Annotated in this window: 107 protein-coding genes and 2 tRNA genes; 23 read left to right on the forward strand and 86 right to left on the reverse strand. The window is 52.2% G+C overall.

Translation table 11 applies throughout. The features are described from left to right. Positions 1–274 precede the first annotated feature (274 nt). From K5753_03025 to K5753_03035, 3 genes are all read right to left on the reverse strand, one after another. A tRNA-Ala gene (locus tag K5753_03025) sits at positions 275–350 on the reverse strand. A gap of 86 nt (positions 351–436) precedes the next feature. Then, on the reverse strand, positions 437–1,225 hold the full coding sequence (locus K5753_03030; protein ID MCR4726172.1) for a 1-acyl-sn-glycerol-3-phosphate acyltransferase: 789 nt from the start codon (positions 1,223–1,225) through the stop codon (positions 437–439). A gap of 4 nt (positions 1,226–1,229) precedes the next feature. Next, positions 1,230–2,402 (reverse strand): glycosyltransferase, encoded by a 1,173-nt coding sequence (locus tag K5753_03035; protein MCR4726173.1) that lies wholly within the window; start codon positions 2,400–2,402, stop codon positions 1,230–1,232. Between the two features lie 207 nt (positions 2,403–2,609). On the opposite strand from K5753_03035, the gene K5753_03040 reads away from it, so the two are divergent. Next, positions 2,610–3,212, forward strand: coding sequence for a helix-turn-helix domain-containing protein (locus tag K5753_03040; protein MCR4726174.1), 603 nt, complete (start codon positions 2,610–2,612; stop codon positions 3,210–3,212). Next, positions 3,209–3,910, forward strand: a complete 702-nt coding sequence (locus K5753_03045) for a hypothetical protein (GenBank protein MCR4726175.1) — start codon at positions 3,209–3,211, stop codon at positions 3,908–3,910. Before K5753_03040 ends, K5753_03045 begins: the two co-directional genes overlap by 4 nt. A 71-nt stretch (positions 3,911–3,981) precedes the next feature. Here the strand turns inward: K5753_03045 and K5753_03050 are convergent, their stop codons facing one another. Further along, entirely contained in the window at positions 3,982–4,524 is a 543-nt protein-coding gene (locus K5753_03050) for a DUF308 domain-containing protein (protein ID MCR4726176.1), read from the reverse strand. Positions 4,525–4,633: 109 nt separating this feature from the next. Here K5753_03050 and K5753_03055 point away from each other — a divergent pair, with 109 nt between their 5' ends. Next, the gene (locus K5753_03055; GenBank protein MCR4726177.1) at positions 4,634–5,815 is read left to right on the forward strand and encodes a glycosyltransferase; all 1,182 of its coding nucleotides are present in this window, start codon (positions 4,634–4,636) and stop codon (positions 5,813–5,815) included. A gap of 50 nt (positions 5,816–5,865) precedes the next feature. On the opposite strand, the gene K5753_03060 is transcribed toward K5753_03055, so the two are convergent. From K5753_03060 to K5753_03100, 9 genes are all read right to left on the reverse strand, one after another. Next, positions 5,866–7,014 (reverse strand): DUF2804 domain-containing protein, encoded by a 1,149-nt coding sequence (locus K5753_03060; protein ID MCR4726178.1) that lies wholly within the window; start codon positions 7,012–7,014, stop codon positions 5,866–5,868. Between the two features lie 153 nt (positions 7,015–7,167). Continuing rightward, on the reverse strand, positions 7,168–7,821 hold the full coding sequence (locus tag K5753_03065) for a hypothetical protein (protein ID MCR4726179.1): 654 nt from the start codon (positions 7,819–7,821) through the stop codon (positions 7,168–7,170). 13 nt (positions 7,822–7,834) lie between these two features. Then, on the reverse strand, positions 7,835–8,071 hold the full coding sequence (locus K5753_03070; GenBank protein MCR4726180.1) for a hypothetical protein: 237 nt from the start codon (positions 8,069–8,071) through the stop codon (positions 7,835–7,837). 9 nt (positions 8,072–8,080) lie between these two features. Then, positions 8,081–8,608, reverse strand: a complete 528-nt coding sequence (locus K5753_03075; GenBank protein ID MCR4726181.1) for a hypothetical protein — start codon at positions 8,606–8,608, stop codon at positions 8,081–8,083. Then, positions 8,605–9,459 (reverse strand): metal ABC transporter permease, encoded by an 855-nt coding sequence (locus K5753_03080; protein ID MCR4726182.1) that lies wholly within the window; start codon positions 9,457–9,459, stop codon positions 8,605–8,607. The genes K5753_03075 and K5753_03080 overlap by 4 nt, the downstream gene beginning before the upstream one ends. 2 nt (positions 9,460–9,461) lie before the next feature. Next, positions 9,462–10,160, reverse strand: a complete 699-nt coding sequence (locus tag K5753_03085; GenBank protein ID MCR4726183.1) for an ABC transporter ATP-binding protein — start codon at positions 10,158–10,160, stop codon at positions 9,462–9,464. A gap of 9 nt (positions 10,161–10,169) precedes the next feature. Then, positions 10,170–11,240 carry a metal ABC transporter substrate-binding protein gene (locus tag K5753_03090; protein MCR4726184.1) on the reverse strand — a complete coding sequence of 357 codons (1,071 nt, stop codon included), beginning with the start codon at positions 11,238–11,240 and terminating at the stop codon, positions 10,170–10,172. Between the two features lie 48 nt (positions 11,241–11,288). Next, entirely contained in the window at positions 11,289–11,567 is a 279-nt protein-coding gene (locus tag K5753_03095; GenBank protein MCR4726185.1) for a hypothetical protein, read from the reverse strand. Continuing rightward, positions 11,564–11,956: a transcriptional repressor gene (locus tag K5753_03100; protein MCR4726186.1), complete on the reverse strand. Its 393-nt coding sequence runs from the start codon at positions 11,954–11,956 to the stop codon at positions 11,564–11,566. Before K5753_03100 ends, K5753_03095 begins: the two co-directional genes overlap by 4 nt. A 206-nt stretch (positions 11,957–12,162) precedes the next feature. Here K5753_03100 and K5753_03105 point away from each other — a divergent pair, with 206 nt between their 5' ends. Beyond that, positions 12,163–12,576 (forward strand): PH domain-containing protein, encoded by a 414-nt coding sequence (locus tag K5753_03105; GenBank protein ID MCR4726187.1) that lies wholly within the window; start codon positions 12,163–12,165, stop codon positions 12,574–12,576. A gap of 71 nt (positions 12,577–12,647) precedes the next feature. On the opposite strand, the gene K5753_03110 is transcribed toward K5753_03105, so the two are convergent. After that, positions 12,648–13,571 carry a hypothetical protein gene (locus tag K5753_03110; GenBank protein ID MCR4726188.1) on the reverse strand — a complete coding sequence of 308 codons (924 nt, stop codon included), beginning with the start codon at positions 13,569–13,571 and terminating at the stop codon, positions 12,648–12,650. A 148-nt stretch (positions 13,572–13,719) separates the two neighbouring features. On the opposite strand from K5753_03110, the gene deoC reads away from it, so the two are divergent. Together deoC and dtd are read left to right on the forward strand one after the other, a co-directional pair. Continuing rightward, complete coding sequence (deoC, locus tag K5753_03115; protein ID MCR4726189.1) at positions 13,720–14,376, forward strand: deoxyribose-phosphate aldolase; 657 nt, start codon at positions 13,720–13,722, stop codon at positions 14,374–14,376. Continuing rightward, positions 14,373–14,813 (forward strand): D-tyrosyl-tRNA(Tyr) deacylase, encoded by a 441-nt coding sequence (gene dtd, locus K5753_03120; GenBank protein ID MCR4726190.1) that lies wholly within the window; start codon positions 14,373–14,375, stop codon positions 14,811–14,813. Before deoC ends, dtd begins: the two co-directional genes overlap by 4 nt. 73 nt (positions 14,814–14,886) lie before the next feature. Here dtd and K5753_03125 read toward each other — a convergent pair whose 3' ends face one another. Both K5753_03125 and K5753_03130 read right to left on the reverse strand, forming a co-directional pair. Continuing rightward, positions 14,887–16,011: a GTP-binding protein gene (locus tag K5753_03125; protein MCR4726191.1), complete on the reverse strand. Its 1,125-nt coding sequence runs from the start codon at positions 16,009–16,011 to the stop codon at positions 14,887–14,889. 84 nt (positions 16,012–16,095) lie between these two features. Continuing rightward, entirely contained in the window at positions 16,096–17,499 is a 1,404-nt protein-coding gene (locus K5753_03130; protein MCR4726192.1) for an MATE family efflux transporter, read from the reverse strand. 107 nt (positions 17,500–17,606) lie between these two features. Between K5753_03130 and K5753_03135 the strand changes: the two genes are divergently transcribed. Then, positions 17,607–18,773, forward strand: coding sequence for a class I SAM-dependent rRNA methyltransferase (locus tag K5753_03135; GenBank protein MCR4726193.1), 1,167 nt, complete (start codon positions 17,607–17,609; stop codon positions 18,771–18,773). 144 nt (positions 18,774–18,917) lie between these two features. On the opposite strand, the gene K5753_03140 is transcribed toward K5753_03135, so the two are convergent. The 7 genes from K5753_03140 to K5753_03170 form a co-directional block, all read right to left on the reverse strand. Next, positions 18,918–19,427 (reverse strand): hypothetical protein, encoded by a 510-nt coding sequence (locus K5753_03140; GenBank protein MCR4726194.1) that lies wholly within the window; start codon positions 19,425–19,427, stop codon positions 18,918–18,920. Between the two features lie 154 nt (positions 19,428–19,581). After that, positions 19,582–20,694 carry an endonuclease/exonuclease/phosphatase family protein gene (locus tag K5753_03145; GenBank protein MCR4726195.1) on the reverse strand — a complete coding sequence of 371 codons (1,113 nt, stop codon included), beginning with the start codon at positions 20,692–20,694 and terminating at the stop codon, positions 19,582–19,584. A 9-nt stretch (positions 20,695–20,703) separates the two neighbouring features. Continuing rightward, positions 20,704–21,432: an NAD-dependent protein deacylase gene (locus tag K5753_03150; GenBank protein MCR4726196.1), complete on the reverse strand. Its 729-nt coding sequence runs from the start codon at positions 21,430–21,432 to the stop codon at positions 20,704–20,706. Between the two features lie 171 nt (positions 21,433–21,603). After that, positions 21,604–22,530, reverse strand: coding sequence for an endonuclease/exonuclease/phosphatase family protein (locus tag K5753_03155; GenBank protein MCR4726197.1), 927 nt, complete (start codon positions 22,528–22,530; stop codon positions 21,604–21,606). Between the two features lie 93 nt (positions 22,531–22,623). Then, on the reverse strand, positions 22,624–23,718 hold the full coding sequence (locus tag K5753_03160; GenBank protein ID MCR4726198.1) for a prohibitin family protein: 1,095 nt from the start codon (positions 23,716–23,718) through the stop codon (positions 22,624–22,626). A 363-nt stretch (positions 23,719–24,081) separates the two neighbouring features. Further along, entirely contained in the window at positions 24,082–24,627 is a 546-nt protein-coding gene (locus tag K5753_03165) for an NADH peroxidase (GenBank protein MCR4726199.1), read from the reverse strand. A gap of 129 nt (positions 24,628–24,756) precedes the next feature. Further along, positions 24,757–25,677, reverse strand: a complete 921-nt coding sequence (locus tag K5753_03170; GenBank protein MCR4726200.1) for an endonuclease/exonuclease/phosphatase family protein — start codon at positions 25,675–25,677, stop codon at positions 24,757–24,759. Between the two features lie 125 nt (positions 25,678–25,802). Here K5753_03170 and K5753_03175 point away from each other — a divergent pair, with 125 nt between their 5' ends. Then, positions 25,803–26,543: an AzlC family ABC transporter permease gene (locus K5753_03175; protein ID MCR4726201.1), complete on the forward strand. Its 741-nt coding sequence runs from the start codon at positions 25,803–25,805 to the stop codon at positions 26,541–26,543. Beyond that, positions 26,540–26,848: an AzlD domain-containing protein gene (locus K5753_03180; protein MCR4726202.1), complete on the forward strand. Its 309-nt coding sequence runs from the start codon at positions 26,540–26,542 to the stop codon at positions 26,846–26,848. The genes K5753_03175 and K5753_03180 overlap by 4 nt, the downstream gene beginning before the upstream one ends. Here the strand turns inward: K5753_03180 and K5753_03185 are convergent. After that, a complete protein-coding gene (locus K5753_03185; GenBank protein ID MCR4726203.1) occupies positions 26,845–27,579 on the reverse strand; it encodes a hypothetical protein in 735 nt (244 codons plus the stop codon). The two genes, K5753_03180 and K5753_03185, sit on opposite strands and share 4 nt — an antisense overlap. Positions 27,580–27,745: 166 nt before the next feature. On the opposite strand from K5753_03185, the gene K5753_03190 reads away from it, so the two are divergent. Then, positions 27,746–28,021 (forward strand): HU family DNA-binding protein, encoded by a 276-nt coding sequence (locus K5753_03190; GenBank protein MCR4726204.1) that lies wholly within the window; start codon positions 27,746–27,748, stop codon positions 28,019–28,021. 63 nt (positions 28,022–28,084) lie between these two features. Here K5753_03190 and K5753_03195 read toward each other — a convergent pair whose 3' ends face one another. The 31 genes from K5753_03195 to K5753_03345 form a co-directional block, all read right to left on the reverse strand. Next, positions 28,085–28,915, reverse strand: a complete 831-nt coding sequence (locus K5753_03195; GenBank protein MCR4726205.1) for an Mrp/NBP35 family ATP-binding protein — start codon at positions 28,913–28,915, stop codon at positions 28,085–28,087. Positions 28,916–29,268: 353 nt separating this feature from the next. Then, positions 29,269–29,907, reverse strand: coding sequence for a uracil phosphoribosyltransferase (gene upp, locus K5753_03200; protein MCR4726206.1), 639 nt, complete (start codon positions 29,905–29,907; stop codon positions 29,269–29,271). A 68-nt stretch (positions 29,908–29,975) separates the two neighbouring features. Then, complete coding sequence (locus tag K5753_03205) at positions 29,976–31,580, reverse strand: uracil-xanthine permease (GenBank protein MCR4726207.1); 1,605 nt, start codon at positions 31,578–31,580, stop codon at positions 29,976–29,978. A gap of 657 nt (positions 31,581–32,237) precedes the next feature. After that, positions 32,238–32,843: a TIGR04100 family radical SAM protein gene (locus tag K5753_03210; protein ID MCR4726208.1), complete on the reverse strand. Its 606-nt coding sequence runs from the start codon at positions 32,841–32,843 to the stop codon at positions 32,238–32,240. Positions 32,844–32,905: 62 nt separating this feature from the next. Next, a complete protein-coding gene (locus K5753_03215; GenBank protein MCR4726209.1) occupies positions 32,906–34,093 on the reverse strand; it encodes a hypothetical protein in 1,188 nt (395 codons plus the stop codon). Beyond that, positions 34,071–35,201: a hypothetical protein gene (locus K5753_03220; GenBank protein ID MCR4726210.1), complete on the reverse strand. Its 1,131-nt coding sequence runs from the start codon at positions 35,199–35,201 to the stop codon at positions 34,071–34,073. The genes K5753_03215 and K5753_03220 overlap by 23 nt, the downstream gene beginning before the upstream one ends. After that, positions 35,182–35,847, reverse strand: a complete 666-nt coding sequence (locus K5753_03225; GenBank protein MCR4726211.1) for an ABC transporter ATP-binding protein — start codon at positions 35,845–35,847, stop codon at positions 35,182–35,184. The genes K5753_03220 and K5753_03225 overlap by 20 nt, the downstream gene beginning before the upstream one ends. Continuing rightward, positions 35,844–36,830: a hypothetical protein gene (locus tag K5753_03230; GenBank protein MCR4726212.1), complete on the reverse strand. Its 987-nt coding sequence runs from the start codon at positions 36,828–36,830 to the stop codon at positions 35,844–35,846. Before K5753_03230 ends, K5753_03225 begins: the two co-directional genes overlap by 4 nt. Before the next feature lie 136 nt (positions 36,831–36,966). Continuing rightward, positions 36,967–38,574, reverse strand: coding sequence for a phosphoenolpyruvate carboxykinase (ATP) (gene pckA, locus K5753_03235; protein ID MCR4726213.1), 1,608 nt, complete (start codon positions 38,572–38,574; stop codon positions 36,967–36,969). 251 nt (positions 38,575–38,825) lie between these two features. Further along, the gene (locus tag K5753_03240) at positions 38,826–39,506 is read right to left on the reverse strand and encodes a hypothetical protein (protein MCR4726214.1); all 681 of its coding nucleotides are present in this window, start codon (positions 39,504–39,506) and stop codon (positions 38,826–38,828) included. A gap of 78 nt (positions 39,507–39,584) precedes the next feature. Next, complete coding sequence (locus K5753_03245) at positions 39,585–39,878, reverse strand: GNAT family N-acetyltransferase (protein MCR4726215.1); 294 nt, start codon at positions 39,876–39,878, stop codon at positions 39,585–39,587. A gap of 154 nt (positions 39,879–40,032) precedes the next feature. Next, positions 40,033–40,644: a DNA-3-methyladenine glycosylase I gene (locus tag K5753_03250; protein ID MCR4726216.1), complete on the reverse strand. Its 612-nt coding sequence runs from the start codon at positions 40,642–40,644 to the stop codon at positions 40,033–40,035. Between the two features lies 1 nt (position 40,645). After that, the gene (locus K5753_03255; GenBank protein MCR4726217.1) at positions 40,646–41,446 is read right to left on the reverse strand and encodes a hypothetical protein; all 801 of its coding nucleotides are present in this window, start codon (positions 41,444–41,446) and stop codon (positions 40,646–40,648) included. A gap of 31 nt (positions 41,447–41,477) precedes the next feature. Continuing rightward, entirely contained in the window at positions 41,478–42,656 is a 1,179-nt protein-coding gene (locus K5753_03260) for a GGDEF domain-containing protein (GenBank protein ID MCR4726218.1), read from the reverse strand. After that, positions 42,641–43,012 carry a hypothetical protein gene (locus tag K5753_03265; GenBank protein ID MCR4726219.1) on the reverse strand — a complete coding sequence of 124 codons (372 nt, stop codon included), beginning with the start codon at positions 43,010–43,012 and terminating at the stop codon, positions 42,641–42,643. The genes K5753_03260 and K5753_03265 overlap by 16 nt, the downstream gene beginning before the upstream one ends. After that, positions 42,999–43,538 carry a GNAT family N-acetyltransferase gene (locus K5753_03270; GenBank protein ID MCR4726220.1) on the reverse strand — a complete coding sequence of 180 codons (540 nt, stop codon included), beginning with the start codon at positions 43,536–43,538 and terminating at the stop codon, positions 42,999–43,001. Before K5753_03270 ends, K5753_03265 begins: the two co-directional genes overlap by 14 nt. Positions 43,539–43,679: 141 nt before the next feature. After that, the gene (locus tag K5753_03275) at positions 43,680–43,982 is read right to left on the reverse strand and encodes a TIGR04076 family protein (GenBank protein MCR4726221.1); all 303 of its coding nucleotides are present in this window, start codon (positions 43,980–43,982) and stop codon (positions 43,680–43,682) included. Between the two features lie 43 nt (positions 43,983–44,025). Beyond that, positions 44,026–45,411: a GGDEF domain-containing protein gene (locus K5753_03280; protein ID MCR4726222.1), complete on the reverse strand. Its 1,386-nt coding sequence runs from the start codon at positions 45,409–45,411 to the stop codon at positions 44,026–44,028. 178 nt (positions 45,412–45,589) lie between these two features. Then, complete coding sequence (locus K5753_03285) at positions 45,590–48,289, reverse strand: DUF2726 domain-containing protein (protein MCR4726223.1); 2,700 nt, start codon at positions 48,287–48,289, stop codon at positions 45,590–45,592. A gap of 15 nt (positions 48,290–48,304) precedes the next feature. After that, positions 48,305–49,660 (reverse strand): 23S rRNA (uracil(1939)-C(5))-methyltransferase RlmD, encoded by a 1,356-nt coding sequence (gene rlmD, locus K5753_03290; GenBank protein ID MCR4726224.1) that lies wholly within the window; start codon positions 49,658–49,660, stop codon positions 48,305–48,307. 44 nt (positions 49,661–49,704) lie between these two features. Next, a complete protein-coding gene (locus K5753_03295) occupies positions 49,705–50,946 on the reverse strand; it encodes a 6-phosphofructokinase (GenBank protein MCR4726225.1) in 1,242 nt (413 codons plus the stop codon). A gap of 56 nt (positions 50,947–51,002) precedes the next feature. Then, positions 51,003–51,965 carry a 6-phosphofructokinase gene (gene pfkA, locus K5753_03300; protein ID MCR4726226.1) on the reverse strand — a complete coding sequence of 321 codons (963 nt, stop codon included), beginning with the start codon at positions 51,963–51,965 and terminating at the stop codon, positions 51,003–51,005. 230 nt (positions 51,966–52,195) lie between these two features. Further along, positions 52,196–55,843: a DNA polymerase III subunit alpha gene (locus K5753_03305; protein MCR4726227.1), complete on the reverse strand. Its 3,648-nt coding sequence runs from the start codon at positions 55,841–55,843 to the stop codon at positions 52,196–52,198. Between the two features lie 24 nt (positions 55,844–55,867). Continuing rightward, positions 55,868–56,104, reverse strand: a complete 237-nt coding sequence (locus tag K5753_03310) for an HPr family phosphocarrier protein (GenBank protein MCR4726228.1) — start codon at positions 56,102–56,104, stop codon at positions 55,868–55,870. Continuing rightward, complete coding sequence (gene whiA, locus K5753_03315; protein ID MCR4726229.1) at positions 56,088–57,041, reverse strand: DNA-binding protein WhiA; 954 nt, start codon at positions 57,039–57,041, stop codon at positions 56,088–56,090. The genes K5753_03310 and whiA overlap by 17 nt, the downstream gene beginning before the upstream one ends. Further along, positions 57,035–57,928: a UDP-N-acetylmuramate dehydrogenase gene (gene murB / locus K5753_03320; protein ID MCR4726230.1), complete on the reverse strand. Its 894-nt coding sequence runs from the start codon at positions 57,926–57,928 to the stop codon at positions 57,035–57,037. The genes whiA and murB overlap by 7 nt, the downstream gene beginning before the upstream one ends. A gap of 30 nt (positions 57,929–57,958) precedes the next feature. Then, complete coding sequence (gene hprK / locus K5753_03325) at positions 57,959–58,909, reverse strand: HPr(Ser) kinase/phosphatase (GenBank protein ID MCR4726231.1); 951 nt, start codon at positions 58,907–58,909, stop codon at positions 57,959–57,961. 32 nt (positions 58,910–58,941) lie between these two features. Continuing rightward, positions 58,942–59,751 carry a Cof-type HAD-IIB family hydrolase gene (locus K5753_03330; GenBank protein MCR4726232.1) on the reverse strand — a complete coding sequence of 270 codons (810 nt, stop codon included), beginning with the start codon at positions 59,749–59,751 and terminating at the stop codon, positions 58,942–58,944. Positions 59,752–59,898: 147 nt separating this feature from the next. Continuing rightward, on the reverse strand, positions 59,899–61,719 hold the full coding sequence (gene uvrC / locus K5753_03335; GenBank protein MCR4726233.1) for an excinuclease ABC subunit UvrC: 1,821 nt from the start codon (positions 61,717–61,719) through the stop codon (positions 59,899–59,901). A 93-nt stretch (positions 61,720–61,812) separates the two neighbouring features. Beyond that, the gene (locus K5753_03340) at positions 61,813–63,936 is read right to left on the reverse strand and encodes a DUF6273 domain-containing protein (GenBank protein ID MCR4726234.1); all 2,124 of its coding nucleotides are present in this window, start codon (positions 63,934–63,936) and stop codon (positions 61,813–61,815) included. Between the two features lie 181 nt (positions 63,937–64,117). Next, positions 64,118–64,471 carry a metalloregulator ArsR/SmtB family transcription factor gene (locus K5753_03345; GenBank protein MCR4726235.1) on the reverse strand — a complete coding sequence of 118 codons (354 nt, stop codon included), beginning with the start codon at positions 64,469–64,471 and terminating at the stop codon, positions 64,118–64,120. 95 nt (positions 64,472–64,566) lie between these two features. Here K5753_03345 and K5753_03350 point away from each other — a divergent pair, with 95 nt between their 5' ends. Beyond that, complete coding sequence (locus K5753_03350) at positions 64,567–64,734, forward strand: hypothetical protein (GenBank protein ID MCR4726236.1); 168 nt, start codon at positions 64,567–64,569, stop codon at positions 64,732–64,734. On the opposite strand, the gene K5753_03355 is transcribed toward K5753_03350, so the two are convergent. The 13 genes from K5753_03355 to K5753_03415 form a co-directional block, all read right to left on the reverse strand. Next, the gene (locus K5753_03355; GenBank protein ID MCR4726237.1) at positions 64,731–65,267 is read right to left on the reverse strand and encodes a hypothetical protein; all 537 of its coding nucleotides are present in this window, start codon (positions 65,265–65,267) and stop codon (positions 64,731–64,733) included. The genes K5753_03350 and K5753_03355 overlap by 4 nt on opposite strands. Further along, on the reverse strand, positions 65,267–65,896 hold the full coding sequence (locus tag K5753_03360; protein MCR4726238.1) for a hypothetical protein: 630 nt from the start codon (positions 65,894–65,896) through the stop codon (positions 65,267–65,269). The genes K5753_03355 and K5753_03360 overlap by 1 nt, the downstream gene beginning before the upstream one ends. Next, positions 65,875–66,735, reverse strand: a complete 861-nt coding sequence (locus K5753_03365; GenBank protein ID MCR4726239.1) for a DUF5685 family protein — start codon at positions 66,733–66,735, stop codon at positions 65,875–65,877. Before K5753_03365 ends, K5753_03360 begins: the two co-directional genes overlap by 22 nt. Next, positions 66,735–67,718, reverse strand: coding sequence for a tryptophan--tRNA ligase (gene trpS, locus K5753_03370; GenBank protein ID MCR4726240.1), 984 nt, complete (start codon positions 67,716–67,718; stop codon positions 66,735–66,737). The genes K5753_03365 and trpS overlap by 1 nt, the downstream gene beginning before the upstream one ends. Then, positions 67,715–69,202: a threonine synthase gene (gene thrC, locus K5753_03375; protein MCR4726241.1), complete on the reverse strand. Its 1,488-nt coding sequence runs from the start codon at positions 69,200–69,202 to the stop codon at positions 67,715–67,717. The genes trpS and thrC overlap by 4 nt, the downstream gene beginning before the upstream one ends. Before the next feature lie 5 nt (positions 69,203–69,207). Further along, positions 69,208–69,624: a hypothetical protein gene (locus tag K5753_03380; GenBank protein ID MCR4726242.1), complete on the reverse strand. Its 417-nt coding sequence runs from the start codon at positions 69,622–69,624 to the stop codon at positions 69,208–69,210. Between the two features lie 86 nt (positions 69,625–69,710). Further along, a complete protein-coding gene (locus tag K5753_03385; GenBank protein ID MCR4726243.1) occupies positions 69,711–71,108 on the reverse strand; it encodes a 2-isopropylmalate synthase in 1,398 nt (465 codons plus the stop codon). A gap of 12 nt (positions 71,109–71,120) precedes the next feature. Then, a complete protein-coding gene (prfA, locus tag K5753_03390; protein MCR4726244.1) occupies positions 71,121–72,194 on the reverse strand; it encodes a peptide chain release factor 1 in 1,074 nt (357 codons plus the stop codon). Beyond that, a complete protein-coding gene (gene prmC, locus K5753_03395) occupies positions 72,191–73,975 on the reverse strand; it encodes a peptide chain release factor N(5)-glutamine methyltransferase (protein MCR4726245.1) in 1,785 nt (594 codons plus the stop codon). The genes prfA and prmC overlap by 4 nt, the downstream gene beginning before the upstream one ends. Before the next feature lie 120 nt (positions 73,976–74,095). After that, positions 74,096–74,305 carry a 50S ribosomal protein L31 gene (gene rpmE, locus K5753_03400; GenBank protein ID MCR4726246.1) on the reverse strand — a complete coding sequence of 70 codons (210 nt, stop codon included), beginning with the start codon at positions 74,303–74,305 and terminating at the stop codon, positions 74,096–74,098. A 159-nt stretch (positions 74,306–74,464) separates the two neighbouring features. Beyond that, positions 74,465–76,798, reverse strand: coding sequence for a hypothetical protein (locus tag K5753_03405; protein ID MCR4726247.1), 2,334 nt, complete (start codon positions 76,796–76,798; stop codon positions 74,465–74,467). Then, on the reverse strand, positions 76,789–77,454 hold the full coding sequence (locus K5753_03410; GenBank protein MCR4726248.1) for an ABC transporter ATP-binding protein: 666 nt from the start codon (positions 77,452–77,454) through the stop codon (positions 76,789–76,791). Before K5753_03410 ends, K5753_03405 begins: the two co-directional genes overlap by 10 nt. Positions 77,455–77,464: 10 nt before the next feature. Beyond that, positions 77,465–77,929, reverse strand: coding sequence for an aminoacyl-tRNA deacylase (locus tag K5753_03415; protein ID MCR4726249.1), 465 nt, complete (start codon positions 77,927–77,929; stop codon positions 77,465–77,467). Positions 77,930–78,082: 153 nt separating this feature from the next. On the opposite strand from K5753_03415, the gene K5753_03420 reads away from it, so the two are divergent. Next, positions 78,083–79,015 carry a DMT family transporter gene (locus K5753_03420; protein ID MCR4726250.1) on the forward strand — a complete coding sequence of 311 codons (933 nt, stop codon included), beginning with the start codon at positions 78,083–78,085 and terminating at the stop codon, positions 79,013–79,015. A gap of 114 nt (positions 79,016–79,129) precedes the next feature. Continuing rightward, positions 79,130–80,467, forward strand: coding sequence for a hypothetical protein (locus tag K5753_03425; GenBank protein MCR4726251.1), 1,338 nt, complete (start codon positions 79,130–79,132; stop codon positions 80,465–80,467). A gap of 70 nt (positions 80,468–80,537) precedes the next feature. On the opposite strand, the gene K5753_03430 is transcribed toward K5753_03425, so the two are convergent. The 13 genes from K5753_03430 to K5753_03490 all read right to left on the reverse strand — a co-directional run bounded on the left by K5753_03430 (position 80,538) and on the right by K5753_03490 (position 93,534). Further along, complete coding sequence (locus K5753_03430; GenBank protein ID MCR4726252.1) at positions 80,538–81,512, reverse strand: zinc-binding dehydrogenase; 975 nt, start codon at positions 81,510–81,512, stop codon at positions 80,538–80,540. A 344-nt stretch (positions 81,513–81,856) separates the two neighbouring features. Then, entirely contained in the window at positions 81,857–82,813 is a 957-nt protein-coding gene (locus K5753_03435) for an ROK family protein (protein ID MCR4726253.1), read from the reverse strand. A gap of 32 nt (positions 82,814–82,845) precedes the next feature. Continuing rightward, positions 82,846–84,159, reverse strand: a complete 1,314-nt coding sequence (locus K5753_03440; GenBank protein ID MCR4726254.1) for an aspartate kinase — start codon at positions 84,157–84,159, stop codon at positions 82,846–82,848. Between the two features lie 19 nt (positions 84,160–84,178). Continuing rightward, positions 84,179–85,402, reverse strand: coding sequence for a DUF1015 domain-containing protein (locus K5753_03445; GenBank protein MCR4726255.1), 1,224 nt, complete (start codon positions 85,400–85,402; stop codon positions 84,179–84,181). A gap of 1 nt (position 85,403) precedes the next feature. Continuing rightward, positions 85,404–86,258 (reverse strand): diadenylate cyclase, encoded by an 855-nt coding sequence (locus K5753_03450; GenBank protein MCR4726256.1) that lies wholly within the window; start codon positions 86,256–86,258, stop codon positions 85,404–85,406. A 79-nt stretch (positions 86,259–86,337) separates the two neighbouring features. Continuing rightward, on the reverse strand, positions 86,338–87,579 hold the full coding sequence (locus K5753_03455) for a hypothetical protein (protein MCR4726257.1): 1,242 nt from the start codon (positions 87,577–87,579) through the stop codon (positions 86,338–86,340). Next, positions 87,576–88,130 carry a hypothetical protein gene (locus K5753_03460; protein MCR4726258.1) on the reverse strand — a complete coding sequence of 185 codons (555 nt, stop codon included), beginning with the start codon at positions 88,128–88,130 and terminating at the stop codon, positions 87,576–87,578. The genes K5753_03455 and K5753_03460 overlap by 4 nt, the downstream gene beginning before the upstream one ends. Continuing rightward, on the reverse strand, positions 88,127–89,062 hold the full coding sequence (locus K5753_03465; GenBank protein ID MCR4726259.1) for a hypothetical protein: 936 nt from the start codon (positions 89,060–89,062) through the stop codon (positions 88,127–88,129). Before K5753_03465 ends, K5753_03460 begins: the two co-directional genes overlap by 4 nt. Next, positions 89,062–89,409 carry a DUF1667 domain-containing protein gene (locus K5753_03470; GenBank protein ID MCR4726260.1) on the reverse strand — a complete coding sequence of 116 codons (348 nt, stop codon included), beginning with the start codon at positions 89,407–89,409 and terminating at the stop codon, positions 89,062–89,064. Before K5753_03470 ends, K5753_03465 begins: the two co-directional genes overlap by 1 nt. Further along, positions 89,406–90,644 carry an NAD(P)/FAD-dependent oxidoreductase gene (locus K5753_03475; GenBank protein ID MCR4726261.1) on the reverse strand — a complete coding sequence of 413 codons (1,239 nt, stop codon included), beginning with the start codon at positions 90,642–90,644 and terminating at the stop codon, positions 89,406–89,408. Before K5753_03475 ends, K5753_03470 begins: the two co-directional genes overlap by 4 nt. Then, positions 90,631–92,076 (reverse strand): NAD(P)/FAD-dependent oxidoreductase, encoded by a 1,446-nt coding sequence (locus K5753_03480; protein MCR4726262.1) that lies wholly within the window; start codon positions 92,074–92,076, stop codon positions 90,631–90,633. The genes K5753_03475 and K5753_03480 overlap by 14 nt, the downstream gene beginning before the upstream one ends. Positions 92,077–92,090: 14 nt before the next feature. Beyond that, positions 92,091–92,636: an inorganic diphosphatase gene (locus K5753_03485; protein ID MCR4726263.1), complete on the reverse strand. Its 546-nt coding sequence runs from the start codon at positions 92,634–92,636 to the stop codon at positions 92,091–92,093. Between the two features lie 109 nt (positions 92,637–92,745). Beyond that, positions 92,746–93,534, reverse strand: coding sequence for a YwaF family protein (locus K5753_03490; protein ID MCR4726264.1), 789 nt, complete (start codon positions 93,532–93,534; stop codon positions 92,746–92,748). Positions 93,535–93,921: 387 nt separating this feature from the next. Here K5753_03490 and K5753_03495 point away from each other — a divergent pair. From K5753_03495 to K5753_03520, 6 genes are all read left to right on the forward strand, one after another. Continuing rightward, positions 93,922–94,007 (forward strand) — tRNA-Leu (locus tag K5753_03495). 437 nt (positions 94,008–94,444) lie between these two features. Further along, complete coding sequence (gene purF / locus K5753_03500; protein ID MCR4726265.1) at positions 94,445–95,872, forward strand: amidophosphoribosyltransferase; 1,428 nt, start codon at positions 94,445–94,447, stop codon at positions 95,870–95,872. Positions 95,873–96,028: 156 nt separating this feature from the next. Beyond that, positions 96,029–96,253 (forward strand): AbrB/MazE/SpoVT family DNA-binding domain-containing protein, encoded by a 225-nt coding sequence (locus K5753_03505; protein MCR4726266.1) that lies wholly within the window; start codon positions 96,029–96,031, stop codon positions 96,251–96,253. Further along, positions 96,231–96,965: an ATP-binding cassette domain-containing protein gene (locus K5753_03510; GenBank protein MCR4726267.1), complete on the forward strand. Its 735-nt coding sequence runs from the start codon at positions 96,231–96,233 to the stop codon at positions 96,963–96,965. The genes K5753_03505 and K5753_03510 overlap by 23 nt, the downstream gene beginning before the upstream one ends. Next, positions 96,958–97,710: an ABC transporter permease gene (locus K5753_03515; GenBank protein MCR4726268.1), complete on the forward strand. Its 753-nt coding sequence runs from the start codon at positions 96,958–96,960 to the stop codon at positions 97,708–97,710. Before K5753_03510 ends, K5753_03515 begins: the two co-directional genes overlap by 8 nt. Before the next feature lie 5 nt (positions 97,711–97,715). Next, positions 97,716–98,315, forward strand: coding sequence for an alpha/beta hydrolase (locus K5753_03520; protein ID MCR4726269.1), 600 nt, complete (start codon positions 97,716–97,718; stop codon positions 98,313–98,315). 175 nt (positions 98,316–98,490) lie between these two features. On the opposite strand, the gene K5753_03525 is transcribed toward K5753_03520, so the two are convergent. The 3 genes from K5753_03525 to K5753_03535 are packed head-to-tail and all read right to left on the reverse strand — an operon-like array spanning position 98,491 to position 101,747. Further along, entirely contained in the window at positions 98,491–99,237 is a 747-nt protein-coding gene (locus K5753_03525; protein ID MCR4726270.1) for a hypothetical protein, read from the reverse strand. Between the two features lie 15 nt (positions 99,238–99,252). After that, entirely contained in the window at positions 99,253–100,353 is a 1,101-nt protein-coding gene (gene glf, locus K5753_03530) for a UDP-galactopyranose mutase (protein MCR4726271.1), read from the reverse strand. Continuing rightward, positions 100,350–101,747: an FAD-binding protein gene (locus K5753_03535; GenBank protein ID MCR4726272.1), complete on the reverse strand. Its 1,398-nt coding sequence runs from the start codon at positions 101,745–101,747 to the stop codon at positions 100,350–100,352. The genes glf and K5753_03535 overlap by 4 nt, the downstream gene beginning before the upstream one ends. A gap of 161 nt (positions 101,748–101,908) precedes the next feature. Here K5753_03535 and K5753_03540 point away from each other — a divergent pair, with 161 nt between their 5' ends. Beyond that, positions 101,909–102,601 carry a hypothetical protein gene (locus K5753_03540; protein MCR4726273.1) on the forward strand — a complete coding sequence of 231 codons (693 nt, stop codon included), beginning with the start codon at positions 101,909–101,911 and terminating at the stop codon, positions 102,599–102,601. 1 nt (position 102,602) lies between these two features. Here the strand turns inward: K5753_03540 and gpr are convergent, their stop codons facing one another. Next, a complete protein-coding gene (gene gpr, locus K5753_03545) occupies positions 102,603–103,355 on the reverse strand; it encodes a GPR endopeptidase (GenBank protein MCR4726274.1) in 753 nt (250 codons plus the stop codon). Between the two features lie 131 nt (positions 103,356–103,486). On the opposite strand from gpr, the gene rpsT reads away from it, so the two are divergent. From rpsT to K5753_03560, 3 genes are read left to right on the forward strand one after another with little or no spacing between them, the layout of a single operon-like run. Then, positions 103,487–103,753 carry a 30S ribosomal protein S20 gene (gene rpsT, locus K5753_03550; protein ID MCR4726275.1) on the forward strand — a complete coding sequence of 89 codons (267 nt, stop codon included), beginning with the start codon at positions 103,487–103,489 and terminating at the stop codon, positions 103,751–103,753. A gap of 3 nt (positions 103,754–103,756) precedes the next feature. Beyond that, positions 103,757–104,497: a hypothetical protein gene (locus tag K5753_03555; protein MCR4726276.1), complete on the forward strand. Its 741-nt coding sequence runs from the start codon at positions 103,757–103,759 to the stop codon at positions 104,495–104,497. A 15-nt stretch (positions 104,498–104,512) separates the two neighbouring features. Continuing rightward, the gene (locus K5753_03560) at positions 104,513–105,040 is read left to right on the forward strand and encodes a DUF4364 family protein (GenBank protein MCR4726277.1); all 528 of its coding nucleotides are present in this window, start codon (positions 104,513–104,515) and stop codon (positions 105,038–105,040) included. A gap of 67 nt (positions 105,041–105,107) precedes the next feature. Here K5753_03560 and K5753_03565 read toward each other — a convergent pair whose 3' ends face one another. After that, positions 105,108–106,109, reverse strand: a complete 1,002-nt coding sequence (locus tag K5753_03565; protein MCR4726278.1) for an alpha/beta hydrolase — start codon at positions 106,107–106,109, stop codon at positions 105,108–105,110. Positions 106,110–106,152 lie beyond the last annotated feature (43 nt).

Below are 106,152 nucleotides of genomic sequence, written 5' to 3' on the forward strand. Positions count from 1 at the left end.
ACTTTTACGAGACGGGATATGAAGTGATCACGCAGGTTTTAAGTTCTTACGTTGCGTGAACCAAAACAAATAATCTATAAACCGATTTATCACGCGAATGCGTGCATCTCATCAGTGCCGAAAGGCGCTGTATATCATCAAACCAAAGCGGATTTTATACACGGCAATGCCGTGATGATATGCAAGGGACAAGCCCTTGATGATATGCCAAACCTCGCTAACGCTTCGGTTTGGATAAAAAACAGTCTAAAGCGAACCTGCTTTAGACTGTTTTTGGTGGAGATGAGGGGGGTCGAACCCCTTACCTCTTGAATGCCATTCAAGCGCTCTACCAGTTGAGCTACACCCCCAAGGCTTCTTTATTATAGCAAGTTCGTTCGGAGAGTGCAAGCGTTTAACAAATATTTATTTCTCGGAAAGCGGAGACGCCGCCCTGCTATTCCGTTTTATCGGTCGGCGCTTCTTTTTTGATATACTTAACGTACTCGCAGTCGGAAAGCGCGGCGCGTTCGGTCATCGCGTCAAAGCAAAGATCTCTGAGTTCCTCTTTTTTCCTCGCGGTACTCGCGCCCTCGGTCGGAAAGAACGGTCCGTCGACGTAGACGACGTTCTTCGGGCGTTTGCCGAATCTGCGTTTTTTATAGACGGTCGTAAAGGTAAAAACGGGTTTATCGCTTTCGGCGGGATAACGGAACGACACCGAAGGAAACGGACGGATCTTCGTGTAATAGGGCCAGATATGCGCTTCGGGATAGACGACGATCACCTTTCCTTCGCCTTCCAAGCGTTCGACGGCTTTGACGAACGCCTTCATCTTAGCGAGCGAAAGCGGGATCGGGATCGCGCCGAAAGCTTTGACCATAAAGCGGATCCCCGGGATATTCATACAATCGGCGTTCGCGATGATATGGGCTTTTTTCGGGAAGGCGATCCTGCCCGGGCAGTAAGCGTCGCCCGCCTCGCGGGTATGGTTGCCGTATAAAAAGTACCCCGTCTTCCGATACGGTTTGAGCTTTTCCCGCCCGACGATCTTCTCGCGATACACGATTTTTTGAAAGAAGAAGCCGAACGGAAGCCCCACGAGATAATAGAGCAAAAACGCCGCCGCCCGCGCGATCGGATTTTTGAAAAAGAATTCGTAAGACGCGGGGAGATCCTTATGCTCGATCGCGTTTCCCGCAAAATCGTCTTTCGTTTCGGACGAATAGTATAAGACTTTTTCCATCGCTTTATTCCGCAGCGCAGACGGGTTCGCCTTCCGGAACTTCCCGCGGGGCTTTCAAAACCGACTCGATCATCGCTTCCATTTTGTTCATGCAGACGTCGAGCGGCAAAACGCTCCCCGCTTCCTTGTATTTCTCCTTATAGGATTCGAGGACGTTCGGATGCTCGATCAAAAAGTCGATCTTATGCGCGAGCGTCTTATAATCGTATTTTCTGAATTTGACCCAAGGATCGGCGGCAAATGCTTTCGTCGCGCTCTTCTCGGAATCGCAGATCAAGGCGACGAGCCCCGCGGCGATCGCTTCGGTGCAGGCGATCGCTTCGATCTCGACGGTCGCCGTGTGGACGTACAGATCGGACGTCTTCAAAATGCGAATGAGTTCGTCTTGCGGGTGGAAGCCGAATTCGCAATCGACGCCGAGCCTCCGCGCGAGACGCTCGTACTTCTTTCGATTCGGGCCGTCCCCCGCGAGAATGACGCGGATCGAATCCCTGTGATCGGAGCGTCCGACCGCGCGAAGCAAGGTTTGTTGCGCTTTTTCGTCGCTGTATCGACCGCTGCAAACGATCGTAAACTTTTCGTTCTTTTCCCGTTTTTCCTTCAACGGCTCGAAGAATTTCGGGTTCACGCCGTTCGAAATGACGTACGCGGGGACGTCGATCCCCGTGTGATCGTAAAACACTTTTTTGATAAACGCCGTCGGATAATGGATCGCCGAGCAATGGCGAAAGACGTTTTTATAAAACACGCGATAGGTCAGATGATTCGCCAAACGGCTGTTCATCAAAAAGAAATGCGCCGTAAAGTTTTCCGCCTGACAATGGAAACTCGCGGCGATCGGCTTTCCGAGCTCGCGCGCGATCTTGACCGCGGCTGCCCCGAGCGCGAAGGGGATCTCGATGTAGACGAGATCGGCTTTCCCGATGACCTCGCGAAGGAGCGGCTTATTCGGCTTCGCAAGCGTAACGCCGTTCTTTTCGAGAACGCGATTCAGAAATCTCCCGAAGTTCACGCTCTTGACGTAATAATGATCTTTTTCGCCGATCCTGCTTTTATCCGAAGATACGATATAGACTTCGTGTCCGCTTTCTCTTAATCGATTGATAAAGTTAATGGTCGCGATGACCGTTCCGTTATTTGCTTCTCCGAGCACGTCGCAAATGTAAGCGATTTTCATTTTCTGTCTCCTGTTTTATGATTTTAGCCCCGTTCGGGAACTGTTTATACTGTATCACATCCGCTGTAAAGAGCCACTCCCTTTCGAAACACCGCGACTCTCGGATCCGTTCCCGCTCGGTGGAATCGGCGAGAACGGACTCCACCGGAGCGAGAATTCCCCCTTTTCGGCTTGTTTTCGAGGGGAAAACGTGATAAAATATAAGTTATGGATAATCTTCGCGAAATCATAACCGAGAACTTGCTGACCTTGCGCCGCAAGAACAAGATGACCCAGCAAGAACTCGCAAAGCAAATCAATTATTCCGATAAAGCCGTTTCGAGATGGGAAAACGGCGAAGTTCTTCCAGACGTGGAGACGCTCGCCAAGATCGCCGAAGTGTACGGCGTCCCCCTTTCGCGCATTTTGGAAAAGGACGCGGACGAACCCCCCAAGAAGAGACGCGACCCCGCGCTTTTGACGAAAGCTTTGATCGCAGCCATCTCGGTTTGCGTCGTTTGGGCGATCGCCGTCGTCATTTACGTCTATATCCGCGTATTTATGAAGACCTCGGCTTGGCAGGTCTTTATTTGGGCGATCCCCGCTTCCGCGCTTTTGATGCAGTTTTTCAACACGCGCTGGATCCGCGTGCCTTTCCTTTCGATGATCTGTTCTTCCGTCGCGATCTGGGGGCTGATCACCGCCGTTTACTGCACGATCCTTTCCTATAACATCTGGCTGATCTTTTTGATCGGAATCCCTCTGCAAGCCATCGTCGTCCTCGTCTCGATTTTGAAAAAAGAGCGTCACAAACTGAAAACAACGAAATGAACTATTTGTTTTTCGATTTGGAATTCGCCTCCTGCAAAGGCGGCTATCATAAGATTTGCGAATTCGGCTACGCGCTGACGGACGAAGCCTTTACTTTGATTGAGCGCGGCAATTTAATGATCGATCCTTTGATCGGGCGCGGCGAGTGGGACTTCTATGCGCTCCGCAAGATCATCAAACGGAAGATCTCGGACTTTACGTCCGAACCGCCTTTCGCCCGTCGTTACGAGACCATTCTCTCCCTTTTCGATCAATCGACCTACGCCTTCGGGCATTCGACGGTCGGCGACGTACAAGCGCTGAACCAAGAGTGCAAGCGGTTCTCTCTTCCCCCGCTCCGCTTCTCCTTTTTCGATCTCGCCGAGTTTTACAAAAAGCACACGCAAAGCAAGAATCAACGCGCCCTGACGGCGATCCTATCCGATCTCTCCGTTTCGGGTGACGAAAACGCCCACAACGCCGAAGCCGACGCCTACAACACGATGCTCGGAGTAAAAGAGATCCTGAAACGGGAAAGCGAAACGACCTTCCGGGAAGACCCCGTCGAAGCGTTCGAAGTCTTCCTTTCCAAATACGGGATCGCGCCGAGAAAAAGCGAAACGATCTCGCCCGAGCCGCACCGCAAAAGATCGCGCTCCGGATCGAGGAAAAGGCAAAACGAAAATAGAGAAACTGCGTCGAAAAGTAGCGCGGAATAACGCAAACGATCAAAAAAAAGGAAGCTCTCCGACTCGAAAGCTTCCTTTTTTCAATTTGGGAAACGATTGACTTATTTCGCCTTTTTCTTTTCGCGAGCGGGCGTCAGCGCGTACGCAAGCAGGTAGATCGCATAGGCGATCAAAATGATGCCGAACGCCAAGCTCATATACGCGCGGAAGGATCCGACGGTCAGGAACAAGACGCCGAGCGTAATCAAGAACGCACCGATCAAGAATTCGAGAACGAACAAGACCAAATTGCGGTTATTTCTCCAATAGCGAAGCAAAAAGGAATCCATAAAAACGCAAGCGCCGATCACGATAAAGACGATCGGGATCAAACCGAGGATCATCGTGGCGACGTGGCGCGTGATGATAAAAATTCCGAGCGCAATGATCGCGCTGCCGATCGCGACGCTTTTGGAAACGAGCGTTTTCTCCTTCAAAAACTCCGAAATGAGTGTGATCAATCCGAGAAGAAGGACGCTGATACCGAGAATGACGTCCAGCCATTTCGCGCCGAGTCGATCCATAAAGAGAAACAAAATGCCCGCGATCAAAAGAGTGATCGCGTTGATGATCGTTATCGTTTTCGTGGAAATAGTCTTTGCCATAATTACCTCCGAAAGAGAAACTTGACAGCGCCGCCGTCTTCGGGTATTATATAACAAAACACGCGGATTATCAACATTTCCATGCGATTATCTTTGCGAAGAGGAAAAAATGAAAGTACTTTTTGTCATAAATTCGATCTACACGAAAGGAAACGGGCTCGCAACTTCCGCCCGCCGAACGATCAAATACCTGAAAGACATCGGCGTGGACGTCCGCATTCTTTCCTCTAAAAATCCCGATCCGAACGGAGAGCAACCCGATTATCCTTTGAACGATTACACCTTGCCCCTTTTCGGATTCCTCGTCAAAAGACAGGGCTTTGCGTTTGCGGAGATCAATAAAGACGTCATAAACGAAGCGGTCGCTTGGGCGGATCTGATCCACTTGGAAGAGCCTTTCGACCTTGAAATCGCCGTTGCGGACGCCGCGGAAAAAGCGGGCGTACCGATGACCGCGACCTACCATTTGCACCCCGAGAATCTTTTCGCGACGGTGCACCTTCATAACGATCCCTTTTTGAACAGATTGACGATGCGTTTTTGGCGCAAAAAGGTTTTCAACCGTTGCGAGATCGTCCAATGCCCGACGGAGAACGTCCGAAAACGCCTCGCGAAATGGCGTTATCGCGCCGAACTCCGCGTCATATCCAACGGACTCGTGATCGAAGACACGCTTCCCTCTCTGCCCGAATCCGATCTCGTCCTGAGCGACGCGAAATATCGGATCATAACGATCGGGAGATATTCCGTGGAAAAGGATATGATCACCCTATTGAAAGCGATGCGCTATTCGAAAGTCGCTTCCGAAACCGAGCTGATCCTCGCGGGCAGAGGTCCGACCGAACACACCCTTCGAAAGTACGCGGACAAACTCTATAAAAAAGGCGTCTTGAAGTACCCCGTTCAATTCGGGTTCTTCGCCCTGCCCGATCTTCAAAAGCTCTCGCTCGCGTCCGACCTTTATATCCATTGCGCGATCATCGAAGTCGAAGGACTTTCCTGCCTCGAAGCGATCCGCGTAGGGCTCGTCCCGATCATCGCGAAAGGAAGCAAGACCGCGACCTCGCAATTCGCGCTCAGCGAAAAAAGCGTCTACACGGAAAAGAAGCCCAAAGAACTCGCCGCCAAGATCGATTACTGGCTGACCCACGAAAAAGAGCGAAAAGCGGAAGCCGAGCGATATAAAGAAACGGACGTTGCCTACGATATTCAAAAATCCATTTCCGAACTTAAAACCATGTTCGAGGACGCGATCAAGAACTACGCCTCCCGAAAACACAGGAAACACTGAAAAAAAGGTTGCCGAAGCAACCTTTTTTCTTTTTCGTTTTTTGACAGGAATCACAGGAGAAGCGTCTTATCTTCGCCCATACCGAGCATCCCGGTCAGGTCGTACTTGACGCCGTCCTCGTCGCGGACGTAGCCTTCAAGCTCGCCGAAGGTGATATAATAGTCGATATTGACGATACCCGCGTGAACGATCATCGGGTTGATGCCGTAGACCTTGAAGGTCAAATTGACCATATCGTGCTCGTCCTTGACTCTCCATTCCGCGTAATTTCTGAAATCTTTGGTTTCGGAAGTGCGGGTGAACTTGACGGGCGGGAGCAAACTGGATTTTCCTTCGAACCAAAGGATATTCTCGTTATAGTCGTCCTGATTGATGGATTGGTTGCGGGTCAAGTTGAAAGCGATGAATTTCTTTTCGCCGTCGATCTCGCATTTACCCATCGTCGTGACCCAATCGTAATGGGCGCGGCGGGGATAATATCCTCTGTGATCGTCCACGATCGCGACGGTCTCGTCGTCCGAGATCAGCTCTTCGCCGTTAATGACGAGCTTACCTTCCGCCTTGAAGAAATCTTTTTGGCTGTAAAGCGGGCGGGGACGCTTCGCGTCGAACGGGATGCTGACGACGCAGGGATCGGAGAGCCTCGTAAGCGTGAAATCGTATTCGATCGTCGCTTCGGAATAATTCTCTTTGATCGCGGCGACCGCGGTCTTATCCTCTCTGCCTTCGGTGATCAGGCATTTGCCCTTATGAGAGCCCGAAAGCTCGCATTTTCCGTCTTGGAAGTTATTGACGTACTTTACGAAGCTGACGTCCGTCCTTCCTTCCGCAACCGCTCCGTTCAAAAGATTCGGCGCGATGACCGTCTTTTTCGAGGGGAGGTTGGTATCCCAGCAGTAAACTTTCTTCGTGCGCTTATCCCAGAAAACGTTCATCGTCTTTCCGAAAATGCCCATATCGCAAACGACGGCGAGAAGGACGCCGTTTTTGAGATGCACTTCGGTGGCTTCCCAAAGAGTCAGTTTCAATTTATTGAAGCAGTTGGGAAGCGCGGTCGGTCCTTTGAGTTTGACGATGTCCATATCTTCGAACTCTTTGTCAAAGGTTCCGAAGACGCAAGACCCATCGGGGTTGACCATGCTTTTCGGGGTCGGGACCGCTCTGCGCTTTTGAGATATAAATTTACTGTATTCGCCCATAGTTTTCTCCTTTTTTATGGAATATGTAATCATTATATCACTTTTATCGGGCGATTTCAAGGGGGGATTTTCAGAAAAAAAACGCAAACGTTCGCCCTTTTCGAGCGAACGTCCGCGTCGGATTTCGAAAGAATAAAGTCGATCTTCCGCCGTTTACGCCAAAATGCGCTTCGCCTTTTTCGAAAGGATCAAAGCGAGAACGGGGATCGCGACGGAAAGGATCGCGAAGACGGCGGGCAAGATCGCCGTGGAGACGATCGAACAGTCGGGGTTTCCGCCGCAGTAGACCGCGAGGATGCGCGCGTCCTTCATCGACAGCGCGACGGAATAGCAAGCGATAAAGAGCGCGCTTTGCGCCGTCCCGAAGAGAATATCGAGGATATTGAAAGCGCCCTGCTTATTCGTGATCGAAGAAAAGATCGCGACGAGGATCCTTGCGATCGAGACGAACATCACGATAACGGAGAGGATCGAAAGCGTCTTGACGTAGGACTCCGCGTAATAATGGAAAGGAACCGCCATATCGCCGAACGCGGCGTCCGTCCCCGTGTAGTTCCCCGAAAGCCCGGCGGCTACGCAGTTGAACCCGCTGATCTTTACTTCGATGCCGACCTCCGTGTTATGGACCGCCGCCCAGTTGACGAGCATAAAGATCAAAAGCAGCGCCGCGAATAGCAAGGAAGCCAAGCTCAAAAAGCGAAGATTCTTCCAAGAGGATTCGAACTTCTTTTGCTTCTCTTCCTGCAAACGCTTCTCGATATAGTCTTTTTTCATCGTGCCTTTTTTTACGTTTTTGTTTTTTGCCATACTTCAACTCCTTTTATGAATAGAGACATTGACTGCAAGTGCAACCCGAGACGGGGCCGCAGGTGATGACGATCACCGAGACGATCCCGCCGATCAACAGAAGCAAGAGAACGGATAGAAAGGAAAAGAACAGAATATTCTTTTTCTTCTCGCGCGCCGCGATCCTCTTTTCTTCCTCGGTCGGTTCCGCCGAGTCTTCCGCCGTCGATTCAATTTCCTCTTTCAATTCTTCGTCTCTTTCTTCTTCCATAGCCCTCTCCTATTTTTCGACGTAATGCGCGAGTCCCGAGTAATCCTCGATCGGATCGATCGAAGAAGCGTCGAAGCTCAAAAAGACGACCGTTTCGACGGTGCTTTCGTCGACTTCTCCGTCCTTATACGCATAGATCTTGATCTCTGTTTTTTCCGAAGACGGGATCGTCCCTTTGATATGGACCCACGCCTTATCGTTCGAATTGTCGCTTTGGTTTTTCGGCGCGGGGATCTCGCCGTCGAAATTCAGAATGAACCCGATGACCGTGTCCTTTCCGCACTTACAGCCGAAGCCCGACGAGCATTGGCGAACGCCGCAGCGATAGGTCTTTCCGCCGACGTCGGTCAGATCGTAGGTAAAGCAATCGTACTCGACGCTCTTTCCGACGTACTGCTCGGGGTAATACTGCATATTCGTCATGACGAGAAAGAACGTCTTTTCGGTCAGAACGTACTCTTTATTCTCGGAACAACCGCCGAGAGCGCAAGCGAGAAGCGCGAAAAGCGCGAGGAACGCCGCGATCGCTTTTCTCATACTCTCTTCCCTCCTCTGAAAATTCCCACGATCCAAAAGACGACGAAGAGCGCGGCTTGCGCGACGACGATCGTGGGACCGACCGGAGTCCCGAGCATGATCGAGACGAGGAGTCCGACGAGCGCGGTGCCGACGGAGAGGATCGCCGAGCAAATCGTTACCGAAAGGAAACTTTTGAAAACGCGCATTGCCGAGAGCGCGGGGAAAATGATCAAAGCGGAGATCAGCAAAGAGCCGACGAGGTTCATCGCAAGGACGATGACGACCGCGATGACGACCGCGATGATCAGATTGTAAATGTCGGTGCGGATCCCCGTGGCTTTCGCGAAATTTTCGTCGAAAGTGACGGCGAAGATCCTGTTATAAAACAGAGCGAAGACCGTCACGGTGACGACGGAAAGCCCGACCGAGATCCATACTTCCGTTTCCGTCAAAGTCAAAACGGACGTCGATCCGAATAAAGTCCCGCAGACGTCCGCCGAGACGTTGGACGAGGTCGGGAAAAGGTTCATCAGGAGATAACCGAACGCGAGCGCGAAGACCGAGATCAACGCGACGGACGCGTCTCCTTTCATCTTCGCGTTTTGCCCCGTGCGAAGAAGCAGGATCGCGCAAACGATCGTCACCGGCATAACGATAAACATCTCGTTCGTCAGCCCGACGATCGCCGCGACCGACATCGCGCCGAACGCGACGTGAGAAAGACCGTCGCCGATGAAGGAGAAGCGTTTCAGGACGAGGGTCACGCCGAGGAGCGAAGAGCATAAAGCGATCAGCACGCCGACGACGAGGGCGTATTGTACAAAGGGAAATTGAAGGTACTGACCGAGTTTTTCAAAGGCTTCCGTCATTTCTATTCCTCCTTCCCAGTAAAGAGTTTCCCTTCCGCGGTCGCGAGGTACTCCTTCACACTTCCGAAAAAGACGTGCGCGCCGATATGCAAGATCTTATTGGCGTACTTGACCGCGGCGGAAACGTCGTGAGAGATCATAATGATCGTGACGCCCTCTCGATTCAAGGAGCGGATCAGCTCGTACATTTCGAGGGTGACTTTGGGATCGAGCCCCGTTACGGGCTCGTCGAGTAAAATGATTTTGCGGGTCGCGCAAAGAGCGCGCGCAAGAAGCACGCGCTGTTGCTGACCGCCGGACAGCTCGCGGTACGAACGATTTTTCAGCTCGGTAAGACCCATCCTTACGATATTCGTCCAAGCGAGAGCCCTATCCGTCCATGTGTAAAACGGATGGAATTTCTCACCGGACAGCGTCCCCGACAGGACGACTTCCAAAACCGAAGCCGGGAAATCGCGCTGGACGAGGGTCTGCTGCGGGAGATATCCTACGTCCCACCTCTTCAACCCGTCGCCGCGCTCGATCTTGCCGCCGAGCGGCTTAATGAGCCCGAGGATGGTCTTCATCAACGTCGATTTGCCCGATCCGTTTTCGCCGACGATCGCGAGATAATCGCCCTCTTCCACCGAAAAGGACAATCCTTTGACGATCGCGCCGTTCTCATAACCGAGCGTAACGTTTTCGCACCGTAACTGTTCCATAGTTCTCCTTTACGCGGCGAGCGCGGTTTTCAAAACTTCGAGATTGCTTTCCATAACGGAAAGGTAATTTCTGCCGCTCGCATATTCTTTCTTATTGGCGGATTGCAAAGAATCCAAGACCATAATGCTTTGATTTTTCGCGGTGGACGCATTCTTGATTCCCTCCGCAATCTCGTTCTTCGAGTTTTCGATCTTCAAAATGACTTTGAGAGAGAGCTCGTCCGCTTTCGACGCGAGGAAACGAATGGTCTCGAAGCTCGCGTTGGATTCCGCTGAGCAACCGACGAACGCCGCGTAATACTTCAAGCCGTAATCCTCCACGAGATAGCGGAACGGAAAGCGATCTCCGAAAAGAAGGGTGTCGCGCGGGGAAGCTTGGATTGCCGCGGCATAGCTTTGATCCAAAGCGTGCAACGATGCGATATAGTTTTTCGCGTTTGCGGAATAGGTCTCTTTATTCTCCTCGTCCGCTTTCATAATCGCGTTTGCGATCGCCTGCGTAAAGATCTCGGCGTTTTTAAGCGACAGCCAGACGTGCTCGTCAAGCTCGCCCTCTTCCTCTTCGTGGTCGTGGTCGTGATCTTGATCCTCATCTTCGTGATCGTGATCCTCGTCCTCATGGTCGCGATCGTGGTCCTCGTCTTCGTCTTCGTGATCGTGATCATGATCGTGGTCGTGTTGCATGCCCTCTACGATCTCTTCCACGAGCGCTTTGTCTCCGAGGATCGAGATAAGATCCAAGGCGGCCATGTTCTTATTCTTGACGCTGCGAAGCGCGTCCTCGACCCACTCGTCCGACTCGCCGCCGACGTAGACGAAGACGTCTGCCTCCGCGATCGCCGCGAGATCGGCGACCGTCGGCTGATACGAGTGCAGATCCGCGCCGCTGTCTTGCAGCAAGGTCACGGAAAAATCGTCTTTCTTATCGCCGATCACATTCATCGCCCAGTCGTAAACGGGGAAGATCGTGCAGACGACCTTGATCTTTCCGTCGTCCTTTTTCGAGCAAGCGGAAAGAGGCGCCAAGCTCAGCGCCGCAAAAAGTAATATGCATATTAAACAAATAATTTTCTTTTTCATAATAAACCTCCGATTAAAAATTTTTGATAACGAGCCGAAAAAAGCGGCTCAATCGGAGAGTTTGATCTTCAAAGAAACGGGAGTGATCGCGAAGAAAGTTTCCCGCGACTCCGCGACGGTTCTCTTCTCGCTTTTATAAAAGATCGCATACGCGACGAAAAGGATCAGTCCGGCGAGCGCGAACGAAGAAAGAACGAAAAGGATCGCGCAGATCGGGCAGTCTTCGCCTTCGCAATCGTGATGCGCGCTTTCCGCGCTCTCATAGGCGAAGGAAAAGACGAGCAACAAAACGAGAATCAAAAGAACGACGCGAAAACTCTTTTTCATTTTGCCCGCTCCTTACACTCTTTGCAAACGCCGAACAGCAGGCAGTCTCCCTTGTTCAGAAAAAACCCGTCCGCTCTTTTCAACGCTTTTTCGAAACTCGAAGCGGCTTCCGCGGAGACATGATCCGTCCGCCCGCAACGGACGCAGGAGATATGGATCTTTCCCTCGCATTTCCCGCTCGCGACGTAACGATAGGAAACCGCGCGATCGGAGTTTTGAACGCGCACGATTTTTCCTTCCTTTTCGAGAAGCGCCAAATTGCGATAGACCGCGCTTTTGCTGACGGAAAAAGAAAGCGCGGAAGCGATCTCCGCCGCCGTCAGACTCTCGTCGAGCCTTCTCTCGAAATATTCGATCATTCGTTTTCTTTGTTCCGTTGCGTAATTCATAGCTTCAATTTGCGACTCATTCGCAAATTCATTATAAAACCAGAAATCCGAAAAGTCAAAGATTTTTCGAATTTTCTCCCGCGTTTTTATCCGCGCGCGTTTTGATCGCGCGATTCGGGCGAACACTTATTGAAAGGACCGCATTGACGAAACGCCGCGGCGCGCGATATAATAAAAATAGACCTCGCGAAAAAGGAGAAAAAAACGTGAACTATTTGCAAGATATTTTTCTTACGGAAGAAGAAAAACTGCTGTTTTCCCCCGTCAAATCAAAAGTGCCTCTGTTTTGGGCTTGGTTTTTGGGGATCCTGTTTTGCTGGGCGCTCTTCGTCCCCCTGGTCCTCGCGATCCGCTATCATATCCTTTTCAAAAACACGGAGTACGCGATCACCGAAAAACGTCTTTTGAAAAAGGAAGGCTGGCTCAAAGTCACTTGCGCGCAGATCAAGGTCGAAGAGATCGACAGCGTTTCGATGAGCAAGAGCTTTTGGAGCGCGATCAATAAATACGGAAAAGTCTTTATCCAAAGCACGGACGGCGAAAAACTCGTCTTCAAAAACGTAAAAGAACCCGAAAAGGTCTTAAAAGCGATCAACACCGCCGCACCGATCGATCTTTGATCCGACAATCATCCTATGAAAAACGGCTGTCCGGAAAAACCCCGGCAGCCGTTTTTTCGTCCGCGGTTTTATTATCTCTCGCCGCCGACCTTCCCTCCTTTGATGAACTCGTTCAAAAGAGAGGTCTTCGGGATGGTCATATCCGGGATATTCGAGACCTCTTTCAAGACCTCGCGGATATTGTCCGTCCAGTTGTTCGGGCATTCGTCCAAGGAATCGCCGAGGCAACGCTTATAGACCAAAAGCTCGTAATCGTAGACACTGTCCACGGTGTAACTCGCTTTATAGACGAACGGATAGATCGTCGTCCGTTCCGCGCGCAGGACTTCGCTCCATTGACGCAACGTGTCCTCCAAAGAATAGCCGCGCGAATAATAGTCGCGCAGAATGCGGCGAAGCAAGCGGAGCTCGACGGGGGCGATATGTCTGCCGCTCGGAAGCAGAAAATCACGGCGCGGCGTAATATAGATCCCGATCACGGAATCGTCGTCGATTCGGTATTTTCCGAGGATGGCGGGATTCAGCGAATGGATCCCCTCGACGATCGTTACGTCCTGCGGCTCGGGTCGAAGCTCGCGCGTCTCTCCCGCGCGTTTGCCCGAGACGAAATCGAACGCGGGGATGACGACGGGGTGACCTTCGAGGATCTGTTCGAGCGTGTAGGTCAAAAGACCGACGTCCATCGCGGAGATCGAATCGAGGTCCCGAAGCCCCGAAGGCAGATACGGGATCTTGTCGCGATCGATGAAAAAATCGTCCGTCGATATGCGATGGACTTTGATCCCTCGAAATTCCAATCGGCTCGCGAGAAGATTCGAAAAAGTCGTCTTCCCGCTGGCGGAAGGCCCCGCGATCATAATCATTTTCGCAGAGCGTTTCCGATAGATCTTATCCGCGATCTCGATGACTTGCGAATCGAAATTGAACTCGCTGTTATAAATCAAAGACGCAAGATTCGACTTCGCGATCTTTTCCATTTCCGACCAAACGATCATAATTCTCACCTCGTTATTCAGTATACCACGGATCCCGCCGTAACGCAAGACGGGCTTTTTATCCTATTCCGCGGAATTCGGCGGCGTTCCTTTTCGCTTCGTTGACAGAACGGGGATCGACGGTTATAATGATCCCATAGGAGTTATTATGGAACACGAGCAATTATCTTATATCTTTTCCAAGATCGACCACACGCTTTTGTCTACGACCGCCACGCTCGACGATCTCAGGATCCTCTGCGCCGAAGCGGAAGAAGCGGGCGCGGCGAGCGTCTGCGTCCCGCCCTGCTATATCGAAGACGCGAAAAACCTCTTAAAGAAAGTCAAGATCTGCACCGTAATCGGTTTCCCGAACGGCTATAACACGACCGCGTCGAAAGTCTTCGAAGCGAAAGACGCGATTTCGCGCGGCGCGGACGAAGTGGATATGGTCATAAACGTAAACCAAGTCAAAAACAAAAACTTCGCTTTCGTCGAAGAAGAGATCGCCGCCGTCCGAAAGGCGTCCGAAGGGAAGATCCTCAAAGTCATCGTCGAGACCTGCCTTTTGACGGAAGAAGAAAAGATCGCCCTTTGCGGCGCGGTCACGCGGGCGGGCGCGGACTATATCAAGACCAGCACGGGGTTTTCCAAAGCGGGCGCGACGATCGAAGACGTTCGCCTGTTCAAAAAACATATCGGAGAAAACGTTAAAATCAAAGCCGCCGGCGGCATCCGTTCGGCGGAGGACGCCCTCGCCTATCTTTCGGCGGGCGCGGATCGGATCGGCGCAAGCGCCGTCATCAAAAACTGCCTGAAAAAATGAAACTTGTCGTGCAAAGAGTAAAAAGCGCCCGACTTTCGGTCGACGGCGAAGAGATCAGCAAAATCGGAAAAGGGCTCGCGGTGTACGTCGGCGTCGGCGTCGGCGACGAAGCGCGCGAAGCGGAAAAACTCGCGGAGAAAGTCGCGAAGCTCCGCATTTTCGAGGACGAAAACGGGAAAATGAATCTTTCCGTCGCGGACGTCGGAGGCGAGATCCTTTCGATCTCCCAATTCACCCTTTACGCAGACGTTTCTCACGGCAACCGCCCGGGCTTTACCCTTGCGGAGCGCCCCGAGAGAGCGAACGAGATCTACGAGCTTTTCTCCGCGAAACTTTCTTCGCTCGGCATCCCCACGAAAAAAGGCGTGTTCGGCGCGGATATGAAGATCGAGCAATTGAACGACGGCCCCGTCACGATTATTTACGACGGGATCTGATCCAACGCCTCTCTTCTTTCGCAAACGAAAAAGGGTTCGGAATCATCCGAACCCTTTCTTTTTCGATTTTTTATTATTTCAGCATCGAATCGAGCTCCGCTTCGATCGCCGCGCGATCCATATCCTTTCCGATGAAAACGAGTTTGATCATCTTATCGCCGAAGGTCTCGTCCCACTCGGCGGCGACTTCGGGAGCCATCAAGAGGATCTCCTGCTGCTCGGCTTTGGAGAGCGAGGCGACCCACGGCCCCGCGTTCACGAGGCTCTTTTGGCTGCCCGCCTGCTCGAACATATACATATTTTGGCTGTCGCGCGAGATCCAGACGACGCCCTTCGAGCGAATGATCGTCTTCGGATAGGCGTTATTCGCCCAGTCGATGAATTTCTTCGTGTCGAATTTGGCTCTGCGCTTATAGACGAACGTCGAAATATTGTATTCGAGGACTTCGCCTTCGGGCTCTTCCTCTTCTTCAATCTCTTCGAGTCCTTTGATCCAAGCGGCGGAGCGGGAAGCGACGTCGAAATCGAAGGCGTTCGTTCCGAGGATCTTATCGAGAGGAACTTCGCCTTTGACCGCTTCGATCAGCTCGGCTTCGGGTTGGAGCGCGCGGATCACGGCTTCGACCTCTTTCAGCTGCTCCGCCGAGACGAGGTCGGTCTTGTTGATAATGATCTTATTGCAGAATTCGACTTGCTGGATGATGAGGTTTTCGATGTCGTCGTCCTCAATGTCCTCTTTCATAAGGCTCTTGCCGCCCGCGAACTCTTCGGCGAGGCGCGCCGCGTCCACGACGGAGACGACGTTATCGAGTTTGACCGTCATATCGCAGCGTTTGGTGTTCTCAGCGATGTATTCGATGGTCTGGACAATCGGCACGGGCTCGCAGATCCCGCTCGCTTCGATCAGAATATAATCGAATTTGCCCGAGAGGACGAGCTCACCGATCTGCTTGATGAGGTCTTCTTTCAAGGTGCAGCAGATACAGCCGTTTTGAAGCGGGACGAGGCTGCTGTCTTTCTCTTGGACGACGCCGCCCGCGGCGAGTAAGCTCGCGTCGATATTGACTTCGCCGATGTCGTTTACGATGACGGCGACGTGATAGCCTTTTTGGTTATTCAAAACGTGATTCAAAAGCGTGGTCTTTCCCGCGCCGAGGTAACCGGTCAATAAAGTAATAGGAACGATTTTTTGTTGCATTTTTTCGTATCTCCTTTTCTTTTTTTCGCTATCATTATAGCGCAAATCTTCCGCAAAGTAAAACGAAGTGACGCAGGAAATCCGCTACTCGTCCGCCCTTAGGCTTTCGCCGCTCTCGCCGACGGCTTCCCTCTTCTTTCGGACGGCTTGATAGACGAAGACGATCATAACGGCGTCGATCGCGAAATTGATGATCCAACTGATCGGATAGGAAAGCCATAAAAGAAACATCGTCCGATGAATCCGAAACGCCGTAAAGACCCACACGATGCGGTAGACGCAGATCGAAAGAAAGGACGCGACGGTCGGCAGAACGGAATAATTCATTCCGCGCATACAGCCGACGAGGACTTCGACGACGCCGCAGACGAAGTAAAACGGCAGAATCACCATCATCCTGCGCCCCGCGATCGCGATGACTTCCTCTTCGGACGTGTAAAGAGAAGCGAGGTTATGGCGAAGAAGCATAAACAGCGCGCCGACCAAAATGCCGAGGATCGCTTCGATCATAATGCAATTCCACATGACCTTTTTGATGCGTTGATACTTACCCGCGCCGAAGTTCTGCCCCGAGAAAGTCGAAGCCGTTCCCGAGACGGCGTTCATCGAAGTGTAGATAAACGCTTCGATCGAGACGCCCGTCGCATTCCCCGCGATCTCGGCGGCGGAAAAACCGTTCATCGCGGATTGGATGATGACGTTCGCGATCGAGAAAAAAGAAGACAAAACGCCGGACGGAAGACCGACCCGAAGGATGAGCCCAAGCTCCTCTTTATGGATCCGAAGTTTTTTGAGGACGAGGCGAAGCTCGCCCGTCTCCTTCATCAAGGTCAGGACGACGAGCACGGCGGAGACGTACTGCGAGATCACCGTCGCGAGCGCGACGCCCGAGACGTCCATCTTCGCGAAGATCACGAAGATCATATTCAAGCCGACGTTGATAAATCCCGCGATCGTCAGATAGAGGAGCGGGCGGCGCGTGTCCCCTTTTGCGCGAAGAAGCGCCGCGCCGAAGTTATAGACGATATTCGCGGGAGAACCGAAGAAATAGATGAAAAGATAGGTGTGCGCCTTGTCGATGACGTCGGGATTCGCCTGCATCCAAATAAGAAACTGCCGCGCGCCGAAGACGCCGACCAGCATGATCCCGACGCCGATAAAAAGGGAAAGCAACATCGAAGTATGAACGGTGCGTTCGGCTTTTTCCTTGTTACCCTCCCCGATCGCCTGCGCCATAACGACGTTTACGCCGAGCGAGACGCCGATCGCGACGTTTACGAACAGATTGATCAGGGAGTTATTCGAACTGACCGCGGCGAGCGAGACGACTTTGGTCGCCGAAAAATTCCCGATGACGATGAGGTCGACCGCGTTGAAAAGGAGCTGCAAAACGCCCGAAAGCGCGAGCGGAACGGAAAAAGCGAGGAGCTTCGGAAGAAGCCGCCCGACCGTCATATCCATTCCCTTTTTCGAAAACGCGAGTTTCATAACGGAAACATTGTAATTCCTTTCGAACCCCCTGTCAAATACGGAGCGGAAAATCTTGATTTTTTCCTCTCGCAATGCTACTATGGAAAGGAAGTGAGGAAAGTAAAATGTACGTCGTGAAACTCAAAAAAGGAAAAGAAAAAAAGGCGGAAAACCATCCTTGGATCTATGCGAACGAGGTGCAAAGCGTCTCGGGGAAAGGCGACCAAGGCTCGGTCTGCGAAGTCGTCTCGGACGGCGGAAAAAGCATCGGATTCGGGTTCATCTGCCATGCGTCCAAGATCCTCGTTCGCTTTTTATCGAAAGAATTCGTCGAGCCGAACGAAGACTTTTTCCGCGTGCGCATAGAAAAAGCGAAAGCGGAGCGCGAAGCCCTCGGGTTTTCGGATAACTACCGCGCGGTCTTTTCGGAGAACGACGGCTTACCGGGGCTTATCGTGGATAAGTACGCGGATCACCTTTCCGTCCAATTCCTCTCCCTCGGAATGGAAAAGAACAAAGAAACGATCGTCAAAGTCCTGCGAGAGGTTTTCTCCCCCGCCTGCATATACGAGCGAAGCGATTCCCCCGTCCGCGAAAAGGAAGGACTCTGCCAAACGAAAGGCGTCCTCTACGGCGCGCTCGATCCCGAGCTGACGATCACCGAGAACGGACTGAAACTCAAAATCGATCTCGAAAACGGGCAAAAGACCGGTTACTTTTTGGATCAAAAACAAAACCGCGCGGCGATCCGCGCCTACGCAAAAGGAAGGCGCGTCCTCGATCTCTTCACCAATCAAGGCGGCTTCGCCCTGAACGCGGCGAGCGCAGGCGCGAAGGAAGTCCTCGCCGCGGACGTCAGCGAGACGGCGCTCGAAAAAGTCGAAGAGAACGCCGCTTTGAACGGCTTTACAAACGTAAAACCCATCAAAGCGGACGTCTTCGAACTTTTGCGCGAATATAAAAAACAAGGCGAAAAATTCGACCTCATCATCTTGGACCCACCCGCCTTTACCAAGACGACGGACACCGTCCAAGCGGGCTACAAAGGCTATCTCGACGTCAATTCCCTCGCCTTAAAACTCTTGTCGGACGGAGGCGTCCTCTTTACTTGCAGTTGCAGTCAGCACCTGACCCTTCCCCTCTTCCTTAAAATGGCGGAAGAAGCGGCGACCCGTGCGGGCGTCAAAGTCAAACTCGCGGAGATTCGGACGCAGTCGCCCGATCACGCGTCCGTCCTCGGTCTGGACGAAGCCTTGTATCTCAAAGCCGCCGCGCTGATCAAGTGCCGCTGATTCGGCGCGCAACGCATCTCGAATCCATAAAACAGCCCGCTCGGAATTATACCGAGCGGGCTGTTTTATCTTACTCAAAAGAACGCGGCGTATCGCCCGATCCATTTCGCATATTCAATATAAATGCACTTAGCCTTAATTCACTCAATCTACTTTAATCCGAAACTCTTTCGCTTCCGTTTTTTTCATTTTGATAACGAAAATCATTTGTTGCGGACTCGTTGTGTCGTAAACAAATTTTTTTCTCTGATATCGCAACTCGACGTAAACCACGTTGTTTTCCTTTTTTGTTTTTCGGACTTTGCATTGCCGAGGACTGATCGACATAAAAACATATATGATAAGCATCTCGTTTTTGTAATCAATCTTTTCCGAAAAACGCGAGAAGACACCTTTCGCGTCTTTCTCGCTGTTTATAACGCGAACAATCTCTTTGGGGCGCTCAATCCCTTCCTTATCGTAATACCGAATGACTCCGTTCTCATCATATTGTCCGTAACCGACCTTGTTATTTTCCGCAAATGATTCTTCGACTTCGTAACCGCCGTCCAAAAGGACCGCGAAATACCTGTTTTCATACGCGGATACGCCCATCAGACTTAAAAGCGCACAAATCACAATAAGCAATAAAATACAAATAATCTTTTTTCCCATACGCCCTCCTTTCGTTCGATTTTATGCCTGCGCGTTTCGCGGTTACTCTATATTATCAAAATCTTTACAGAAATGTCAATATGGTTTTTACAGAGAAAAAGCCCGCTCGGCAGTTTTGCAAAGCGGGCTTCTTAACGTTTAAGGGTCGAAATTCTCAGTTCAACGTGAATTCCATAATGACCGGGCAATGGTCGGAATAGGTGAACTGCGTGTAATAGTTTTGAACGGAATTACAAGTAACGTTCGCCGAGACGAGGAAGCCGTCCACGATGATCGTGAAGTTGCCCTCTTCATAGGGAACGTCGCAGTTGCGGCAGGTCGGTTTCAACTGCTCGCCCGCATAGTCGGTGCAACGGCTCAACCCCGCGTAACGGCTCAGGATATCCGCGGGGAACGGTTGCGCCCACCCGAAGGAAGCCGCCTCGCCGCCGTTCAGATCCTGCGTCGAAGTTCCCGTAAAATCGTGGTTGAAGTCGCCGCCGCAGACGCAGTAATTGCCATTGTCATACTCGCCTTTCATATCTTCGAAAAGCATCGTCATTTGCCCAGTGCGGATCTCGTCGCTGCCGCCGTACGCCGAAAGGTGGACGTTATAGAGGACGAGCTCTTTGCCTCCCGCGACGCGAACGCGGCTCTTGGAATAGCAGCGGTCGAGATCGACGAACTTGGAGATCCCTTTCGAGATCGGAAGCGAACGGCGAACGCCCGCGGTGATCGTGTAACGCGAAAGGGTCATAATCTCGCTGTTCGCGATGCCGTGCGGCTTAATGATCGGATACATCAAGAACGAAGAATGGAAGTTGACCGCTTCGGTAAAGCTATAATTTTTGAAGTACTCTTCGATAATCTTGCTTTGATCCACGTGGTAGCTCCTCGTCGAATCGAAGTCCACTTCTTGGAAAAGGATGAAGTCCGGATTGAATCCGTTCGCCGTGTCGCATCCGGCTTTGATATTGTTCTTCGCGGCGTCCTTGGAGCGCGCCCAAGACTCTTTGCCGCCGTCCATAAAGAAAGTGTAATCCTGCTCGTACGCGCCGAAACCGAGATTCTGCGTAACGACGGTGTAGCTCGTCCCCGTTTGGACTTCCGCGTTCGCCGCCGTTCCCGAGGGAGTCAGCGCGAGATTATCCGCGATGCGGGAATAGTCGATCAAAAGATAGGCGAAATAGCCGACCGCAATGATAACGACGACTAAGACGAGGACCAAGATGAACTTAATGATCCTGCCGAGAACGGTTTTTCTTTTTTTTCTTTTTTCTTTTGCCATAGTTTCCTCCTATCGGATCTTGATTTTGTCGAGCGTTTCGCCGACCTTCGCGTTTATATAAAGCGCGCCGGAAACGCGCCTCTCGCCTTCGCCGAGATTGATGACCGCAACCTTATCGCCCCTGAAAAAGTCGATAAACGAACTCGCGGGATAGACGGAGAGCGAAGTCCCCGCGATCAAAAGAACGTCCGCATTCGCTATCGCGCGGATCGCTCCGCGAACGGTCGCGTCGTCCAATCCTTCTCCGTATAAAACGACGTCGGGTTTGACGACCCCGCCGCATTCGCATTTCGGGACGCCTTTCGAAGCTTTGATGAAATCCACGCCGTAAAATTTTCCGCAACGCGTGCAATAATTGCGAAGCACGGACCCGTGCAGTTCGTAGACCTTCTTATTCCCCGCGGCGTAGTGAAGCCCGTCGATATTCTGCGTGACGACCGCTTCGAGCTTCCCCGCTTCTTCGAGGCGCGCGAGAAAGGTATGCGCCGCGTTCGGCTTCGCTTCGTACGAGATCATTTTATCGCGGTAAAACTCGAAAAAATCTTCCGTACGCTCTTCGAAACAATCGTGCGAAAGCATATATTCGGGCGGAAACTTGTATTTTTGATTATAAAGCCCGTCCTTGGAGCGGAAATCGGGGATCCCGCTTTCGGTGCTGACGCCCGCGCCGCCGAAAAAGACGATGCGTTTGCCACCGTCGATCATTTCCTGCAATTTTTCGATCGCGTTTTCGTTCATATATTTACTATATCATTAAACGAATCGTTTTTCAAGAGGGGATTTTTCGTCGCGCGCCGATCGGCGGGCGCAAGCCGCGACGGAACTCGGAAAAGCGCGATCGACAGACGAAAAAACGGCGAATTATTTCGCCGTTTCTTTCGTTATCTTTATTATCTGCGGATCGCCCGATCAAAACTTCACTTTCGCATAGATCGGGAAGTGATCGCTCGGATAGACGCCGTCGTAGATCTTATCCACCTTTCCGACGGAAAGAACCGTCGCGCTGTCGGACAGATAAATATAATCGAGCCACTCGCCTTCTTTCAAACCGTAACCTTGATAGGTGATCCCGTAATTCGACATTCCGGGGAACGTCGTGCTGTCCTTCAAAAAGGCTTCCAACGCGGCGAGGGAATCGCTTCCGTCTTCCGTGGTCTTATCCGAATTCAGATCGCCGAGGACGACGACTTTATCCGCGTCGGACGCTTGGGCGTGCGCAGCGAGGACCTTGATCTCTTCTTTGCGCGCGTCGAGCGGCGTCCAATCGGGGTGCGCGTTATAGACGGCGATCACAAGCCCCGTTGCGTTCTCTTTGAGTTTCGCGAAAGTGGCGATGCGATATTGAATCGACCCCTCTCTCTTGCTCATCACGTTCGGCGTGTCGGTCAGCCAAAAGATCCCGCCGTCGACGAGGGTAAAGCGAGACGCGTTATAGAAGATCGGGCAAGCCTCGCTCTTCGCGCCTTTTTTATCGCGATATCCGATGACGCTTTCATACCCTTCCAAACGATCTTTCAAAAACTCGTATTGCTCGGGTTGCGCTTCCTGAACGCCGAGGATATCCGGGGAAACCTCGGCGATATTCTTCAAATAGAATTCGGCGCGCTTCCACCAGCGGTGATTGCCGAGATCTTCTTTTTTGAACACGATGAAAGGTTCTTTCCTGCGAATATTCGCGCTCATAAAGACGATCGAGCCGTCCGACGGACGTTCGGGCGCTTTGACGGTCTCCGCGATCGACTTATAGGAATAATACCCCGTCGCGCCGAGCGCCGCCATGCAGCCTACGATACAAACGATCAAAACGCATAAAACGATGATAATAGCGGTTTTCACGATAAAATCCTCCAAACGATTCCATTATACCCCTCTCCCCGCTTTCTGTCAACAGGCACCGATCGAGCGCGGCGCGGAGAGAAAATCGGAGAATTATTTGCCGAGGATGATCGTGCTTGCGCTGTCGTCTCCGACGTAGGTTTCGGGCAAGATTCCGTTCCAAGCCGTCGTGTAATAATACTTGATCAAATTCGCGCTTCCGACGGCGAGTTCTTCCGCCGTGACTTTCGTGCCGTCCGGTTTATAGAGTTCGTTGATCCCCGAAGTCTCGTTCGTAACGACCGTCCAACCGTTGATACTCGCAAGCCTTTGCATCGCGATCGACGCTTCTTTCTTTCCCTGATACTCGGCGCTGTCCGCCCCGATCTGCGCGACTTCCATATCCGCCTGCGCTTGGATCTGCGCGACTTCCGCGTCCGCCGTAGCTTTGATCTTCGCGCGCTCCGCCTGTTGCTGCTCCTCGATCGTCTTCTGCTCTTGCTCGGTGACGGCTTTCAGCTTATTCTGGACCGCGACTTGCTTTTCTTCGACGGCGTTCGTAAAGTTGCTCGCGAAATCGAGGTCTTCGATCGAAGTCCCGACGAGTTCGATATTATAGGGGACGAGCGCGGCGCGAAGCGCGACCTCGATCTCGCCCGCGAGCTGATCGCGGTTTCCGACGAGGGTCTCCGCCGTGTACTGCGCGACGACGGTTTTGACCGACTTCGCGACGTTCGGCGAGATGACGTTTTCATAGTAGTCTTTGCCGATCGTCTTATAGATCGTCTGCGCGTTCTGCTTGGAGATCTGATAGTTCAAAGTGTATCTGCACTTGACCTCTTGGATGTCCGACGAGAAGCATTCCATATCCACCGTGCGCTTTTGAATGCGGTTATCCATTTCCACGACCGTGATCCAAGGCGCTTTGCCGTGCAAACCGCTGTCCAGCGTGTATTCCTGAACCTGACCGAACTTCGTCGCGACGCCGGTATGCCCCGTGCTGACCGTGGTCGTGCAAGCCACGACGATGAGGATCGCGAAAAGGACGACGCCCACGCCGTACGCGATCGGTGCAAACTTACGATAGGGATAGACGTGATCGGCTCCGGAGCCGCTCGCTCTGACCACTCTTTTGGTAGAGAAGATCATCATCGTTCCGACCGCGCCGCCCACGATCAAAAAAATCAAACCGAAAATAAATGCAACCATAGTAACCTCCGAATGCTTTCTCCGTGTTTCGAGAAAGCGCATACGTTGGAATCATTATAATCGACCGTTTCCCGACCTGTCAACTTTAACGAACAAATCGCAAGGGCGCTCCGAATTCCCTTCCTTCGCTGTCTTTAAGAAAAAATTTTTGAACACAAAAAAAACGCACAGGCACATACCGATTCGAACGAAACCGCTCGGCTTTGAAACCGAAAACAGAGCAGATTCGCGTTTGTTCGATCCTGTCTCCCGTGTAAGAGCGTGTGCAAAGACGCAGCGCAACGAAAAAGAGCCGCAGAGCGTACGGATTCGTACGTAACTGCGACTCTTTGCGTCGAAATGTATGCGCCGCTATACGCGCTCTTATTTGAAATAGCGAGCGAGCAATCCAGCAAACGCCTTGCCGTGACGGGCTTCGTCGCGAGCCATCTCGTGGACGGTGTCGTGGATGGCGTCGAGGTTTTCCTCTTTCGCCCTCTTCGCAAGCTCGAACTTGCCTTTGGTGGCGCCGTTCTCCGCGTCCACGCGCATTTGAAGGTTCTTTTTCGTGCTATCGGTCAGGACTTCGCCGAGAAGCTCCGCGAACTTAGCCGCGTGCTCCGCTTCCTCCCAAGCCGCCTTCTCCCAGTAAGCGCCGATCTCGGGATAGCCCTCACGGTAGGCGACGCGAGCCATCGCGAGATACATACCGACCTCGCTGCACTCGCCTTCGAAGTTGGACTTCAAGCCGTCGTAAATATCCTTCGGGCAACCCTTCGCAACGCCGAGGACGTGCTCCGCCGCCCAAGTCATCGCCTCGCCTTCCTGTTTGTTAAACTTACTGCCCGGGACTTTGCAAACGGGGCAGAATTCGGGAGCTGTATCCCCTTCGTGAACGTAACCGCATACGGGACAAATCCATTTAGCCATTGTTATCTCTCCTTATCGTAAATTATTCGACGGAAAAAGAGAATATCCTCTCGGTCGAACTTAACAATTATTATATCACTTTTCGGATGGTATTGCAAGATGCAACTTTATAGAACGATCGCGTTTTTCTCAAAACTTGATCTTTGCGAAAATCGGGAAATGGTCGCTCGGATAGACGCCGTCATAGACTTTATCCACCTTTCCGACGGAAAGGACGTTCGCGTCTGCGGGCAAATAAATATAATCGAGCGGGAGACGCTCGGAACCGCCGTAATCGTTAAAGGTGTCGCCGTAAGAAACGCCGCCGTTAAAATCCTTGCTGTCCTTCAAAATGTCTTCCAAACTCGAAAGAGCGGCGTCGCCGTTTTCCGTCCCTTTGACCGAATTCAAATCGCCGAGAACGATCGCTTTTCCGCCTTTTTCTTTGACCTTCTTCGCGATGACCTCGATCTGCTTGACGCGGGCTTCCGCGCAATCCCAATCCGGGTGGGTGTTATAGACGGAGAAAACCGTCCCGTCCTTATCTTTCAAGACGACGAAGGTGCAAATGCGATAATGCGCGCTCCCCCAACTCTTGCTCATCTTCGCGGGAGTTTCGGAAAGCCAAAACGTCCCGGATTCCAAAAGCGAGAAACGCTTCGCGTTATAAAAGATCGGGCAACTCTCCGACGCGCCCTTGCGCTTGTCCCGATAGGTGACGACGGAGCGGTATCCGCGCAAATGATCCGAGAGGAATTCATACTGCTTCGGCTGGACTTCTTGACAGCCGAGGATATCGGGCTTTACGGATTTGACGTTTTCGAGAAAGTACTTCGCCCTCTTCCACCAGCGATGGGAGCCGGTGTCCGCCTTGTCGCCGGAAAAGAGTTTTTCCTGCCTGCGGATATTCGCGGACATCAAAGTGATCGGAGCGCCCTCGACGTAGGCGGGAGCTTTCGCTTCCGCTTGGATCCTTTTATAAGAGAAATAACCCATAAACTGCAAAGGAGAAAGGATCGCCGCCGCAATAACGAGCAACGCGAGCAAAACGTAGCTGATAATATAAGTCACAAGTTTCGTCAATTTTCATTCCCTCTAAGTGGATATTATAAATATTCAAACCCGACAAGTCAACATTTGCCCGAATAAATTGTTTTTGCTTGCGAAGAAGCGGCGCTCGGTGCTATATTTAGCGTATGGAAACGAGAAAAAACTATCTTGCCGGACTGAAAAAGGGGATCCCAGTCGCGATCGCGTATCTCGCGGTCTCTTTTACGTTCGGCTTAGCCGCGCGAAGAGAAAGCTTCCCCTTATGGTTCGCCTCTCTCCTTTCCGCGACCAATCTGACTTCCGCGGGGCAGTTTACGGGGCTTGAACTTCTTCGGCTCGGCGCGGGGTATCTCGAACTCTCTCTCGCCGTCTTTATCATCAATCTGCGCTACGCGCTGATGAGTTTTTCCCTTTCCCAGCAAGTCAAAGTCCGCATCTTCCCCGAAACGCGTTTCGCGATGAGTCTGTTTTTGACGGACGAAGTCTTCGCCCTCGCGAACGAAAAGGGCGGCGAACTGACTCCTTCTTATTACTTCGGGCTTTCGACCCTTCCCTATCTCGGCTGGCAGCTCGGAACGCTTGCGGGGTATCTCTCGGGCGGTCTTTTCCCGAAAAGCGTGATCGCCGCGGCGGGCATCGCGATCTACTGCATGTATATCGCGATCTTCCTTCCCCCGATGAAAAAGGAAGTCGGGATCGCGCTCTCCGTCCTCTCCGCCGCCGCGCTTTCCTGCGCGCTTTACTATCTGCCCGTCCTGAATCGGATCCCGATGGGGTTCCGCGTCATTCTCGCCGCGCTCGCCGCGACCTTCCTTGCCGCCGCCCTTTTCCCGAGAAAGCAAGACGAGATCGAACCCGAGAAAGCAAAAGAGGAGGCGAACGTATGAACGTCTCTTACCTCCTCGTTTCCGCTTTATTGATGTTCGCGGCGACCGTGATCCCGCGTTTTCTGCCCTTCGTCTTCATCAAACGAAAGATCACGTCCCCTTTTTGGAAATCCTTTCTTTTCTATCTGCCCTACGCCGTTCTCGCCGCGCTGACCTTCCCCTACGTCATTTATTCGACGGGGAGCATTCCCGCGGCGGCGATTGCGACTGCGGCGGCGCTCGCGATGAGTTTCTTCGAATTGAATATGGCGGCGGTCGCAGCCATTTCCTTCCTCGTCGCGCTCGGGCTGGGCTATTTGTTTTAACTCAATAGTTTTTTTGCGATCTTCCGATTGCGCGCTTTGTTAAGTTCGAAATCCGCGAACTGTTTGAGATCGTCTTCGCATAAAAAGACGTCCAGTATTTCCTCGTGTGTAACGGTGGAAAGAATGGTTTCGCCGTCCTCCGCCGTAACTTTGAGGTCTTCGTAATAGACGGGCGTCGTCCCGATATAGAACTTGCCGTAATCTTGGAACTCCGCTTCGGAGTCGGATCCGAGCGACGAATCGAGAAGCGCGTCTTTGATCTCACGCGTCAGGGCGAAATCGCATTCCTCGTGAAGCCAATTCGAGTCGCCGAAAGTCACACGCGGCGAAAGCGCGTTATGAAACGCTTCGTCCTCTTTCGTCAAAAAGGCGTAATCCACCGAAATGAAATAGTTCTTGCGAAGCGTCGCCTTGATCTCCTCTTCTTGGCGGATCAGATCGGCGACGTACTTCCCGTACTTTTCGGGAGTCACTTCGCCGAGGAAATCTTTCAGATACGGCGAAGCCGTTTTGGGATCGAACGTCTTCGCGCTTTCGATATAGGCTTTTTGCCGCGCCGTGATCTTTTCTTCTTGCTCGCGGAAGGCTTTTTCGAGGAGTTCCATCGTAAACGGACGCAAAAGGCACCGCGTTTCGCATTTCGCGCGACTTCCGATCTCGATCGCAAAGCGGATCACCGTGGCGCGCTCTTCGGCGGTCAAGCTTCCGGTAAACATAACGTTTCTTTTCATTTCATTCTCCGATTCGCCCCGTTGGGGCAAGATTTCACGTATTTTTTTCATTATATATCATTTTTTTCGCCGTTTACAAATCTTTTCCGAAAAAGTCGGGTATTGACAGGCGCGCTTTCGTATGGTAAAATAACGATAACAAAAAACCCTTAGGGAGGTATAACTTATGACGAAAAACGAATTAGTGAAAGCGATCGCCGCGAAAGCGGAACTCACGGGCGCGCAATCCGCGAAAGCGTTGGATGCTTTTATTGAAGCGGTTACCGAAGCTCTTAAAAACGGTGACAAAGTTTCTCTCGTCGGCTTCGGCTCCTTCGAGATCAAAGACATCCCCGCGAAAGAAGGCATCAATCCCGCCACCGGCGCGAAGATCCAAATTGCGGCAAGCAAGAAACCCGTCTTGAAATTCGGCAAGGCCTATAAAGAGAGTTTCAACGCGTAAGAATCGCTGATCCAATCGTAAAAAAAACCGCGCTTCGGCGCGGCTTTTTTTATTCGTTTTCAATTAAAGGAGTTTTTCCACTTCGTCCGCAAGAGCGTTCAAAAGGTTCTCTTCGATAAGCTCGATCTTTCCTCCGTCCGAAAGAGCGGTGATTGCGGGATCGATCGGAAGCTCTTCGACGATCTTGCCCGTCTCTTTGCGGATCTTTTCCGCCTTGCTCTCTCCGAAAATACGATGCTTCTCGCCGCATTTCGGGCATTTGTAGTACGACATATTTTCCACGAAACCGAGAACGGGGATCTTCAAAAGCTCCGCCATCTTGACCGCCTTTTTGACGATCATCTCGACGAGGTCTTGCGGCGTGGTGACGACGATGACGCCCGCAAGCGGCAAAGACTGCATCACGGTCAGCGGAACGTCGCCCGTGCCCGGGGGCATATCGACGAACATAAAGTCCACGTCCTTCCAGACGACCTGCGTCCAAAAATTCTTCACCATTCCCGCGATGACGGGTCCGCGCCAGACGACGGGATCGGTCTCGTTTTCAAGCAAAAGGTTGACGCTCATGATCTGCGTCCCGAACGCGCTTTCCATCGGAAGGATCGCGCTCTCGTCGCCGTAGGCGCGCCCCTTGATCCCAAACGCGCGCGGAATCGAAGGCCCCGTTACGTCCGCATCCAAGATCGCGGCGCGATATCCTCTTCTTTGGCAGGCAACCGCCATTAAAGAGGTAACGAGGGATTTTCCCACGCCGCCCTTTCCGCTGATGACGCCGATGACCTTTTTAACTTTCGCAAGCTCGTGCAAGCGCTCTTTCTCGATGCCGCCCGATCTTTCGGAGCAATTCTCTCCGCAATTTTCACAATTATGATCGCAAGCCATAGTATCCTCCATGCCCCTATATAGTATCACCGAACGCGCGCGAAGTCAAACGAAGAACCCCCCTCTCGCCCGCAGTTCTCCGAAATAATGCAAAGATTCTTTTCTCTCGACCGACTAAAACGGAAATCGTCGTTTGCCGCCCAAGCGACGCCGAGAGAGCATACGGATACGCGGCTCGACAAAAAATCGCACGGGCGCGTACTTTTTCGTACAGACCCGTGCGATATCTTTTTCGAATTTGACTTCGAAGAAAGCTTCGTATGCAAGGCTCGACAAGCCGACGGACGAGCGCGTACTTCTTGTACGTAACCGGTCGCGGCGAAGGCAGTAAACGCAGCAGACGAGGCTTTATATGAAGTCAAAATTTATTTCGTGCCGAACAAGCGATCCCCCGCATCCCCAAGCCCCGGAAGGATATAGCCGTTATTATTGAGCTGGCGATCCACGGTCGCAACGTAGATCTGGACGTCCGGATGCGCCTTCGCGAGGGTTTCCACTCCGATCGGCGCGGCGATGATGGACATTTGCTTGATCGTCTTGCAACCGCGGGCTTTGAGCATATTGATCGCGGCGACCGCGCTGCCGCCCGTGGCGAGCATCGGATCCAAGACGATGACGGTCTTATTCTCGATCCCGTCGGGAAGCTTGCAATAGTATTCGCAGGGCTCCAAGGTTTCCTCGTTTCTGTAAAGACCGATATGACCGACCTTCGCGGTAGGAAGAAGGGTGTGGATGCCGTTCACCATACCGAGTCCGGCGCGAAGCACGGGGACGACGACGACGCTTTTTTCCTGAACGACCGTTTGGCGGCAGGTTTCGAGCGGGGTCTCGACGTCGATTTCGGTTGTCGGGATGTCTTTCAGGCTTTCGAACGCCATAAGGGTCGTGATCTCTTCGACGAGCTCGCGGAATTCTTTCATTCCGGTCGACTTATTTCTCAAAATGGCGATCTTGTGATTGATCAAGGGGTGATTGAACACCGTTACGTTTTTCGGAAATTGCATATTCTCTCCTTTATGACAGTATGGGAGACCGAAGTCCCCCATAGAGCATTTAATAATATTTTCGTCGATTATTCTTTATCGGTGGTTTCTTCCGCCGCCGCTTCTTTTTCGGTGCCTTGAAGCTCGAAAGAAGCGTCGGGAGCGACCGCGCCCGCAACCAAGCTTTCGGGAGCGTTTTCATCCGCGTCCGCGTTTTCGATCGTCGCGTTCTTCTTCTCGATGAAGTTCATAAGCGCATAGACGCAGATGCCGAGGAGAAGCGCAGTCGCGATCGCGGTGATCGTGATGGTCTTCGCGACGGAGCCGTCGCCATTCAAAGCGTATGGGATCTTAACCGACAAGCCGCCGATACCCGCGATAAGGATCGCGGAAACGGTGAAGAGATTTTTATTGTCGCCGAGATCGACTTCTTTGAACATTTTAAGACCGCTGACCGCGATGAAGCCGTACAAAGTCAAGCAAACGCCGCCCATAACGCAGTTCGGGATCGTTTGGAGAAGCGCCATGATCGGGCTGAGGAAGGACAGGACGATGCACATGATCGCCGCGACGAGGATCGAGCGAACGGAAGCGTTCTTGGTGATCGCCACGCAACCGACGGATTCGCCGTAGGTCGTGTTCGGGCAGATACCGAAGATGGTACCCGCGATGGAACCGACGCCGTCGCCGAGGAGGGTCTTTTCGAGTCCGGGTTCGCCCTCGACGAGGTCGCGACCGATGATCGAACCGAGGTTCTTATGGTCCGCAATGTGCTCCGCGAAGACGACGAGCGCAACGGGGATAAACGCGATGGCGACTTCGCCGACGCCCGCCCAGTTCAAAAGATTCGCGCCGCTGATTCCCGCTTCCTTATTCGCGATTTCTTTGATCGCTTCGATAAGTCCGAAATGCGGATAATTCAAGAACGCGGTAATTCCGACGAATTTACCGTTTTGGACGAAATTCGCGACAAGGGGGTCCCAGTTCACGATTTTGAGGTAATCGCATTTGCAAGCGTAGCCGAAGATCGAGAAGATCGAAGCGACCGCATAACCGGCGGCAATACCGAGGATGAACGGAATGAGCTTCATCGACTTGAATTTCTTTTGCGAAGAGCAGATGATGATGACCGCGAAAGCGACCAAACCGCAGAGAAGCGCGACGAGGTTATAAGTCGCGGTGTTTTTAATCAACGCCTCGACGCCGCCTACGCGAGCATATTCCTGAGCATAGAAACCGGAAGCTTTAACAAGGTCGCCGATCGCGTTACCCGCGAGAGAAAGACCGATCAAAGCAACCGTCGGCCCGATGATGACGGGAGGCATCAATTTGGAGACCCATTTCGTTCCCGCGAAGTGGATCACGATCGCGATCACGACGTAGACGAGACCCGCGAAGATCGCCCCGACCAAGATACCGCAGTAACCGAAGGTCGTCGCGACGAACAAGGAGCTCAGAAACGCGAAAGAGCTGCCGAGGAAGACCGGGCTCTTAAATCTCGTAAAGAGCAGGTAGACGATCGTTCCCACGCCCGCGCCGAGGATCGCCGCAGGGATCTGGGTCGGAAGACCGATGATGGTCGGGACCGCGATCGTCGCCGTGATGATGGCGAGGACCTGTTGAAGAGCGAAGACGATCAGATTACTGAACTTAGGCTTGTCTTCAACGTCATAGATAAGGCCGTTTTTATTCATATGAATACCTCCATAATAAATTCGAACCGATAAACAAAAAACCTTGCCGAGCACGCTTCGACAAGGTTCTGAAAGACGCTTTATCCCTAACCCAAATCTTGTCGATATCCCGTATCGCTCTTAAAGATTCTATTGCGTCTATCGTAACATAGGCATACAACCCTGTCAAGCGATTTTTCGACGAGAAACGACATTTTTTATTATCTATAATAAAAGGAATTTTTGCGCGCGTTCCTGCGCTTGTAAGCGACGCGCGGTAAATCAATCCATCAGCCCGACGCAAGGAAGGTTCTCATCCGTATTTTCATATTCGTCATCCCGAGGAACCGAGGGATCGCCTTGTACTCTTACCCTCAACGCTCGGCTTCTCCTTCTTCGTCATCCTGACGCAAGGAAGGTTCTCATCCGCTTCCCTTTTTTCTTTGAGCGAAAAAATACTCGGCGACTTCCCGACAAACACCGAATTACGTTTTGAATTTAACCGTGCGATTAAAAACAAGAAACAAAGCAATCGCGCCCCTTCGACTTTCACAGGCGAGCGCGGAGAGCGAGAAAAATTCGAGGCTCGATAAAAAACACGCAGGCGCGTACTCCTTTGTACGTAACTGCGTGTTTTGAAATCAAGAAACAAAGAATTTTTCCGCTATATGCGCTCGCCTATTCAAAGGGGCGAATCCTATAAACCGCTCCCATCTCCTTCGCGATCTCCGCGCACTTCGCCTCTTCCTCTTTCGTCAGCGTCGTGTCGACGGTGGATAAGACGACTTTCGGCAAAACTTTCGCGCAATCCCTCGCAAAGGACAGCATCGCGGCGAAGGAACCCTTTCCGAATTTCGGGCGGACTTCTTCCATATAGCGATCCTCGTTCGGCGTGTTCAGACTGATCGAGACGACGTCCACGAGTCCTTTGAGTTCGTTCGCGATCTTTCTTCCGTTGACGAGGTCTCCGAGACCGTTCGTGTTGACGCGAATCGGCTTATCGTAATTCGCTTTGAGGAACGCCGCAATCTCTTTCAGGGCGTCCAGCCGCTCGGTCGGTTCGCCGAAACCGCAGAAGACGATCTCTTCGTACTTCGAGAGGTCGCGGAGCTTGAATTCCGCTTCGACCTCCTCGACGGTCGGTTCCTTTTCGAGCCACAGGCGATCGGAGCGTCCGACGGTCTCCGTCGTGTTTCTGAGGCAAAAGACGCAAGCGCACGGGCACTTGTTCGTTAAATTGACATACAGTCCGTTATGAACTTCGTACAAGATACTGTTATTCATAAAAATCATCCTTTTTCAATGATAATACAGTATAAAACGCCGCGCGCGCCCTGTCAACGAAATCAAAGATTTCTCTTTTTGACCGCAAGCGTTCCGAGCGGAACGCCCACCGCGACGCAAACCGAAAACACGCCGAAAACGATCCCGCCGACCGCAAAAAGATTCGGGATGGGAAGCGAACGGAGCGGAGCCTCGAAATATCCGCTCAAAACATTCAACAAGACGTTTTGCAGAAGCGCCGAAACCAAACAAGAGAGAAGAACGGCTGAGAATAACAATGTGACGTAAAGCAGGATCTCCGACAAAAGAAGATTTCGCTTACGCGCGCCGAACGCCGCCGCCACCGCGTGAAATTCCGTTTGCTTTTCGGTATAAAAGACGACGGTAAAGATCGTTACGCCGAGGAACGCCGCCGAAAGGATCACCCCTAAGAAAATAAAAATGCGATCGAAAAGCGCGGCGTACCCCGAAAAATCCGCGTTCGACGCTCCCGTCTCTCTCCATTCCCAAACGGAATCTTCGCCGAATTCGTTCAAAAGGGAGTTGTAGACCGCGCGAAGCATCCCGCGCTTCGGATAAACCTCATAAGCGGCAACACGCTTCGAAGCGGAAGCACGTATAACGAGCCAAGGCACCTCATTTCTTCCGATCTGCTCGGAAAAGGACGAGTCGCAGATCCCGACGATCGTCATCTCCGCGATCTCTTCGGATTCCATGGTAAAATAATTCCATCGGAATCGGACGACGGAAGCGCCGAGAAAAGAGGACAACTCATTTTCGGGAACGCCTCTTTTTCGCAAAATCGAAGCATCCAAAACGACCTCGCTTTCGCTGCGAAGATCCCTTCCGTAAAGAATGGGCGACCGCCCGTTCTCCCTCGAAAAAGCATCTGCCGCCCTCTTCGGCAAACCCTCTCTTACAAAAAAGATCGACACAGATTTAAGGCTCAGTTTCCGTTCGGGCGAAAGACGGAGTTCTCCGTCGAACGATTCCGAGAGGAACTGCTCTTCCACCCACTCCGCGTTTTTCAGCGAAGCAAGTTCGGATCGGGACACGCCGCAATCCGAAGAAACGACGACGCAATCCATCGGATTATCCGTCGAAAGGTTTCGCTTCACTTCCCGCAAAGAGAAGGAAGCCGTTCCGAATAGAACGAGGACTGCGACGAAAAAGAAGCAAAACGCAAAATAGACCGCGCTTTTCAAAGGATAGCGACGCAACTGTTTTTCAGCAAAATACCGTATCGTCACGATGCAACCTCCGAGAAAAAACAAACGTCAAAACTCCGATCGCGAGGATCGAAGCGGCGGAAAACCAGCCGAAGAGAACCAAAAGCGAGTACGTACGCAACGTCATTCCGATCATCTCGCTCGCCCAAAAATCAATGACTCGCTTTAACCCGAGTGCCGCCAAAAACCCGAATGCGGAGCCCAAAAGGGACGCGAAAGAGAAACACGCGGAGACGGAAAAAACGAAATCCCCCCGCGTCGCGCCGAACGCGCGCGCGACCTCGAACGAGGACTTTTTGCGAAGAAGATAAACGGAAAGCGTCACCGCGTAATAGACCAAACACAAAAACGCCGCGAAGCAGGCGAACAGGATAAAAACGCCTCGCAAAAAGCGCATCCCTTTATAATAAACCAACACGCCCCTTTCGTCCTCGTACCGCGAAGGATCTTTCACTTTGTCGCAGAAAGAAAGCGCTTGATCCATATCCGTAAAGATCGCGGTATAAGACGAAACTTTTGCCTCGTCGGAATACAAGACGAAGGAAAAGTCCGTCACTTCCGACGGTAGAGCGAGAGACGAAATAAGTGTCCGGAATCCGAGTTCACCGTCTATGATAACGGGCTCCGAGAGGACTTCTTCCTCTCTCGATTGATAATAGGTTCCCGCCAATCGGCACTTGATCCCCGCGACAGAGATCGGCGCGCCCGTCTCGGGAGAGCCGAGAGCGACGTAGAGATCGTTCGAAAGCCAAACGTCCCCTTTTCGGAAATCGGGAAGCATCAAGCCTTTCTCTCCGAGATTCAAAACGACCTTTCCCCGCCGCAGACAATCCAAATTCTCAGCGCGATCGCCGCAAGAGATCGTTACGTCGTAATTCAATCCTTTCTCATTATCCGCATAAAGAGTAACGCCCTCTTTTTTCAGATCGCGTAAATAGGTCGGATCGTTGATCTTAACTTCATACCCCGAGGAAAACCATTCGCGGTATTCCTCGACGTCCGAAGAAAACGCCGCGGTCAGTCCGAAAGCGACCGTCGAAACGGCGGCAAAAAAGATCACTCCGATAAAAAACAGGAAGAAAAAACCGAAATCTTTATCCGAAAACTTTTTAATCAGAAAACGTTTCATAGATGATTTTCCCGTCCGACAGTTCCACGCTGTGCGTCGCGAGCGACAGTTGGCTTACGTCGTGCGTCACCATAACGATCGTAATTCCCCCTTCGTTCAGCTTTTTCAAAAGGGACAGAACCGCCGCGGTATTCTCGCTGTCCAAATTTCCGCAAGGCTCGTCCGCGAACAAATATTTCGGATTGTTTACGATCGCCCGCGCAATCGCGACTCTCTGCTTTTCGCCGCCCGAAAGAACTCGCGACGGTTTATGCAAAAACGGGATCAACCCCACCGTTTCGGCGACTTCGAGCACGCGCTTCTTCCTTTCTTTCGCTTTGACGCCCGCGATCACAAGCGGAAGCTCGACGTTTTCAAACGCCGTAAAGTTTTCTTCCAATCCGAACGTTTGAAAGACGTAGCCGATGACGTGATTACGAAACGCGCAAAGCTTCTTCTCCGAAAGAGAGGAAAGCGGCGTTCCTTCCGCGCACACTTCGCCCGAAGTCGGAGTCATCAATCCGCTCGCGAGTTTCATCAAAGTGCTTTTTCCGCTTCCCGACCGACCGGTTATGATAAAAAACTCGCCCTGTTTTATGACGAGAGAAACGTCCCGAACCGCAAAAAATTCGCCGTATTGTTTGCTTACTCCCGTTATCTCGATCATCGTATTTTCTCCGTTTTGTATTTCACGTTCCCTTCGCTCTCTTCTCGAACGAGCGTGTATTCGCATGCTTCCGATCGGCGTTCGGGATCGCTTTCTTGTCTGTATTTTTCATAGCGTAACGACTTGATCTTCGCGTCTTTCGGAACGAGGACCATAAGCGCTTTGCTCGTTTCGAACGAACGAGAGGCCTCTCGTTCGACCTCCCAAAGGATCAATTCGTCTCCTTCGAGACAGATGCCGCAGAGGTCGACCGACTTTCCTTTATAGCGAAGAATAACGGCGTCGCTTTGCTCAATTTTTTGTTTTGCGAACGTTCGTAATCCCATCATAAAAATCATCGACAGCCAAACCGAATTCTCCTCTTCCGCAAAGGCGCGCGCATCCTCATAGGAACTTATCCGATAGAGGACGGGCGTTTCCTCTTCCTCGAAAACGACGTACTCATCGTTGCTTTTCGCATAGCACGAGGAAGAAGAGGCGGACGAACGACTCGCGACGATCGAGAAAGAAAACTCTTCGGGCAACGGGCGATCCGTTTCATAGAAAAAGAAATAGGTGGAGGGTGTTTTTTTCGCGTAAACGCGCCGGATTCCGATGACGGAAACGCTTAATATCCCCGCTTTCTCCTCTGCGCTCAAAATTTCGAATCCCACTTCCGAATACTCGAAAGAAAACGCGATCAACGCGAGTTTCTTTTTTTCGAAAAAGGATTCGGTATAGCAGGATTCCATCAGCGATTCGTTCTTTCTTTTTGTTTTTGCGTTCGCCCATTCGGAACGCTGAAAATCGGAATAATTATCGAACGTTGCGACGTCATAGTCCTCGATCGAATCGCGGTATTCCTCCGCTTCTTCGATGCGATTTCCCTGAAAGACAGGCTTAGGCTTCGAGGGACGAGTCAGCAAAAGAACCGTGACGGTCAATGCGATCACGACCGCGAGAAAACTTCCTATCATCAAGAATTTCTTTGCAAACGGTTTCACTGCGCTAATTGTACCACCAACGCCGTGCTGTTTACAATATAAAGCCGAAAATTTAATACAGACTTAACAAATGCAGACGATAAAAAAGCGGGGAAGATCACTCTTCTCCGCTTTTTTTGCTTTTATGAAAATCGGATTACTTAACGGACGGACCCGCGCTGACGAGCGCTTTGCCCTTCTCGTTGGTCTCGTACTTCGCGAAGTTCTTGACGAATCTTGCCGCGAGGTCTTCCGCCTTCGCCGTCCAATCCGCCGCGTTCTTGTAGGTGTCGCGCGGATCGAGGATACCGGTGTCGACGCCTTTGAGCTCGGTCGGGACTTCGAGGTTAAAGAAGGGGATCTTCTTAGTCGGAGCCTTGTTGATCTCGCCGTTCAGGATCGCGTCGATGATGCCGCGGGTATCTTTGATGGAAATTCTCTTGCCGGTGCCGTTCCAACCCGTGTTCACGAGGTAAGCCTTCGCGCCGCTCTTTTCCATTTTCTTGACGAGCTCTTCGGCGTACTTCGTCGGATGAAGCTCCAAGAACGCCTGACCGAAGCAAGCGGAGAAAGTCGGGGTGGGCTCGGTAACGCCGCGCTCGGTTCCCGCGAGTTTCGCCGTGAAGCCGGAGAGGAAGTAATATTGGGTTTGTTCCGGAGTCAGGATCGAGACCGGGGGAAGGACGCCGAACGCATCTGCGGAAAGGAAGATGACGCTCTTCGCCGCGGGTGCGCTGGAAATCGGGCGAACGATGTTTTTGATGTGGTTGATCGGATAAGAAACGCGGGTGTTCTCGGTAACGGTCTTATCGGCGAAATCGATCTTGCCGTTCTCGTCCAAAGTAACGTTTTCGAGGAGAGCGTTCTTTTTGATCGCGTTATAGATATCGGGCTCGGAATCCTTGTCGAGGTTGATGACTTTCGCGTAGCAGCCGCCCTCGAAGTTGAAGACTCCGTTATCGTCCCAGCCGTGCTCGTCGTCACCGATCAAAAGTCTTTTCGGGTCGGTGGAAAGGGTCGTCTTACCCGTGCCGGAAAGACCGAAGAAGATCGCGGTGTTCTCGCCGTTCATATCGGTATTCGCGGAGCAGTGCATCGAAGCGATGCCCTTCAAGGGGAGATAGTAGTTCATCATGGAGAATATACCTTTCTTCATCTCGCCGCCGTACCAAGTGTTGATGATGACTTGCTCGCGGCTCGTGATGTTGAACGCGACGCAGGTTTCGGAGTTCAAGCCGAGCTCTTTGAAGTTCTCGACTTTCGCTTTGGACGCATTGTAGACGATGAAGTCGGGCTTGAAATTTTTAAGCTCTTCTTCGGTGGGTTGAATGAACATATTCTTGATGAAGTGCGCTTGCCACGCGACCTCGACGATGAAACGGACCGCCATACGGGTGTCTTCGTTCGCGCCGCAGAAAGCGTCCACAACGTACAGATCTTTGCCGCTGAGCTCTTTGATCGCGATCTCTTTTACGGTCGCCCAGACGGATTCGGACATAGGATGGTTGTCGTTCTTATAGCCTTCCGTCGTCCACCAAACGGTGTTTTCGGAATTCTTATCCATAACGATATATTTATCTTTGGGGGAACGACCGGTGTAGATACCCGTCATAACGTTCACGGCGCCGAGCTCGGACACCTGCCCTTTTTCGTAGCCGGTAAGAGTCGGATCGGTCTCCGCCTCAAAGAGAGCGTCGTAAGAAGGGTTATACGCAACGTTGCCGATTTTTTCAATGCCGTACTTTTCCAAATCTGCTTTGTTCATTTTATATGCTCCTTATAAATTTTTACTCGTTAACGGGCGCGCGCCGAACGGCGGTCGCCTATCTATAATTAAAGCCCATTTCTTTCATTTTGTCAAACGAGAAAAAGGTATTCCTGTTATTTTTATGAAATAAAAGTCATTTTTTTCACGCCTAAGAAAGTTTTATGCGGAAAATATAAACGAATTAATAAAAAACGCCGCAGGATTGCGGCGAAGATCAAACAATCGCTTTCGCGTTCGGGCAAACGGTACTACTGTTTTGCCTCTTGCGCGTTTTGGGTCTCTTCGAATGCTTTTTCGCGCTTGAACCCTTCCGCGATATTCTTTCTGAGAAGGCGAATCGCAAGACCGAGGACGTAAGAAAGCGCCGCGATGCAGGCGAAGATCAAGACGCCGACGGGATAACCCCAGTGCAAAAACCAGTAAAAATCGTTCGTGGCGGGTCCGTGCCCCATTCCGTTCACGGCGATATTCACGATATATCCGACGCCGTACAGGACGGGCGGGATCATAACGAAAAAGTTTTCTTTCCAAGAAAAATCCGTCTCCGAAAGCAAGATTGCTTCGAGAACGGCGACGATCGGGACCAGCAAATGGAAGAACAGGTTCGCGTTTTTGTACATCCCGAGCAATCCGTACAGCGGAGCGAAAAAGGTCAAAACGACGGAAAACGTTATAAAGACCGCGACCGCGGCGACGTACTTCAACGTTTCAAGCCAACGATACGTCTTCCCTTTCGTCACGAGATAGACGACGCCCCAAAGGATCGAGACCAGTCCCTCGAACAAGTTGGACAAGACCGTAAAGAATTTCAGATTTTCGAATCCCGTCACGGCAAGAATCTCTCCGCACGTAAGAAAAGTAAGTACCCATCCGATAAAGACGAGTATCGCCGTCAAAATGTTCGCGCTGAATCTGATCCTCTTTTTCATATTTATTTAATAATAAACAGTTCTTAATAAAATGTCAATAGTCCTTTCCCTTGAACGCCGCCCGAAATTTGCCGAAGATCACGTCCAAAGCTCGGTTATAAACATCGCGCTCGCGTCCTTCGCGGGCGAAAACCCGCAAGCCTCGTAAAACGCTTTTTCGGCGTCGTACGCGACGACGACGATCCTGAGGTAATCCGCGTATTTTTCTTTTACGAGATCGACGAGTTTCTTTCCGATCCCCTTCCCCTGATAATCGGGTCGAACGAGCAAATAATGGACGTAGGCGTTCATGATCCCGTCGTCCATAACGCAGATCATTCCGACGAGCTTCTCCCCGTCCCACGCGGAAAACACCGACTTGAAGTTTTTCATCGCGACGACGAGCTTTTCGGGGAAATGCCCGCTCGACCATTCGACGGATAAGAAAAGATCCGCAAGTTCCTCTTTCGTAAATTCTTTTTTCTCGGAATACGTCGTCAAATGTCTTTCTCCTTTTTTTCAAAGATACGCGCTTTTCCTTTTGGCGTCAAACGATTTCGCGATCGCGCGGCAGCTTTACGGTCGGATGAAGCGCGTTGATCCGCGCATAACAGGGGCAGCTTTCGCCGTGATCGTTGATGACGCCGCAGGCTTGCAGGTGCGAATAGATCGTGATCGCGCCGACGTATTTGAACCCGCGCTTTTTAAGATCCGCGCTGATCCGCTCGGAAAGCCCGTTCGAGACGGGGATCTTCCCGCCCTCTTTTTCGTGTCCTTCGTAAAGGATCGTTTTTTCGCCCGAAAACGCCCAAAGATACGAGCAAAAACTCCCGAACTCTTCGCGGATCTTCAAGAAACATTTCGCGTTCCCGACGATCGCCGCGATTTTTCGGGGCGCTTTGAGCATATTCTCCGTTTGAAGGACGCGCGCCTCGTCTTCTTCGGTAAACCGCGCGATCTTCTCGAAATCGAAATCGCAAAAACAAACGCGAAACACCGCGCGCTTTTTCAGCATCAAGCTCCACGATAACCCGCATTGCAGGCATTCGAGCGAGAGATGCTCGAACATCACTTTATCGTCGAAGACGGGGACGCCCCACTCTTCGTCGTGATAGGTTTTCAAATCGGCGCTTCCGTTCGCCCAATCGCAGTAACCCACTTTATTTCTCCCTTTCTTTTTCGCCGCCCGATCGAACGCGCTTTCGCGCGACGAGTCCGAACGAAAGATAGAAAAGCGTCGTCAACGCCCAAAAGATCAAAACAAAGAAATTGACCTCTTCTTTCCATTTCAAAAAGACGACCGCGCCCGAAAGAATGAATAACACAAGCGCGTACCCCGGGCGGAAAGAATCGCTTCCCGTTTTCATAAAGTCGCCGAGCATCAGGAAAAAGCAAGGGACGAGCGCAAACACCGCCGCGAACTCGACCGCGAAAAAGACCGAGCGAAGCGGCTCCCGCATAAAGGACAAATAGCAAACGGGGATCGCCATCGCGAAAAGAGTCAAGTAGACGACGGACGCGATCGCGAGAAACCTGTCCTTTCCTTCGAGACAGACCTCGACCGAACGGACGATCATCGAAGCGATCAAAAAACCGTACGCGACGAACTGTACGGGGGCAAGCGTAAATCCCGTGTGCATCATTCCGCCGAAAAGAAGCGCCGCGCTCGCGACGAGAAGTCCTTTCGATCTCGTTTCGAACGGGAAAACGACCCCTCGGATCATCGCTCTCCCCGTTTCGATCGCGGGCGAAACGAACAGCGCGACGCCGAAGAGAAGGCTCGCCGCCGTAACGGAATAGGCAATATAGTTAAAGACGTTTCCGGACGAGAGCGCATAATCGCCGCCCGAGCGAACGCTGAGAATGAGCGCCGCGAGCCTTTCGCCGATCAAGATCAAAAAATACAGATAAAAACCGACGATTTCCGCTCGGTTCAAAAACAGTTTCCTTTTATCGTTCATTGCAGCACATCCTTTTTTTCGACAGGCGGCGTCACGCCGCGGGATTTTTGGTCTTTTTGTCGAGTTTCGAATATTCCTTATCCAAATAAAGTTTATAGTCCGCTCGTTGCATACATTTTTGAATGGAATCGCCGTCTCCCAAGAATTCGTCGTATCCGACGCCGACGGAAAGCTCGTACTTCGTCTTTCCCTGTTTGGAATTCACGCGAAGTTCTTGACGGATCTTTTCGATCAATTCCACGACTTCTTTTTCCTCTTTCGGATGATAGAGGATCACGAACTCGTCGCCGCCGTATCTTGCGAGGAACGATGTCGTCGAGTTTGCGTTGACCACGTTTTTCAGCGAACTCGCAATGATCTTCAATGCTTTATCGCCTTCCGCGTGACCGAACGTGTCGTTGATCATTTTGAAATTATTTGCGTCGATCATAACGACGAATGTTTTCTTGTTTTCGCGATTGATATTGGAGTCCTGCGCGACGTAGCGCATCAACTGCCCCCTGTTATTCAGCCCGGTCAAAGGATCGATCGAGATCTGTTTTTCCATCGACTGGATGTAAAAGATCATCATAATGATCGTGCTGACGAAACAATATACCGGCGTTCTCGGCAAAAAGAATATTTGAAACAAACCTCCCATAACGATCAAAACGGGAAGAAACCCAATATACAAATGCTTCTTCCTTTCGAGTTTGTTTCTTTCGCCGATTGCGCAACGCAAAGCATAGAACAAAACGGCGACGATATAGATCCCCGGCACAATCGATAAAAAGATCGTATATCCGAACTTAACTTCGTTGGTCGAACTAATCAAAGTCGTCGGCGCGACGAAATAGAGAATAATCATAACGATCGTCGAGATAATAAACGGAAACGCGACTGCGAATTTATTGATCAGGCGATCTCTGTGAGGCGAGTTCTCGACTGCCATAACGTAGCGAAGCCACATATACACTATGAAGACATTATCAAGGTAAATAATAAAGTTCATTATAACGACGGAAACGCGCGTTCGCGGAATCACGCCGTCCACAACAGCCGACCAAATGCAATCGAAAAAGAAATACATCATAAACGCGATCAGCGCGTGATCGAATTTTATCTGCTTTTCCTGTCTGTCCACGTTAAACAAGTCGCGAGCGAGCATAATTCCGAACAGAATCATACAAACCACGTTCGACTCGATATAATAAATCAAATAGTCCGACATTCGATTTCTCCTTTTTCTCTTTCGCTTAGGCTTTCTTTTCTCCTCGCTTCTTTTGCGGGGGGTACTTCTTTCGCCACCGCTTCGATCAGTCGAAGCGTCAGCGCGTCTTCCGCGTCCGCCGCGATCATTTCCTTCGCGCCCTCGTAGGGAAGCTCCCATTGCAGCTCTCTTCCTTCCTCCGAAAGGATCGCAAGCGCGCCTTTCGCGGGCTTTAACAAAAGCCTGTTATCATAGATCCCGCCGACGACCTTCCCTTGATAATAGAGGACGAATTCCCCCATCATCGGCCGATAGGTCACGTCGGACGAACGCAGACTTTCAATTACGAATTCCAAATACTCTTTATCGGACGCCATTTTCAAACCGCTCCTTTGTCAAATAACAGTAATGCTCCGTCCGGTTTTCACCGAACGGGACGCAGGTCTTATCTTCTTCCGTATGGTGAAAACAAAACCCGCATTTTTCGGCTGCACGCCGCGAACGCTCGTTCCCGTCGTAAAACCCGCACCAAACGGCGGTCACGCCGAGATCTTCGAATGCGTGGCGAAGCAGCGCGCGCGTTGCTTCGGGGATCAATCCTTTTCCCCAAAAAGGGACGCCGATCCAATATCCGATCTCCCTTTCGGAAGACGCGATCTTCGTATGCGCCGCGGTCGGCGCGATCAAGCCGATGCTACCGATCGCCTTTCCCGTCTCTTTCAGACAAACCGCATAGGTTTCTTCGGCGCTGAACACGTTTCGAATGACCCACAAACTGTCCGCGACGCTTTTGTGCGGTTTCCACCCGGCGATCGGACCGACGGCGGGGTCTTTCGCATATTCGTATAAACTCTCCGCATCCGTTTCTTCCCACGGACGAAGGATCAATCGCTCGGTTTGCAGCACGGTTTTTCCTCGATAGCAAGTATTTTCGCGACGAAACGCGAATAAATATAATTTATATTATATCACATCTCGCGCAAACGTTTTCACCTCTTGACGAAATCGTCGGTTTTATGAGGGATCCGAAAGAGGCGTTTTTCTTTACTCCTCCGCTTCGAGAAGGAAGCTGACGGGACGAAACCCGTCGTTACAGGAGATCATCGCGGAACGTTTGTTTTTCATCCAACCGTCGTAAAAATCTTCCGCGCCGCAAGCGAGCGCGAAGACGAAAGGCGAGACGGAATCCCACGCGCTGTCGCAAAATCCCTCGGGCTTCTTTCCCTCTTCCGAGAGAAAGACCGCGCCTTCCTTCATATCGCAGGCGTGTTCGATCGGGTTTTCATACTGCTCGATCAGATCCTTATAACACGCGATCCTTTTCACCGTGATCCTGACTTTTTTCATTTTCCCTCTCTTTCGAATCGGTCGCTTGACGCGCCGTTTCCCTTTATCTGTATCGCCGATGCGTCTCGTAATAGAAGTGCTTATCGGCGAACATCCTTTCATCCGCGAGATGCATCGCCGTCGGAACGTCGATCTTTTCTCCGACGATCGCGACGCCGACCGCGAAATGCAGGTGCTCCGCCTTATCGGCTTCCGCATACAATTGCTTTACGCGCGCTTCGGATTCTTCTTTTTTCATTCCCGGCGCCAAGATCACGAATTCGTCGCCGCCCACGCGGAAAACGCTCGCTTCGGGGAACGTTTTGCAAAGGATCGACGCCGCGGTTTGCAAGAGCCGATCTCCCGCCTTATGCCCCATCGTGTCGTTGACCCATTTCAAGCCGTTCAGATCAGCGAAGACCACCGAACAGGGTTCGGTCAATTTCGTTTTCCCGGAATCGATGTCGCTCAATAATTCGTTCATCGAATTGCGGTTTTTTACTCCCGTCAGCATATCCGTCGAACTCATCAATTCCAGCTTTTGCAAAAGCAGGTAATTGGAGATCTCGGAAGCGATAAAAAACGTCGCAAGTTCGAGCGTTTCTTTGATCATGACGGTGTTTTCGATATTAAAGTTCGTCGCCCAAATATAACCGAGCGTTTCGTTGTTATAGTCAAGCGGGAACAGGACGATGCTTTTGATCCCCGACGCGACCAAAGACGCGCGCCAGATCGGGTTGACCGATCCGAGCCAGTTCATATCCTGCCGGTCTTTTACGATGACGCAGGTGCTGTCTCCGATCGTTTCTTTCCAAGTCTTGACCATTTCGAACGTTCTATCGTTCATATAGTGCTTGAAAGAGATTAACTTGCTCCCCGGTTTTACGGCGTCGTAAAGAAGATCGCATTTTTCGGTCTGCTCGTCGGCAAGTAAGACGCCGCAATCATCCGAATCGCAGATTTTGCGGATATCTTCGACGACCTCGTAAAACTTGCTCTTATCGTTTCCGGATTCCCTGAGCCTGATGCAGGTTCGCAAGACCGCGGAAGCAGTGTCGGCGGAAAGGCTCGTCCGTTGCTCGGAATCCTCGTACGGCGTAACCTCGTAAGAATACGCGCAATAGCCGACGTTTTCCACGTCCGATTTCAGCGGAAGCAAGATCATATTCAGCCAAAGATTCATTTGCGGAAGCCTGACGTACGAATGCAGGTTTTGCCCTCGGATCGCCGCGCGATAACAGTAATCTTCGAAGTTTTTATTCGTCGGAAAATAGTTTTCATAGGGCGAATTCGGAAGAAAGGGATGCCCCATCGTAAGGAGCATATCGTCGTAATGCGCCTTATTTCCGTCCACGATGCGGATATTCCCGTAATCGCCGTTCGGGAAAACTTCCACCGACATAATACACGTCTTGTTTTCGTATGCGGAAAGCACTGCGCTGAAATCCATGTTTTTCTCCTTTTCTTCGGGTTTCTTATCGAACCGCTTTTCCAAATATATTTTTATTATAAATATTTAGATGTGACAAAACTGTTACAAATCCTCGAAGGGAAGGAAAAAAGTTCATTACAATGATAACTCCGTAGATCCTAATTCGCCTCTTTCCGTTATTACGTTCTGCAATCCGCTATTTCAACAAATTTTGCAAAAAAGCAATAATCCTTTCTTTCTCATTGCTTTCATTTGTTTTCAACCGCAGTAACGGTATTCCCGCTTTTTCCAAAATGCAATCTTTCTTTGCGTCTCTCTCCGTTTGCGCCTTTTGCTGTTCGTGGAAAGAAACGCCATCGACCTCTATTACGCCCAAAGGCTTCTTGCTCATTTTATTATAAATTAAAAAATCAGCATGACTGTTGGGGTTGTTTAAGAATCTATTCTCTTCAGCAGATAACACCGAATGATCCAATTTGACAAATTCTTTAAGCGACACATGCATTGCATATCTTAGGTTATTGAAGCCTGAGGCTATTATTTCCCCGATCAAAACTTTTGTAATGTTTTCCGTGTCATAATCTTTAGAAGGATATTTCTTTTTAAACCGAGCTAACGCTTCTTGGTATTCTTCATATAAAAGATCATAGACAGAGCGAACCGTTCCTTCTTCCACATGACCGAAATCTCCATGATAAGATATATAACCGACCAGATCCGAGAGAACTCCGGTTTTTGATTTTGCAGCTTTATCGGAAGTAACGAGAATAAAGCGATCCGTTGCCCTTGATACTGCGACATTTATTAAGTTTTCATTGTTCACAAAATCATTCGTATCATTTACAACGCTTGAAAAAATTATCGTCTTCTTTTCTCGCCCTTGGAATTTATGAATCGTACTTGCATCCACCTTGTCTCCCAGTTGCGCTTGAATCAATTCTGCCTGATATGCATACGGCGTAATTACGCCGATATCCGATAAATCCGTTTCCTCAACGATCTTTTTTATTTCGTCGATCTCTCTCTGATTATAAAGCCCTGACCCATAAGGATTCTTTCTGGCAAAATTACCCTGAACGGTTTTTACTACCGTCATAGTCTTTGGATCAGCACTTTTTTCTTTATAAACGATCAATTCGTTGTTATAAAACTCTTCGTTACAAAAGTTAATAATATTCGGATCGCATCTATAGTGTTCTTTCAATAATTGTTTGGGAATTCGATTACCATAGAGCGAAAGGAAACTGCTCATAATGTTATTCCCATAATAGCTATACGCTTGTTTCACATTATATTTCCGAAGCAAATCGCTATTGCGCTCCTTAAAACTCTCGTCATCAATTTGCGGCAACTGTTTTGTATCTCCGACAACTACAATGTTCTTAGCCATTTGCATAGACAATAAAGCGCTTGCCATATTGACCTGTGAAGACTCATCGACTATAAGATAATCAAACAAATAACCTTTTTGGCTACATTTTGCCAGCGAATAAGTCGAACTCAAAACCACAGGATAATCGCTTAGGAAATCATTGAATAACTTTTTGTAGTTATTCTCCTCATAGACCCGGTTTTGCCTTTTCATATAGAGTCTCACTAATTTGTTTGTAAAAAAAACCTGTGATAAGGAAATCAACTCTTTTACTCTTTCTGAAACAGATTGATTTTCCAGTTTTCTATTTAATACTTTGATACGATTGCTCAATTTATTATTTTTGGATATATAATACAAATATTCAAGAATCTGCAATACGTCCGAAGATTTCGTCACAAGCATTCTTTTTGTTATACCCAACCTGATTGCAACAAGCATTCTTTTCAAAAAGCCTATCTTCTTCTTTTCTTTCAGTTTTACAATCAAGTCCATTATAAACTCAGGACTTATCGCTTTTTTTCTGTAATACTTTTGAAATTTTGATATATCTTTGTCTTGCAAAAAATGTTTTAATTCAAGTATTGTAGCGTTTTGTTTTTCTATCTCTTTTTTTATTTCATTTTCTATCTCGCAATACAACGGCAAATCATTGAACAGCTCTCTTAATCTCCATTCATCCACTTGCTTTTCTTCCAATTTCGGCACATCGCTTTTATATTCACAAAAGAATTTGGTTACGTTTTCAGCATTTCCAAGCGGCGCCGCAATAAAAGAATACCCGTACTTCTCCAGTTTTTCATATACATTGTTTGTTGCGGAATTATTATTCGATACTACAGCCACACTCTTCCCTCTGATGACTGCATTACTGATAATATTTAGTATTGTTTGAGTTTTTCCCGTCCCGGGCGGACCCTCAATAATAGCCATTCTGTTTTCAAACACTCTTTTCAAGGCTTCCATCTGACTTTCATTTAAGCCAAATGGACAAATCATTGGAATTCTTTCAGTCTGCTCGATTCTCCCCAATGCTCCTTGTAAATACAATGCTAAAACGCTGTTTTCATTCACATAACTAAGATTTTCGAATTGTGAAACCAAAAAGACATCTTCTTCGCTTTTACAAGTTTCTTTCACGACATCCCGATAATATGAAATTATTTTTGATGCAGAAATATCTTTTTTTAGGAAATCCTTAACAACCTCAATTTCCTCTTTCCACGCTATACTTGTAAACCCCGAGCTATAGAATATTTTGTAAATCTTGTCATTAAATAGAATCAGTTTGGTGACGTTCGTGCATGGCGAATGCTTAAATATAATATTTGCAAATTCAACATTTTTCGGAGAATCAAATACCCTCATTTTCCGAAATGAAACATAAACAGGATGATTAGACCCTGAAAAAACAACCCGCCATGCTTTTTCATCCCGCTCATACCAATAAACATTATCCGTAGCATCAAACCAAGAATCCTTCTTAGTTGAATAAAAATAAATAAGTACTTGATTCGGATTCATACAATCAACTTTAGATTATTGTTCTTTCACACGAGATAATAGTACTACCGTTTCGATATGCGGCGTTTGCGGAAACATATCGAACAATTTGACAGAAGAGAGTTCATAGCCGCCTCGAAGGAGCCGCGCGACGTCGCGCGTCAGGGTCGCGGGAGAACAAGAGACGTAGACGATGGATTTCGGCGGATTGGAAAGAACGGTTTTGACGACGCTTTCATCCAGCCCCGCTCTCGGAGGATCGACGACGAGCGCATAGTCCTCTTTACCCTCGACGACCTCGGGAAGCCGATCCTCGACTTCGCCGCAAAGGTGCTTAACGGTTTCGTCGACGCCGAAGCGCGCCGCATTGCGCGCGGCGTTCAACGTCGCGTCTTTGATGACTTCGATCCCGACGACTTCTGCCGCTTTCTTCGCGAGAAGCGCGCTCATAATGCCCGTTCCGGAATACGCGTCCACGACGAACGATCCTTCGGGGATCGCGCGCGCGGCTTCCGAATAGATTTTTTCCGCCAAGGAGAAATTGACCTGCAAAAACGAGAGCGGCGACACTTCCCATTCTCCGCCGCAAAGGCTTGTCTCGATCTCGGCGGGCCCCGCGATCTTTCGGATGAAAGGCGACAGGATCACGTTATTCCGAGCGGTGTTTTTGCAGACGAAGACGCTCGTTTTCCCGTCCGTCGCGGCGCAAACGGCGTCGGCGAATTCCCGCTCTTTCGGGAGCTTTTCCCCGTTCAGGACGACGGTTACGCTAAACGAAAAACCTTCCGCGGAAGGAAGCCTCCGCGCGACAAGGTGGCGAAGCAAGCCTTTCCCCGTCTTTTCGTCGTAGACCGAAAGACCGTTCTTTCTCGCGAAGCCGACGACCGCGGCGATGAGCGGCTCGACCCATGCGCCGTGAAGCGGGCAACGCTCAACCGCGAGGACTTTATGCGTCCCCCTCTTATAAAACCCGAGAACGGGCTTTCCCGCCTCTTCGCCGAACGGAAGAGCGATCTTATTACGATAAAAAAGAGGTTCGCTTTTCTCGATCGGGAGATCGGAAAGTTCGACGCCCGCATTCTTTTTGAAGAGATGCAGGACGTTTTGTTTTTTGATTTCGAGTTGCTTTTCGTAAGAAACGTGTTGAAGCGCGCACCCGCCGCATTTCCCGAAAAGGGGGCAAACGGGAGCGACCCTTTCGGGCGACGCTTCGAGCATTTTGATGATATGCGCGAAGACGACCGTCCCTTTTACGCGATCGACCGCCGCTTTGATCTTCTCTTTCGGAAGAGCGAAGGGAACGAAAAAAGTATAGCCGCCCGCGTGAGCGACGCCCTCTCCTTCCATTCCGAAGGATTCGATTTCAAGTTCGACGACGTCTTTCGCTTTCATCTATAAAAGGGGGCGCGCTGATTCAGCACGCCCGCAAATCTTCGTTATTTTACCAAAACTTTTTTCAAGTGCGCGAATCTCGGAAGCCCGTCTTCGAGCGGAGCCTTGGAATCGCCTTGAATTAAAGGAAGCGCGTAATCGACGTAATCTTGCGTCAAGCCCTTTCCTGCGGGAAGGATCCAGCTTTCGGGGATCTTCTTCTCAGTGTTCGCCGCGAGAGCGACGTCCATCAATTCGGGGGTGCAAACGTAGTCCTTGCCCGGCTTTCTGATGAGGCAGACCATCTTATCCGTCACGCCTTCGACCGCGGCTTGAACCGCTTTCGATCCGCAGGCGAACGCTTCTTCGACGTCCACTTTGCTCGCGAGGTGCGCGGCGCAGCGTTGGAGCAAGCTGAATTCAATCGCGCGGGTCTTTACGCCGAGCTTTTCCTTGACGAGACCGGCGAGCATCGCGCCTACGCCGCCGAGTTGCGCGTGACCGAAGAGGTCGGTCTTGCTGGCGGTAAATTCGCCGACGTACGTTCCTTCCTTGGTCTTGATGCCTTCGGAAACGACGACCATACATTTATTGTCGTTCTTTGCGCAAACGTCTTTGACGCTCGCGATGAACTCGTCGATATCGAACGGAGTTTCGGGGAGATAGATAAGATCCGCGCCGAGACCCTTATAAGAAGCGAGCTGCGCGGCAGCGGTCAACCAACCGGCGTTTCTGCCCATAACTTCGACGACGCAGACCATACCCGTGTTGTAGACGGTGGAGTCGAGTTTGAGCTCCATGATCGAGGTCGCGACGTACTTCGCGGCGCTGCCGTAACCCGGGCAGTGATCGGTCCCGAAGAGGTCGTTATCGATCGTCTTGGGGACGCCCATTACGCGGCACTCGTAACCGCTCTGCTGCATGTACTTGCTGACCTTGTTGCAGGTGTCCATGCTGTCGTTTCCGCCGTTATAAAGGAAATAGCGGATATTGTATTTCTTAAAGACTTCAAGGAGTCTCTTATAATCGGTCTCATCCACGTCCGCGCTTTTGAGCTTATAGCGAACGGAACCGAGAGCGGAAGACGGGGTGTTTTTGAGGAGTTCGAGCTCTTTCATATCTTCTTTCGAGATATCGTAAAATTGCTCGTCCAAAATACCTTTGATTCCGTGCGCCGCGCCGTACACGTTCGTGATGACGTCGGAATGTTTCAACGCTTCGATGAAAACGCCCGCCGCGCTCGAATTGATGACGGACGAAGGACCGCCCGATTGACCGAAAATAAGTGCGCCTTTTAATTGTTCCATAATATCCTCCAAATGGTTTGAGGCTCACGCCTCGTTTTATCTTTTCGTAACTCTTTTTACAGGCTGAGCATCGTCGCCTGTTCGTACAGTTTCTCGTCGAAATACGGCTTGATCGCAAGCGCGTCCGCGATCGGCATTTCGATGACCTGACCGCCCTTGACGCCGACGACGAGACCGCCTTTATTCTCTTTCAAAAGTTCGACCGCGCGAATGCCGAGACGGCTCGCGAGGACGCGATCGGACATCGTCGGAGAACCGCCGCGCTGAATATAGCCGAGGACGGTCGAACGGATCGAAAGACCCGTGCGCGCCTTGATCTCTTTCATCGCTTCGTCCAAGGGACAAGCGCCTTCCGCGAGGACGACGATACCGCTCGTCTTCCCGACCGCGTTGCCGCGGAGAAGGACGGACGCCACTTCGTCGAAATCGACGGGATGCTCGGGAACCAAAATGACTTCCGCGCCGCCCGCGAGACCCGCGTGAAGCGCGATTTGACCGCTGTGACGACCCATCACCTGGACGATGACAACGCGCTCGTGAGAACTCATCGTGTCGCGAAGGTTATTGATCGCGTTGACGGCGGTGTTGACCGCGGTGTCAAAACCGATCGTGAAATCGGTGTAGCCGAGGTCGTTATCGATCGTCCCCGGGATGCCGATGGTCTTGATCGAAAAATCGTTATAAAGTTCGTTCGCGCCGCGAAGAGAGCCGTCTCCGCCGATGACGACGAGACCGTCCACGTTATGATTGGCGAGCGCGAGCGCCGCTTTCTTTCTTCCGTCGTAGGTTGCGAATTCTTCCGAACGAGCGGAGCGAAGGATCGTGCCGCCGCGCTGGATCGTATCCGAAACGGTGCGTCTCGAAAGCATATGAAGATCGCCCTCGATGAGACCGATATATCCTCTTTCGACGCCGTACACTTCGAGATTGTAATAGCTCGCCGCGCGAACGACCGCACGGATCGCCGCGTTCATGCCGGGCGCGTCTCCGCCCGAAGTCAAAACCGCAATACGTTTCATAAGCTACCTTCCTTTTCAAAAAGATAAAAATATTGTAACACGGCGACGAAAAAAAAGACAAATACTTTGCTTTAATTAGCTAAAAAACCGATATAAATAATATACGTTATAAAATGCGACTGCGAGAAAAAACGGCAAAAGACCTGCCGAGCGAACGGGAGAACGGATGACTTTCGCGCTCGGCGAACGCAAGCGAAGAAAAACGAAACGGACGCGCGGATTGCCGCTCTTTATTTCTTGCGCTCTTTGATCTCCACGTTCTCCGGGCCGAAGACTCCGTACAGCTCGGCGATCAGGCTGTCGCTGTCCGCGACGGTTCGCTCGAAGAGATAGTACTTGCCCGCAATATTCATATAGAGTTGCACGCCGCCTTTATAGGCGCTCGTGATGCGGTCGAGTTTTTGATACGCCGCCTGATATTCGTTCGGAAGACGGACGACGAAGACGACGTTTCTCGCGGGCTTTTCCTGCGCCGCGGGCTGCGCTTCGCTCTTTTCCGCCGCTTGCCACGGGCGAACGGAACGAAGATTCAACGTGTATTTTCCGTCGCGATCTTTCAAGACACCGTCCGCAAGGACGATGTTTCCGTTTTTGATGAGGTCTTTGCAACGGGAAAACGTTCCGCCGTAGGCGACCGCTTCGATGATCCCGTCGAGATCCTGCACTTTCAAGATCGCCATTTCGTTGCCGCTCTTATCGACCTTTTTAACGACGTCGATCAGCATACCCGCCGCCGTCACCTGCTCGCCGTCCAGCGATTTGACTTCGACGACGGAGTCTTCGTTTTGCTGCGCTTCGAGGTAAGCCTCCTCGGCTTCGGCGACTTGCGCGGTCGAGAAAGAGATCGACTTATACCCTTCCCTGTAATCTTCGAGCGGATGCCCGGAGAGATACAAAGAGAAGACTTCGAACTCGTTTTCGAGGATCTGCTTTCTCGGGAGTTCGGGCATCTTTACGAGATCCGCGTCCACGTTCAGATCCTCGATCTCGTCGAACAGCGAGAACTGCCCGGACATCTTGCGCTTATTGTCCTCGGCGGTCGCGGACATCACTTGCTCGTAATTCGCGAGCAAGGTCGCGCGGTTCTCCCCGAGGCAATCGAACGCGCCCGCTTTGATCAGGTTTTCGACCATCGCGCGGTTCGGCATCGAACTTTGACGGCGGAAGAAATCGGAAAGGCTCTTATATTTCCCGCCCCGTTTTCTCTCTTCGACGACATGGCGCGCCGCGTCCTCGCCGACCGCCTTGACGGCGACCAAGCCGAAACGGACGGAGGTCCCGTTCGTCGTAAAGAAGACGTCGCCTTCGTTGATATCGGGTTTCAGGACGTCGACGCCCTTGGTGCGAAGATAGGTAACGTACTTCGCGACTTCTTTGATATTCGTGATACGGTCGTTGATAACGGCGGTAATGAATTCGGGCGTGTAGTACTTTTTCAAATACGCCGTTTCGTAAGAAAGGACGGCGTAAGCCGCAGCGTGCGATTTGTTGAACGCATACTTCGCGAAATCCGCCATATCGTCGAACAGTTTGGTCGCGACTTCTTCCGAAACGCCGCGCTTCAACGCGCCTTCGACGGCGGTCAACTTCTTTTTTACGTTCTCGGGCGAACCGTGGAAAAAGATCTTCTTCTGCTCGTCCATCAGTTTCGCTTTCTTCTTGCTCATGATACGGCGCAGAATATCGGCGCGACCGTAACTGTATCCCGCGATCTCGCGCGCGATCTGCATGACCTGCTCTTGATAGACCAAGCAACCGTAGGTCATTTCGAGGATCGGGCGCAAGCGTTCGTCCAAATAGACGATCTTATCGGGGTTGTTTTTATTTTCGAGGTACTTCGGAATACTGCTCATCGGACCCGGGCGATAGAGAGAAATCCCTGCGATGATATCTTCGAGCGAGGTCGGGCGAAGCTGAGTCATAAAGCGTTTCATCCCGCCTTGTTCGAGTTGGAACACCGAGTCGGTGTCGCCCGACGCAATCAGCTTATAAACCTCGGGGTTATCGTAACCGAGTTTATGAAAATCGATGTCCACGCCGTGATTTTCCTTGATGTAGATTTTGGCTTTATTGACGTCCGTCAGCGTAACGAGACCCAAAAAGTCCATTTTAAGCATTCCGAGTTCTTCGACTTGGTCTTTCGGGTACTGCGTCGTTACGACTTCGCCGTTTCTTTGAAGCGGGACGAAATCGCCGACGATCTCTTTACAGATGACGACGCCCGCCGCGTGCATACCCGTGTTTCTCGGCATTCCCTCGACTTTGAGCGCCATATCGAGGACTTTGCGGATCGTCGGGTCGCTTTCATAGAGTTGGATCACGTCCGGGCTTTTCTGCTCGACGTGTTTTTCATCCCTGCCGAGAATGCCTTTGATGCTCATTTTGCCATTCGCTTCGGGAAGCATTTTTACGAGTTTATCGACGTCCGCATAGGGCACGCGATAAACGCGCGCGACGTCCTTAATCGCCTGCTTCGCCGCAAGCGTTCCGAACGTTATGATCCTCGTGACGCGCTCCGCGCCGTACTTTTCGCGGACGTACTGAATGACGTTTTCGCGCCCTTCCATGCAGAAATCGATATCGAAGTCGGGGTTCGAGACTCTTTCGACGTTCAGGAAACGCTCGAAAATCAAGTTAAAGCGCAAAGGATCGACGTTCGTTATTCCGATCGCATAGGCGATGATACTGCCGACGCCGCTTCCGCGCCCCGCTCCGACGGGGATCCCGTGTCGGCGTGCGTAATCGATAAAGTCCCAAACGATCAAATAGTACTCCGCGAAGCCCATTTTGATGATGACGGAAAGCTCGTACTCCATTCTCTCTTTGATCTCGTCCGTGATCACGGGATAACGACGAACGATGCCCTCGTAAGCAAGGCGCCTGAGATATTCCGCGGGGGTCTCGCCCGTCGGGGGGACGTAAGGCGGGAGCAACGGCAAATGGAACTTGATCTCGACGTTACATTTATTCGCGATCTCGATCGTGTTATCAAGCGCTTCGGGAACGTTCGGGAAGAGTTCTTCCATCTCCTCGGCGGTCTTGAAATAATAGTAAGGTCCGTTCATTCGCATACGGACTTCGTCGTCGATATAGCGCGCCGTTCCGATACAAATCAAAACGTCCTGCATTTCCGCGTCCTCTTTTTCGATATAGTGGACGTCGTTCGTCGCGACGACTTTGATCCCGAGCTCTTTGCTCATTTTCAAAAGGTTGACCGTCGCTTTCTTTTCCTCGGGGATTTCGTGATTTTGGATCTCCAAATAGAAATCCTCGCCGAACACGTCCTTGAACCACAGCGCGAGTTCGCAGGCTTTGTCGTAGCGATCGTTATTGATCGCGCGGGGAATGATACCCGCCAAGCAGGCGGACAAACAGATCAAGCCTTCGGAATGCGCTTTGATCGCGTCGAAATCGATGCGGGGATGGGTGTAAAATCCGTCCACCCAAGCGATCGTGTTGAGTTTGCAAAGGTTATAATACCCCGTCTCGTTTTTCGCGAGAAGGATCAAGTGATACGTCGAGCTCGAACGATCTTTGACGTGCAGATTCTCGCACATATAAAATTCGCAACCGATGATCGGTTTGATCCTAAGCTCCTTGTAACGCTCGAAATCATCCGCGGTAACGACGATATCGTCCGGATCGAATTCCTCGCCCGCTTTGGTCTTTTCCTCGATCAAAGCCTTTTTGACTTGCGCCTCGAAATCCGCTTGCGCCGCGTGGAAAAAATCCACCGCGCCGTACATATTGCCGTGATCGGTGATTGCGACGGAGCGCATCCCGAGCGAGCGCGCCTTCTTAAAAAGGCGGTCGATCCTCGCCGCGCCGTCCAGCAAAGAATATTCCGTATGTAGATGCAAATGAACAAAATCTCTCATTGTTTCCTCTTTTGACGATCGATTTTATAAGATCGCGCGAAGCGCCTCGATGACCGCGGCGGCGTCTTTCCCTTCCGCGTAAACGACGAGTTCCGCGCCCTTTTTATACGAAAGAGTCACGATCCCCATCAAGCTTTTCGCATTCGCGCCTTTATCTCCGTACAAAAGGCGGCTTTCCGCTTTGAAGGAACCCGCGGTTTCCGCGATCTTTTTCGCGGCGGACAGATCGAGATCTTTTTTCGCTTTAACCGTTACTTTCATCCTCTTCCTCCCGAAGGGCGTTTACCATTTCGCCGATCTTTTCAAATCTGTGATATAAGCCGCTCTTGGAGATCTTTTCGGGAAGCCTTTCCCGAAGCTCTTCGAGCGACGCGTCTTTATATTCGAGCCTTGCCTTCGCGACCGAGGCGAGTTCTTCCGGAACGCCGTAAAACGAAGTGTGTTCCTTTAAGTACAATGCGTCGTTATACTGCTTGACTGCCGCGCTCATCGCTTTATCCATATTCGCCGCCGAAAGGTTGGACGCGCGCTGGATCTTGGTTTTTACCTCGGTCAGAACGAGCTTGTCCTGAACGGCAAGGACGGTCTTATTCGCGCCGGCAAGCGCGAAGAAATCGCTGATCGCCTGCGCTCTGCGCGAAGTCAGGCAAAACTTCCCGTCCCTTTCGCTTTTCGAAAGGACGATCTCCTCTCCTTCGAGAAAAGAGCGGAACTCGTCGGCATACTCTTCGAGGTCGAAGACGAAAGTCAGCCGCATCGCTCCCGACGCGCGGCTCAGGCTCCCGCAGGAAAGGAAAACGCCGCGAACGTACGCCGCGGGATCGGAAACGTAAGCGATATTGCTTTTCAAACCGCTGTCCAAAAGCGTGATCGCTCCGCCCGAAACGCGGATCTTTTTTAAGTCGGTCAATAACGACAGCGCCGTCCTGCTCCGCACGGACACCGTAAAGTATCTCTTCCTGCGCTTATCTTCGGGCGCGGTGATCCCGATCTCCCCGTCGTAGGAATAGGCGCGCTTCAAATAGGACGAGAAAGCGAGCGCAAGGCGATAATCGTGCGTGGAATAAAAGAGGTAATAGCCTCTTTCGTCCTTGCCGAGCTCGCCGCCGAACGAAAGGATCGCTTGGACGAAATCGTCCCCGAGATCTTCTTCGCAAAGCGCAAACAATTCTTCTTTGACCGATTGATCCGTTACCATCCGATCTTCTCCACTTCGTATTCGAGGAGGACTCCCTGCTCTTCGGCAACCTTTTTTCGAACGGTCTCTCCGATCTCGAAAAAGTCTTCCGAAGACGCGCCGCCCTCGTTTACGATAAAATTACAATGCTTTTCGGATAGGCGCGCGCCGCCGATCTTCAAGCCTTTCAGCCCCGTTTTTTCGATATAGATCGCGGCGGGGACCGATCCGCATTTCCGAAACACGCTTCCCGCGGATCGCCCCTGCGGTTGCGTTTGCAAACGTTTTTCGCGCATAGATCGGATTCTTTCCCCAATCTTCTCTCCGTCCCCTTCTTCAAGAGCAAACGCCGCGGAAAGGACGATCGAATCTTTCGGAAGTTTCGCCCGATGATGGGAAAACCCGAGTTCGGACGGGGAAAGCCTTTCGATTTTATTCCCGACGAGCGCGGTGACGAACGAAAGCCCGTCCGAGATCGCCTGACCGAATGCGGAAGCATTCGTTCGGATCGCGCCGCCGACCGTCCCGGGAATTCCCGAAGCGAATTCGACGCCCGAGAGCCGAGCGGCTTTCGCGAAAGCGGAGAGCCGCGGCATTTTTACGCCCGCGCCGACTTCGAGGACGCGCCCGCAAGCGCGCTCCCCGCGAAACGCGTCGAGTTTTACGATCGCGCCCGCGAATCCCGCCGAGGGAAGAAGGACGTTGCTTCCGCCGCCCATCACGAGACGCGGGATTCCCCGCAAGATCTCTTCGAGCGCGAGAAGCCTTTTTACGTTCTCGGGATAAACGACGATCGCGACGGGACCGCCCGAACCGAACGTCGTCAGCGTTTCGCCCGAAACGCCGATCCGATAGGCGTAGTTTTCTTTTTTCAGTCTTTCGATTTCTTCCGAAATAATATCCGACATAGCGGTATATTATATGGAAGTCGGGAAGGATTATTCGCTCCTTTTCAAGCGTTCTTCCAGTTCCTGCGGCGCGCTGTACCCCATTTCTTTCAGGCGAAGCGCCGCGACCGCCGCCTCGATGACGACGAACAGATTTCTTCCCGCCTTGACGGGAATTTCGAGCTTCGGAATGCTGACGCCGAGGATCTCCTCGCGCAGATTTTCCTCACCGATGCGCTCGTAGGTGTTGCCGTCTTCCCACTCGACGAGTTCGAAGACCGCGTCCACAGATTTATTGACGCGGACGGCGACCGAGCCGAACAACCGCTCGACGTTAATGATCCCGACGCCGCGGATTTCAAGCATATGACGAATCAGATCGGGCGATCTGCCGATCAGAATATCTCCCTTTCTGCGAATGATGACGCTGTCGTCCGCGACAAGCCTATGCCCCCTGTGGACGAGTTCGAGCGCGACTTCGCTCTTTCCGATCCCGCTTTGCCCTTTGAGAAGGACGCCCATTCCCGCGACGTCCACCAAGACGCCGTGCAGCGTGATCTCTTCCGCGAGCGCAGAAGAGATAAATTCGCTGATCTTCGCTCCGATCACGCCCGTGATCTCGGAAGACGCAAACAGCGGGACGCCGTTTTCTTCCGCCGCCTCGATGAGTTCGGGGAGGGGTTTGATCCCTCTCGCGATGACCGCGCAGGGGATCTTCAATGCAAACATACGCTTTGCCCGTTCCAGCAAAATATCTTTCGGAAGGCTCATCGCAAAGCTCATTTCCGCGCTTCCGAAGACGACGACGCGACTCGGCGCGAAGAAAGTCTCGTAGCCGGCGAGGAAAAGCCCCGGGCGGCAAACCGCGGAAGTGGAAAACGTCATTTCGTCTTCCCCTTTCGGGAGATAGACGGGCGTCAAAGACAGAGCGGAAATAAAGTTCTCCGTTTTTACGGCGCTTTTGGTTTGCTCTTCCTTTTCTTTGTTATACTTTCCGAGCATAAGCCCCTCCTTTCGGCGAATCGCCGCGAGAATTACAGTTCGTCTTTAAGGATTCTTTCGATCAAATCGGCGACCCCGTCTTCCGTTATGGGCGGGAGGACGACGTCCGCTTCCGTTTTAAGACCTTCCACCGCGTTTCCGACCGCCGCGCCGACCGCCGCCGCGCGGATCATCGAGAGATCGTTCAGATTATCGCCTACGGCGACCGTCTTTTCGCGCGGGATGCCGAGGTAATCGGCAAGCGCGAGCACGCAATTTCCTTTCCCCGCTTTCGCGCTCGTGATTTCAAGAAAGATCGGGGAACTTTTCGAGACTTCGACCGCCTCGCCGAGGAGCGCGCGGACTTCTTTTATGCAATCGTCGATCACGCCTTCGGGGACAATGCCCATGATCTTATTCGGGCAAAACGAGGAAGGAAGCGCAAGGGACAAAGGCGCGTGGACGAAGGTCGGTTCGACCGCGCAATATTCGGAATACGCCTTGGAAAGAGGGTTCTCTTCTTTTACGAAAAACTCTTTATCCGAATAAGCGTGAAAGACGTAATTCCTTTCTTCGAAATAGCGAAACGCCTTCATTGCGAGATCATTCGGAAGGGGAAAACTGCGGATGGGTTCACCCGAATCCACGCGATAAAACGCCGCGCCCTGACAGGCGACGCAATAGTCGTCCGCGCCGACCGAAGCGATAAGCTTTCGGATCGATGGATAGATGCGCCCCGTCGCGATGACGAAGGTCCCGCCCGCTTCGCGATACGCCGCGATCGCCTTCTTTACTTTGGGGCTGACCTCTTTTCCGTTATAGATCGTCCCGTCAAAATCACTTGCAATCAAAGAGTATTTCATAAGTCCGTTTCCGTGTTTTATATTATAACTTATAGCGAGTACTTTATCAACAGGAAAAAAAGAGTTTTTCGCGAGGGTCGGGTCGAACGACCGAAAAAAGGCGCGTCGAAACGCCCTTCCGCAAATCTTTATAAAAAAGAAAAATACTTATTTTTTATCCGCAAAAAACGCCGCGATCTTTTCCGCCGCGGGACGCGTGACTCCCTTGACTGCGGCGATCTCGTCCGCCGAAGCGGAGCGAAGCTCGTCGAGCGATCCGAACGCCTTGTGTAAAGTCTTGACCGTCTTTTCGCCGACGCCTTCGATTTCGAGAAGCATACTTTTTACGCTGCGTTTCGCGCGAAGTTTTCGGTGAAACGTGATCGCGAAACGGTGCGCCTCGTCGCGAATGCGGATCAAAAGCCGAAGCGCGAACGCAGATTTCGGCAGGCGGATCTCTTCGCCCGTCGGAAGGACGATGATCTCTTCTCTTTCCGCAAGCCCGATCATCGGGATCTCCTCGCCCGCTTCTTTCATCGCTTCCATCGCGTAATGCACCTGCCCGATGCCGCCGTCTATGACGAGGAGATCGGGGCGAACGGAAAAGGAGGAATCTTTTCCCTCTTTCAGTCGCTCGAATCGGCGAGACAGCGTCTCTTTCATACAAGCGAAGTCATTATTCCCTTCGACGGTCTTGATCCGAAAGGTGCGATACATTTTCGCGTCCTTTTCCCCTTTCGTAAAGACGACCATAGAGCTGACTTTATCCGTCCCGCTGATATGACTGATATCGAAACACTCGATCCGATCGAGCGAAGAATCCAGCCCCAAAAGATCGGCGAGGTTTTTCGAGGCGCCCGTCGTCAAGCGGTCTTTTCGAGAGAGTTCGGCGGTCGAACGCGAAAGATATTCGACGGCGTTTTTCGAAGCGATCTCCGCGAGTTGCGCGCGGACGCCCCCTCTCGGGGAAGAGACGGTAACCTTTTCTCCTTTCTTTTCGGACAGAAGCGAAGAAAGCGCTTCCTCGTCCGGCAGAGGGACGGAAGTGACGACGCCCTCCGCGACGATCCCGCCGTCATAATAACGATTGATGAAACTCGAAAGCGTTCCCGCGAGGTCGATGCTCGCGTCGCGAACCGCGAATTTTTCGCCGCCGACGATCTTTCCGCCGCGAACGATCAAAGTCGCGACCGCCATTCCGTCGCCGCCCGACGCGATCGCGAAAACGTCGAGATTGAAATCGTTCGGGAGCGCGGCGATCTGCCTGCGGATCATTTTTTCGAGGGTCTCGATCCGATCGCGATAAAAGATCGCCTGCTCGTACTGCATATTCTCGGAAGCCTCGCGCATTTTCCGCTCTAAGTTATCGCGGATCGTGTCGTCGTTCCCGTTCAAAAAAGCGATGACGTCGTTCAGGACCGCGCGGTATTCCTCTTTCGTAACCTTCCCGGAGCAAGGCGCGAGACATCGCCCGATATGCGCGTTCAGGCAAGGACGGTGACTTTTCGGAATCTTTTCCATATTCAAAGCGCACTCGCGGACGGGGAACGCCGAATGGATCAGCCGCAGCATTTCCGTAGCCGATATCCCGACCATATACGGTCCGAAATAGCGCGCTTTATCCGCTTTCAATCGGCGAATGATCTCGACCCGAGGAAAGGGTTTCGACAGGTCGATCCGCAAAAAGGGATAGAGTTTATCGTCTTTCAAAAGAATATTGTAAAAAGGCTTATGGAATTTGATCAGATTGTTTTCGAGGACAAGGGCTTCCTCTTCGGTGCGCGTGATGATATAGTCGAAATCGCAAACCTTTTCGACCATCGCAAGGACCTTTTCCGCTTTGGGGGACGCATTGAAATAGGAACGGACGCGGTTTTTGAGATTCTTCGCCTTCCCGACGTACAGGATCTCCCCTTTTTCGTCCATCATTTTATAAACGCCGCTATCCTCCGGCAGTTCTTTGAGTTTTACCCGAATTCCTTCGTTCATAATTCTATTATACAACGCTTTCGAAAAAAACAAAAGCACCTTCCGAAAGCAGAAAATCGGCGCAGCCTTTCGGTTGCGCCGAACTCCGTTTTCTTACGAAAGAGAAATCCTCATCGCGGGAAGGATGCCGCGGGACAGGACGTAAACGTCGTAATGCGATATAGCTCCGCTCGGATCCACGCATCTCGCGCGATGCGCGATTTCGTTATTCGGAGAGCGAAGCCACCAATCACCGTTCCCCTGATCGTTTGCGTTCAAGCCATTTTTAATCGCGTAATCGGTCGCGGCGATCTTGCGATCGTCATTCGATGAAAACCCGAGCGAAGAGTTCGTCGCTTCCGCATAACTCAAAAGGAAAAACAGGTCTTCCGTGTCGTCGCAAGCGTTCGGATTGCTTGCGTAGCCGGTGGAAGCCACGCCGTTATCCACCGTCGTTGACTCGATATATTCGAGTTGCGCCGCGGTAAACACTCGGTTTTTGAAATCCGAATTCAAATATTCACGAATGTCGCTATCTTTATAACCATTGGATCCGACGTCATACTTCCGCGCGTCCAAAACGCATTCGCTGATGAGGAAGAAGATTCCGCTTTGGTTCCTCGCAATACGCCACTTGATCGGCTCGTACTTATAAACCGAAGTCTCGCCGTTCCTATAAATCGCGCGATAATTCGCGCCGTCGTAAAATACGTCGACGAAATAATAATTCTTATTCTCGGACAAGCGCCAAGAGAAAGCGTCATCCTCCGTCGGCAACAGACCTGCGCGGGCAGATACTTCTTCCGCCAAACTCGCGTCGGTCACTTTGGATTGAAGATACGTCCCGAAAAGCACGTACTGCCCGTTCGCAGCAGGTTCGCCCGCCGCGTTCACCCTTTGGATCATTTGATCGCCGCAACGGGTGCAAACGCCGTCCGAATAATCGTGCGCGATCGCGCCGCAGTAGGAGCAAAAGCACCCGACGGACTTTTCATGCGAACACACGGAAAAAGACGCCGTATAGGTGACGTTTTTTCTTCCCATATCGAAAGAATACGTCTTTTCCTTCGTCAATAGTTCTTCGCCGTCATACCAGCCGTTCCACAAATATCCCGCGTACGATCTCGCGGACAAAGTAACGTTTTCGCCCTCTCTTTTCTTTCTTTCGGTGATCTTGGTATACGTTCCCGCGTCTTCGAGATCGGTATTCGTCGAAACGGTATAGGCGATAAAGCGCGCTTCCAAAGACGCCTCGCGCATCGGCATCGTAAACACGAATTCACCCTCTTGCGAGACCAAAGCATCGCCCTCATACCATCCGACGAAAGTATATCCGTCATTCGGCGAAGTCCTGAGTTCGACTCGCGTTCCGGTCTTAACGAGGATATCGACGTACTTCGTAAAGAACCCGCCCGCCGTATCGTTCGTAGAAGTCGAGAAACGCCAACCGTCTTTCTTATCGAATATCGCCGTGTAAGACAAGTCCTTCGCAGGCATCTCGAACGTGTACGTCGGATCCGCGGAAACGCGGGACTCGCCGTCATACCAACCGATAAAGATATATTCTTCGCTCGGCTCCGCCGCCAACGTTACTTGATCCAAATAGGCGTACTCTTTATCCTTACAGCTCGTATAGGTTCCGCCCGCCTCATCGTTCACTTCCGTATTCAAGGTAAAGATTTGATTCGCGTATTTCGCGGTATAGGTCGAATCCTTCGCGGGCATATTGAACGTGTATTCGAGTTCGGCGGAAAGTCGCTTCGTCCCGTCGTACCAACCGACGAAATCGTAGCCCGTTTTAACGGTCGCGGTCAACGTTACGCTCTCGTCGAAGAGTTTTTCTTCTTTATCGAGCGCCGTGTATTCTCCCGCGTCGGGATTGCTGATCTGCGTCGAAAGTTTATAGCGCATTCTTTCGAATCTCGCCGTATAGGTGACGCTTTTCGCAGGCATTTCGAACGTATAATTCAAATCCGAAGAAAGCAGGTCTTCCCCGTCGAACCAACCTGCGAAAGAATACCCCGTATTCGATAAAGCGGTCAAAGTCACGCTTTCGCCCGGCTTCTTAACTTCCGCGGAAAATTGCGTAAACGTTCCCGCATTCTCCGCATTGCTTTCGGTCGTTATCGTGTAGACTTTTTTCTTCCCCGACGAGCCGCCCTTACACGCGGTAAAAGTAACTCCGATCGCGAGAACGAGCAGCAGGCAAACCAAACAGAATACGAGCGTTTTTTTCATCCTTCCTCCCAAAGAGCAAAACTCCCTTTATGCGGTTTTCTCTTAAAACGTCCTTTCTCGGCGAACGCCGAATCAAAACTTCTTTTATTATAGTATAAAACTATTTACAAATCAAGAGGAAAGATTTGACGGTTTCGAGCGCGAAAACCCGAAACGCCCTTCATAAGATCGCGCGGCGAATTCAAAATCCGAGAAAAGAGACGCCCGCGTCGAAAACCGAAAGAATCTTTTTATTCCCGATCGAATAATAGACGATCTTCCCCTTTCTGCGGGTCTTTACGAATCTTAGGGAGCGAAGGAAGGCAAGTTGATGGGAAACCGTGCTTTGATTTTGCCCGAGCATCAGGCAAAGATCGGTCACGCACATTTCGGTAATGCAAAGGGAAGACAGGATACGGACGCGGGTCGCGTCGGAGAAGACCGAAAAAAGATCGGCGAGATCGGCGGCGACCTCGTTTTTCGGTAAATAGTATCGGACGACGTTCTGGTCGTGCGGGGAAAGGATCAGAGGTTTTCTCTCGTCAAGGGCGTTCACAACTTTATCCTAATCGGCATATACCACATTGTCAACGCGAAAAAAAGGCGAAATCACTCGCATAACGGGCGGTTTTGGCAGAAAGGGAGGATTTTATGCAAAACGGTGGGATGCTTTTGATCTTACTGCTTTTATTGATCTACACGTTCGGCGGCGACGGAAGCCTTACGAGCGAAAATCTGACGCTCATCGTCCTCGCCCTATCCTTCCTCGTTTCGGGCGCGCACAGCGGTTGCGGGTGCGGCGACTTGGCGGGCGTCTAACGGCGGCTCGCGAGAGCGTTCCCGAAACGGCGTTCCAACATCCGATACAGCCCCGCATAGGCAAAATCGAACAGGATGAAGACGAGCGTCAGCCCGAACGCGAGGACAAGATACTTTCCGTAATTCGGGAGCGCGTCGAGGATCGGGAAATCTTCGAGCGTCAAGCTCATCAAAAAGAAACAACCGAAAAAAGAAGCGTTCGCAAAGACGACTTCAATCGGCAGACAGAGAATCGATTTTTTCAGATATTTCCGAAGATAATAAAACAAAATCGGATAAGGTCCGAACATCAGCGCGAACGGCAAAAAAGAAAGATAGCCGACGAATAAAAAAGAAAGCGCCGCCGAAGCGACGTAGGACAGGATCGCGCCCCTGCCGCTCCCCGCGATCAGGGGAAGCGATAAAGCGACCGACGAAAGCGCGTAAAAGGCGACGGTCGCAGGCTCGACGAAATGCGCGAGAACGACCGCAATCACGGCGAGAGCCGCCGTAACGCCCGAGATCGCAACTTCTTTCGCCGAGATTTTTTTCATTAACAGCAGCGGATCAGATCGCCGCCCATACATTCGCAGCAACAGTCGGCGCAAAGAAGACTCATACAGCAATCGCTTCCGTCCACGCGCGGACGGGAACGCCCCATTTCCTCGTAGATATCGTAGCCCGCGCGACCGGCGTTCGCCCCGGAAGCCGCTCCGCCCGAAGTCTCTCCGTAAGAAGAAGCGTCGTGTTGCTTCATCCTCTCCATCGTCTCTTTGTACTTCTCGTTTTGAGGATCCATATTGATCGCCATATCGAGCTGAGCTTTTGCCTCGTAGTACCAGCCTTTCGCGTGATAGACGGCGGATTGATAATAGTGCCAATCCGCGTCGCGCTCGGAGATCTTATCCAGCGCGGCTTGCGCTTCGCCGATCTTTTTCGCTTTCAAAAGAGCAACGACGTGCTCGTAGATCCCTTTGACTTCCGCGCCGGAAGAAAGCCTCTCCATAACTTCGCGATAGGCGTCTTCGAGCTCGGAAAGTTTTTTCGCCGCGCGTTTTCCGCCGTCTCCCTCGACGTGGATCTCTTGGCGATATTCGTTTTTCAGGCGTTCGTAAGCCTCTTGAACTTCGGCTTGCGTTGCGTTCTCGTCAACGCCCAAAATTACAAACGGATTTTTGAACATTTTCCATTCTCCTTCTTTGAAATCGCGTCGAACCGACTGCGAAGCCCGTACCACAAGACGTTCGTGACGATCCCTTCGCTTTCCGAAAGCTTGATCTCCCGATAAGCGATTTCGATCGCGCGAATGATTTCTTCCATTAAAAACCGAACGTCCTCGCCGTGGTTTTTCATCAGGTCGCTCGCGGATTTTTCCCCGAACGTCCGATAAAAAGCGTTAAACCTTTTCTTCTTTACGTCTTGATCGTAATCGTCCAGCGCGTCCATATAACAGACGTATTTTCCGAGGTGATATCCGAGCCTTTCGATGGAATCGGAGTTTTTTTCTCCCGCGAGAAAACCGAACGTCTTTTTCATCATATCCGAAAAAGGTTCCGCCGCCGCGTCAAGCCCGCCTCCCGCTTTCTCTTCTTCTCTTTGACGAAGGAAGCATTCGTCCGCAAATGCCGCGATCTCTGGCGATTTCGCCCTCGCCTTCCGAACGTTTCGAGAAAAAAGAATGCGCCTGAAAAGATTCGTCTCGCCGTCTTCACGATCGTCTTTGAGTTTCAATCCGAGCAAGATCAAATTGAGTCTCGCGACTTCGAGCGAAGTCTCTGAGACGTCCGCGACCGCGCGTTTTTTCGGATTCAAAATACATCGCTTTTGAACGATCTTCGGCTTTTCGCCGCGGATATCGGCGAAGAAAAGATTGATAAACGCCGCGTCGTAATTCACGGACAATCGAGCCGTCTGCCCCGCGCTTTTTTTCATCGCGTGGCACAGCCCACAGTAATAGGCGCGAAACAAAGCGTAATCGCGCATATAAAGATTGGGTTTATCGGGAAGGACGTATCCGAACATCAGTCAGCGACGAATCCGATCTTCTTTTTGACCTTGCGAAGCGTTCGGAATGCGATGCGGGAAGCCTTCTCGGCGCCTTCTTTCATAATGCGTTCGAGCTCCGCTTTATCCGCCATAAAGGTCGCGTACTTTTCCTGCACGGGACGAAGCGCGTCCGCGACCGCCTCTCCGACCGCGATCTTGAAATCGCCGTAGCCTTTTCCTTCGAAGCGGTTTTCCGCGCTTTCGATCGACTCTCCGCTGAACGCCGAATAGATCGAAAGAAGGTTCGAGATGCCGGGTTTATCTTCGGAAAAGACGATCCTGTTATCGCTGTCCGTCACCGCGCGCTTGAATTTCTTCATGATAAGATCGGGCGGATCGATAATGGATACCGTAGCGTTCTGATCCTTATCGGATTTGCTCATTTTTTCGAGCGGGTTTTGCAGGCTCGTAATCTTCGCGCCCTGCTTGGGAATAAAGGGCTCGGGGACGACGAAAGTTTCGCCGTAACGATTATTGAACCGAATCGCAAGATCGCGCGCGAGTTCGAGATGCTGCTTTTGATCCTTTCCGACGGGGACGAGATCGGTCGCGAATAAAAGAATGTCCGCCGCCATAAGGACGGGATAGGTCAAAAGACCCGCGTTAATATTATCCTCGTTTTTACGGGATTTATCCTTGAACTGCGTCATCCTTTCGAGTTCGCCGATATAAGTCAGGCAGGAAAGGATCCAGCAAAGTTCGGAATGCTGCGGAACGTTGGACTGAACGTACAAAATGCTCTTTTCTGGGTCGAGACCGCAAGCCAAAAACTGCGCGAAGAAAGAATACGTCCTCTCGCGAAGCTCTTGGGGGATCTGTTTGACCGTCATCGCGTGTTGATTCGCGACGGCGAACAGGCATTCGTTTTCTTTTTGCAATTCAAGCCAATTTTTGACCGCGCCGATGTAGTTTCCGATCGTAATGCAACCGGTGGGCTGGATGCCGCTGTAAATTCTCATTGTCTATCCACTCTCTCCATTACTTTTTGCTTGATCTCGCTTTTTTTCAAAACGTCGCGGAAACGAACTTCGTAGGTTTCGAGCGCCGCGATCCCTTCGGGGATCTCCATTCCGCTCAGGGAATGCAATTTCTTCACCGCTTTGAACGGATCTTCCACGCGGCTTTCGCCGATCGCTTCGTAGACGTCCTGCGCGAATTTATACGGGCTCGCCGTGGACAAGACGACGACGGGCGTCTGATCGTTCGTGATCATCATATAATTATCGTAGACCGAAAGCGCGACGGCAGTATGCGGATCGACGACGTAACCGTACTCGTCGAAAGCGTTGCTCATCGACTCCATCGTCTCTTCTTCGTCCGCGAAGCCGCCGTAAAAGACGCCGAAAGCGCGGCGGATCACCGACAGAGGAACGGAATACTTGCCCGTTTCTTTGAGTTCCGCCATCAATTCTTTGACCTTTTCTCCGTCGCGATCCGTCATTTCGAAGACGAGTCTTTCGAGGTTGGAGGAGATCAAAATATCCATCGACGGCGAGATCGTCTTGTGAAAATCGCGCGTCGCGTCGTACTCACCCGAATTGAAGAAATCGGTCAAGACGTTATTGATATTGGACGCGCACAACAGTTTATTGACGGGAAGCCCCATCTTAAACGCATAATATCCCGCGAGGATATCGCCGAAGTTTCCGGTCGGAACACAGAAATTGACTTTTTCGCCTTCTTTGATCTCTCCCGAGGAAAGCATATCGGCGTACGCCGAGAAATAATAAGTGATCTGCGGGAGCAATCTTCCCCAGTTGATGCTGTTCGCGGAAGACATAACATAGCCTTTTTCTTTCAGCTCTTCCGCGACCGCCTTATCGGTAAAGATCGTCTTAACGGCGGTTTGCGCGTCGTCGAAATTGCCGCGGATCCCCGCGACGTAAGTATTCTCCCCGCCCGTCGTCACCATTTGAAGTTTTTGCATATCGGAAACGCCTTCATCCGGATAGAAGACCATGATCTCCGTTCCCGCGACGTCCTTGAACCCTTCGAGCGCGGCTTTTCCCGTGTCGCCGCTGGTCGCGACGAGGACGAGCGTCTTCATCTTCTCCCCTCTCTTTTCGCGGCAAGCGGAAATCAATTGGGGAAGGACGGTGAGCGCGACGTCCTTAAAGGCGAACGTCGGGCCGTGCCAAAGTTCGAGGATGAACGCGCCCTCGTCGATCTTGGTCAAGGGGCAAGCGTCCTCGTCGTCGAAACGGGAGTAAGCGCGATTCGCGATCGCGAGAAGCTCTTCTTCGGAAAACTCATCCAAATAAAGCCCCATCACGAACGCCGCGCGCTCCGCGTAGGTCATTTCTTCCATATTCCTGATGTCTTGCATCGTGACTTGCGGAAAACTTTCCGGGACGAAAAGACCTCCGTCCGGGCTTATCCCCGTCAAAATCGCTTCCGTGCCACTCACGGAATGACGTGCGTTCCTCGTGCTGATATATTTCATTTTTTTTATTTTACCTTTTCGGAATCGTAAGAAGAAAGAAAGGAGGGAAGGACGTCGGAGCTGACGCTGAGGACGATCTCCATCGCGCTGTTTTTGCTCGCTTTCGCGATCTCGTCATAGAAGAATTGCATATCTTCGGGTTTCTTACCGGTGACGCGATGCGCGCCGTCGACGTACAGCATATCGATATCCGAGTTGGAAGCCAAAACGCCTTTGACGAAACCCGCGAATTGTTCTTCGCTTCCGACGGCGAAGTTTTCGACGTTGATGAGCCTGATATTGTAGTTAAGCTCGAACTTATAGCGATCGGTATACGTCAGAAAGACGATGCTCCCCGAGCTCTTCTCGACCATTTCGTTCGCTTCCGCGATGATCTTTTGCGTTTTGCCGCTTCCTTTCGCGCCGTAAATAATTCTTAACATATCAAGTCCTCCTTTAAGTAGTTTTCTTTATTATACAACAAGTAAAAGGGAAATTTTACGCGCAAGTTAAAATTTCCCCTTTTTTCTTACTTTTCTCCGCCGAGCTTAACGAATTTCTCGTACAGCACCGGATCCGCTTCTCGGACGAGCGCGTCGAGTTCTCCGTCGCTCATCGCGGGGACGCGGCCGCTTGCGTAAAGCTCGTCCACCTTTTGCTTGACCGCGGCGATAATCGGGTCGGTCTTTTTGACTTTCTCCTCCTCGGGAAGGGAGAAATTATTGTTGATCCAGTAGGCGATTCCCGCGAGACCCGAGTTATTGTCGACGCAAACCGTCGGGGGACGATTCAAGATCTTCGCGGTGTTGAAGATATTGTAGATCTCCTCGTCTTTCATCAACCCGTCGACGTGGACGCCGGCGCGCGTTACGTTGAAATCTCTTCCGACGAAGGGGGTACGCGGCGGGATCTTGTAGCCGATGTCGCGCTTAAAGTATTCCGCGATCTCGGTGATGACCGAAAGGTCCATACCGTCCGTCGTCCCTTTCAGGGAAGCGTACTCCACCGCCATCGCTTCAAGAGGGCAGTTACCGGTGCGTTCGCCGATACCGAGGAGCGCGCAGTTGACGGCGGAACAGCCGTACAGCCAAGCCGTGGCGGCGTTCGTTACGACCTTGTAGAAATCGTTATGCCCGTGCCATTCCATTTGCTCGGAAGGAACTTCGCCGTAACGCCATAAGCCGTAAATCGTCCTCGGGACGCTTCTCGGAAGAGAAGAGCCCGGGTAAGTAACTCCGTAACCGAGCGTGTCGCACGCGCGGACTTTGATCGGGATTCCGCTCTCTTTGGAGAGTTTCATCAATTCGCGGACGAAAGGAACGACGTAACCGTAGGAGTCCGCCCTCGTGATATCTTCGAGGTGGGCGCGGGGAACGATCCCTCTGTCGAGCGCTTTTTTGATAATGGACAAATATTTATCCATCGCTTGCGCGCGCGTCAAATGTAATTTATTGAAAATGTGGTAGTCCGAACAGCTGACGAGGACGCCCGTCTCTTTGATTCCCATTTCTTTGACGAGCTCGAAATCGGAATCGGTGGCGCGGATCCAGCTCGTGATCTCCGGGAACTCGTAGCCGAGCTCTTGGCAAGCGCGAACCGCCGCTCTGTCTTTCTCGCTGTAAAGGAAGAATTCGCTTTGTTTGACGACGCCTTTTTTACCGCCGAGGCGATGCAGCATTTTGTAAAGCTCGACGATCTGCTCCACGGTAAAGGGCTGCATGGATTGCTGACCGTCGCGGAAGGTCGTGTCGGTGATCCAGAGGTTTTCCGGAGTGTTCATCGGCACGGTGAAAAAGTCAAACGCCGTGCGGGGAACGTTTTCATAGTCGAAAAACTCGCGGAAAAGATTGGGTTCCGCCACGTCTTGCAAACTATAAGAATACGTCTGCTCCTGCAACAAATGCTTATGCGAGTTGTAAAAAATCATATCTGCCTCCTCTTACGATCGGTCGCTGTTTTTCAAAAGCTCGTTCTGCTCGTTCAAAGCGAGCGCTTCGATCATTTCAAGCATATCGCCGTCCAAAAACTGTTCCAAACTGTAAAGCGTCATTCCGATGCGGTGATCGGTCACGCGCCCTTGGGGATAATTGTAGGTGCGGATGCGCTCCGACCTGTCGCCGCTTCCGACCTGCGCCTTTCTCTTCTCCGCGTACTCCTTATCCGCTTGCGAGCGATAATAGTCGTACAGCTTCGATTTCAAAACCTTCATCGCTTTCTCTTTATTCTTGATCTGCGATTTTTCGTCCTGACAGGTGACGACGAGTCCCGTCGGGATATGGGTGATGCGGATCGCGCTTTCGGTCTTGTTGACGTACTGCCCGCCCGCGCCGCCCGCGCGATAGGTGTCGATTTTCAGATCGGCGGGATTGAAAGAAGCGTCCACGTCTTCCGCTTCGGGAAGGACGGCGACCGTCGCGGCGGAAGTGTGGATCCTGCCCTGCGACTCGGTCGCGGGAACGCGCTGCACGCGGTGCGCGCCGCTCTCGTATTTGAGTTTGCTGTACGCGCCTTTACCCGACACCAGAAACACCGCTTCTTTTACGCCGCCGAGATCGGTCATATTGATATCGACCTCTTCGGTCTTCCAACGCATCCGCTCGGCGAAACGCATATACATCCGCATCAAAACCGCGCCGAAAAGGCTCGCTTCTTCGCCGCCCGTTCCCGCGCGGATCTCGATGACGACGTTTTTATCGTCGTTGGGATCCTTGGGAAGGAGCTGGATTTTCAACGTCTCTTTGAGCTTCTCCATCTTCTCTTTCGCTTCCTGCCTTTCTTCTTCGACAAGCGCCAAAAGATCGGGATCTTTTTCTTCTTTCAGCATGCGCTCGCAATCGGCTTCGTCCTTTTCGGCGCGAAGGTAGGCGTCGTAGTTCACCATGATCTCCGAAAGAGCCGCGTGCTCCTTCGCAACCTTCTGCCACTCGTCCTGCCGAGCGATTATTTGCGGATCGGCGAGCTTTTCATTCAGCTCGTCGAAACGGATTTTCATCTTTTTCAGTTTCTCGATCATTCTATCTCCACGGTCACCACTCTGTCGTGCGATTCAAGGTCTTTGGTCACCGTCACTTTCCCCATCGTCTCAAAGAGCGCGCGAACCGCTTCTCCCTGATCCGCTCCGATCTCCATAATGAGCGCGCCGCCCGCATTCAAATGCGCGCCGACGCTTTCGCGGATCGCCCTGTAACAGTCGAGTCCGTCTTCGCCGCCGCAAAGCGCGAGAAAAGGCTCTTTGCGAACGTTCGCGTCCAATTTCTCGATCTCGGCGCGGGGGATGTAGGGAGGATTCGCCGTTATCAAATCGAACGAACCTTCGATCGAAGCGAAAAGATCGCTTTGGATAAAGGTCACGTTCGCGCCCAAGGCTTCTTTATTTTCCCGCGCGAGAGACAATGCTTCTTCGCTGACGTCCGACGCGAAGACTTCGGCTTTCGTCTTTAACGCGAGAACGAGAGCGATCGCGCCCGTCCCCGTGCAAATATCCAAAACGCGCTTTCCTTCCGAAAGGTCGCGCTTCAAGGCTTCTTCGACCAAAAACTCCGTGTCACCGCGCGGGATCAATGCGCGCGCGTCCGTCTTGATCGTCACGCCGTAAAAGGAAGTCTCGCCGAGGACGTACTGCAAAGGTTCGCCCGCTCCGACTCTTTTCGCGGCTTCTTTGATCGAGTTCGTGGCGGATTCGTCGATGAGTTCCGTCGTCGCGAGTTCGCTTCTCTCGACTTTGAGATAAAAAGCGGAGATCCAATCGACGAGCGTTTCCGCTTCGTCAGACTCCGTTATGTACGACAACGCTTCGCGGCGAACGAGGCGATAGTCTTTGCGAACGTTGAATTTTTTGGTGGGGATGGTCTCGTCCGCGTCCATTTCCATAACGGTCTTAAAGGACGTAAGCGAGACTTCGAGCATCGAATCGTCCGGCTCGCGGGTCGTTAAAAGCTGAAACCAAAGACCCGGCTTTTTCAAAATGCGGACGAAGGGATTATCGAACTTCGCAAGCCCTTTCAAAACCTCGTAAGAAACGCCGGCGACGACGGGAAGCAAAGCAAGCCTCGTCACGAAACGAAGCAAGAAGGAAAGCATCCTGTTTCCGACGTTATCAAACGCGGGAAGAAACGCGCTTGCGAGGACGCTGACGAAAACGGTGATCACGAGGAAGCTCGTCCCGCAACGATCGTGCAGACGGCTCATTTTGCGCGCGTTCTCGACGGTCAGTTCTTCGCCCTGCTCGAAACAAGTGATGACCTTATGCTCCGCACCGTGATACATAAACACGCGTTTGATATCGGGAACGAGAGAGACGGCGAAAAGATAGCCCAAAAGGATGATCAGGCGAACGCCGCTTACGACGAGATTTCTCCAAACGTAATGGACGCCCTTGAATCCGGGAATATACTCGAAAAGCGTGACGACCCCGACGGGAAGCGCGACGAAAAGCCCGATCGCGAAGACGACGCCGAGAAGGACGCCGATAAAGATCGCGATATCCATGACGCTTTTTTTGCTCCGCTCCGCGAGCCAAAGCTCGAATTTGGAAGGCTCGCCCATATCTTCGCCGTAAAGTTCGGCGGAACGAGTCAAAACTTTCGACCCGACGATCATCATAGCGAAAAAGTTGAGAAAACCGCGGAGGACGGGAACTTTTTTCCACCACTTCGTTTCTTGGGGAATACGCTCCGTTTCCACCTCGATCCTTCCGTCGGACGTGCGGACGGCTGTGGCGACGCTTTTCTCGCCGCGCATCATGACGCCTTCCAGTACTGCCTGACCTCCGATCTTGGACACGAATTTTCTCATTGACTACCCACCTTTTCGCCGCATCTCGGGACACTTTGCAAAGGAATGAAGGAAGAGCCCCTCGCTTTGCAAAACATAAAAAAATGCGTTGCTGTCTTCAACAACGCACTTTGGTTTGGATTATTTGTTTCTGTTATAGCGGTTGTTGAACTTTTCGACCCTGCCGCCGGTATCCACAAGCTTTTGCTTACCGGTAAAGAAAGGGTGACATTTGTTACAAATATCGACGGAGATAACGTCCGCCTTTTTCGTAGTGCCCGTTTCGAAAGTGTTGCCGCAAGCGCAAACCACTTTTGCTTTTCTGTATTCGGGATGGATGGATTCTTTCATTTTGTTTCACCTCGTAAAGATTACTTATGTATTGTTATTATACTTTCGCAAAAAATACAAGTCAACGATTTTAGAGGCAATTGCGCAAATTATTTATATATTTTAATTTTTAGAGCGAAACTTCGCCGCAGGATCGGACGTCCCGCGCGTTTTCGATCGTCAGTACAAAAGGGAGAAATACAAACCGAAATATTTCAGCATATTCTGCACGACGAACAGAAGCGCGACGGAGAAGACTGCGCCGAGCGCCGCCGAAGAGAGGACGACGATCGCGTTTTCGATTAAAAGGATCTTTGCCGTGTCTCCTTTTCCCGCGCCCACGGCGGACAGAATTCGAAATTCCCTCTTCCGATCGCGCAAAGACGCGAGAAGCGCGTTCGCGTAACCGATCGCCGCGAAGACGATCACGAGGACGTTGAAGAGTTTGAAGATCTTCAAATAGGAGCGAGCGAGCGACGTGACGTAGGAAAAGACGTCCTTGATCCTCGTCACCGCGCCAACGAGCGAATACTTTTCGGACAAACGGTCGAACGTTTCCGCATTTTCCGTCGCCGCGAGGCAAGCGTTCGGCATCACGCCGAGACCGGAAAGATCGGAGAAGACGACCGTGATCGGCGTATCGGTCAACGCGGACACCGTAAAGGGGACGTACTCCCCGTTCAAACGGACGGCGAACCCGTCGCCGATCTTCAAGCCGCGTTTCATCGCGAATCCTCGGCTGACGGCGGCTTTTCGAGCGCCCGCGACGGCGTCGAACCGAAACCCGAACGCCTTCGTTTCGAGAACGCGATCCGCTTCCTGCGCGCGAACGGCGACGAAGGTCACCGTCCCATCTCCCCCCTCGACGGCGCATTTCGTTTCGAGATAGGCGAGATACGCCCCGCTTACCCCTTCTTCCGCGCGAAGGGATTCGAGGATTTCGGGCGCGGCGTCCTCGGAGCAGGTCACCGAAACGTCCGTCTTAAACAGTCGATCGAAAGACGCGAGCTGCCCTTCCGCTTCCCCGCAAAGCGAAGCGACCGCGACGACCGCCGCAAGAGAAACGGCGAAGATGCGCGCGCCCGCATAAGCGTGCTTTTGCTTGTGCGTAGCGGAAGAAGCGACGTAAAGCGCGCCCGCCTTTCCCTTTTCCGACAGTTTCATCACGATTTCGCCCACGCCTTTGACCGCAAGCGGCGCAAGGAAAAGGAGAAGCGCGAAGACGGAAAGAAACGCAAACACGCCGAGAACGAGCGAGAAACGAACGCCCGAAAGCGCGAGCGCGACCGAAAACGCGACGAAAAGCACCGCCGAAACGAGCGCGGGAAGATAGCGATCCTTGGCGATGGGCGTCGCGTAATGAAGCGCGTCGTACAAACTCGTTCGGGAAAGTTTCAAAACGGGCAAGAGCGCGGAGAAAAATGCGAGCGCCACACCGAACAAAATTCCCATCAAACACAAAACGGGAGAGATCGAGATCACGCCCGCGGAGAACGAACCGACCAAGGCAAACAGCGCGGAAACGCCGAAAGAAAGTCCGATACCCGCCGCGGAACCGAACAGCGCGTAAAGCAAAATCTCGGCGCAGAGATAGGCGAAAAGCCTTCCGTGCGTCGCGCCCGCGCTCATAAACAAAGCGCAAAGCGAAATTCGGTTTTTCATAACGAGGGAGACCGCCGTAAAGATCAAGACGGCGCCGATCGCGGCGACCAACGCGGCGATCACGGCGAGAAGTGCGCTTTGATAGGACAGCGTCGCTTTCACGTTTTCATCGTTTACGGGAGAGCCGATCGAAAACGTCGGAGCTTCCGAAGAAAGCAATGCTTTCGCTTCTTTTTCGCCAAGCCCGAGCGCTTTCAGCTTTTGCTCGGAAAAATCGATGAAAAAGCGATTATAAACGCGAACGCCGTCCCCGAGAGAGACGAGACGCGACGAAACCGCTTCCGAGACGAGGACGTCGGAAGATAAAAAGACACCCCCTTCTTCCGCAAAAGCGATCGCGGTCAAGACGACCGTTTGACTCCCGCCGTAACGGGAAAGGGCGAATTCTCCGCCGAGCGAAACGCCGATCTTTTTCGCGAAAGAACGCGACAGGATCGCGCCCGTCCTCGAAGGCTCGATCTTCCCCGCGTAAACGGAGATCGGATTATAGGAAGAAAGTTCGGAAACGTCCGTCGAATAGACGCGCGCGAACGAATCCGCTTTCGCCGCCGCGGACGCGTAAAAAGAGTATCCGGAATACAGCGCGCCGACCTTTTCCGCCGCCGCGCCGAGTTCTTCGAGCTCTTCCGATCCGCCCGTCAGATAAAACGCGGGAGTTTCTCCCGCATAGACGGCTTCCGCCGCCGCCCGCCCCGAAAGCGAGCGATAGGAACGGATCGCTTCTTTTTCGATCGAGTCGCGGAGCGCGAGCGCGGAAAGAAAGGTCGCGACCGCAAGCGCAACGGTCAAAAAGATCAAAATAGGTTCGCCTATTTTGCGTTTGAAATTCAAAAACAGACTTTTCAGAAACATGATTCGATCGCGCCGTCTTTCACTCGGATCCGACTGTTCCCGTAGGACGCGCCCTGCTCGCTGTGGGTGACCTGAACGACGGTCACGCCGAAAGTCTTATTGAGATCGGACAAAAGTTCCATAACCGCGCGCGCGTTCGCGCTGTCGAGGTTTCCGGTCGGTTCGTCCAGAAAGATGACGTCGGGATCGTGGATCAACGCGCGAAGGATCGCCGCGCGCTGCTGCTCGCCGCCCGATAAGACGTCCGGATAGGAAGAGAGTACGGAAGAAAGGCGGGTAAATTCCGCAAGTCGCCCGAACTTTTCTTCATAGTCCGCCGCCCGTTTTCCGGACAAGCGCAAGGGAAGCAGAATATTATCGCGAACGGTCATCGTCGGGACGAGATTGAAAAACTGATAGACGAACCCGATCTTCGTTCGCCGCAACAGAGCAAGCTCTTTTTCGGGAATCGAAGAGATCTCGCTTTCGCCGATTTTTACGGAGCCGCCGTCCGGGCGAAGGACGCCGCCCATGATCGAAAGGAGCGTACTTTTTCCGCTGCCGCTCTCACCCGTGATCGAAAGGAAATCCCCCGATTTCACCGTAAAAGAAACGGAGTGCAGGATCTCCCTGCCGCTGAAACTCTTTTGAATATCTGAAACGATTATATCCGCCATATCCGCCGCCTTATAAAATCAAATCTTTAAACGTCGCGCCCGTAGCCGCTTCGAACGAGGACGGCGCCGCCTTCAAAAAGACGCCGAGTTTTCCCGCGCTCGTATAAATCTCGTCAAATAGAATCGCCGTCTCGTCAAACACCGTTTGAAACTGCTTTTTCATTCCGATCGGGCTGCATCCGCCGTGGACGTACCCCGTCAGCGGGAAAAGCTTTTTTTGCGGAAGCATCGCGACGCTTTTTACGCCGACCGCTTTCGCCGCCTTTTTGAGATCGAGCGTCTCCCCGACGGGGATCACGAAGACGTAATGCGAAAAATCGGATCCTTCGGTGACGAGCGTTTTGAAAACGCGCTCCTTCTCCTCTCCGAGCATGGAAGCGGCTTCGACCCCGTCTTTCGGGACGGAAGGAAGCCATTTTCCCTCGTACGGCTTTCCCATTTGCTCCAAGATGCGCATCGTGTTCGTTTTTTCCATAAAAGAATTATAATATCTGCGCGATTTTTTGTCAATAACGCGCGAGGCGAAGAGCGTGACGAGAGAGGAAATCGTTTGACAATTCGGGCGACTTTTCTTACTCTATATAGTATGGAACGCAAACTGAACAAAACCAAATTCGTTCGATACGGAATGCTGCTCGTCGCGGCGTTTTTTTGGGGAATGGCGTTCGTCGTTCAGGCGACGGACAAGATCCCGCCTTTTACCTTTACCGCCGTGCGTTCTTTGATCGGCGCCGCCGTCCTTTTCCCCGTGGCGATCTTGATGGACAAAGGAAAAGTCAGACGCGGCGAAAAAGCGATCCTGCCCGCGGACGAAAAGAAAAAAGCGTTTCGGACGCTTTTGATCGGCGGGCTTTGTTGCGGCGCGGTTTTGACTTGCGCCACGAATCTCCAGCAATTCGGAATGAGTCTGAACCTCGAAGCGGGAAAGGCGGGCTTCATCACCGCGATGTACATCGTCTTGGTTCCCTTCCTCGGACTTCTCACGGGGAAAAAGAGCGGGATCGTTATGTGGATCTCCGTTTTGATCGCAGTTGCGGGGCTGTACTTCATTTGCGTAAAAGGCGCGTTTCGGATCAATAAGGGTGATATCTGCCTGATCGCCTGCGCGTTTGCTTTCGCGGGGCATATCACGGTCGTCGATCACTTTACGAACGTTACGGACGGTGTAAAACTCAGCGCGATGCAATTCGTCTTCTGCGGGCTGTTTTCCCTCGCCGCCTCGCTGATCTTCGAATTCGGAAAGATCTCTTTTTCCGAGCTTCTCGCTTTCTATCCGTCCTTCCTTTATATGGGCATTTGTTCCTGCGGCATCGCATACACCTTCCAGATCCTCGGGCAAAAAGGAACCAATCCGACCGCCGCTTCTTTGATTATGAGCTTCGAATCTTGTTTTTCTCTGCTCGGCGGCGTCCTCTTCCTCGGCGAGCGGCTTACCCCGCGCGAATGGATCGGGTTCGCCCTGATGGTCGTCGCGATCGTCTTGACCGAGACCAAAGAGCTTTTCGAAAAAGCGCCGACGCCCGAATTCAAACCCGTTTCGTCCGAAAACAAACCCGTTTGATCCTTTCCGAGATCCGATAAGCGCGCGAAAAGAAAAAAAAGCGGCGGCGAAAATCAAAGGATGCGACCCGCTCCTATTGACCGATTTTTCGATTTTGTGATATACTTTATAAATATGAAACGTTTTCTCGGCGCGATCCTTATTTTATCGCTTACGCTCGCTCTCGCGACGGGACTTTTTTCTTGTAAACCCGAAAAAACGCCCGAGGAATCGACCGATCTGAACGCGCTTGCGCTCGAAGTCGCGGAAGAAGCGATCCCGGACGGCGAACTCAATGCGGCGATCGCGGAAAAACTGCTTTCCGCTCTGACGGAAGCCGAGTTCGAAAAAGCGGAGATCGTCGCGTCGCTGCGCGCTCTCAAAGAAAAAGGCGCGGACGTGATGCCCGCTTTGATCGCGCTTTACGAAAGCAACTTCGCGAAGGAACACGCAAAAGCCTCTTACGTCGCGCTCGGCGCGATCGCGAAAGCGGTCAGCCCGGAAGCCGCGGGCGAACTCTTTTACTCCGTCGTCTGCTCTTTGGGCGAATCGCCCGCCTATTCCAAAGAGGACTGCCGCAAGATCGGTTCTCTTGTCTTCGGATTGAACGTCGATATCGACGAATCCTTCCTTTCAAGCGTCCTCAGCGAAGGGCTTTCTTCGATCGGTGCAAAAGAGATCAACACGATCTTCCGAGCCGTTTCCGCTTCTCTGAATCAAGCGAAGACGATCTCCCTGCACGCGAAGGTCTTTTTATACAACCTCTTAAACGAAACCATCGACAATTTCGCCGCGCCCGAAGAATTTACCGAAGAACAGATCAAAACTCTGATCTCCTTCAAAAACTATCTGAAAGAACTCGCGAAGACCCTTCTCGATCATTTCGAGATCGCGCTCACCTATCTTTCCGCATATTTCGGAAACGCTTCCTCCCGCCTGACCCTCGGCGGCGCCTACGCCAAGACGGACGAGACCTTATATTACGGCTATACCTACGACGACTGGAAATCCACCCAACTTACGAAAGAAGAATACGACGCCCGCTCGGGCGATTACGACGATTACTTCGCGCTCGAAGGAACGGCTTACGGCTATTACGACGGCGATCGCTTCGTAAAAATCTCGGAAAGCGACGTCGCGCTCGGCGAAAAGGTCTACGTATTGCAGGTTCTTTTCCGCGCGTACTCCGCGCTTTCGGACGCGCAAAAAGAAGAATTCCGAACCTTCCTGCAAAAGTCTCTTTCCATCCTCGCGAAGGACGAAGGCTCCGTTATGACGATCTTTAAGCTTACGCCGCACGAAGCCGACGAAAACGCTCGAATCGCATCGCTCAACGACCTTCTTTCCGCCCTTTCCACTGTCTCCTCGTTTGAATCCACGGACGGCGTGACCGATCACGAACGCGCCGCGGCGAACGCCGCGATCGACGTTTACGACGCGTTCCTGCGCGGCTACTTCCCGCATTTATTCTGATTTTTTTCGGACAAAACGAAAAACGCGGCGTGGGATCACGCCGCGTTTTTTCTTTTGATAATCGTTTCGCTTAACACTTGATCAAAGTCTTCAAATAATTGTTATCCTCGTCCATCGCTTCGGTAAAGGCGACGGGAGCGGCGAGAAAATCCACCGTCTTTTCGACGAGGTTATCCACCTTGACGACTTCGTTCGCGAGAAGGTTAATCGCGGCGTTCATATCCGACGAACCGTTATTGATCCCGACGACGGAGAGCTGGCGCCCCATGATCGCGGAAATATCCGCGCTGAGTTTACCGACGAAGGTATCGTAACCGACGATGCCGACCTTTCCCCCTTCCGCAGTCAACGAAAAGGCAAGTTGCGGCTGCTGAGAAGAGCGGCATTCGAAAACGGTGCAATCCGCCATTCTGCCGCAAGTAATCTGACGAATGCGCTTCGCCGCGTCCTGCTTGGAAGAATTCACTCTGTAATAGATGCCGTACTCGGCGGCTTCTTCAAGCTTTTTATCCGACTTGTCGATAATGATCGGAATCGCCTGATAATAGATCGCGAGCTGCGCGAAGATCAAACCGAGCGCGTTCGCGCCGAGAATGGCGACGTACTGCTCGTGCTTCAAATCGAGCTTATCGGTCAAAGCCGCGGCGATCGAAATATATTCGGCGAAAACGCCCATATCTTCCGTTATGCTTTCGGGAAGAGAATAGACGCACTCTTCGGGGACGACGACGTAATCCGCGAGATACCCGTCCTCATCCGATCCGCGAACTCTCAGCCTGCCTTTCTGATCTTTCGAATAGGGAGAGAGAAGGACTCTTTCGCCCTTGCGGAAGCGGCTTCCGGGGTTGGCTTCGCTGATGACCCCCGTCGCGATGCGACCGGGGACGATCGGGAGAGCGACGGGCGCGGTCCCTTCGTATACCGAAATATCCGCGCTCGACAATCCGAGCTTCGCAACTTTGACTTTGACGTAATCCGGGCGGAGATCCCCCGTTTCTTCTTCCATAGAGAGCGATTTTACGCCCACGATTCTCCAAACTTTCATAGTGATCCTTCGCCTTTCGGCAAGCATTATTATAGCACGCCTCACGGGAAAAGTAAAGCCCGCGCGCGGCGCATTTATCAAGATTGCGTCTCCTTGAAAAAAATCCAAACGAAACCCCGATCCGATCCCTCGGTTCAGCGTCGGTCTTTTCAAATAAAGTACCCTTTGATTTCCGCTCCGATCTCTTCTTTATACTATTTTCAGAATTGCGCGCCCGATTATCTTTTTTAATAATATATTTATTAGGAAGCGCGCATAGCTTCTCCGCGGCGGCCGAACCGCCCGCATAAAAAGAAGGATCCGACCGCTCCTTCATTTTATTATTCCGTCTTTCCGCAGCGCGATTACGCTCTTACGCCGTGGATCGCCAAAGCCAACGCGCCGAGAAGTCCCGCGTCGTTTTTGAGTTCCGCCGCTTTTACGACGACTTTTCCGTTTTTCCCCGCGCCGTAAACGAGCGAATTCACCTTTCTCGAAACCTTCTTGATGAAATAATCGCCTTGATTACTGATGCCGCCGCCGATCAAAAAGACGTCGGGGCGGAAAATATTCGCCAAGGAAGCGACGCCTTGCGCGACGTAAGAAACGTAATTACGAATAACCTTTTTCCCCGCAGGGTCGTCCGCTTTCGCGGCGTCGAACGGGACGATACCGCTCTCGCCCTTCTCTTTCCAAAGCTTCGCGAGAAGGCTATCCGGACGGCGCTCGACTTCCTTCGCGGTCTGGCGCAATAAAGCGGTCGCCGAAGCGTACGCCTCGAAGCAACCTCTGTTTCCGCAGGTGCATTTTTCGCCGCCCATTTTGATGACCATATGACCGCCTTCCGCGCCTGCGCCGCCTTTACCGGTGATCATCTGCCCGTTCGCGATGATCCCCGCGCCGACGCCCGTTCCGAGCGTGATCAAGACGACGTCCGAAAGACCTTTCGCCGCGCCGAATTCCGCTTCGCCGAGGGCAGCCGCGTTCGCGTCGTTCTCGACGAAAACGGGAAGATCCAAATGTTTTTTGACTTCCGCCACGATCGGCGCGTTTTCGAGCACGATATTATTGGAGTACACGATCACGCCCCTTTTGCCGTCCACCGTTCCGGGCGTTCCGATTCCGACGGCGGCGATATCGCTTTCGTTCACGCCGATCTTCGCCGCAAGTCCTTTCAGAAAAGACGCGATCTGCTCGCCCATTTCGGCGCAAGTAATCCCTTTCTGCGTCTTAAAACTGTCTTTGACCAATATTTCGCCGCTCTCTTTCGCGAGACAGCATTTGATGCTCATTCCTCCGACGTCCACGCCTGCATAAATCATACCATCTCTCTCCTTTCTTTTTCCGACTGTCGTCAGTTAATAAATTCTTCGTAGATCGCGTTGATCGCTTTCTCGTAATCGTCGCCCTTGACCGCGACGATGATATTCAGCTCGCTCGAACCTTGATCGATCATCTTGATATTGACGCCGACGCGCGAAAGCGCGGTGAAAAGGCGCGACGCCGTTCCGGGCTTATACGCCATTCCGTGTCCGACGGTCGCGATCAATGCGAGATCGCTTTGGATCTCCAAACGGTCGGGGCTGACCGCTTCGCGAATTCCGCCGACAAGCTCTTGCATTTTGTTTCCGATCTCGGTGTCCGCGATGATCAAGGTCATCGTGTCGATTCCGCTCGGGAGATGCTCGAAGCTGATGTTCAGATTTTCGAGAACGGAGAGAAGTTTTCTCGTAAAGCCGATCTCGTTATTCATCATCGATTTCTCGATCAAAATACTGACGAACCCTTTCTTACCCGCGATACCCGTGATCAGGCGATCGTGTTGCAAGACGCCCGGAAGGATCATCGTCCCTTTGTTTTCCGGCTCGAAGGTATTGCGGATATTGATGGGGATATTCGCCTTACGAACGGGGAAAATGCTTTCGGGATGGAGGACGTTCGCGCCCATATAAGAAAGCTCGCGCAACTCGCGATACGAAAGCTCGGGAATGGGCTTCGGATTCTCCACGATGCGGGGATCCGCGGTCAAAAAGCCGTTTACGTCCGTCCAGTTTTCATAGATATCCGCTTTGACGGCGCGCGCGATGATCGCGCCCGAAACGTCGCTTCCGCCTCTCGAAAAGGTAACGATCCTTCCGGTGGAAGTGCTTCCGTAAAAGCCGGGGACGACGACGCCGGAATCGAGCGGCAAAAGGGTCTTTTGCGCGACGTCGTTCGTGTACTCCGCGTTGAAGACGCCGTTATCCGAAAAGCGAATGATCTCTCTCGCGTCCACGAAAGTGAAATCGAGGTACGCCGCGAGAAGCATCGCGGAAAGTCTCTCGCCTTGCGACGCCGCGAAATCGGGCGAAGAAGAGAGCTTGATTCCTTCCTCGATCGAAGCGAAAATCGACGGAAGATCGAGCTTTTGATCCACGCCGAGTCCCGAAGCGATCTCGGTAAAACGATCGCGGATCGGAGCGAATAACTCCGAAACGCGCTTTCCTTTTTTGCTTTCCGCATAGCAATTCAGCAAGCTGTCGGTTATCTTGATATCTTTGGAAAACCTTTTACCGGGCGCGGAAACGACGATATATTTCCGATCCCCGTCCGATTTGATGATCTCCGCGACGCGCTTGATCGTGTCGCTCGAAGCCATACTGCTTCCGCCGAATTTACAAACTTTCATAGTCCAATCCTCCTGTCTCTTATTTAATCCTTCTGCTTTCGAGATAGTAGCGTTTTTCTTCCGCTTCGCCCATCGAGAAGGTCTTTCTCGGAAGCGAACCGTGCTTTACGACGTAGGGGAACAGCTCTTCCTTTTGAAGGACGGGCATATAGATCGCGACGCCGTCGCGCGAAGCGGCGACCTTGGCGACGTTCTCGTCCCCGTGGATATAGTCGACCGCCGCGCCTTCGTGTGCGGAAAGATATTCGTCGATGAATTCCTGAATCGCTTTGACCGCTTCGGGCGCTCCGCTCGGAACGGAAACGGAGAACATCTCGTCACGGTAGACGACGGTAACGTGACCGTCGCCCGAAAGCGAAGACTGCATCGCTTTGATGAACTCGCCGTTCACGCCGAACACGACGCGATGGATCGCCTCGAACGAGAGATCTTCCTCATACAGGTTATTGACTTCCGCGAGGAAATAGCGCGCGGGATGGTTTCCCCAATCCTTTTCGGGAATCGTCTTCTTGATCTCTTCCCAAAGGACTTTCGCGGTCGCGACGGAATGGTTTCCGTCTCCTACGGCGAACAAAAACGGAAGATCCGTCCCGTAAAGCTCTTTGCTGCGTTCTTTCGACCCGAGAGCCTCGATCGCGCGGACGGCGTTCGCCCCGTCTTTGACCAAATAGCCGCGAATCGATCCGCCCGACATATTGAGCTCGGTATCGTAAAGCTTATCCGCTTCGGTGACCTTTTCGAGAAGAGGCTCGATCACGGTCTTATCCTTGTCGTCGATCAAAAGGAGGACGTGCGGGAGTTCGAGCGGCGCGTTGCGGCGGATCCGAATGCGAACGGGAAGCCTTTCTTTGACCGTCGCTTCGGTCGCACGGATCGGGAGAGAACCCGTCGTAAAATCGTACTGTTCGAGATCGATCGTAACGATGAGTCCGGTGCGGCGCCTGCCGTAGCTCGTCTCACGGACGGTCAAAATCAATCCGTCCACCTCACGGAAAACGCCTTCGCTGATATACTTGCGCATATAGGAGTTGATCCGATCGATGCGAGCGTCCATATCGCCCTTATCGAGATAGTACTCGGGGAAAATGACGTTCAAGGCGGAAACCTCGCCGCATTCGTCTTTCAGCTTTTGCCAGTACTCGCCCTGCGAGGTAAATTGGTCGCAGGCGATGACCGCCCATTTTTTCAGATTCACGCACTCTTTCGGTAAGAGGACGCGGGGTACTTTAACGATCGCGCTCATGTTATCTCCTTCCGCCGACTCCGAAATTTCTCGTCTTTCTACGGCTGATATCCGTTATGCCGAACGCTTCGTCCAAAGCGTCCATCAGTTTTTCGCCCGTCATATAGCGTTTGATATCGCCGTTTTGGACGAGAGAAATGATACCCGTTTCCTCACTGACGACGATGGTCAAAACGTCGCTCTCCTCCGTGATGCCGACCGCCGCGCGGTGACGCGTCCCGAGGTCCTTGCTGATCGCGGGGTTTTGGGAAAGGGGCAAGAAGCAACCCGCCGCGAGGATCATATTGTTTTTAATGATCGCGGCGCCGTCGTGCAGAGGCGCGTGGGGGTTGAAGATGCTTTCGATGAGCGGCGCGGACAAAACGGCGTTCAGGCGAATACCCGTGTCCAACATATTCGAAGAGATGATCGTCGGACAAACGACGATCAACGCGCCGATGTTATTCTTCGCGAGGTTTTGGCAAGCCTTGACGATCTCGCCCGAAGCGTAACGAAGATCGTCCTCGTTGCGGGAGTTATGGAGTTTCGCGTAGACGTTCTCCTCCGTCTGCCCGCCGAACTTCGCGAACAGCAGTTTGAGGTCGGACTGATAGACGACCGCGCTCGCCGCGATAAAGATGATCGCGAGGAATCGGAAGATCTCTCTCGTAAAGTACAAGGCTTTCAAGTCGAACAGGGAGACGCAGACGTCCATCCCAGCGAAAAGGATGGAGAACAGGACGAAGAAAAGCCCCACGCGATAATTCTTTTTGCGGAAGAAAAACACCGTTACCATAACGAGAAAAATCACGAGGACGACCGCGTCGATCAGCGAGATCCAACTCAAATTCTTAAAATATTCCGTAAGTCCTTGCATACGCGCCCTCACTTATAAACGAAATCGCTTAAAGTATAATATATTGCGCGCAAAAAATAAAGCGAATTGAAGGGCTAAATTAAAATCGGAAGACGTCGTCGTCCCCGTCGCCCGTTTTCTCCTCGCGGGAATCGAGATCGGAGAACGGATCTTCGGAAGATCCTTGCGGTTTTTCAAAGGAATCCCGCCAAACGGTTTCCTTGCGATCTTTTCCCTGCTTAAAGAAGAAGACGAGGAAGAACGCGATCGCCGCCGCGCCGCCGATCAAGGTAACGAGGGCGTAGACGAGTTCGCTATCGAGATCCTTTCCCGAAATCTCCTTTTCCGCGGAAGTCAAGGCGCTTTTCAAGCCTTCTCCCGAGACCGCGCGAGCAACCGTGTTCGCGACGCCCGACAAACGCGCGGCGGTTCTTTCTTTCCCGCCGTTTCGCAGGTCGATCTCTTTAAACGTGTCGAGCGGGGTGCCGGAGATCTCCGTCTTTCCCTTATAGCGATACAAACCGCAACCGCTTTCCCAATCGCCGCCGACGAAAGTCGCGCAAGGAATATTCCTTTCCATAAAATCGCGGTTGACGCCGACGAGACCGAGATGGACGTAATCGAGCGAGCCCTGCGTCGAATACAAAGAAACCGGACGCTTGAACAGCGGCGCGGAAGCGATCTCCGCGCGAACGGAAGACGCGACCGAGCGGAAGTACTTTTCGTGAGACCGCGGAACTTCGTCGCAATAAAGATAATCGCGTTCTCCCGCCGCCACGCCGTCCAAACCGACGTACAAAGCGATTTTTTCGATGGGAATCCCGCAATTATCTTCGCGGAAATCCGAAAGCGACGCGCCGCCCCAAAACGCAATCGCGAGGTTATAATCCAAAGAAGTGTCTTTGAGCTTTTCCGCAATCGACAAAAGCGCGCCGACCGAAGCGGCGATCTCCGCGCCTTCTCCCGTCCCGGAAGAGCCTTGCGCCGCGAATCCTCCGTAATATCCGCCGATCACGACGGTCTTTTCTTTTCCGAGGTCACGCGTCCCGACGACGTGATAATAGGTGCAGCTTCTGCCGCTCTGCGCGCCGTCTTCGAAAGCCGTGTCGACGTACTTATATTCCGGCGTCGTAACGGTATAACCGAGCGCGAGCAGATTGTCTTTCAAAAACGGAACGGACGCGGCTTCCTTCCCGCTCATCGCGTCGCGCGTGGGATGCGCCGCCGCGAAAGCGCGCGCGTAGTCGTAGGCGGGGTCCGAGACTTCCGCCGAAGCGAACGGGATCGCCGACAGAGAGAAGACGATTGCGAAGACGAAGAGGAAGAGCAAAACCTTTTTCATCGCGCCACCTCCACGATCGTCAAAATCAAAGAAAGCGCGATCAGAACGATGGGGATCACGGACAGCGAAAACGCCAGCGTTCGCCTGTCGTAATCATGCGCGTTTCTTCTGACGAAAAAGAACGCGGCAAGCGCGAACGTCGCCCATAAAACGACGTTTCGAACCGCCGATTCGATCAAAGACAAGGTCGGGAAAAAGAGGACGGGGATCCCCGTGATCCCGCAAACGAGAAAGCACGGGATCGCGAACGCGAGAACGGTCTTTCCGTAGTCGCCGTAGGCGATCGGGAACGGATAAAGCATTCCGCTCTTCCTCGTAAAGATTGCGCCTGTGATCCGATACGAGACGTAGATCAAAAATTTCGCCACGAGCGCGGAAAGCCCGACCGTCATAAGCGAAACGGAGACGACGAGCGCCGCATACGAAGTCCCGGTCAAATACGCCGCCGACGCGATTAGTTGCAGCGAAAGCGCAAGTTCGGAAAAATAAAACGCAAGTCCCGTCAAGAGGAATAACGCCCAATTCGGCGCTTTTTTCAATAAATCGATCATCGTTTCCTCGCTTCGATCGCCTCGGCGATCGCAAGATCCATCGCGTTCGTAACGCCGATTTCACCCGTCTTGAAGCCCTCTTCAAGCTCGTAAAGTTTCATTAAAATCGTAAGGAGTTGGCGGGAAGTATATGCCGCCGCCGCTTTTTTCGCCTTTTGCAAAGGATAGGGAGAAACGCCCATCTTCTTCGCGAGTTCGGCGTCGGGCTCGTTTTTGGCGAGTTTGACGTGAAGCATCAAGCGAATATAATCGATGAGCCTCGTAAAAAAGGGCGAATACTCGTAAGCGTTGCCCGCGAGCGCGGACAGAACTTCATACGCGCCCGTATAGCTTCCTCTTGCGATCGCGTCCGTAAAATCGAACACTCGATAGGAATAGGAAGGCTCGACGTACTTTTCGACGAGATCCTCGTTGATCTCTCCGATCGGAACAAGTTTGATGAGTTCGTTTTTGACGCGCGTCATCGAGAATTCGACGAAGCGAACGAGTTTTCGCGCCGCGTTTTCGGTAATCGCTCCGCCCATTTCGGTCGCAAGGCGGACGACGTACGGGACGAGCTCCCCTTCCGGGACGACGCCGAAATCGTACTCCTTTGCGCCCGAGACCGCTCCTTCGCAATTATAAAGAATCAAAATTCCCGTCGGAGCGGGATCTTTCAAGTACGTCTCGATCTGCTTGATCTCCGCGTCTTTGAGTTTGCGGTCGCGGACGACGGCGATTTTTCTGTCCGACATCATCGGGAAACTGCCCACGCCGAAGATCGCGTCGTCGATCGGGCGATCGTCGGACAAGACCTCGATATCGATCTCGGAAGACAGCGCGAGAAGATCGGCATACGCCGATTCGACCCAGTACTTATCTTCGCCCGACAATTTATATACGGGAGCGATCTCGCCTCGCGCGAGGGCCGCCTTGAACTCGTAATACAGCATTATTTTTCCTCGAAATCCGCGGTCGCGACGAACGGAACGCCGCTTCCCGCGACGTCCTCCATCGCGATATCTCCCGCCGAAAGGCTTTTTTCAAGGCGGAAGGACGCCGCCTCTTTGAGCGCGGCGGGAACGAGCGCTTTGGGGATCGGTTCTTTCGTCTTCACGCTGACGACGCCGCCCTTCTTCCCTTTGAGCAAGGTCGTTACGACTCGTTTCGGGCAGGTGAATTCGCTGACTCCGTACTTTTCGCCGCGCATACAGCCGTTTCCGCTGACGACGATCTTACCCCCTTCTTCCCGAACGGAAAGCGCGCATCCGATCGGACACATGATACAAGTCGTGTTCATTGTTCCTCCAAATAGATCGAGACGTCCCCTTTCAACAAGGACTTGTCGATCTCAACGTTTTGCATTTCGCCCGGCGCCATGACCGCCGTCTTTTTCCGCTTGACGACCTCGCCCGCGGAAGCGACCGCGACGGCGCGCCCCTTATATACTTTATCGACGCGGAAATAGATTTTAACCTTCCCTTCTCCCGCCGTTACGATTTGCGGAAGCGCGTAACGGACGCCGCCCGACGGTTCGACCTTGAATTTTTCCCCGCTCGGCAGTTCCCCAAGCGCGAACGCAGCCGCGGAGTCGCCCGCGATCAAGGCTTCCTCGCTGACGTTATCCACGAGATCGTGGACGTGAAGGACGTTGCCCGCCGAGAAGACGCCGAGGAGCGAAGTCTGACGAAATTCGTCCACAACCGCGCCTTTGGTGATCGGGCTGATTTTGACGGACGTTCCCTTCAAAAGATCGTTTTCCGGAATCAATCCGACGGAGAGGAGCAAGGTATCGCACGGGATGAATTCCTCTTTCGAGAGATCGGGGCGAAGCCTTTCGTCCACGGGAGCGATATAGACGCCCGTCAAACGCGCCTTCCCTTCGACCCTCGTTACGGTCGTCGAGTAACGCAAAGGAATGTCGAAATCGTTCAGGCATTGAACGATATTTCGCTTTAAGCCGCTCGAAAAAGGCATAATCTCCATAACGAGCTTGACTTTCGCGCCCTCCGCGGTCATACGGCGCGCCATAATAAGCCCGATATCGCCGCTGCCGAGGATGACGACCTCTTTTCCGACGAGGCAACCCGCGACGTTTGACAAACGCTGCGCCGCGCCCGCGGTATAGATCCCCGCGGGTCTGGTTCCCGCAAGGGCGATCGCGCCCGCGCTCCGCTCTCTGCACCCCATCGCGAGGACGATGGCTTTCGCTTTGATCTCCATATATCCTTCGGTCGGAGAGATCGCGCGAACGACCTTGTCTTCCGAAAGAGATAAGACCATCGCTTCGAGGAAGACTTTGATCCCCTCGTCCGCGAGGACTTGCTTTTTGAAACGAGCCGCATATTCGGGTCCCGTCAATTCTTCGCCGAAATAGTGAAGCCCGAAGCCGTTATGAATGCATTGATTCAAAATGCCGCCGAGCCGATTGTCGCGCTCCAAGATCGCGACAGAAACGCCTTTTTTTCTCGCGCCGATCGCCGCCGCCATTCCCGCGGGACCGCCGCCTATGATCACCACGTCAAATTCCGTCATATCCGTCTTTCACCTCATAGGGCGCGATCTCGCTGCCCTCGTCCCCTTTTCGGATCGCCGTCAAAGGGAGATTGAATTCGCTTGCCAAAATCTCCATTACGCGGGGCATACAGAAGCCGCCCTGACAGCGCCCCATCCCCGCGCGAACGCGGCGTTTTACGGCGTCCACCGTGCGCGCCGGAACGGGCGAACGGATCGCGCCGAGGATCTCGCCTTCCGTAACCTTTTCGCAGCGGCAGACGATCCTTCCGAACGCGGGATCTTCCTTCGCCTTTTTCGCGATCTCTTCGGGAGAAGCGGTCGCCAAGCGGAATTTTACGGGGAGAGAAAGGAGTTTTTCTTTCTTTTTGAGATCGAGCTTTTTCGCCGCCCACGCCGCGACGTGTTCTCCGATCGCGGGAGCGGAAGTCAGCCCGGGCGAGCAAATGCCCGCGAGAATAAAGTAGCCGGGGAAACGCTCGGATTCCTCGACGATAAAATCCGATCCGACCGACGTGCGCGTTCCCGCGTACACGCGGATGGTCTCTCCGATCCTGACGTTTTGCATCAGTCGATTCACGCCCTCGCGAACGAGCGCGAGCCCCTCCGCCGTTACGGCGTTCTCTTCCGCCTTATCCGAGGGAAGGCGGCGCGAAGTCGGCCCCAAAATGACGTTTCCGTCCGCGGTCGGCGCGACGAGGATTCCCTTTCCTTTTTCGTCCGGAAGAGGGAAAACGACGGTGTTTACGACGCCCGCCTGCGCGCTGTCCAAGATATAATAGTCGCCGGCGGCGTAAACTTGTTCGTAGGTCTTTTCGCCGAGGAGCGCGTTGACGTCGCTTGCGCCCGCGCCCGCCGCGTTGACGACGGTCTTTCCGAAGTACTCGCCTTTATTCGTCCGAACGACGAAGCCGCCGTCCGATTTTTCCAAAGAAACGACCTTCTCTTCGAGGCGAACGGTCGCCCCGTTCAGCGCCGCGAAATCGCCCTGCGCGATGGTCAGTTTGTACGGCGAGACGACGCCCGCGTCGGGCGCGTACAAAGCGTAAGTGATCTCGGGGGAGATATTCGGTTCGAGCTTGCGGATCTCGTCCTTCGAAAGGATCCGCGCGTTTACGCCGTTCTTTTTCGCGCGCTCTTCGAGGACGCGAAGCCCTTCGAGCCCGCCCTCTCTCGCCGCGACCAAAGAACCCGTCCTTTTATAAGGGACGTGCAGTTCTTCCGCGACGGATGGCATCATCGCCGCGCCGAGGACGTTGAAGTACGCCTTTTTCGTCCCGGGTTCCGCGTCGTAGCCCGCGTGCGCGATGCCGCTGTTCGCGCGACTCGACCCGTTTGAAAGATCGGATGCCTTTTCGAGAAGAAGGGTCTTCGCTTCAAAGGAAGCAAGGCTCTTCAAAACGGCGGTGCCGATCACGCCGCCGCCGATAACGATAACGTCAAAAGAATTCATAACTGCCTGCCGATTTAATCCTGAAAAGTATTTTGCGGGAATTTTTTCCAATAAAGGTCGATCGCCTCTTTGATGATTTCAATCGCGCGATCTCTGCCGAGGATCTCCATGACCGTCGTTTCTTTATGTTCGAGCTGCTTATACACGTTAAAGAAGTGGGCGATCTCCTGAACGATATGCGGAGGAAGCTCGCCGACTTCGTGATAGGTGTTATAGGTCGGATCGTGGAAGGGGACTGCGATGATCTTATAATCGAACGCGCCGCCGTCTATCATCGCCATAACGCCGATCGGATAGCACTCCACGAGCGCGAGAGGCGCGATCTGCTCGCTGCAAAGGACCAAGACGTCCAAGGGGTCTTTATCATCCGCATAGGTCAGAGGAATAAAGCCGTAATTCGCGGGATAGTGCGTGGACGTATAAAGGACTCTGTCCAAAATAAGCGCGCCGGATTCTTTATCCAGTTCGTACTTATTTTTGCTTCCTTTGCTGATCTCGATGACCGCGAGGAAGTCGTGCGGGCTGATGCGGTTCGGATTGATATCACGCCATAGATTCATCGGAAAACCTCCAAAAAGCTATAATTATATATTCTATCACTCTATAACCCCTTTTTCAAGGGGAAAAGAAAAATCCGATCGCACTTTTTCGATCGGATCTTTCGGAAATTTACGCGCTTTTCTTTTTGCCGCATTTTTTGCGGACGAGAACCCAAACGAGATAAAACGCCGCGACGTACAAAAGAAACAAAACGACGACTTCCAACGGGTATAAAACGCGATTCCCCTTGACGAGATTATAAAAGATATCGTAAGGCGTTCCGTCGCCGCGCATCAGAAACATATAGTTATACGGAATCAAAATATCGGCGACGTAGGCGATCGCGCAGCACCCGACGAGGATCAGGAAGGTGATCCAAATATTTCTCTTTTGCATGCTCGCCATCCCCGCGATCGCGATATAGAGCCCCGCGAACCCGCCGAGCGAATGCGTGATCGCGGAAAAGACGTTGTCATAGGAAAGAACGGGATACGAGGAGAAATTCTGCCCCGCGGCGTAGACGCCCATCGCCGCGCCGAGCGTCCCGAAGATCAAGACGAAGTCCAAAGCGGCTTCCCTCACCCGCCCCTTCGAAAAAGCGGCGATCGGAAGCGCGAAAAACTGCAAATCACACATAAAGAGCGGGAGTTTCAAAAGCATCGGTTTCGCGTCGTGCGCGCGGAGAGCGCAGAAAGCGATGTCGCCGAGTTTCAGCAGGACGAACGCGATCGCGCAGACGACGACCACGCGATTTTTCTCGCGCTCGGGTTTCCCTTTTTCCTTTCGTCCGACGAGGATCGCAAGCGCGATCATCGCGATCATAAACGCCGTCGCAAAGACGATATGCTGCCAAGACATATACCCTTCCGGCGTTCTTCGATATTCACCGATCCCGAAAAACTCTTTCAATCCGCTCATCTTCGCCCCATCCTTTTTTGTTCGGATATTTTTATGCTACAACTTTTTCGGGGAAATTGCAAGACGGGAAAAAGCAGGCTCCTTTCCCCGAAACGAAGAACGCACCGCTCTTTCGAGCGGTGCGAGAAAGAAAATCAAGCCGACGTCGGCGCTTGTCACCGGTATTCGAATTCTTGCGAATTTTATCTTTCGTACACTTTATCCTATGCGGGCGTGCGCCGTCGGGTGCGCGTTTACGCGTTCAATAAAATTTCAAAAGCGCAAACGTTCCCTTTTTCAAACGAAGAAAGCGCGCTTCTTCCCGAAAAAACAAACCCCGAAAAGCCGTTCTCCTTTTGAAAAAAACGCTTGCAATTCCTTTTTCCCTGTGTTATAGTAATGTAGCAAGCCGAAGTGGTGGAATGGCAGACGCGATGGACTCAAAATCCATTGTTGGCGACAACGTGTGGGTTCAAGTCCCACCTTCGGCACCAGTGGCACTCGTTAAAGCGAGTGCTTTTTCTTTATCTGCGTGGGACTTGAACGGGCGAAGTGCGTAGCAAGGAAGACACAGTGCGTCTTCCGCCTGAGCCCCGGCGTGTCGGCGAGCGATAGCGAGAGTGCGAGCAAGTCCCACCTTCGGCACCACATGCATCCGCAAACGCGGATGCTTTTTCTTTATCTGCGTGGGACTTGATCCGTGGGAAGCGCCGACTTACAAACTTTGCTTTGCAGATAAGGCGGCGCCAAACGCGACGGAGCGTTTGCCACCCCGGCGAGAGATAGAAGTCCCACCTTCGGCACCGGTATAATTCAAATGCGATCCCACAAACCCTTGACTTTTTTTTCGAGAAGAGTTACGATATTTCCGAAAGGACAAAGATGTCTTGGGGGTTACCCGAGGCGTCTTTTTTTTGTTTTGGAGGAGAATATGAGCCAACTACATGAAGAATGTGGAGTTTTCGGGATTTTCAGCAAACGCAAAACCGATCTACCGACGCTCTCCTATTACGCACTGTACGCATTGCAGCATCGAGGACAGGAAAGCGCGGGGATTGCGCTGAATGACGACGGCGTGTTTCGATACGTTAAAGGAGAAGGGCTCGTAGGCGATACGCTCGGCGGCGACAAACTCCGCGCGCTCGGAGAAGGAAAGATCGCCGTCGGACACGTCCGCTATGCGACGACGGGCGGAAAACTCATGCAAAACATTCAGCCTTTGATCGTAAACCATTGCAAAGGAAGTTTGGCGCTCTGCCATAACGGCAATCTCTCGAACTCGTATGAACTTCGATTGCGGCTTGAAAAACAAGGAGCGATCTTTCATACGACCACAGATTCCGAAGTCATCTCTTATATGATTGTGCAAGAACGATTGAAAACCGATTCGATCGAAAACGCGATTCGCGCGACGATGGACGTGATCGAAGGCGCTTATTCTCTCGTGATCAGTTCTCCGCGAAAATTGATCGCCGTCCGCGATCCTCACGGTTTCAGACCGCTCTGTTACGGCGAAACGGAAGACGGGAGCATCGTTTTCGCTTCCGAATCCTGCGCGCTCGACGCGATCGGAGCAAAACTCATCAGAGATCTTCGCCCGGGCGAAATGGCGGTCGTCGACCAAAACGGGATACGCTTCGACGATTCGAAATGCGGCGATTGTCCGAAACGGTTCTGCGTGTTCGAATATATCTATTTCGCACGCCCCGATTCCGTGATCGACGGAGCATCCGTCAGCCTTTGCAGACAAAAGGCAGGTAGTTTTCTCGCAAAAGAGCACCCCGTTGACGCGGATATCGTGATCGGCGTTCCTGACTCCGGACTCGAAGCGGCGATCGGGTATTCGCACGGATCCGGCATTCCCTACGCTATCGGATTTACGAAAAACAAATATATCGCGCGCACCTTCATCGCGCCTGAGCAAACTTCCCGCGAAAAAGGCGTCGGAATTAAGCTCAACCCGATCCGCGAAGTAGTTAAAGGCAAACGGATCGTTTTGATCGATGATTCCATTGTTCGCGGAACGACCAGCCGAAGGATCATAGGGCTGCTTCGACAAGCGGGCGCAAAAGAAATCCACATGCGCGTAAGCGCGCCGCCTTTCACAAATCCATGCTTCTACGGAACGGATATCGATAACGCCGATGCATTGATCGCAAACCGCCTTCGCATCGAAGAAATCGCCCGAGAAATCGGTGCCGACTCGCTCGGATACCTAAGCATCGAAAACGTTCGCCTTCTTGCCGGAAAAGACACGGGCTTTTGCACGGCGTGTTTCGGCGGCGAATACCCGACCGCGATCCCCGACAAAACATCGAAAAACCGCTTCGAAACGAAGATCGGAGAGAAACTCGAATAAGCGAATAAAAATATTAACACTTATTTAAAATGAACCGTCAGCCCATTGACGCGTTTGTTTTTGTTTGCCTCGTCATTTTTCATGCAGGAAATACTGGACATTCGCAACCGATCGCACTATAATGTAAGAAAAGTAAGAAAGGTAGGTCGATTGATTATGAAAAGAGCCAAAGAAGAAAATCGGTTTATCGTCAGCGTAAAGGTCGGACCGAAGGGGCAGATCACCATCCCCGTCGAAGCGCGAAAGATGTTTGACATCGAAATCGGCGACACGCTGATGATCTTGGGCGATAAAAAAAGAGGTCTCGCAATTATGAAAGACGATGCGTTTTATGCTTTAATGGGAGGAATGGATTCGAATGGACGCGATCAAAATCAATAATTTAACGAAACGATACAAAGACGTAGTCGCCGTGGATGGACTGGATCTTTCGATCTCGGAGGGAGAGCTTTTTTCCCTGCTCGGCGTAAACGGCGCGGGCAAGACGACGACGATCAAGATGCTCTCGGGGCTCGTAAAGCCGACCTCGGGCGACGCTTTTCTTTTCGGTCACTCGATCACGAAAGACGAAGAAAAGATCAAAGGTATGGTGGATATTTCGATGCAGGAGACCTCGGTCGCGAGAAAGCTGACCGTTCGGGAAAACGTCCGCTTTTACGCGAGCCTCGCGGGGCAAAGCAAAGCGGAGATCGAAGAGAGCGAGCGCTACGTCTTCGATATTTTCTCCCTCGCGGAAGTCGCGGACAAGCAAGCCGACAAACTTTCGGGCGGTTGGCAGAGAAAGCTCTCGATCGCCCTCGCCTTGGTCACGAAGCCCAAGATCCTCTTTTTGGACGAGCCGACGCTCGGGCTGGACGTCCTCGCGCGGAGAGAGCTTTGGGCGGCGATCCAAGGTCTCAAAGGGAAAATGACGATCATTTTGACGACGCACTATATGGAAGAAGCCGAAGCCCTTTCCGACCGCATCGGAATTATGAAAAGCGGGAAACTTCTCTTTATGGGAACGAAAGAGGAGCTTTTCGATCAAACGAATCAAACGAGCGTCGAGGACGCCTTCGTCCTGCTCGCGACGGGAGGAAACGAAAATGCGTAAATCCTTAAAAAGAATCGGAGCTTTGACCTGCCGCAACCTGAAAGAGATCGCGCGCGATCCCCTTTCCCTCGCCCTGACCTTTGCGATGCCGCTCGCGATGGAGATCCTCTTTTATCTCGCGTTTCACAGCGCAGCTCCGCACTTTCAAATGAAATATCTCGCGCCGGGCATCGTCGTCTTCTCGCAAGCGTTTTTGACCCTCTTTATGGGGCTTTTGATCGCGCTCGACCGAAGCTCGGCGTTCCTGACGAGGCTGTTCGTTTCCAAAGCAAGATCTTACGAATTCATCCTATCCTACGCTCTTTCCGCCATGCCGATTGCCTTCGTGCAATTCATTCTGTTTCTTCTCGTCGGCGGGATCATCGATCCGAGCATTTTCTCGCCGGGAATGCTGTTCGCTTTGCTTTTGAGCATTTTGACGGCGATGACCTTCGTCGGACTCGGCGTCCTGTTCGGTTGCGTATGTAGCGAAAAGTCCGTCGGCGGCGTCTCTTCCATCGTCATCGCGGGGCAATCCGTCTTATCCGGAATGTGGTTCCCCCTGGAAGGGCTTCCCAAAGGCTTCGTAACCTTTATGGACGTCCTGCCCTTCCGCAACGCGACGATGCTCGTCTCGAACGCTTCGAGCGGCGCGCCTCTTACGTTCGCGAATTACGGGCAGCCCGCTTTGATCGTGGCAGCCTATACGCTCGTCCTTTTCGTCGCGGCGATCCTCGCTTTCAAAAGCAAAATGAAGGCGAAATAACGACCGTGAAAAACCGTTTGATCTATCTTCACGGGAAAGGCGGCAGCCCCGACGAAGCGGAGCACTACAAACCGCTCTTCCCCGATTTCGAAGTCATCGGATTAAACTACCGCGCCGAAACCCCTTGGGACGCGAAAGCCGAGATCGGCGAAGCGATCCGCGCGGCGAAAAAAGGATGCGACCGCTTGATCCTCGTGGCGAACAGCATCGGCGCGTTTTACGCGATGAGCGCCGAGGTCGATGCTTTTACGGAAAAAGCCTTTTTCATTTCTCCGATCGTCGATATGGAAAGGCTGATCCTCGACATTTTGGCGTGGTCGGGGTTGACGGAAAAAGAACTCGAAGAGAAAGGCAAACTCGCGACGGCGTTCGGCGAAGACCTTTATTGGGAGTATCTGACCTACGTTCGCAGTCATCCCCTTTCTTGGCGCGCGCCGACCGAGATCTTATACGGTTCCGCGGACGAACTCACTCGGCTCGAAACGGTCGAAACCTTCGCGAAAAAGATCGGCGCGAAGCTGACCGTAATGCCGGGCGGCGAACATTGGTTCCATACCGCGGAACAAATGGAGTTCCTCGACTCTTGGATCCGAAACGCTTTATAATTCACCCTCGGGTCGCGCGATTTCGCGACCTTTTTATAAAAAAAAGAGGCGCGAAACCTCTTTTATGCAAATATGCGCATAGGCGCATATTTTGATATCGGAATAAATCGCCCGCTCCGATTTTATCGGAAAACCGTTCGCGTTATCGCCTTTTCCCTGTCGGCGTTTCCCGCCGTTAAGCGTTCGCTTCCCGATCCCAAGCGTCGACGTCTGGGAGCGTTACGGACGCGCCGCCGTAAACGAACGTCCAAGTAAAGTCGCTGACGGTTTCGCCTTCGGCGTCGGTTATAACGACGCGAAGGGTTTGCACGAATCCCTTATCGGCAGTCGCGGTCATGCTGAAAGTACGCTGTTCTGTGGCACAAGTAAATTCCAATGAACCGCGGGAAACGTTGTTTTCCCATTCGATCGTGGCGCGGCAATGGAAATTATCGCCGATTTCCGGAATCTCATCGGCGACGCTCGCGCCGCTATCCTTATTCATAAACGAGCAGTAATTGCGATTATAAAGATCCGCCATCGTGCCGTTTTCGCCATCCTCGCGATATCCCCTTTTGCTACTGTCCGAGCAAAGGTAGGAACGTTGCGATCGATTCACTGTCGCCACGTAAAAATGCGATCCGTTTTTGAAAGCGTAGACTTCCGAGCCGTCCTTATTCAGGGTGTAACTGCTCGCGCCTTTTACGGTTTCCACGTACTGCACTTCGCCGTCCTTATCTTTGCAGGTAACGACGAAATCGGGATCTTCCAAGGTGTCTTTGAAAAAGTCGCTTTTCAGCTGCAAGGAGTATTCTTTTTCCGAAGAATCCAAATACTCGGTTCCGTCCATATGTCCCCATTCGCCTCCGCAAGCGGAAAACGCAAAGAGACTTGCGAAACAAACGAGCCAAACGATCGAAAAGAATACTCTCGATTTTTTCATAGGGAAACCCGCCTTTTAATTCATTTCTTTTTCCGCAAGACGAAGCGCGGATTCGAGAACGTCGTCCATATCGTAATACTTATATTCGCCGAGCCGCCCGCCGAAAATAACGTCCGTTTCCTTTTCGGCTTTCTTTTTGTACTTCTCGTACAAGGCTTGGTTTTTCTCGTTATTCACGGGATAATAGGCTTCTTTCCCGAGCGTCCAAGTCTCCGGGAATTCGTAGCTGATAATCGTCTTTTCCCCTTCGCCGAACTCGAATTTTTTATGCTCAATGATGCGGGTATACGGGACGGAAGCTTCCGTGTAGTTGACGACGGCGGTCTCCTGAAAACTTTTTTCGTTCAGAGTCTTCGTCTCGAAGCGCAGACTCCTGTATTCGAGGGGACCGAATTCGTAGGAATAGAATTCGTCGATCGCGCCGGTGTAGACCGTCCGTTTCGCGATCCCCGGATGCCCTTTTACGAAGTCTTTGTAATCCGCGCCGAGCAAAACTTCGATCCCGTCCAGCATTTTCGCGACCATTTCGGTATAGCCGCCGATCGGGATCCCTTGATAAACGTCGTTGAAATAATTGTTATCGAAGGTAAAGCGGAGCGGAAGCCTTTTGATGATCGAAGCCGGAAGCTCCTTGCACGGACGGCCCCACTGCTTTTCGGTGTAGCCCTTGACGAGCTTCTCGAAAACGTCCCGCCCGACGAGGCGAAGCGCTTGCTCTTCGAGGTTTTTCGGCTCGGTTTTCGGAAGCTCCGCGATCTGCTTTTCGATGATCGCTTTCGCTTCTTCCGCCGTTTCCACGCCCCACATTTCGCGGAACGTGTTCATATTAAAGGGCAAATGATAGAGTTTGCCTTTATAGTTTGCGAGCGGCGAATTGATAAAATCGTTAAACGCCGCGAAACGGTTCGCGAACGCCCAAACTTCCTCGTTCGAAGTATGGAAAATATGCGCGCCGTAACGATGGACGTCGATCCCGTCCACGCGCTCGGTATAGACGTTTCCCGCGATATGCGGGCGGCGATCGATGACGAGGACTTTCTTCCCCGCGTCCGTCATTTGGCGAGCGAACGCCGCGCCGAAGAGCCCCGCGCCGACGACGAGATAATCGTAGGTCATGCTTTCGCCTCCGTGATCTTTCTCGCGAGATAGACGCCCATAACGGACGCCATCATCAAACCGCGCGTCCAACCCGTGCTGTCGCCGAGGCAATGCAGGTGACCGATCGAGGTCGAGAGGTTCTCGTCCATCTTGATCTTATTCGAATAGAATTTGAGTTCGGGCGAATAAAGAAGGGTCTCGTCCGACGCGAACCCGGGAACGATAACGTCCACGCTCTTGATGAAATTGATGATGGAAAGCATCGCACGGTACGGCATCGCGGCGGTGATATCGCCCGCGACCGCGTCTTTCAGGGTCGGGCGGACGTTGGAATGTTCGAGTTCGTTCGGCCAAGTGCGTTTTCCGTCCAGAATATCGCCGTAGCGTTGGACGAGCATTTTCCCGTTTCCGAGCATATTCGTCAGTTCGCCGACCTTTTTCGCGTATTCGATCGGCTGATTGAACGGCTGGGTAAAGTTATGCGAGCAAAGAATCGCGAGGTTCGTGTTTTCGGATTTGAGTTCTTTATAAGAATGCCCGTTGACGACCGCGAGGTTCTCGTCGTAATTCTCTTGGCTGACGAAGCCGCCGGGGTTTTGGCAGAAAGTCCTGACCTTGTTTTTGAAAGGCTTCGGATGCCCGATGAGTTTCGCTTCGTACAGGACGCGGTTGATCTCTTCCATCACCTCGTTTCGGACCTCGACGCGGACGCCGATATCCACCGTCCCGGGTTGGTGCAAAATCCCGTGTTTCGCACACATAACTTCGAGCCACGACGCGCCGCGACGCCCGGTGCAGACGATGACCTCTTTCGCTTCGACGGCTTCGACTTTGTCGCCGAAACGGACGAGCGCGCCTTTACACTCCTCGTTCTCGATGATGAGATCGGTGCATTCGGTGTTGAAGAACATTTCCACCCCTTCGCCGAGAAGATACTTTTCGATATCGTAATAGATCTGCTGGGCTTTCTCCGTCCCCATATGGCGGATCGGGCAATCGACGAGCTTCAAGCCCGCTTGGATCGCCTTTTTGCGGATCTCTTTGATCTCTTCTTTATGGTCCACGCCCTCGATCTTTTTATCCGCGCCGAACGCGAGATAGATCGAATCTGCGTAATGGATCAGATCCTGAACGGTGTCGTATCCGATCAGATCGGGGAGATCGCCGCCGACGTCCGCCGAGAGGGAAAGTTTCCCGTCCGAAAACGCGCCCGCGCCCGAAAATCCCGTCGTGATCGCGCAGTTCTTGCAATTCACGCATTTCCCGGTCTTCGCCTTCGGGCAAGCGCGCTTTTCGATCGCCGCGCCTTTTTCGATGAAGGTGATCTTCTCTTTGCAGCCGCGCTTCAAAAGCTCGATGGCGGTAAATATGCCGGCGGGTCCGGCGCCTATGATCAAATAATCGGTTTTCATTTTTCGCTCCTTTCGATCTCTATGCGCGTGCGCCGAAGCGCACGCCGCTATACATAATACAACAAGGAAACCGAAAAAACAACCTATTTCCTTTTTTTCGGAGAATTCTCGGGAAGAAGATTCCAAAGCAACTTACGAAAAACCGCCGCATATAGTAATGTATGACGATCGGGGTAATGGACAGCGGAATCGGAGGTCTCGGCGTTCTCGCCGAGCTCGTAAAAAGAAAATGCGCGGAAAACTACGTCTATTTCTCGGACGGGGAAAACCTACCCTATGGGAACAAGACCAAAAACGAACTTCGCGAGATCGCGCTCCGCGGGGTAAAGATCTTGCGGGAAAGAGGGGCGAACGTCCTCGTTTTCGGATGCAATACCCTCTCTTCCGCCGCGCTCGACGCCGCGCGGAACGCTTTCGTCGGTCCGACGTTCGGGCTTCTTCCCCGACCCGAATTCTGCCTCGGCAAATCCCTCCTTTTAACGACGCCGACGACCGCGCTCTTTCTTCCGAAACTTTCCGAGAATCTTTCCCTTTTAACGCCGCCCGACCTCGCCGCGTTGATCGACGGGGACTATCCCGATCTCACGAATGTCGAAGCCTATCTTTCGCCTCTCCTCGCGCCCTATGCGGACGCGGAAAGCGTCTATCTCGGTTGCTCCCATTACGTCTTTGCGCGATCGGTCTTTCGAAAAGCGCTCCCGAAGGCGAAGATCCTTTCCGGTATAAACGCGCTCGCCGACCTCGCAAAAGCAGTGTTGCCCGCGGCGAACGTCAAGAGTCAAAACGTCGATTTTCTTTTCAGCGGCAAGAGTCAAACCGACCGATACGCCGCGATCCTTTCCTCTCTTCTTTGATTCAAACAAACGCTTTTTCGATCCCTTTCGCAAGCGCGGAAGCAAACGCCGCGACGAAAAGGTCGATCTCTTTCGGGGTCACGACCAAAGAGGACGGAAGCGGCTCCACGAAACGCGCGTGACACAATAGCGGAACGCCGACGGACAGGACGGGGACGCCGACGGTTTCTTCGGTCAATCCGATCCTTTCGTTTCCGACGCCCCCGCCCGGGGAAATCCCCGCGTCCGTGAGCTGAACGGCGCGACAAAGCCTTTCGACCTTCCGCGTGGCGAGGGTGTCCACCGCGAGGACGAGGTCGGGGCGGATTTCTCTTGCGACGCCGCGCGCGACCTCGGCGCTTTCGATCCCCGTCAGCCCGAAAACGGACGGCGAAAGGATGAAAAACCTCGCTTTTCCCTTTCTCGCGGGATCGAGTCTCTTCACCGTTTCGCTCCCGAGAGCGTCCGCGACAGCGAAAGGATTCCCGAGTCCGACGGCGAGAATCCTTTCGATTTTCCCTTTCGCGAGCCTTCTCGCGCTCTCCGCGACGGCACGCGAAATTTCCTCGGAAAGTTCGGATAATTCCAAAATATTTCCGTTTATCAGGATCGTCTGATATTCCCCTTTCCCGCGGATCGAAGAAAAGGACGCGAACGGCTCTTTTGCTTGAAAGGTCAATCTCGACAGTCGTTCTCCGATCCTTTCTTCCTCCGTTTTTATGCCCGTTTCCGAGGTTTCGGCGGCTTCCGAAGCGAGTTCTTCATATTGTTCCATAGTTTTAGACTGCGAGAAATGAAAAATATTATCAAAAAATAATTGCAAAGCAAAGGGCGGCTATGCTAAAATACATATTACGTTAAAAACATAAATAAAAGGCGCGAACCGCGCCGAAAGGAGAAATTTTAATGCCTAACATCAAATCCCAAAAGAAACGCGTGCTTATCACCAAAGAAGAGTATCTTCGCAATAAGTCCATCCGTTCGGAAGTCAAGACCGCGATCAAGAAGTTCAACGCCGCGATCGCCGCGGGCGACGTAGCCCAAGCCGAAGCGCTTCTTCCCGTCACCGTTTCCGTTATCAATAAAGCCAAGAGCGACGGCGTCTATCATATCAACACCGCGTCCCGCAAAATCGCTTCTCTGAACAAGTCACTCAATTCCATCAAGGCGTAATCTATGCCCGGTGTGAAAATCAACACGAAAGAAGACGCGTTTCGCCTTTTCGACGAAGCCGTAAAAGCGTTGATCAACAGCAATTTCATCATAACGCAGAAGCCGATCACCGACCTTTTGAGATGCTTGATTTTCAGCGACAAACTTAACGCGTTCGTTTCGGACTGCGTTAAAGGGGTCAATTACGAAGAAGAATTCGAAAAAGCCGTCTCGGAAACCGAGTACGGCTCTTCGTTTACTCTTCCCCAAAGCAACAAACGGATCATCGCGCTCGTCACGGGGCTTCTCTCCGATTTCGACAACGGAAAGCGCTCGCTCACCGGTTTTTTGCGCGAGTTTTATCCCTCGAACGATAACAATCGAAAATACAAAATGTTTTGCGAAAGCGTCTTGATCCCCTATCACGCCGCGTTTCGCCAATCTTTTTTGTACGACATCGATTCGGCGGAAGGATCTTTGGACGCGGAGCGTAGCCCCGCGATCACGGAAGGCGTCTTAGAGCAAGCCGCCGCCGTCCTCTCCTCTCTCCGCACCGTCTTTCAAGGGGATAACAAGCTGTCGTCCAAGAAACGGGAAGACCTCTTTCTTTTGACGGACGGATTATATTACAGCCTCGAAAAAGGAGACCCCCGCATCATCAAAGCGGTTTGGACGGGTCTCAAAATCGCGCTCGCGGGAAACAAAAAAGCCGAGCGCAAATTCTCCGACGTAACGGAATTTCTCGCGCTTTACGCGCTCCTGTAAGGTTCATTATTCATTATGGCAACGGATTCCACGCTGAACAAACTCATTCTCTTGTACGTCATGGACAAGATGGAAGTTCCTCTCGAAGAGGATAGTCTTACCGATCTTTGCACGGCGGACCACAGCTGGATGAATTATATGGACTGCAAAGACGCGATCTTCGATCTCGACGAAGTCGGGTTCTTCCATAAGCGCCTTTCCCAAAACAAGACGATTTATAACATCACGCCGGACGGCAGAATGTGCCTCGCGAATTTCTACACGAGGATCCCGATCTCCCTTCGCGAAGAGATCAATTCTTTCATCAAGTCGCACCGCATGGATTACCGCCGCCGCCAAGAGTACGTCAGCGATTATTTCAAAAACAGCGACGGGACCTATACCGTCGTCTTGAAGATCCTGAAAATGGGAAGCGACCTGCCCCTCGTCGAGCTGAAAATGGTCGTGGAAAGCCGCGAGAACGCCGCCTTTATCCATAAAAACTGGCAATCCCGCGCCGGCGCCGTCTACGGCGCGCTGTGCGACAACCTCTTGGACGGCTGAGCGAAAGTCAAATAAACGAAAAAAATGCGCCGCTTCTGCGACGCATTTTTTCTTCTGTCGTAAGGACTTATTCTTGCACGAACGAGCAGATCACGCGAACGGATTTGCGCGCCTCGGGAACCGATAGAATGGAATAAACGTGCGGAAGGTTTTTTCCGATCAACGTCTTTACGGGTACGCCCGCCGCTTTCATCTTATCCACGAGAAGCATTACGTCCGGATAAAAGAGATCCGCCGTTCCTTGGATGATCAACGTTTCGGGAAGCCCGGCGAGGTCGGCGTTCAACGTACTGACCTTTCCGTCCGAAACGTCTGTTTCGCCCGCCCACGCTTCGGCATCCGCCTTTAAGAATCCGACCGAAAGGACGGGATCTGCGGCTTCGTAGTTTTTGATTTTCGGATTATTCATCGCGAGATCCACCCACGGTGCGAGCAAAACCATTTTCGAAGGGAGCGCGGAGCCCGAATCGCGAAGTCGCTGCGCCATTCCGAGCGCGAGCCCGCCGCCCGCGGAATCTCCGATGAAGACGACGGTCTTTCCGGCGTTATCCATTCGCCACGCCGCATACTGCGTCAGAAGTTTCTCATAGGCTTCCTCATAGGTGTGATGCGGCGCCAGCGGATAGATCGGAGCGACGACTTCCGCGCCTGTCTGTTTCGCGATGGTATCGAGGAGCGCCCATTGCCCTTTCGAAGCCTCGGCGACGTACGCCCCGCCGTGAATAAAGAACAAAACGAGATCGGATTTCGTCGAAGAATTGATGTAATAGACCTGCATTCCCGCTTCTTCTTTTACGACATGACCGCAGGTAAATTTGAAATTCTTTTGCAGTTGATAGGTTGCCTCGGGCGCCGCCTTGACCGATTCGAGTCTTTGAATCTCCTGCTCGTACGTCCATTCCTTTTTCGACGCCGCTTTTTTCCACATATAAACCGTGGCGGCAAGAGATCGCCCGTAGATCGCATGGGAAAGCCCGACGGACAGCCCGCCGAGAAAGGTAACGGCAAGCGCGATACTCACCAAAATGATCCAAAGCCTTTTGGCAATACTCTTTTTCGATTGTCTCATTTCTTCCGTTTTCATTTATTTATCGAGTAACAGAGAAAGATAG

It is taken from the genome of Clostridia bacterium (genome assembly GCA_024685775.1).
Taxonomy (GTDB): domain Bacteria; phylum Bacillota; class Clostridia; order Christensenellales; family CAG-1252; genus CAG-1252.

What these genes read in the sequence shown, in the direction of transcription:
- K5753_03255 (MCR4726217.1), bottom strand. Translation starts at nt 41,446, where the DNA reads ATGAACGATAAAAGGAAACTGTTTTTGAACCGAGCGGAAATCGTCGGT.
- K5753_03130 (MCR4726192.1), bottom strand. Translation starts at nt 17,499, where the DNA reads ATGAAACTCGCGTTTTCGAAAAAGGGAATGGATATGACGGTCGGGCGG.
- K5753_03425 (MCR4726251.1), top strand. Translation starts at nt 79,130, where the DNA reads ATGAAACGTTTTCTCGGCGCGATCCTTATTTTATCGCTTACGCTCGCT.
- K5753_03220 (MCR4726210.1), bottom strand. Translation starts at nt 35,201, where the DNA reads ATGAAACGTTTTCTGATTAAAAAGTTTTCGGATAAAGATTTCGGTTTT.
- K5753_03060 (MCR4726178.1), bottom strand. Translation starts at nt 7,014, where the DNA reads ATGGGCGAATACAGTAAATTTATATCTCAAAAGCGCAGAGCGGTCCCG.
- K5753_03125 (MCR4726191.1), bottom strand. Translation starts at nt 16,011, where the DNA reads ATGCAACAAAAAATCGTTCCTATTACTTTATTGACCGGTTACCTCGGC.
- K5753_03065 (MCR4726179.1), bottom strand. Translation starts at nt 7,821, where the DNA reads ATGGCAAAAAACAAAAACGTAAAAAAAGGCACGATGAAAAAAGACTAT.
- K5753_03100 (MCR4726186.1), bottom strand. Translation starts at nt 11,956, where the DNA reads ATGAATTACGCAACGGAACAAAGAAAACGAATGATCGAATATTTCGAG.
- K5753_03185 (MCR4726203.1), bottom strand. Translation starts at nt 27,579, where the DNA reads ATGAAAAGAAACGTTATGTTTACCGGAAGCTTGACCGCCGAAGAGCGC.
- K5753_03150 (MCR4726196.1), bottom strand. Translation starts at nt 21,432, where the DNA reads ATGAACGAAAACGCGATCGAAAAATTGCAGGAAATGATCGACGGTGGC.
- K5753_03415 (MCR4726249.1), bottom strand. Translation starts at nt 77,929, where the DNA reads ATGGAAAAAACGAACACGATGCGCATCTTGGAGCAAATGGGAAAGCCG.
- K5753_03135 (MCR4726193.1), top strand. Translation starts at nt 17,607, where the DNA reads ATGTACGTCGTGAAACTCAAAAAAGGAAAAGAAAAAAAGGCGGAAAAC.
- K5753_03410 (MCR4726248.1), bottom strand. Translation starts at nt 77,454, where the DNA reads ATGGCGGATATAATCGTTTCAGATATTCAAAAGAGTTTCAGCGGCAGG.
- dtd (MCR4726190.1), top strand. Translation starts at nt 14,373, where the DNA reads ATGAAACTTGTCGTGCAAAGAGTAAAAAGCGCCCGACTTTCGGTCGAC.
- thrC (MCR4726241.1), bottom strand. Translation starts at nt 69,202, where the DNA reads ATGAAATATATCAGCACGAGGAACGCACGTCATTCCGTGAGTGGCACG.
- K5753_03405 (MCR4726247.1), bottom strand. Translation starts at nt 76,798, where the DNA reads ATGTTTCTGAAAAGTCTGTTTTTGAATTTCAAACGCAAAATAGGCGAA.
- K5753_03205 (MCR4726207.1), bottom strand. Translation starts at nt 31,580, where the DNA reads ATGAATAAAAACGGCCTTATCTATGACGTTGAAGACAAGCCTAAGTTC.
- K5753_03565 (MCR4726278.1), bottom strand. Translation starts at nt 106,109, where the DNA reads ATGAGACAATCGAAAAAGAGTATTGCCAAAAGGCTTTGGATCATTTTG.
- K5753_03045 (MCR4726175.1), top strand. Translation starts at nt 3,209, where the DNA reads ATGAACTATTTGTTTTTCGATTTGGAATTCGCCTCCTGCAAAGGCGGC.
- K5753_03070 (MCR4726180.1), bottom strand. Translation starts at nt 8,071, where the DNA reads ATGGAAGAAGAAAGAGACGAAGAATTGAAAGAGGAAATTGAATCGACG.
- K5753_03435 (MCR4726253.1), bottom strand. Translation starts at nt 82,813, where the DNA reads ATGATTTATGCAGGCGTGGACGTCGGAGGAATGAGCATCAAATGCTGT.
- K5753_03055 (MCR4726177.1), top strand. Translation starts at nt 4,634, where the DNA reads ATGAAAGTACTTTTTGTCATAAATTCGATCTACACGAAAGGAAACGGG.
- purF (MCR4726265.1), top strand. Translation starts at nt 94,445, where the DNA reads ATGAGCCAACTACATGAAGAATGTGGAGTTTTCGGGATTTTCAGCAAA.
- rlmD (MCR4726224.1), bottom strand. Translation starts at nt 49,660, where the DNA reads ATGAAAGCGAAAGACGTCGTCGAACTTGAAATCGAATCCTTCGGAATG.
- K5753_03385 (MCR4726243.1), bottom strand. Translation starts at nt 71,108, where the DNA reads ATGATTTTTTACAACTCGCATAAGCATTTGTTGCAGGAGCAGACGTAT.
- K5753_03480 (MCR4726262.1), bottom strand. Translation starts at nt 92,076, where the DNA reads ATGAATTCTTTTGACGTTATCGTTATCGGCGGCGGCGTGATCGGCACC.
- upp (MCR4726206.1), bottom strand. Translation starts at nt 29,907, where the DNA reads ATGCAATTTCCGAAAAACGTAACGGTGTTCAATCACCCCTTGATCAAT.
- K5753_03310 (MCR4726228.1), bottom strand. Translation starts at nt 56,104, where the DNA reads ATGAAAGTAACGGTTAAAGCGAAAAAAGATCTCGATCTGTCCGCCGCG.
- trpS (MCR4726240.1), bottom strand. Translation starts at nt 67,718, where the DNA reads ATGAGAATTTACAGCGGCATCCAGCCCACCGGTTGCATTACGATCGGA.
- K5753_03245 (MCR4726215.1), bottom strand. Translation starts at nt 39,878, where the DNA reads ATGAAAAACTTCAAGTCGGTGTTTTCCGCGTGGGACGGGGAGAAGCTC.
- pckA (MCR4726213.1), bottom strand. Translation starts at nt 38,574, where the DNA reads ATGAACAAAGCAGATTTGGAAAAGTACGGCATTGAAAAAATCGGCAAC.
- pfkA (MCR4726226.1), bottom strand. Translation starts at nt 51,965, where the DNA reads ATGAAACGTATTGCGGTTTTGACTTCGGGCGGAGACGCGCCCGGCATG.
- K5753_03420 (MCR4726250.1), top strand. Translation starts at nt 78,083, where the DNA reads ATGCTGCTCGTCGCGGCGTTTTTTTGGGGAATGGCGTTCGTCGTTCAG.
- prfA (MCR4726244.1), bottom strand. Translation starts at nt 72,194, where the DNA reads ATGATCGAGAAACTGAAAAAGATGAAAATCCGTTTCGACGAGCTGAAT.
- K5753_03560 (MCR4726277.1), top strand. Translation starts at nt 104,513, where the DNA reads ATGGCAACGGATTCCACGCTGAACAAACTCATTCTCTTGTACGTCATG.
- rpmE (MCR4726246.1), bottom strand. Translation starts at nt 74,305, where the DNA reads ATGAAAGAATCCATCCATCCCGAATACAGAAAAGCAAAAGTGGTTTGC.
- K5753_03455 (MCR4726257.1), bottom strand. Translation starts at nt 87,579, where the DNA reads ATGAAAAAGGTTTTGCTCTTCCTCTTCGTCTTCGCAATCGTCTTCTCT.
- K5753_03445 (MCR4726255.1), bottom strand. Translation starts at nt 85,402, where the DNA reads ATGAGCGCGATCGTTAAAGTACCCCGCGTCCTCTTACCGAAAGAGTGC.
- K5753_03195 (MCR4726205.1), bottom strand. Translation starts at nt 28,915, where the DNA reads ATGGAGGATACTATGGCTTGCGATCATAATTGTGAAAATTGCGGAGAG.
- K5753_03555 (MCR4726276.1), top strand. Translation starts at nt 103,757, where the DNA reads ATGCCCGGTGTGAAAATCAACACGAAAGAAGACGCGTTTCGCCTTTTC.
- K5753_03350 (MCR4726236.1), top strand. Translation starts at nt 64,567, where the DNA reads ATGCAAAACGGTGGGATGCTTTTGATCTTACTGCTTTTATTGATCTAC.
- K5753_03295 (MCR4726225.1), bottom strand. Translation starts at nt 50,946, where the DNA reads ATGGAACAATTAAAAGGCGCACTTATTTTCGGTCAATCGGGCGGTCCT.
- K5753_03305 (MCR4726227.1), bottom strand. Translation starts at nt 55,843, where the DNA reads ATGAGAGATTTTGTTCATTTGCATCTACATACGGAATATTCTTTGCTG.
- rpsT (MCR4726275.1), top strand. Translation starts at nt 103,487, where the DNA reads ATGCCTAACATCAAATCCCAAAAGAAACGCGTGCTTATCACCAAAGAA.
- K5753_03050 (MCR4726176.1), bottom strand. Translation starts at nt 4,524, where the DNA reads ATGGCAAAGACTATTTCCACGAAAACGATAACGATCATCAACGCGATC.
- K5753_03465 (MCR4726259.1), bottom strand. Translation starts at nt 89,062, where the DNA reads ATGCTGTATTACGAGTTCAAGGCGGCCCTCGCGCGAGGCGAGATCGCT.
- K5753_03190 (MCR4726204.1), top strand. Translation starts at nt 27,746, where the DNA reads ATGACGAAAAACGAATTAGTGAAAGCGATCGCCGCGAAAGCGGAACTC.
- prmC (MCR4726245.1), bottom strand. Translation starts at nt 73,975, where the DNA reads ATGAGAAAATTCGTGTCCAAGATCGGAGGTCAGGCAGTACTGGAAGGC.
- K5753_03275 (MCR4726221.1), bottom strand. Translation starts at nt 43,982, where the DNA reads ATGAAAAAAGTCAGGATCACGGTGAAAAGGATCGCGTGTTATAAGGAT.
- K5753_03285 (MCR4726223.1), bottom strand. Translation starts at nt 48,289, where the DNA reads ATGAATCCGAATCAAGTACTTATTTATTTTTATTCAACTAAGAAGGAT.
- K5753_03515 (MCR4726268.1), top strand. Translation starts at nt 96,958, where the DNA reads ATGCGTAAATCCTTAAAAAGAATCGGAGCTTTGACCTGCCGCAACCTG.
- K5753_03440 (MCR4726254.1), bottom strand. Translation starts at nt 84,159, where the DNA reads ATGAAAGTTTGTAAATTCGGCGGAAGCAGTATGGCTTCGAGCGACACG.
- K5753_03225 (MCR4726211.1), bottom strand. Translation starts at nt 35,847, where the DNA reads ATGATCGAGATAACGGGAGTAAGCAAACAATACGGCGAATTTTTTGCG.
- K5753_03360 (MCR4726238.1), bottom strand. Translation starts at nt 65,896, where the DNA reads ATGTTCAAAAATCCGTTTGTAATTTTGGGCGTTGACGAGAACGCAACG.
- K5753_03240 (MCR4726214.1), bottom strand. Translation starts at nt 39,506, where the DNA reads ATGAAAAAGAGGATCAGATTCAGCGCGAACATTTTGACGGCGATACTC.
- K5753_03365 (MCR4726239.1), bottom strand. Translation starts at nt 66,735, where the DNA reads ATGTTCGGATACGTCCTTCCCGATAAACCCAATCTTTATATGCGCGAT.
- K5753_03505 (MCR4726266.1), top strand. Translation starts at nt 96,029, where the DNA reads ATGAAAAGAGCCAAAGAAGAAAATCGGTTTATCGTCAGCGTAAAGGTC.
- uvrC (MCR4726233.1), bottom strand. Translation starts at nt 61,719, where the DNA reads ATGAACGAAGGAATTCGGGTAAAACTCAAAGAACTGCCGGAGGATAGC.
- K5753_03535 (MCR4726272.1), bottom strand. Translation starts at nt 101,747, where the DNA reads ATGAAAACCGATTATTTGATCATAGGCGCCGGACCCGCCGGCATATTT.
- K5753_03340 (MCR4726234.1), bottom strand. Translation starts at nt 63,936, where the DNA reads ATGAAAAAAACGCTCGTATTCTGTTTGGTTTGCCTGCTGCTCGTTCTC.
- K5753_03030 (MCR4726172.1), bottom strand. Translation starts at nt 1,225, where the DNA reads ATGGAAAAAGTCTTATACTATTCGTCCGAAACGAAAGACGATTTTGCG.
- whiA (MCR4726229.1), bottom strand. Translation starts at nt 57,041, where the DNA reads ATGGTAACGGATCAATCGGTCAAAGAAGAATTGTTTGCGCTTTGCGAA.
- K5753_03140 (MCR4726194.1), bottom strand. Translation starts at nt 19,427, where the DNA reads ATGGGAAAAAAGATTATTTGTATTTTATTGCTTATTGTGATTTGTGCG.
- K5753_03040 (MCR4726174.1), top strand. Translation starts at nt 2,610, where the DNA reads ATGGATAATCTTCGCGAAATCATAACCGAGAACTTGCTGACCTTGCGC.
- K5753_03085 (MCR4726183.1), bottom strand. Translation starts at nt 10,160, where the DNA reads ATGGAACAGTTACGGTGCGAAAACGTTACGCTCGGTTATGAGAACGGC.
- K5753_03475 (MCR4726261.1), bottom strand. Translation starts at nt 90,644, where the DNA reads ATGACGGAATTTGACGTGGTGATCATAGGCGGCGGTCCCGCGGGAATG.
- murB (MCR4726230.1), bottom strand. Translation starts at nt 57,928, where the DNA reads ATGTCGGATATTATTTCGGAAGAAATCGAAAGACTGAAAAAAGAAAAC.
- K5753_03035 (MCR4726173.1), bottom strand. Translation starts at nt 2,402, where the DNA reads ATGAAAATCGCTTACATTTGCGACGTGCTCGGAGAAGCAAATAACGGA.
- K5753_03095 (MCR4726185.1), bottom strand. Translation starts at nt 11,567, where the DNA reads ATGAAAAAGAGTTTTCGCGTCGTTCTTTTGATTCTCGTTTTGTTGCTC.
- deoC (MCR4726189.1), top strand. Translation starts at nt 13,720, where the DNA reads ATGGAACACGAGCAATTATCTTATATCTTTTCCAAGATCGACCACACG.
- K5753_03450 (MCR4726256.1), bottom strand. Translation starts at nt 86,258, where the DNA reads ATGCAAGGACTTACGGAATATTTTAAGAATTTGAGTTGGATCTCGCTG.
- K5753_03160 (MCR4726198.1), bottom strand. Translation starts at nt 23,718, where the DNA reads ATGGTTGCATTTATTTTCGGTTTGATTTTTTTGATCGTGGGCGGCGCG.
- K5753_03265 (MCR4726219.1), bottom strand. Translation starts at nt 43,012, where the DNA reads ATGGCGTCCGATAAAGAGTATTTGGAATTCGTAATTGAAAGTCTGCGT.
- gpr (MCR4726274.1), bottom strand. Translation starts at nt 103,355, where the DNA reads ATGGAACAATATGAAGAACTCGCTTCGGAAGCCGCCGAAACCTCGGAA.
- K5753_03260 (MCR4726218.1), bottom strand. Translation starts at nt 42,656, where the DNA reads ATGTCGGACTATTTGATTTATTATATCGAGTCGAACGTGGTTTGTATG.
- K5753_03510 (MCR4726267.1), top strand. Translation starts at nt 96,231, where the DNA reads ATGGACGCGATCAAAATCAATAATTTAACGAAACGATACAAAGACGTA.
- K5753_03145 (MCR4726195.1), bottom strand. Translation starts at nt 20,694, where the DNA reads ATGGCAAAAGAAAAAAGAAAAAAAAGAAAAACCGTTCTCGGCAGGATC.
- K5753_03485 (MCR4726263.1), bottom strand. Translation starts at nt 92,636, where the DNA reads ATGAATCTATGGCGTGATATCAATCCGAACCGCATCAGCCCGCACGAC.
- K5753_03430 (MCR4726252.1), bottom strand. Translation starts at nt 81,512, where the DNA reads ATGAAAGTTTGGAGAATCGTGGGCGTAAAATCGCTCTCTATGGAAGAA.
- K5753_03380 (MCR4726242.1), bottom strand. Translation starts at nt 69,624, where the DNA reads ATGTTAAGAATTATTTACGGCGCGAAAGGAAGCGGCAAAACGCAAAAG.
- glf (MCR4726271.1), bottom strand. Translation starts at nt 100,353, where the DNA reads ATGACCTACGATTATCTCGTCGTCGGCGCGGGGCTCTTCGGCGCGGCG.
- K5753_03180 (MCR4726202.1), top strand. Translation starts at nt 26,540, where the DNA reads ATGAACGTCTCTTACCTCCTCGTTTCCGCTTTATTGATGTTCGCGGCG.
- K5753_03470 (MCR4726260.1), bottom strand. Translation starts at nt 89,409, where the DNA reads ATGAACACGACTTGTATCATGTGTCCGATCGGATGCGCGCTTTCCGTT.
- K5753_03355 (MCR4726237.1), bottom strand. Translation starts at nt 65,267, where the DNA reads ATGAAAAAAATCTCGGCGAAAGAAGTTGCGATCTCGGGCGTTACGGCG.
- K5753_03175 (MCR4726201.1), top strand. Translation starts at nt 25,803, where the DNA reads ATGGAAACGAGAAAAAACTATCTTGCCGGACTGAAAAAGGGGATCCCA.
- K5753_03330 (MCR4726232.1), bottom strand. Translation starts at nt 59,751, where the DNA reads ATGAAATACTCTTTGATTGCAAGTGATTTTGACGGGACGATCTATAAC.
- K5753_03280 (MCR4726222.1), bottom strand. Translation starts at nt 45,411, where the DNA reads ATGGATTTCAGCGCAGTGCTTTCCGCATACGAAAACAAGACGTGTATT.
- K5753_03165 (MCR4726199.1), bottom strand. Translation starts at nt 24,627, where the DNA reads ATGGCTAAATGGATTTGTCCCGTATGCGGTTACGTTCACGAAGGGGAT.
- K5753_03525 (MCR4726270.1), bottom strand. Translation starts at nt 99,237, where the DNA reads ATGAAAAAATCGAGAGTATTCTTTTCGATCGTTTGGCTCGTTTGTTTC.
- K5753_03075 (MCR4726181.1), bottom strand. Translation starts at nt 8,608, where the DNA reads ATGAGAAAAGCGATCGCGGCGTTCCTCGCGCTTTTCGCGCTTCTCGCT.
- K5753_03110 (MCR4726188.1), bottom strand. Translation starts at nt 13,571, where the DNA reads ATGATCGTTTGGTCGGAAATGGAAAAGATCGCGAAGTCGAATCTTGCG.
- K5753_03090 (MCR4726184.1), bottom strand. Translation starts at nt 11,240, where the DNA reads ATGAAAAAGAAAATTATTTGTTTAATATGCATATTACTTTTTGCGGCG.
- K5753_03080 (MCR4726182.1), bottom strand. Translation starts at nt 9,459, where the DNA reads ATGACGGAAGCCTTTGAAAAACTCGGTCAGTACCTTCAATTTCCCTTT.
- K5753_03540 (MCR4726273.1), top strand. Translation starts at nt 101,909, where the DNA reads ATGACGATCGGGGTAATGGACAGCGGAATCGGAGGTCTCGGCGTTCTC.
- hprK (MCR4726231.1), bottom strand. Translation starts at nt 58,909, where the DNA reads ATGCTCGGAAAGTATAACAAAGAAAAGGAAGAGCAAACCAAAAGCGCC.
- K5753_03490 (MCR4726264.1), bottom strand. Translation starts at nt 93,534, where the DNA reads ATGAGCGGATTGAAAGAGTTTTTCGGGATCGGTGAATATCGAAGAACG.
- K5753_03460 (MCR4726258.1), bottom strand. Translation starts at nt 88,130, where the DNA reads ATGATCGATTTATTGAAAAAAGCGCCGAATTGGGCGTTATTCCTCTTG.
- K5753_03210 (MCR4726208.1), bottom strand. Translation starts at nt 32,843, where the DNA reads ATGAATAACAGTATCTTGTACGAAGTTCATAACGGACTGTATGTCAAT.